Source organism: Bacillus sp. 2CMS4F (assembly GCF_023161785.1).
Lineage (GTDB): Bacteria > Bacillota > Bacilli > Bacillales > Bacillaceae > Bacillus > Bacillus halotolerans.
The window spans coordinates 403,379-518,721 of the sequence record NZ_JALNTO010000001.1 but is presented as its reverse complement, the minus strand read 5'-3'; the positions used below and the strand labels follow the sequence as shown (position 1 = coordinate 518,721).

117 protein-coding genes, 2 riboswitches and 1 other annotated feature (2 of these 120 running past the window's edge) are annotated in these 115,343 nt (G+C 44.2%); of the genes, 114 read left to right on the top strand and 3 right to left on the bottom strand.

Features of this window, described 5'->3' with window-relative positions:
- From MTN95_RS02300 to sirC, 39 genes are all read left to right on the top strand, one after another.
- Positions 1–89 carry the final stretch of a DUF881 domain-containing protein gene (locus tag MTN95_RS02300; RefSeq protein ID WP_059292825.1) on the top strand. The gene continues 607 nt to the left of window position 1, outside the view, so only the last 89 of its 696 coding nucleotides appear in the window; its start codon lies off the left edge, out of view; the stop codon is at positions 87–89.
- A 21-nt stretch (positions 90–110) separates the two neighbouring features.
- On the top strand, positions 111–818 hold the full coding sequence (locus MTN95_RS02295) for a DUF881 domain-containing protein (protein WP_248336811.1): 708 nt from the start codon (positions 111–113) through the stop codon (positions 816–818).
- Between the two features lie 17 nt (positions 819–835).
- Complete coding sequence (locus MTN95_RS02290) at positions 836–1,201, top strand: small basic family protein (RefSeq protein WP_010334164.1); 366 nt, start codon at positions 836–838, stop codon at positions 1,199–1,201.
- Between the two features lie 174 nt (positions 1,202–1,375).
- A complete protein-coding gene (gene ftsA, locus MTN95_RS02285) occupies positions 1,376–2,698 on the top strand; it encodes a cell division protein FtsA (RefSeq protein WP_024121323.1) in 1,323 nt (440 codons plus the stop codon).
- A gap of 35 nt (positions 2,699–2,733) precedes the next feature.
- On the top strand, positions 2,734–3,882 hold the full coding sequence (gene ftsZ / locus MTN95_RS02280; RefSeq protein ID WP_202852506.1) for a cell division protein FtsZ: 1,149 nt from the start codon (positions 2,734–2,736) through the stop codon (positions 3,880–3,882).
- Between the two features lie 303 nt (positions 3,883–4,185).
- Positions 4,186–8,493, top strand: a complete 4,308-nt coding sequence (locus tag MTN95_RS02275; RefSeq protein ID WP_248336809.1) for a S8 family peptidase — start codon at positions 4,186–4,188, stop codon at positions 8,491–8,493.
- 194 nt (positions 8,494–8,687) lie between these two features.
- A complete protein-coding gene (gene spoIIGA / locus MTN95_RS02270) occupies positions 8,688–9,617 on the top strand; it encodes a sigma-E processing peptidase SpoIIGA (protein WP_202852535.1) in 930 nt (309 codons plus the stop codon).
- Positions 9,618–9,679: 62 nt separating this feature from the next.
- Positions 9,680–10,399 (top strand): RNA polymerase sporulation sigma factor SigE, encoded by a 720-nt coding sequence (gene sigE, locus MTN95_RS02265; protein WP_024121327.1) that lies wholly within the window; start codon positions 9,680–9,682, stop codon positions 10,397–10,399.
- Between the two features lie 139 nt (positions 10,400–10,538).
- On the top strand, positions 10,539–11,321 hold the full coding sequence (gene sigG / locus MTN95_RS02260) for an RNA polymerase sporulation sigma factor SigG (protein ID WP_010334169.1): 783 nt from the start codon (positions 10,539–10,541) through the stop codon (positions 11,319–11,321).
- A 156-nt stretch (positions 11,322–11,477) separates the two neighbouring features.
- Positions 11,478–12,272 (top strand): ABC transporter ATP-binding protein, encoded by a 795-nt coding sequence (locus MTN95_RS02255; protein WP_202852508.1) that lies wholly within the window; start codon positions 11,478–11,480, stop codon positions 12,270–12,272.
- Positions 12,273–12,280: 8 nt separating this feature from the next.
- A riboswitch (TPP riboswitch) is annotated at positions 12,281–12,383 on the top strand.
- Between the two features lie 90 nt (positions 12,384–12,473).
- The gene (locus MTN95_RS02250) at positions 12,474–13,754 is read left to right on the top strand and encodes an acetylornithine deacetylase (protein ID WP_248336807.1); all 1,281 of its coding nucleotides are present in this window, start codon (positions 12,474–12,476) and stop codon (positions 13,752–13,754) included.
- Positions 13,755–13,837: 83 nt separating this feature from the next.
- A complete protein-coding gene (locus MTN95_RS02245) occupies positions 13,838–14,083 on the top strand; it encodes a YlmC/YmxH family sporulation protein (RefSeq protein WP_010334173.1) in 246 nt (81 codons plus the stop codon).
- Positions 14,084–14,244: 161 nt separating this feature from the next.
- Positions 14,245–15,081 carry a peptidoglycan editing factor PgeF gene (gene pgeF / locus MTN95_RS02240; RefSeq protein ID WP_095713799.1) on the top strand — a complete coding sequence of 279 codons (837 nt, stop codon included), beginning with the start codon at positions 14,245–14,247 and terminating at the stop codon, positions 15,079–15,081.
- A 6-nt stretch (positions 15,082–15,087) separates the two neighbouring features.
- A complete protein-coding gene (locus MTN95_RS02235) occupies positions 15,088–15,780 on the top strand; it encodes a YggS family pyridoxal phosphate-dependent enzyme (protein ID WP_024121332.1) in 693 nt (230 codons plus the stop codon).
- On the top strand, positions 15,777–16,229 hold the full coding sequence (sepF, locus tag MTN95_RS02230) for a cell division protein SepF (RefSeq protein WP_248336805.1): 453 nt from the start codon (positions 15,777–15,779) through the stop codon (positions 16,227–16,229). The genes MTN95_RS02235 and sepF overlap by 4 nt, the downstream gene beginning before the upstream one ends.
- Positions 16,230–16,235: 6 nt before the next feature.
- A complete protein-coding gene (locus MTN95_RS02225; RefSeq protein WP_003221463.1) occupies positions 16,236–16,508 on the top strand; it encodes a YggT family protein in 273 nt (90 codons plus the stop codon).
- Between the two features lie 61 nt (positions 16,509–16,569).
- The gene (locus MTN95_RS02220) at positions 16,570–17,343 is read left to right on the top strand and encodes a YlmH family RNA-binding protein (RefSeq protein WP_248336803.1); all 774 of its coding nucleotides are present in this window, start codon (positions 16,570–16,572) and stop codon (positions 17,341–17,343) included.
- Positions 17,344–17,437: 94 nt separating this feature from the next.
- Positions 17,438–17,932 carry a septum site-determining protein DivIVA gene (gene divIVA / locus MTN95_RS02215; protein ID WP_010334179.1) on the top strand — a complete coding sequence of 165 codons (495 nt, stop codon included), beginning with the start codon at positions 17,438–17,440 and terminating at the stop codon, positions 17,930–17,932.
- 62 nt (positions 17,933–17,994) lie between these two features.
- Positions 17,995–18,222: a binding site (T-box leader), on the top strand.
- A 51-nt stretch (positions 18,223–18,273) separates the two neighbouring features.
- Positions 18,274–21,039: an isoleucine--tRNA ligase gene (ileS, locus tag MTN95_RS02210; RefSeq protein ID WP_202852511.1), complete on the top strand. Its 2,766-nt coding sequence runs from the start codon at positions 18,274–18,276 to the stop codon at positions 21,037–21,039.
- A gap of 144 nt (positions 21,040–21,183) precedes the next feature.
- Positions 21,184–21,558 (top strand): sporulation-related RNA polymerase-binding protein YlyA, encoded by a 375-nt coding sequence (gene ylyA, locus MTN95_RS02205; RefSeq protein WP_024121336.1) that lies wholly within the window; start codon positions 21,184–21,186, stop codon positions 21,556–21,558.
- 110 nt (positions 21,559–21,668) lie between these two features.
- Positions 21,669–22,133, top strand: a complete 465-nt coding sequence (gene lspA / locus MTN95_RS02200; protein WP_010334181.1) for a signal peptidase II — start codon at positions 21,669–21,671, stop codon at positions 22,131–22,133.
- 1 nt (position 22,134) lies between these two features.
- Positions 22,135–23,046, top strand: a complete 912-nt coding sequence (locus MTN95_RS02195; RefSeq protein WP_024121337.1) for an RluA family pseudouridine synthase — start codon at positions 22,135–22,137, stop codon at positions 23,044–23,046.
- Between the two features lie 184 nt (positions 23,047–23,230).
- Entirely contained in the window at positions 23,231–23,776 is a 546-nt protein-coding gene (gene pyrR / locus MTN95_RS02190; protein ID WP_024121338.1) for a bifunctional pyrimidine operon transcriptional regulator/uracil phosphoribosyltransferase, read from the top strand.
- Between the two features lie 175 nt (positions 23,777–23,951).
- On the top strand, positions 23,952–25,259 hold the full coding sequence (gene pyrP / locus MTN95_RS02185) for a uracil permease PyrP (RefSeq protein ID WP_024121339.1): 1,308 nt from the start codon (positions 23,952–23,954) through the stop codon (positions 25,257–25,259).
- Between the two features lie 147 nt (positions 25,260–25,406).
- Entirely contained in the window at positions 25,407–26,321 is a 915-nt protein-coding gene (locus tag MTN95_RS02180) for an aspartate carbamoyltransferase catalytic subunit (protein ID WP_248336801.1), read from the top strand.
- Positions 26,305–27,591: a dihydroorotase gene (locus MTN95_RS02175; RefSeq protein WP_101861193.1), complete on the top strand. Its 1,287-nt coding sequence runs from the start codon at positions 26,305–26,307 to the stop codon at positions 27,589–27,591. Before MTN95_RS02180 ends, MTN95_RS02175 begins: the two co-directional genes overlap by 17 nt.
- Positions 27,588–28,682 (top strand): carbamoyl phosphate synthase small subunit, encoded by a 1,095-nt coding sequence (locus MTN95_RS02170; RefSeq protein WP_059352883.1) that lies wholly within the window; start codon positions 27,588–27,590, stop codon positions 28,680–28,682. The genes MTN95_RS02175 and MTN95_RS02170 overlap by 4 nt, the downstream gene beginning before the upstream one ends.
- Positions 28,667–31,882 (top strand): carbamoyl-phosphate synthase (glutamine-hydrolyzing) large subunit, encoded by a 3,216-nt coding sequence (carB, locus tag MTN95_RS02165; protein ID WP_248336799.1) that lies wholly within the window; start codon positions 28,667–28,669, stop codon positions 31,880–31,882. The genes MTN95_RS02170 and carB overlap by 16 nt, the downstream gene beginning before the upstream one ends.
- Positions 31,879–32,649, top strand: coding sequence for a dihydroorotate dehydrogenase electron transfer subunit (locus MTN95_RS02160; RefSeq protein ID WP_105991224.1), 771 nt, complete (start codon positions 31,879–31,881; stop codon positions 32,647–32,649). The genes carB and MTN95_RS02160 overlap by 4 nt, the downstream gene beginning before the upstream one ends.
- Positions 32,649–33,584, top strand: a complete 936-nt coding sequence (locus tag MTN95_RS02155) for a dihydroorotate dehydrogenase (protein WP_248336797.1) — start codon at positions 32,649–32,651, stop codon at positions 33,582–33,584. The genes MTN95_RS02160 and MTN95_RS02155 overlap by 1 nt, the downstream gene beginning before the upstream one ends.
- Positions 33,553–34,272 (top strand): orotidine-5'-phosphate decarboxylase, encoded by a 720-nt coding sequence (pyrF, locus tag MTN95_RS02150; RefSeq protein ID WP_103671392.1) that lies wholly within the window; start codon positions 33,553–33,555, stop codon positions 34,270–34,272. Before MTN95_RS02155 ends, pyrF begins: the two co-directional genes overlap by 32 nt.
- On the top strand, positions 34,269–34,901 hold the full coding sequence (gene pyrE, locus MTN95_RS02145; protein WP_282459368.1) for an orotate phosphoribosyltransferase: 633 nt from the start codon (positions 34,269–34,271) through the stop codon (positions 34,899–34,901). Before pyrF ends, pyrE begins: the two co-directional genes overlap by 4 nt.
- A gap of 144 nt (positions 34,902–35,045) precedes the next feature.
- A riboswitch (SAM riboswitch) is annotated at positions 35,046–35,151 on the top strand.
- Positions 35,152–35,309: 158 nt separating this feature from the next.
- Entirely contained in the window at positions 35,310–36,011 is a 702-nt protein-coding gene (locus tag MTN95_RS02140; RefSeq protein WP_024121347.1) for a phosphoadenylyl-sulfate reductase, read from the top strand.
- Positions 36,012–36,022: 11 nt separating this feature from the next.
- Positions 36,023–37,087, top strand: a complete 1,065-nt coding sequence (cysP, locus tag MTN95_RS02135; protein WP_248336792.1) for a sulfate permease — start codon at positions 36,023–36,025, stop codon at positions 37,085–37,087.
- 48 nt (positions 37,088–37,135) lie between these two features.
- Positions 37,136–38,284, top strand: coding sequence for a sulfate adenylyltransferase (gene sat / locus MTN95_RS02130; RefSeq protein ID WP_106020670.1), 1,149 nt, complete (start codon positions 37,136–37,138; stop codon positions 38,282–38,284).
- 12 nt (positions 38,285–38,296) lie between these two features.
- Positions 38,297–38,890, top strand: a complete 594-nt coding sequence (gene cysC / locus MTN95_RS02125; protein WP_105991222.1) for an adenylyl-sulfate kinase — start codon at positions 38,297–38,299, stop codon at positions 38,888–38,890.
- 100 nt (positions 38,891–38,990) lie between these two features.
- Positions 38,991–39,764 carry a uroporphyrinogen-III C-methyltransferase gene (cobA, locus tag MTN95_RS02120; protein WP_044155945.1) on the top strand — a complete coding sequence of 258 codons (774 nt, stop codon included), beginning with the start codon at positions 38,991–38,993 and terminating at the stop codon, positions 39,762–39,764.
- Positions 39,765–40,550, top strand: coding sequence for a sirohydrochlorin chelatase (gene sirB, locus MTN95_RS02115; RefSeq protein ID WP_248336790.1), 786 nt, complete (start codon positions 39,765–39,767; stop codon positions 40,548–40,550). It begins immediately after the preceding gene.
- Complete coding sequence (gene sirC, locus MTN95_RS02110; protein ID WP_248336922.1) at positions 40,531–41,019, top strand: precorrin-2 dehydrogenase/sirohydrochlorin ferrochelatase family protein; 489 nt, start codon at positions 40,531–40,533, stop codon at positions 41,017–41,019. Before sirB ends, sirC begins: the two co-directional genes overlap by 20 nt.
- A 38-nt stretch (positions 41,020–41,057) precedes the next feature.
- Here sirC and rqcH read toward each other — a convergent pair whose 3' ends face one another.
- Positions 41,058–42,770, bottom strand: a complete 1,713-nt coding sequence (gene rqcH, locus MTN95_RS02105; RefSeq protein WP_248336788.1) for an Rqc2 family fibronectin-binding protein — start codon at positions 42,768–42,770, stop codon at positions 41,058–41,060.
- A 121-nt stretch (positions 42,771–42,891) separates the two neighbouring features.
- On the opposite strand from rqcH, the gene MTN95_RS02100 reads away from it, so the two are divergent.
- The 17 genes from MTN95_RS02100 (at position 42,892) to spoVM (ending at position 60,475) form a co-directional block, all read left to right on the top strand.
- On the top strand, positions 42,892–45,564 hold the full coding sequence (locus tag MTN95_RS02100) for a calcium-translocating P-type ATPase, SERCA-type (RefSeq protein WP_248336786.1): 2,673 nt from the start codon (positions 42,892–42,894) through the stop codon (positions 45,562–45,564).
- Between the two features lie 84 nt (positions 45,565–45,648).
- Entirely contained in the window at positions 45,649–46,524 is an 876-nt protein-coding gene (locus MTN95_RS02095; RefSeq protein WP_024121354.1) for a YicC/YloC family endoribonuclease, read from the top strand.
- 76 nt (positions 46,525–46,600) lie between these two features.
- Positions 46,601–46,870, top strand: a complete 270-nt coding sequence (gene remA / locus MTN95_RS02090; RefSeq protein WP_003154355.1) for an extracellular matrix/biofilm regulator RemA — start codon at positions 46,601–46,603, stop codon at positions 46,868–46,870.
- 7 nt (positions 46,871–46,877) lie between these two features.
- Positions 46,878–47,492, top strand: coding sequence for a guanylate kinase (gene gmk / locus MTN95_RS02085; RefSeq protein WP_248336784.1), 615 nt, complete (start codon positions 46,878–46,880; stop codon positions 47,490–47,492).
- Between the two features lie 3 nt (positions 47,493–47,495).
- Complete coding sequence (gene rpoZ, locus MTN95_RS02080) at positions 47,496–47,699, top strand: DNA-directed RNA polymerase subunit omega (RefSeq protein WP_003221520.1); 204 nt, start codon at positions 47,496–47,498, stop codon at positions 47,697–47,699.
- A 78-nt stretch (positions 47,700–47,777) separates the two neighbouring features.
- On the top strand, positions 47,778–48,998 hold the full coding sequence (coaBC, locus tag MTN95_RS02075) for a bifunctional phosphopantothenoylcysteine decarboxylase/phosphopantothenate--cysteine ligase CoaBC (RefSeq protein ID WP_248336782.1): 1,221 nt from the start codon (positions 47,778–47,780) through the stop codon (positions 48,996–48,998).
- A complete protein-coding gene (gene priA / locus MTN95_RS02070; RefSeq protein ID WP_248336780.1) occupies positions 48,995–51,412 on the top strand; it encodes a primosomal protein N' in 2,418 nt (805 codons plus the stop codon). Before coaBC ends, priA begins: the two co-directional genes overlap by 4 nt.
- A 26-nt stretch (positions 51,413–51,438) precedes the next feature.
- A complete protein-coding gene (gene def, locus MTN95_RS02065; RefSeq protein WP_024121358.1) occupies positions 51,439–51,921 on the top strand; it encodes a peptide deformylase in 483 nt (160 codons plus the stop codon).
- A gap of 4 nt (positions 51,922–51,925) precedes the next feature.
- Positions 51,926–52,879 (top strand): methionyl-tRNA formyltransferase, encoded by a 954-nt coding sequence (gene fmt / locus MTN95_RS02060; protein ID WP_248336778.1) that lies wholly within the window; start codon positions 51,926–51,928, stop codon positions 52,877–52,879.
- Complete coding sequence (gene rsmB, locus MTN95_RS02055) at positions 52,866–54,209, top strand: 16S rRNA (cytosine(967)-C(5))-methyltransferase RsmB (protein ID WP_227599180.1); 1,344 nt, start codon at positions 52,866–52,868, stop codon at positions 54,207–54,209. The genes fmt and rsmB overlap by 14 nt, the downstream gene beginning before the upstream one ends.
- Before the next feature lie 3 nt (positions 54,210–54,212).
- Positions 54,213–55,304 (top strand): dual-specificity RNA methyltransferase RlmN, encoded by a 1,092-nt coding sequence (rlmN, locus tag MTN95_RS02050; RefSeq protein ID WP_024121361.1) that lies wholly within the window; start codon positions 54,213–54,215, stop codon positions 55,302–55,304.
- A 6-nt stretch (positions 55,305–55,310) separates the two neighbouring features.
- On the top strand, positions 55,311–56,075 hold the full coding sequence (gene prpC, locus MTN95_RS02045) for a protein-serine/threonine phosphatase PrpC (RefSeq protein WP_044155932.1): 765 nt from the start codon (positions 55,311–55,313) through the stop codon (positions 56,073–56,075).
- On the top strand, positions 56,069–58,018 hold the full coding sequence (gene pknB / locus MTN95_RS02040; RefSeq protein ID WP_248336776.1) for a Stk1 family PASTA domain-containing Ser/Thr kinase: 1,950 nt from the start codon (positions 56,069–56,071) through the stop codon (positions 58,016–58,018). The genes prpC and pknB overlap by 7 nt, the downstream gene beginning before the upstream one ends.
- Before the next feature lie 14 nt (positions 58,019–58,032).
- Positions 58,033–58,935, top strand: a complete 903-nt coding sequence (gene rsgA, locus MTN95_RS02035; RefSeq protein ID WP_248336774.1) for a ribosome small subunit-dependent GTPase A — start codon at positions 58,033–58,035, stop codon at positions 58,933–58,935.
- A gap of 3 nt (positions 58,936–58,938) precedes the next feature.
- On the top strand, positions 58,939–59,592 hold the full coding sequence (rpe, locus tag MTN95_RS02030; RefSeq protein ID WP_101861202.1) for a ribulose-phosphate 3-epimerase: 654 nt from the start codon (positions 58,939–58,941) through the stop codon (positions 59,590–59,592).
- 74 nt (positions 59,593–59,666) lie between these two features.
- The gene (locus MTN95_RS02025) at positions 59,667–60,311 is read left to right on the top strand and encodes a thiamine diphosphokinase (RefSeq protein WP_101861203.1); all 645 of its coding nucleotides are present in this window, start codon (positions 59,667–59,669) and stop codon (positions 60,309–60,311) included.
- 83 nt (positions 60,312–60,394) lie between these two features.
- Positions 60,395–60,475 (top strand): stage V sporulation protein SpoVM, encoded by an 81-nt coding sequence (gene spoVM, locus MTN95_RS02020; RefSeq protein WP_003221545.1) that lies wholly within the window; start codon positions 60,395–60,397, stop codon positions 60,473–60,475.
- A 71-nt stretch (positions 60,476–60,546) separates the two neighbouring features.
- Here spoVM and rpmB read toward each other — a convergent pair whose 3' ends face one another.
- A complete protein-coding gene (gene rpmB / locus MTN95_RS02015) occupies positions 60,547–60,735 on the bottom strand; it encodes a 50S ribosomal protein L28 (RefSeq protein ID WP_003221548.1) in 189 nt (62 codons plus the stop codon).
- 278 nt (positions 60,736–61,013) lie between these two features.
- Between rpmB and MTN95_RS02010 the strand changes: the two genes are divergently transcribed.
- From MTN95_RS02010 to ftsY, 13 genes are all read left to right on the top strand, one after another.
- On the top strand, positions 61,014–61,376 hold the full coding sequence (locus MTN95_RS02010; protein WP_105954218.1) for an Asp23/Gls24 family envelope stress response protein: 363 nt from the start codon (positions 61,014–61,016) through the stop codon (positions 61,374–61,376).
- Positions 61,377–61,391: 15 nt separating this feature from the next.
- Positions 61,392–63,050 carry a DAK2 domain-containing protein gene (locus MTN95_RS02005; protein WP_202852525.1) on the top strand — a complete coding sequence of 553 codons (1,659 nt, stop codon included), beginning with the start codon at positions 61,392–61,394 and terminating at the stop codon, positions 63,048–63,050.
- Between the two features lie 139 nt (positions 63,051–63,189).
- Positions 63,190–63,852, top strand: a complete 663-nt coding sequence (gene sdaAB / locus MTN95_RS02000) for an L-serine ammonia-lyase, iron-sulfur-dependent subunit beta (protein ID WP_105991212.1) — start codon at positions 63,190–63,192, stop codon at positions 63,850–63,852.
- 23 nt (positions 63,853–63,875) lie between these two features.
- The gene (sdaAA, locus tag MTN95_RS01995) at positions 63,876–64,778 is read left to right on the top strand and encodes an L-serine ammonia-lyase, iron-sulfur-dependent, subunit alpha (protein WP_024121370.1); all 903 of its coding nucleotides are present in this window, start codon (positions 63,876–63,878) and stop codon (positions 64,776–64,778) included.
- A complete protein-coding gene (recG, locus tag MTN95_RS01990; protein ID WP_248336772.1) occupies positions 64,756–66,804 on the top strand; it encodes an ATP-dependent DNA helicase RecG in 2,049 nt (682 codons plus the stop codon). The genes sdaAA and recG overlap by 23 nt, the downstream gene beginning before the upstream one ends.
- A 107-nt stretch (positions 66,805–66,911) precedes the next feature.
- The gene (gene fapR, locus MTN95_RS01985; RefSeq protein WP_095713823.1) at positions 66,912–67,478 is read left to right on the top strand and encodes a transcription factor FapR; all 567 of its coding nucleotides are present in this window, start codon (positions 66,912–66,914) and stop codon (positions 67,476–67,478) included.
- A gap of 13 nt (positions 67,479–67,491) precedes the next feature.
- On the top strand, positions 67,492–68,490 hold the full coding sequence (gene plsX / locus MTN95_RS01980; RefSeq protein ID WP_024121373.1) for a phosphate acyltransferase PlsX: 999 nt from the start codon (positions 67,492–67,494) through the stop codon (positions 68,488–68,490).
- A gap of 18 nt (positions 68,491–68,508) precedes the next feature.
- Positions 68,509–69,462, top strand: a complete 954-nt coding sequence (fabD, locus tag MTN95_RS01975) for an ACP S-malonyltransferase (protein WP_248336770.1) — start codon at positions 68,509–68,511, stop codon at positions 69,460–69,462.
- Complete coding sequence (fabG, locus tag MTN95_RS01970) at positions 69,455–70,195, top strand: 3-oxoacyl-[acyl-carrier-protein] reductase (protein ID WP_024121375.1); 741 nt, start codon at positions 69,455–69,457, stop codon at positions 70,193–70,195. Before fabD ends, fabG begins: the two co-directional genes overlap by 8 nt.
- A gap of 83 nt (positions 70,196–70,278) precedes the next feature.
- Positions 70,279–70,512 (top strand): acyl carrier protein, encoded by a 234-nt coding sequence (gene acpP, locus MTN95_RS01965; protein ID WP_003154310.1) that lies wholly within the window; start codon positions 70,279–70,281, stop codon positions 70,510–70,512.
- Between the two features lie 139 nt (positions 70,513–70,651).
- On the top strand, positions 70,652–71,401 hold the full coding sequence (gene rncS, locus MTN95_RS01960; protein ID WP_010334220.1) for a ribonuclease III: 750 nt from the start codon (positions 70,652–70,654) through the stop codon (positions 71,399–71,401).
- 100 nt (positions 71,402–71,501) lie between these two features.
- On the top strand, positions 71,502–75,062 hold the full coding sequence (gene smc, locus MTN95_RS01955; protein ID WP_248336768.1) for a chromosome segregation protein SMC: 3,561 nt from the start codon (positions 71,502–71,504) through the stop codon (positions 75,060–75,062).
- Positions 75,063–75,081: 19 nt separating this feature from the next.
- A complete protein-coding gene (ftsY, locus tag MTN95_RS01950; protein WP_248336765.1) occupies positions 75,082–76,071 on the top strand; it encodes a signal recognition particle-docking protein FtsY in 990 nt (329 codons plus the stop codon).
- 39 nt (positions 76,072–76,110) lie between these two features.
- Here ftsY and MTN95_RS01945 read toward each other — a convergent pair whose 3' ends face one another.
- Entirely contained in the window at positions 76,111–76,596 is a 486-nt protein-coding gene (locus MTN95_RS01945; RefSeq protein ID WP_248336763.1) for an Ig-like domain-containing protein, read from the bottom strand.
- Between the two features lie 177 nt (positions 76,597–76,773).
- Between MTN95_RS01945 and MTN95_RS01940 the strand changes: the two genes are divergently transcribed.
- From MTN95_RS01940 to flhF, 45 genes are all read left to right on the top strand, one after another.
- Entirely contained in the window at positions 76,774–77,106 is a 333-nt protein-coding gene (locus MTN95_RS01940) for a putative DNA-binding protein (RefSeq protein WP_024121379.1), read from the top strand.
- Between the two features lie 13 nt (positions 77,107–77,119).
- Positions 77,120–78,460: a signal recognition particle protein gene (gene ffh, locus MTN95_RS01935; protein WP_024121380.1), complete on the top strand. Its 1,341-nt coding sequence runs from the start codon at positions 77,120–77,122 to the stop codon at positions 78,458–78,460.
- A gap of 105 nt (positions 78,461–78,565) precedes the next feature.
- A complete protein-coding gene (gene rpsP / locus MTN95_RS01930) occupies positions 78,566–78,838 on the top strand; it encodes a 30S ribosomal protein S16 (RefSeq protein ID WP_003220815.1) in 273 nt (90 codons plus the stop codon).
- The gene (locus MTN95_RS01925) at positions 78,838–79,083 is read left to right on the top strand and encodes a KH domain-containing protein (RefSeq protein ID WP_024121381.1); all 246 of its coding nucleotides are present in this window, start codon (positions 78,838–78,840) and stop codon (positions 79,081–79,083) included. The genes rpsP and MTN95_RS01925 overlap by 1 nt, the downstream gene beginning before the upstream one ends.
- Before the next feature lie 121 nt (positions 79,084–79,204).
- Positions 79,205–79,591, top strand: coding sequence for a YlqD family protein (locus MTN95_RS01920; protein ID WP_024121382.1), 387 nt, complete (start codon positions 79,205–79,207; stop codon positions 79,589–79,591).
- A 4-nt stretch (positions 79,592–79,595) separates the two neighbouring features.
- Positions 79,596–80,120 carry a ribosome maturation factor RimM gene (gene rimM / locus MTN95_RS01915; RefSeq protein ID WP_248336761.1) on the top strand — a complete coding sequence of 175 codons (525 nt, stop codon included), beginning with the start codon at positions 79,596–79,598 and terminating at the stop codon, positions 80,118–80,120.
- Positions 80,117–80,848 carry a tRNA (guanosine(37)-N1)-methyltransferase TrmD gene (gene trmD, locus MTN95_RS01910; RefSeq protein ID WP_105954225.1) on the top strand — a complete coding sequence of 244 codons (732 nt, stop codon included), beginning with the start codon at positions 80,117–80,119 and terminating at the stop codon, positions 80,846–80,848. Before rimM ends, trmD begins: the two co-directional genes overlap by 4 nt.
- Positions 80,849–80,987: 139 nt before the next feature.
- Positions 80,988–81,335: a 50S ribosomal protein L19 gene (gene rplS, locus MTN95_RS01905; protein ID WP_010334229.1), complete on the top strand. Its 348-nt coding sequence runs from the start codon at positions 80,988–80,990 to the stop codon at positions 81,333–81,335.
- Between the two features lie 144 nt (positions 81,336–81,479).
- Positions 81,480–82,328, top strand: a complete 849-nt coding sequence (ylqF, locus tag MTN95_RS01900; RefSeq protein WP_010334231.1) for a ribosome biogenesis GTPase YlqF — start codon at positions 81,480–81,482, stop codon at positions 82,326–82,328.
- 70 nt (positions 82,329–82,398) lie between these two features.
- Positions 82,399–83,166, top strand: coding sequence for a ribonuclease HII (locus MTN95_RS01895; RefSeq protein ID WP_248336759.1), 768 nt, complete (start codon positions 82,399–82,401; stop codon positions 83,164–83,166).
- A 28-nt stretch (positions 83,167–83,194) separates the two neighbouring features.
- Positions 83,195–84,925, top strand: coding sequence for a hypothetical protein (locus MTN95_RS01890; RefSeq protein WP_248336757.1), 1,731 nt, complete (start codon positions 83,195–83,197; stop codon positions 84,923–84,925).
- Positions 84,922–85,203: a FlhB-like flagellar biosynthesis protein gene (locus tag MTN95_RS01885; protein WP_059292791.1), complete on the top strand. Its 282-nt coding sequence runs from the start codon at positions 84,922–84,924 to the stop codon at positions 85,201–85,203. The genes MTN95_RS01890 and MTN95_RS01885 overlap by 4 nt, the downstream gene beginning before the upstream one ends.
- Before the next feature lie 173 nt (positions 85,204–85,376).
- A complete protein-coding gene (gene sucC, locus MTN95_RS01880; protein WP_003238568.1) occupies positions 85,377–86,534 on the top strand; it encodes an ADP-forming succinate--CoA ligase subunit beta in 1,158 nt (385 codons plus the stop codon).
- Between the two features lie 28 nt (positions 86,535–86,562).
- A complete protein-coding gene (gene sucD, locus MTN95_RS01875; protein ID WP_024121388.1) occupies positions 86,563–87,465 on the top strand; it encodes a succinate--CoA ligase subunit alpha in 903 nt (300 codons plus the stop codon).
- 60 nt (positions 87,466–87,525) lie between these two features.
- Positions 87,526–88,425 carry a DNA-processing protein DprA gene (dprA, locus tag MTN95_RS01870; protein ID WP_105954228.1) on the top strand — a complete coding sequence of 300 codons (900 nt, stop codon included), beginning with the start codon at positions 87,526–87,528 and terminating at the stop codon, positions 88,423–88,425.
- Between the two features lie 190 nt (positions 88,426–88,615).
- On the top strand, positions 88,616–90,691 hold the full coding sequence (topA, locus tag MTN95_RS01865; protein ID WP_044155905.1) for a type I DNA topoisomerase: 2,076 nt from the start codon (positions 88,616–88,618) through the stop codon (positions 90,689–90,691).
- Between the two features lie 75 nt (positions 90,692–90,766).
- Positions 90,767–92,074 (top strand): FADH(2)-oxidizing methylenetetrahydrofolate--tRNA-(uracil(54)-C(5))-methyltransferase TrmFO, encoded by a 1,308-nt coding sequence (gene trmFO / locus MTN95_RS01860; protein WP_024121391.1) that lies wholly within the window; start codon positions 90,767–90,769, stop codon positions 92,072–92,074.
- Between the two features lie 67 nt (positions 92,075–92,141).
- Complete coding sequence (xerC, locus tag MTN95_RS01855) at positions 92,142–93,056, top strand: tyrosine recombinase XerC (RefSeq protein ID WP_044155903.1); 915 nt, start codon at positions 92,142–92,144, stop codon at positions 93,054–93,056.
- A 12-nt stretch (positions 93,057–93,068) separates the two neighbouring features.
- Entirely contained in the window at positions 93,069–93,614 is a 546-nt protein-coding gene (clpQ, locus tag MTN95_RS01850) for an ATP-dependent protease subunit ClpQ (protein ID WP_014663962.1), read from the top strand.
- A 16-nt stretch (positions 93,615–93,630) separates the two neighbouring features.
- Positions 93,631–95,034 (top strand): ATP-dependent protease ATPase subunit HslU, encoded by a 1,404-nt coding sequence (gene hslU / locus MTN95_RS01845; RefSeq protein WP_024121393.1) that lies wholly within the window; start codon positions 93,631–93,633, stop codon positions 95,032–95,034.
- 38 nt (positions 95,035–95,072) lie between these two features.
- Positions 95,073–95,852 (top strand): GTP-sensing pleiotropic transcriptional regulator CodY, encoded by a 780-nt coding sequence (codY, locus tag MTN95_RS01840; RefSeq protein WP_003220850.1) that lies wholly within the window; start codon positions 95,073–95,075, stop codon positions 95,850–95,852.
- Positions 95,853–96,231: 379 nt separating this feature from the next.
- Positions 96,232–96,621 carry a flagellar basal body rod protein FlgB gene (gene flgB / locus MTN95_RS01835; RefSeq protein WP_248336755.1) on the top strand — a complete coding sequence of 130 codons (390 nt, stop codon included), beginning with the start codon at positions 96,232–96,234 and terminating at the stop codon, positions 96,619–96,621.
- On the top strand, positions 96,621–97,073 hold the full coding sequence (flgC, locus tag MTN95_RS01830; RefSeq protein WP_044155899.1) for a flagellar basal body rod protein FlgC: 453 nt from the start codon (positions 96,621–96,623) through the stop codon (positions 97,071–97,073). Before flgB ends, flgC begins: the two co-directional genes overlap by 1 nt.
- A gap of 10 nt (positions 97,074–97,083) precedes the next feature.
- Positions 97,084–97,404, top strand: coding sequence for a flagellar hook-basal body complex protein FliE (gene fliE, locus MTN95_RS01825; RefSeq protein WP_024121395.1), 321 nt, complete (start codon positions 97,084–97,086; stop codon positions 97,402–97,404).
- Positions 97,405–97,449: 45 nt separating this feature from the next.
- Positions 97,450–99,060: a flagellar basal-body MS-ring/collar protein FliF gene (gene fliF / locus MTN95_RS01820; protein WP_248336753.1), complete on the top strand. Its 1,611-nt coding sequence runs from the start codon at positions 97,450–97,452 to the stop codon at positions 99,058–99,060.
- A 12-nt stretch (positions 99,061–99,072) separates the two neighbouring features.
- Positions 99,073–100,089: a flagellar motor switch protein FliG gene (gene fliG / locus MTN95_RS01815; protein ID WP_003231981.1), complete on the top strand. Its 1,017-nt coding sequence runs from the start codon at positions 99,073–99,075 to the stop codon at positions 100,087–100,089.
- Positions 100,082–100,834, top strand: coding sequence for a flagellar assembly protein FliH (fliH, locus tag MTN95_RS01810; RefSeq protein WP_202853058.1), 753 nt, complete (start codon positions 100,082–100,084; stop codon positions 100,832–100,834). The genes fliG and fliH overlap by 8 nt, the downstream gene beginning before the upstream one ends.
- Positions 100,831–102,147: a flagellar protein export ATPase FliI gene (gene fliI, locus MTN95_RS01805; protein ID WP_248336750.1), complete on the top strand. Its 1,317-nt coding sequence runs from the start codon at positions 100,831–100,833 to the stop codon at positions 102,145–102,147. The genes fliH and fliI overlap by 4 nt, the downstream gene beginning before the upstream one ends.
- 3 nt (positions 102,148–102,150) lie before the next feature.
- Positions 102,151–102,594 carry a flagellar export protein FliJ gene (fliJ, locus tag MTN95_RS01800; RefSeq protein WP_010334249.1) on the top strand — a complete coding sequence of 148 codons (444 nt, stop codon included), beginning with the start codon at positions 102,151–102,153 and terminating at the stop codon, positions 102,592–102,594.
- A gap of 11 nt (positions 102,595–102,605) precedes the next feature.
- Positions 102,606–103,220, top strand: a complete 615-nt coding sequence (locus MTN95_RS01795; RefSeq protein ID WP_105954231.1) for a MotE family protein — start codon at positions 102,606–102,608, stop codon at positions 103,218–103,220.
- 11 nt (positions 103,221–103,231) lie between these two features.
- Entirely contained in the window at positions 103,232–104,698 is a 1,467-nt protein-coding gene (locus MTN95_RS01790; RefSeq protein ID WP_105954232.1) for a flagellar hook-length control protein FliK, read from the top strand.
- Positions 104,695–105,120, top strand: coding sequence for a flagellar hook assembly protein FlgD (gene flgD / locus MTN95_RS01785; RefSeq protein WP_105954233.1), 426 nt, complete (start codon positions 104,695–104,697; stop codon positions 105,118–105,120). The genes MTN95_RS01790 and flgD overlap by 4 nt, the downstream gene beginning before the upstream one ends.
- 21 nt (positions 105,121–105,141) lie before the next feature.
- Positions 105,142–105,936, top strand: a complete 795-nt coding sequence (gene flgG, locus MTN95_RS01780) for a flagellar basal body rod protein FlgG (RefSeq protein WP_024121402.1) — start codon at positions 105,142–105,144, stop codon at positions 105,934–105,936.
- A gap of 39 nt (positions 105,937–105,975) precedes the next feature.
- Positions 105,976–106,191 carry a swarming motility protein SwrD gene (gene swrD, locus MTN95_RS01775; protein ID WP_202853057.1) on the top strand — a complete coding sequence of 72 codons (216 nt, stop codon included), beginning with the start codon at positions 105,976–105,978 and terminating at the stop codon, positions 106,189–106,191.
- Positions 106,188–106,610, top strand: a complete 423-nt coding sequence (gene fliL, locus MTN95_RS01770; RefSeq protein ID WP_202853056.1) for a flagellar basal body-associated protein FliL — start codon at positions 106,188–106,190, stop codon at positions 106,608–106,610. Before swrD ends, fliL begins: the two co-directional genes overlap by 4 nt.
- A 33-nt stretch (positions 106,611–106,643) precedes the next feature.
- Positions 106,644–107,642, top strand: a complete 999-nt coding sequence (gene fliM / locus MTN95_RS01765) for a flagellar motor switch protein FliM (RefSeq protein ID WP_010334255.1) — start codon at positions 106,644–106,646, stop codon at positions 107,640–107,642.
- Complete coding sequence (gene fliY, locus MTN95_RS01760) at positions 107,632–108,768, top strand: flagellar motor switch phosphatase FliY (protein ID WP_202853055.1); 1,137 nt, start codon at positions 107,632–107,634, stop codon at positions 108,766–108,768. The genes fliM and fliY overlap by 11 nt, the downstream gene beginning before the upstream one ends.
- 27 nt (positions 108,769–108,795) lie before the next feature.
- On the top strand, positions 108,796–109,158 hold the full coding sequence (gene cheY, locus MTN95_RS01755; protein WP_010334256.1) for a chemotaxis protein CheY: 363 nt from the start codon (positions 108,796–108,798) through the stop codon (positions 109,156–109,158).
- A gap of 14 nt (positions 109,159–109,172) precedes the next feature.
- Positions 109,173–109,832 (top strand): flagella biosynthesis regulatory protein FliZ, encoded by a 660-nt coding sequence (fliZ, locus tag MTN95_RS01750; RefSeq protein WP_202853054.1) that lies wholly within the window; start codon positions 109,173–109,175, stop codon positions 109,830–109,832.
- Positions 109,825–110,490, top strand: coding sequence for a flagellar type III secretion system pore protein FliP (fliP, locus tag MTN95_RS01745; RefSeq protein WP_202853053.1), 666 nt, complete (start codon positions 109,825–109,827; stop codon positions 110,488–110,490). The genes fliZ and fliP overlap by 8 nt, the downstream gene beginning before the upstream one ends.
- Positions 110,491–110,504: 14 nt before the next feature.
- Positions 110,505–110,774 (top strand): flagellar biosynthesis protein FliQ, encoded by a 270-nt coding sequence (gene fliQ / locus MTN95_RS01740; RefSeq protein ID WP_010334259.1) that lies wholly within the window; start codon positions 110,505–110,507, stop codon positions 110,772–110,774.
- A 7-nt stretch (positions 110,775–110,781) separates the two neighbouring features.
- Positions 110,782–111,561, top strand: coding sequence for a flagellar biosynthetic protein FliR (fliR, locus tag MTN95_RS01735; protein WP_202853052.1), 780 nt, complete (start codon positions 110,782–110,784; stop codon positions 111,559–111,561).
- Entirely contained in the window at positions 111,561–112,643 is a 1,083-nt protein-coding gene (flhB, locus tag MTN95_RS01730; protein ID WP_024121408.1) for a flagellar biosynthesis protein FlhB, read from the top strand. Before fliR ends, flhB begins: the two co-directional genes overlap by 1 nt.
- Before the next feature lie 32 nt (positions 112,644–112,675).
- Positions 112,676–114,709 carry a flagellar biosynthesis protein FlhA gene (gene flhA / locus MTN95_RS01725; protein WP_202853051.1) on the top strand — a complete coding sequence of 678 codons (2,034 nt, stop codon included), beginning with the start codon at positions 112,676–112,678 and terminating at the stop codon, positions 114,707–114,709.
- On the top strand, positions 114,709–115,343 hold the 5' portion of the coding sequence (gene flhF / locus MTN95_RS01720) for a flagellar biosynthesis GTPase FlhF (protein ID WP_105954237.1). 463 nt of this gene lie beyond the right edge of the window; only the first 635 of its 1,098 coding nucleotides appear in the window; its start codon is at positions 114,709–114,711; the stop codon falls past the right edge of the window. Before flhA ends, flhF begins: the two co-directional genes overlap by 1 nt.

Sequence of the window (115,343 nt, the reverse complement as noted above, 5' to 3'; positions counted from 1 at the left end):
TCGATCAGCTTTCTATGGATCATATTTCTGTTACCGCAGAAAAAAAGAAAAATGTACAAATGGAACCCATTCTGAAAACGAAGGAATGACTGGAAAAGCGGGTGAAGTGATTGAAAATAAAGCGTTCCTTCATTAGCATCAGCGTGCTTATGGTTATATTCGGCCTTATGATATCTGTTCAATTTAATTCTTTAAAGCATCCACAAGTCCGAGATACAAGAGATATGTGGGATATAAGAGAAGAGCTTACATCAGAGCAGAAGAAGCAGGAAGAGCTGCTGGCTGAAATTAAAAAGTATAATAAATTGCTGAATACCTATACGCAAAACAAAGAATTGACAAAAGAAACAGCGCTCAATAATACATTACAAACCTTAAAAAAAACAGCCGGCATGACCGATATAACAGGTAGCGGAATTGTCATCACCCTTTCTCCGCTTTTTTCTGAAAGCGTAACTGGAGAGGCGATCAAAAATCCACCGCCGGATTTACTAAAGAAGCTGATCAATGAACTCAACTCCTATGGTGCTGAGCATATCTCAATAAATGAGCGAAGAGTTGTGAATTCTTCAGTGATACGGGACATAAACGGCACAACAAAAATAGACGGATACAGCCTTGATGATTATCCTTTAACAGTAAAAGTGCTTGCTGAAGATCCGGACAAGCTGTACAGCAGGGTAAAGGGGTCCGATTTAGAGGATATCTTTGCTTCTGAAAATGTAGCGTTAAAAGCAGGTAAATCTGACAGCAGCCTGACTTTAAAAGCTTATGACAGAGCAGTGGACGTACAACAGCTAAAACCGCTGAAAGACTAAAAGGGAGGAGAATTGTCATGTGGCTGCCCGTGCTTGGACTCGTGCTCGGAATAACGATCGGATTGATGACAAACTTAACGATACCGAGTGAATACTCAAATTATTTATCACTTGCGGTGCTTGCTGCACTTGATACTTTAATCGGCGGAATCAGGGCGCATTTACAAGGTACATATGATGAAATGGTATTTGTTTCCGGTTTCTTTTTTAATATTATATTGGCAATAAGTTTAGCTTTTCTGGGAGTCCATCTTGGTGTAGACTTGTATTTAGCAGGTATATTCGCATTTGGAGTCAGGTTATTTCAGAATATAGCCGTTATAAGAAGAAATCTACTAACAAAGTGGACTCTTTCTAAAAAAAATAAAAAAAATGTGATATAAAAGAGGATATACATAGGATATAACGAATATTTTCAATAAACATAAAATGTGAAAAGCACATAAGGAATATTCCGTTGTTATTTTTTGTTACACACTTGTAAAGCCACATTCATTGTATTGTTGTTCCGCAAATAATAGAATAGAAATGATCGAAATGTGAGGAGGTGCCATAGAATGAACAACAATGAACTTTACGTCAGTCTTGACATCGGTACGTCCAATACAAAAGTGATCGTCGGAGAAATGACAGATGATTCCCTAAATATTATCGGTGTGGGAAATGTACCGTCTGAAGGGTTGAAAAAAGGCTCAATCGTTGATATAGATGAGACCGTTCATTCTATAAGAAAAGCGTTTGACCAAGCTGAAAGAATGGTAGGTTTTCCGCTTAGAAAAGCTATTGTCGGCGTTAATGGAAATTATATCAATATTCAAGATACAAACGGTGTTGTAGCAGTTTCCAGTGAAAATAAAGAAATTCAAGTAGAAGATGTCCGCCGCGTCATGGAAGCGGCCCAGGTTGTTTCAATACCGCATGAACAGCTGATAGTCGACGTCATTCCTAAACAATTTATCGTAGATGGAAGAGATGAAATTACCGACCCGAAAAAAATGCTTGGTGTGCGTTTAGAAGTAGAGGGTACACTGATCACCGGTTCAAAAACAATATTACATAACTTGCTTCGCTGCGTTGAAAGAGCCGGTGTTGAAATAACTGATATTTGTCTACAGCCGCTGGCAGCCGGTTCTGCTGCTTTGTCAAAGGATGAGAAAAATCTCGGTGTGGCTCTCATTGATATAGGCGGAGGGTCAACCACCATTGCCGTGTTCCAGAACGGACACCTGACTTCTACCCGTGTCATTCCTCTCGGAGGCGAAAATATCACCAAAGATATCTCCATCGGATTGAGAACGTCCACAGAAGAAGCGGAACGTGTGAAAAAACAATTTGGACATGCCTACTATAACGAGGCTTCAGAAGATGAAGTATTTGAGGTAACCGTTATAGGCACCAATCAGAAACAAACATTTACACAGCAGGAAGCAGCGAATATCATTGAAGCAAGAGTCGAAGAAATTCTTGAGATTGCTTCAGAAGAACTTCGCAATATGGGAATTAGCGATCTGCCGGGAGGCTTCGTGCTGACAGGGGGGCAAGCAGCAATGCCTGGTATCATGTCACTAGCGCAGGATGTGCTGCAAAACAATGTCAGAGTGGCGAGCCCGAATTATATTGGTGTAAGAGATCCTCAGTATATGACGGCAGTTGGCATGATTCAATTCGCCTGCCGGAATGCAAGAATTCAAGGCAGAAAAATTGGCTTCAAGATGCCTGAAGAAGCGATACAGGAAATCGCCGTCTCATCAGCAGAGGAACAAGAGCAGCATCATCACCAAAATGAGATGCAGCAACGGCCAAAAGGAAAACAAAAAACACAAGCCGAACATAACAAACAGAGCAAAATGAAAAAACTATTAAGCATGTTTTGGGAATAGATAGATAGTCATTCGGCAGATTAGGAGGATTTAGCATGTTGGAGTTCGAAACAAACATAGACGGCTTAGCATCAATTAAAGTAATCGGAGTAGGAGGCGGCGGTAACAACGCGGTCAACCGAATGATTGAGAATGAAGTGCAAGGAGTAGAGTACATCGCGGTAAATACGGACGCTCAAGCTCTTAACCTGTCAAAAGCGGAAGTGAAAATGCAAATCGGCGCAAAGCTGACTAGAGGATTGGGAGCAGGTGCAAATCCGGAAGTCGGAAAAAAAGCCGCAGAGGAAAGCAAGGAGCAGATTGAAGAAGCGCTAAAAGGCGCTGACATGGTATTCGTAACAGCTGGTATGGGAGGCGGAACAGGAACAGGCGCCGCACCGGTTATTGCGCAAATCGCAAAAGATTTAGGAGCATTAACAGTCGGAGTCGTTACAAGACCGTTTACGTTCGAAGGTCGCAAAAGACAGCTGCAGGCGGCAGGCGGAATTTCTGCAATGAAAGAAGCGGTGGACACGCTGATTGTGATCCCGAACGACCGTATTCTTGAAATTGTTGATAAAAACACGCCGATGCTTGAAGCATTCCGTGAAGCTGATAACGTACTCCGTCAGGGGGTTCAAGGTATTTCTGACCTGATCGCTACTCCTGGTCTCATTAACCTAGACTTTGCTGATGTGAAAACGATCATGTCAAACAAAGGATCTGCTTTAATGGGTATTGGTATTGCGACTGGAGAAAACCGTGCTGCAGAAGCTGCGAAAAAAGCCATTTCCAGTCCGCTTCTTGAAGCAGCAATTGACGGCGCGCAAGGCGTCTTAATGAACATTACTGGCGGAACAAATCTGAGCCTTTATGAAGTTCAGGAAGCAGCAGACATTGTCGCTTCTGCATCTGATCAGGATGTAAACATGATTTTCGGTTCTGTTATTAACGAAAATCTTAAAGACGAGATTGTGGTTACTGTGATTGCCACTGGTTTTATCGAACAGGAGAAAGATGTTACGAAACCCCAGCGTCCATCATTAAACCAGAACATCAAATCACATAATCAGAGTGCACCAAAACGTGAGCCGAAACGAGAGGAACCGCAGCATCAAAACACAGCCAGCCGTCAAACCTCACAGCCGGCTGACGATACGCTTGATATTCCGACATTCTTAAGAAACCGCAATAAACGCGGCTAATTGAAAGGACAAAATCGTTTTCGATTTTGTCCTTTTTTTTTCCTCAATCATTTCCATTCATTTCTCCGTGTCTTTTGCACTATGTCTTCCTGCACATAACAACAAATCAACCTATTATACCTACTGATATTTCATGACCATATCATCATTTTCATTTATATAGAAATACGATGACAGAAAACGACAATATCTGTAATTGAGATTGTCTACAGTTAACGTACAGCGAAGTTTTGACAAACAAATTGAATGTTAAAGGAGGGACGACATTTTTTTACAAAGTGGTTTAAAAAAGGGGGATAAAAAATGAGGAAACAAACGAAAAACAGACTGATCAGTTCTGTTTTGAGTACAGTTGTCGTCAGTTCACTGCTGTTTCCGGGTGCAGCCGGGGCAAGCAGCAAAGGTGCTGCTTCTTCTGTAAAACAGGAGCTTCAATCTTCTGAATCGATTCAAAACAAGATTTCCAGCTCATTAAAGAAAAGCTTTAAAAAAGAAGAAAAAACTACCTTTCTGATCAAATTTAAAGATCAAGCTGACACCCAAAAAGCAGCAAAATCAGCTGTCAAAAAAGCGAAATCTAAGAAGCTGACCGCTGCTAAAACGGAATATCAAAAGCGTTCGGCCGTCGTGTCTTCGTTAAAAGTGACAGCTGATGAAGCTCAGAAAGACGTCTTGAAATATTTAAACAGCCAGAAAAATAAAGGGAATGCCGATGATATTCACTCCTATTATGTGGTAAATGGAATTGCTGTACATGCTTCAAAAGAAGTCATGGAGAAAGTGGCGCAGTTCCCTGAAGTAGAAAAGGTGCTTCCGAATGAAAAACGGCAGCTTTTTAAGTCATCCGCTTCCCCATTCAATATGAAAAAAGCACAAAAAGCGATAAAAGCAACTGACGGTGTAGAATGGAATGTAGACCAAATAGACGCACCGAAGGCTTGGGAGCTTGGCTATGACGGAATGGGTACGGTTGTCGCCTCCATTGATACCGGGGTTGAATGGGAACACCCTGCATTAAAAGAAAAATATCGCGGGTTTCATCCGGAAAGCCCCAATGAGCCTGATCATGACATGAACTGGTTTGATGCTGTAGCGAACGAGTCAAGTCCATACGATGATCTTGATCACGGCACTCATGTAACAGGTACAATGGTTGGTTCTGAGCCTGATGGCACGAATCAAATTGGTGTCGCACCTGGCGCAAAATGGATTGCTGTTAAGGCGTTTTCTGAAGATGGCGGGACAGACGCTGACATTTTGGAAGCGGGTGAATGGATTTTAGCTCCAAAGGACGCAGAGGGCAACCCTCATCCGGAAATGGCTCCGGATGTCGTCAATAATTCTTGGGGCGGGGGCCCCGGCCTTGATGAATGGTACAGAGATATGGTCAATGCCTGGCGGGCGGCCGACATTTTCCCGGAATTCTCTGCGGGAAATGCTGACCTCTTTAATCCGGGAGGACCTGGTTCTATTGCGAATCCTGCCAATTATCCGGAAGCGTTTGCGACCGGAGCGACTGATATTAACAAAAAGCTTGGCGATTTTTCACTTCAGGGACCGTCGCCATACGATGAAACAAAGCCGGAAATTTCTGCTCCAGGCGTAAACATCCGGTCTTCAGTTCCCGGCCAGACATATGAAGACGGATGGGATGGCACGTCGATGGCAGGACCGCATGTCTCTGCTGTTGCTGCGCTATTGAAGCAGGCAGATGCCTCACTTTCTGTCGATGAGATGGAGGATATATTGACAAGCACGGCTGAGCCATTAACGGATTCTACATTCCCTGACTCTCCGAATAACGGATACGGTCATGGTTTGGTGAATGCTTTTGATGCCGTATCAGCGGTTACAGACGGTTTAGGAAAAGCAGAAGGGCAAGTTTCTGTCGATGGGGAAGATGAGGAGCTGCCTGGCTATCAGCATGAGAAAGTAAATGAAGCTTATGAAGGTGCCAGCCTTCCGCTTACCTTGACAGCTGAAGACAATGTGAGTGTGACATCCGTGAAATTGTCTTATAAGCTGGATCAAGGCGAATGGAACGAGGTCAAAGCTAAACGAATCAGCGGAGATCATCTGAAAGGAACGTACCAGGCGGAAATCCCAAGTATAAAGGGGACCGCATTAAGCTATAAGTGGATCATTCAGGATTTTGGCGGCCATGTTGTCGAATCTGACATATATGATGTAACCGTGAAACCTAGCATCACTGTTGGATACAAGCAGGATTTTGAAACAGAACCAGGCGGCTGGCTTACGAGCGGAACAAATAATAACTGGGAGTGGGGAGTTCCGGAATCAGGCCCTAATGCAGCTGCATCAGGAGAAAAAGTATATGGGACAAACCTGACTGGAAATTATGCCAATGGAGCGAATATGAATCTCACTATGCCTCCAATTGACGTGCCTGATTCAGGCGGCCTGTTTCTTCAATTTAAAAGCTGGCACAACCTGGAAAATGATTTTGATTATGGCTACGTTTTTGTTTTACCGGAAGGCGAAACGAATTGGGAGCAGGCAGGGGTCTATAACGGAAAGACTTCAAACTGGACCAGCGAAGAAATTAATTTATCCGCATACAGAGGCCAAAACATTCGAGTGATGTTTAACCTTCAGTCTGATGAAAGCATTGCAAAAGAGGGCTGGTACGTTGATGATGTTCAGCTTTCAGACAAATCTTCCGGGAAAACATCCAAAAAGAATAAGCTGGGCGTACAAAAACCGGCAGAAAAGCAAAAGAAAAAAGCGGTTAACCCAAAAAAGGCTAAGCCATCAACAAATACAGCTGCCAAAACAAAACATAGTGCTGATATGCAGCCGCAAGCATTGCCGCTCAGAGCACAGGTCAGTGTGGTTGAAACAGGAAAATCAACCTATTCAGACCAATCAACCGGACAGTACAAGCTGACGCATAAAGCAGGAGACTACACGCTTATGGCAGAAGCTTACGGCTATCAATCAAAAACGCAAAAAGTGTCTTTGCAGGCAGATCAGACAACCCAAGCTAATTTTACGTTAGAAGAAATAAAGAAAGGCACATTAAAAGGCACTGTCATCAATAAAACAACAGGAGAGCCGGTAAAAGGCGCTTCCGTCTATGTTATCGAGGATGCCGCGGTTGAACCGGCAACTACAAACGACAAAGGAGAATATACACTTGAGGCCTACGAGGGCTCTTACACCATTAAAGTGGCTGCACCGGGCTATTACAGTGATGAATTTTCCGTTGATTTAAAAGGTGATATCACAAAAGAAACTGTGCTGAAGCCTTTCGTCGGTTATCCGGGCGAGATCGGATACGATGACGGAACAGCGGAGAATGCAAATTCCTATTTCGCGGCCGGAAACGGATGGGCGGTTAAAATGTCACTGGCTGACGGCAAGGAAAAAGGCATGCTGACAGGAGGGCTATTCAGATTCTGGGATACGGAGTTCCCTGATCCTGGCGGCACAGAGTTTAAGGTCGAGGTTTACGATGCTACAGGGAAAGATGGAGCACCCGGCAAAAAAATTGCGGGACCATATAACGCGGAAGCTCTTCGTAATGGCGAATGGACGAAAGTCGATCTCAGCTCGAAGGGGATTATGGTCGATAAAGACTTTTATCTTGTATATATCCAGTCAAAACCCGATCCATATTCACCAGGCTTGGCAATGGATGAAACCGGGCAGTACTCAGATCGCAACTGGCAGTATGTTAACGGAACATGGCAAAAAGGAGATAAAGAAGACGGCAACTATATGATTCGCGCGTTAGTCGATTATGAAGCTGCCGTACCTGTCATTACTTCTCCTGAAGATAAAGCATACACCAATAAGGAGAACGTCACGGTAAAAGGAAAGGCATCTCCGGGGACGACTGTAACCCTTTATAATGGTGATAAAGAAGCAGGGGAAACGAAAACTGCCGAAGATGGCACGTTCGAGGCAGGAGTTTCACTCAGCAAAGGGGAAAACAAGCTGACAGCGGCTGCATCAACAGACTCCGGAACGACAGATGCTTCAAGTCCTGTCACGGTCACACTTGATCAAGACAAGCCTGAACTGACGCTCGACAATCCAAAGGATGGCGAGAAAATCAATAAAGAAGCGCTGACTGTTAAAGGCACTGTTTCAGATGACAACTTGAAAGAAGTAAAGGTTAATGGCAAAAAAGCAACGGTCACAGACGGTTCCTACTCTGCCCGTATCCTTTTGGAAAACGGAAGCAACGAAGTAAAGGTGACAGCCACTGACTTAGCAGGCAACAAAACGACGAAAAAAGCTGTCGTCGATGTGAATTTTGACCAGCCAGTCATTACCGGACTGATTCCTGGTGAGGACAAAACCTTAAAAGCCGGTGAATCGGTCAAAATCGCTTTTTCAAGCGCGAAAGGTGCAGATGCAACGTTTGTCATTCGCCTGCCGCTCACAAATGCAAGAGCGAATGTACAAAACGCTACCGAGCTGCCGTTAAGAGAAATTTCTCCGGGACGATATGAAGGCTACTGGACAGCAACATCTTCTATTAAAGCAAACGGAGCTAAGGTAGAGGTTATCGTTCGAGACGATTACGGCAATGAAACCAGAAAAACGGCGAATGGAAAACTTTATATCAATACTGAAAAGTAAGTGTAAGAAAGCTGCCGCTCTTGGCAGCTTTTTTTCTGTATACTCTTATTTATTTCCTCGACAAATTAAGCAGTTATCCCTGAAAAATTGTATGGGCTTCTCAACATTAATTGACAGACTTTCCCACAGAGCTTGCTTTATACTTATGAAACAAGAAGGGGAACAGCGTGATGCAAGAAAGAAAGGGGTCAGGTGTGAAAATCTATTTAGATGTCATTTGGCTGTTAAACTTTTGTTTTGACGCACTGTTGCTTTTACTGACTGCTTTTATTTTAAAACGCCATGTGAAAAAAAGAAGATTGATAGGCGGCGCGTTTATCGGTTCAAGTATTGTCCTTTTGATGTTTACTCCTTTTTCGCCGATCGTTGAGAACTCGGCCGGAAAGCTCGCTTTTTCGGTTGTCATTGTGCTCGTGACATTCGGTTTTAAGCGGTTTCGCTATTTCTTTCAAAATTTGTTTTCCTTTTATTTTGCTACTTTTCTAATGGGAGGGGGAATAATCGGAGCACATTCATTGCTGCAGTCAAACTCTATTGTCAGAAACGGTGTCATGATCACCAATCAAACCGGATTTGGCGACCCGATCAGCTGGATGTTTATCGTGGCTGGCTTTCCCGCATTATGGTTTTTTTCCAAGAGAAGAATCGAAGATATTGAAACAAAAAACATTCAATATGAGGAACGAGTCAGGGTACAGGCGGACCTGGGCGGCCAAACACTGCACGCGAGAGGCCTGGTGGATTCCGGCAACCAGCTGTATGATCCGCTTACAAAAACGCCGGTCATGATTCTTCACATTGATAAGCTTGAACCGATTTTCGGAGAGGCTGAAACGATGATTATCCGAAATGCAGACCCGATGGAAGCGATTGAACAGCTTGATGATTCGTTTCGTTTTTTAGATAAAATGAGGCTGATCCCATATCGGGGAGTAGGCCAGCAGCATCAATTTTTATTATGTATCAAACCGGATCATGTAACGATTATGACAAAAGATGAAATGATTTCCGCGGATAAATGCTTAATCGGCATCAGCACGTCAAAGCTGTCGGCAGATGGAGATTTTGACGCGATTATTCATCCGAAAATGCTGTCCGGAAAAGCCATTAAGCACGTATCCTAATGTTCGCAAATGTCCGTTACTTATCATACTCATAAGACGTGACATTTAGAAGGGAGAGGAAGATGAAAAAACTTAAATTGCGGTTGACGCACCTCTGGTATAAGCTGCTGATGAAACTGGGCTTAAAAAGCGATGAAGTGTATTACATAGGCGGGAGTGAAGCTTTGCCGCCGCCATTATCAAAAGACGAGGAGCAGGTTCTATTAATGAAGCTCCCAAGCGGCGACCAGGCGGCCCGCGCTATTTTGATCGAACGCAACCTGCGGCTTGTCGTCTATATCGCACGGAAATTTGAAAACACGGGAATTAATATTGAAGATTTAATCAGCATCGGCACCATTGGATTAATCAAAGCTGTGAATACCTTCAATCCGGAAAAGAAAATCAAGCTGGCTACATATGCCTCTCGCTGTATCGAGAATGAAATCCTGATGTATTTAAGGAGAAACAACAAAATCCGTTCAGAAGTTTCTTTTGATGAACCGCTTAATATTGATTGGGACGGCAATGAGCTTCTGCTTTCTGATGTGCTGGGCACGGATGACGACATCATCACAAAGGACATTGAAGCAAACGTGGATAAAAAGCTTCTAAAAAAAGCGCTCGAACAGTTAAATGAGAGGGAGAAACAAATCATGGAACTGCGTTTTGGGCTTGTCGGCGAAGAGGAAAAGACCCAAAAGGATGTTGCGGATATGATGGGGATTTCCCAATCCTATATTTCCCGTCTGGAAAAAAGAATCATTAAAAGATTGCGAAAAGAATTCAACAAAATGGTGTAAAAAATTTTTGCGGCTTAATCCCTTGATTCTACAAGGATTTCCCAATTATGACTATTTTTCGGTTTGAGTGCAGTGCATATTTTTCCCACCCGAGGAGATACTTAACGTTGTACAGCAGCTCCTGTAGGGAGGGAAAAAAGTGTCGAGAAATAAAGTCGAAATCTGCGGGGTGGATACCTCCAAATTACCCGTACTCAAGAATGAAGAGATGAGAAAGCTGTTTAGGCAATTGCAGGACGAAGGTGATGATTCAGCCAGAGAAAAGCTTGTTAACGGGAACTTGCGTCTTGTCTTAAGTGTCATTCAAAGATTTAATAACAGAGGGGAGTATGTTGATGACTTATTTCAAGTCGGCTGTATCGGACTAATGAAATCCATTGATAATTTTGATCTAAGCCACAATGTTAAGTTTTCAACATACGCTGTACCTATGATTATCGGAGAAATCCGCAGGTATTTGCGCGATAATAACCCGATACGTGTCTCGAGATCACTCAGGGATATCGCATATAAGGCACTTCAGGTAAGAGAGCGGTTAATCAGTGAGACAAGCAAGGAGCCGACGGCAGAGGATATCGCCAAAGTTCTTGAAGTACCGCACGAAGAAATCGTGTTCGCACTCGACGCCATTCAAGATCCGGTATCTCTTTTTGAACCGATCTACAATGACGGCGGAGATCCGATTTATGTCATGGATCAAATCAGTGATGAACGCAACAAAGATACACAATGGATTGAAGAGCTGGCTTTGAAAGAGGGTATGAGAAGACTGAACGAGAGGGAAAAAATGATTTTAAGAAAACGGTTCTTCCAAGGAAAAACGCAAATGGAAGTAGCTGAAGAAATCGGCATTTCCCAGGCACAGGTGTCCAGACTGGAAAAGGCAGCAATCAAACAAATGAATAAGAATATTCATCAATAGCATGCACGCCGAAAGCCTTTAAAACAATTTCTGTTTTAAAGGCTTTTCTATTTGGAAACGAGCGGTTTACGTTTTTGAAAAAGTAAGGTATCCTAGTCCGTACACAGTTTTGTGAAAATTAAAATAATTTTTTAGCTTGGAAAGAGGAGGACCACAATGATTTTGCAGCTTGACAATGTCTCACTAAAACGGAATGGAAAATGGATACTAAAGGATATTCATTGGAACGTAGAAGAAAAGGAGAATTGGGTGCTTTACGGATTAAACGGAGCTGGGAAGACCGCGCTGTTAAATATGTTATGCTCTTACTATTTTCCGACAGCAGGCGAGATGCAGGTGCTTGGTCATGTATTCGGAAAAACGGAGCTGGGAGATAAACTCAGACGAAAAATCGGCCTTGTCTCAGCGGGTCTTCAGCAAAAATTGTATCCGGCAGATTCAGCTTTTGAAATTGCTCTGAGCGGGGCATATGCTTCGATTGGCTTGTATGAAACACCAAGTGCGGAAATCAGAGAAAAAGCGATTGCCCTGCTCGAGGACTTAGGAGCCATTGATTATGCCGACCGCCGCTATGAAACTCTTTCTCAAGGAGAGAAACAAAGAGCTTTAATCGCAAGAGCGCTAATGGCTGATCCGGAGCTGCTTATACTGGACGAACCAGTTACAGGACTTGATTTTATTGCCCGGGAAAAACTGTTAGATACGATTACGCACATTGCAAGCAGGGAAAATGCGCCGTCTATTCTTTATGTTACGCATCATGCGGAAGAAATTTTGCCGATTTTTGATAAAGCCCTCTTGTTAAAAAAGGGAGAAGTTTTTAGGTCAGGACACATGAAAGACATGCTGACAGACGAATCACTTTCTTCTTTTTTTGATACGCAGATCCGTGTATTATGGAATCAGGATCGCCCGTTTTTAACAAGAGCTGAGCCGGTAACAAATGCATAACAACATACGATTCATCCTGGGGGTGCTTTCGAAGCTGAGAGAGACGCTTGTCTCAACCCTTATTGACCTGATCTGGATCATACCAGCGGAGGGAAGCGGTGAAAAAAGCGGAGAATGCAGCAGCTTGCACTCTGCTTTCTTTATTAAGCCGTTTCATGAATATGAAACGGCTTTTTTCTATTAAAAATAGGAGCGGATAACATGATTGATCAAGTAGAATCTTTACTGAAAAAAGCGGAAGAACAAAAGGACGAGCTCATTGAGCTTGCAAAAACGCTGATTTCTTTTAAAACACCGGCGCCGCCTGCGAGAAATACAGACAGCATCCAAACATGGATTGCACAGTTTTTGCTTGAACGGGGATTTTCTATCGACAAATGGGACGTTTATCCAGGAGATCCCAATGTTGTGGGTGTTTTAAAGGGAACAAATTCAGCAGCCTATCAAAGTTTAATCATCAATGGGCATGTCGATGTGGCAGAGGTAAAAGAGGGCGAGGACTGGGTGCATGACCCGTTTTGTCCCAGTGAGAAAAACGGTTTCTTAATCGGCCGGGGCGCTTCAGATATGAAAGGCGGAATGGCCTGTGTGCTGTTTGCTTTAAAGCTGATTCGTGAAGCGGGCGTTGAGCTCCCGGGCGATTTGATTCTGCAATCGGTCATCGGGGAGGAAGTCGGAGAGGCCGGCACGCTTGAATGCTGCAAAAAGGGCTATCACGCAGACTTTGCAGTTGTGGCGGATACGAGCGATATGCATATTCAAGGTCAAGGCGGAGTGATTACAGGCTGGATCGAAATGAAAAGCAGTCAAACGTTTCACGATGGAACAAGACGGAATATGATCCACGCTGGCGGAGGAACATTCGGGGCGAGCGCAATCGAAAAAATGGCAAAAATCATTTCTGGACTCGGTGAGCTGGAGCGCCATTGGGCCATTATGAAAAGCTATCCCGGTTTTACCCCCGGTACAAACACAATTAATCCCGCTGTTATAGAAGGAGGCAGACATGCGGCCTTTATAGCGGATGAGTGCCGATTATGGATTACCGTCCATTTTTATCCCAATGAAACGCATGAAGAAGTGGCTGCTGAAATAGAAGATTACATCAACAGGCTGAGTGACAGTGATATTTGGCTGAGGGAAAACCGTCCTGTCTTCAAATGGGGAGGCTCTTCAATGATTGAAGAAAGAGGAGAAATTTTTCCGGCCTTGGAAGTTGATCCGGCTCATCCCGGCGTCTTAGCCCTTACGGCGTCACACGAGGAGATCAAACGGGAACCCCCCGTCATTGACGTGTCTCAAACCGTAACCGATGGGGGATGGCTTTATAATGAGGGTATTCCAAGCGTAATATACGGACCGGGCGATTTATATAATGCTCATGCCGTTAATGAAGAGGTATCGATTGAGCAGCTCGTAGATTATACGAAAATCATGCTCACGTTCATCATAAGATGGTGCAGCCGCAAAAAAGAACAATGATCATGAAAATTTCTCCTTGCTGACAAGGTTCAGCCCGCCCGTTCATATACTAGAAAAAAAGGACCGAAAAAGGACGTGATGGGATGATCAGCATTTCAGAATTTCAAGTAAAGGATGTCGTCAATGTCTCTAACGGAAAAAAATTAGGGAGCATCGGTGATATTGATATCAATGTCACCACAGGAAAAATTCAGGCGATTATACTAGGGGGAAATGGAAAAGTTCTCGGTTTTTTTGGAAAGGAAGAGGAAATGGTCATTCCTTGGCGAAATATAGTTAAAATCGGAGAAGATGTCATTTTAGTCCGATTAAGTGAATCCCACGCTTAACCTGCTTTTTTGCTGCTGATTGTCAAATGCCGGAAGTCTGAACTCTTCCGGCACATTTCATTTATGAAATATGTAAATCGACGCTAAACGAATGCAGAAAGATGTGGTAAAATAAGTGGGAAATTACGCCTTATAAATGTTTGTCGAAAGGTTGGATCATCATGAATACATATCACCCATTCAGTCTCACCACCCCCTCGACACTCATGATACAAGACTGGAAACAAACGAATCAAAACGATGCAGAAGTCATTGCCGGATTTACTACGAAAAACGGCGGTGTCAGTCAAAAACCTTTTGAGTCGTTAAATACAGGATTGCACGTTCATGACAAAGATGCAGATGTGGTTAAAAATCGTGAATATATAGCCGATATGTTTAATATTGATTTGCAGTCTTGGGTATTTGCTGACCAGACACACGACAATCGCGTCCAAAAAGTGACGCAGAGGGATAGGGGAAAAGGCGCCCGTGAGTATCACTCAGCTTTTAAAGCAACAGACGGGCTCTATACAAATGATAAAAATGTATTTTTGGCATTATGCTTTGCTGATTGTGTGCCTTTATTCTTTTTCGATCCGGTGAAATCGCTTGTCGGGATCGCTCATGCCGGATGGAAAGGCACGGTCAAACAGATTGGCAGAGAAATGGTGAAGCAATGGACCGAACAGGAGGGCTCGAAGCTTTCTGATATATACGCTGTTGTCGGACCGTCTATCTGCGGTGCGTGCTATACGGTAGATGACCGTGTGATGAATGCTGTCCGCGCATTGCCGTTTTCAGCAGATCGCGCCGTGAATCAGACGGGGCAGGGGCAGTATCAGCTTGACCTGAAAGAGCTGAACCGACTCATACTGATTGACAGCGGTTTGGCAAATGAGCAGATTTCTGTCAGCGGTTTATGTACGGAAAGTGAGCCGTCACTTTTCTTTTCCCATCGGCGAGATCAGGGGAAAACAGGACGGATGATGTCCTTTATCGGAATGAAGGAGGCATAAAAGATCTTGCGTGTTGTTGATCATTTACGACATATAAACGAACGAATAAACGAAGCATGTAACAGATCGGGCCGCAGATCCGATGAAGTTACGGTTATTGCAGTCACAAAATATGTGTCGCCTGAAAGAGCACAGGAGGCGGTCGATGCGGGCATCACGTGCCTCGGAGAGAACCGGGACGCCGAACTGCTTCGCAAACAGGAAATCATTAAAGGAAATCCGGAATGGCATTTTATCGGCAGCCTTCAATCAAGAAAAGTAAAAGCTGTCGTCAATTCAGTTTCCTATATTCATTCCCTGGACCGGCTTTCATTAGCGAAAGAAATTGAAAAACGGGCTGAAGGTGCTGTCCAATGCTTTGTGCAGGTCAATACCTCGCTTGAGCCCTCTAAACACGGCATGAATAAAGAAGAAGTGATACCATTCATACAGGAGCTTTCCGGCTTTGACAACATTGTTGTGGCCGGACTGATGACAATGGCTCCACTGACTGATGACCAAGATGAGATTAGAAGCTGTTTCCGAACGCTTAGAGAACTTCGTGATCAGGTTCAAGAGCTGAAACAGCCGAACGCTCCATGTACAGAACTGTCGATGGGCATGTCAAATGATTTTGAAATCGCGATTGAAGAAGGGGCTACTTATATTAGAATCGGCTCATCGTTAGTCGGAAATGAAACAGGGGGTGTACAGCAATGAGTATGAAAAATAAACTGAAAAACTTCTTCTCAATGGATGAAGAAGAATACGAATACGAATATATTGAAACTGAGCGGGATTCTAATGAAGAACAGGAACAAAAAGAAAAACCTGCTTATAATGCTGGTAAACCAGCAGCCAAACAGAATGTAGTAAGCTTGCAAAGTGTTCAGAAATCCTCTAAAGTGGTGTTGAGTGAGCCGCGCGTTTATGCGGAGGCGCAGGAAATAGCCGACCATCTGAAGAACAGGCGGGCAGTTGTCGTCAATCTTCAGCGGATACAGCATGACCAGGCGAAACGGATTGTTGACTTTTTAAGCGGCACCGTTTATGCCATTGGCGGCGATATCCAAAGAATCGGTTCAGATATTTTCCTATGCACGCCTGACAACGTAGATGTATCAGGCACAATTTCTGAGCTCATATCTGAAGACGATCAGAGGTGGTAAAGCGAGATGATCCTTTATCAAGTTTTTTCGGTTTTAAGCTTATTAATTACAATATACTCATTTGCCCTGATCATATATATTTTTATGTCATGGGTGCCGAGTACGAGGGAAACAGCAGTCGGACGGTTTTTAGCGTCGATCTGTGAACCATATCTCGAGCCATTCAGAAAAATCATCCCTCCAATTGCAATGCTGGATATCTCGCCAATCGTGGCCATTCTTGTGCTGCGGTTTGCAACAACCGGCTTGTGGGGGCTTTATCGCATGATTGCGTTTTAAGGTGACAGTTTGATAGGGGGCTTGGCAGCAGCCAAGCCTCTTTACATAGAAGGGAAAGACGATGAGCGATATTTATCAGCACTTCAGAAAAGAAGAGCGTGCCTTTATCGATCAGGCGCTCGAATGGAAAAGAATTGTCCAGGAGCAGTACCGGATGAAACTGACCGACTTTTTAGATCCCCGGGAACAGGTCATTCTCGCTGCGGTCACGGGACAGGCAGATGTAGGACTGGCTTTTTCCGGCGGCTATGACAGAGCGGAGCGAAAACGGGCCATTTTATATCCTGAATACATCACGCCGGAAGAATCGGATTTTGAGCTTCAGGCGTTTGACGTTCGCTATGCTGAAAAATTTGTGACGGTTGATCACCGTTCTCTCCTTGGTTCATTAATGGGAATCGGTCTGAAGCGGCAAAAGTTTGGCGATTTAGTGTTTTCAGAGACGGCGGTGCAAATCATTGTCTCAGCTGATACAGCCGATTTTGTTGCGGCTCAGCTTACCCAAGCCGGAAAAGCCGCAGTCAAGCTTGAGAAAATTGACTTGTCAGACCTTGAAATTCCTGCACTAGATGTCGAAATAAGAGATGACACCGTTTCTTCTTTAAGGCTTGACGCGGTCTGCGCCTCTATGAGCAGGCAATCACGCCAGAAATCACAAACGCTGGTGAAAAACGGTCTCGTAAAAGTGAACTGGAAGGTTGTTGAAGACCCTTCTTACCAGGTTGCTGAAGGGGATATGCTCTCTATCAGGGGCTTTGGCCGCTGCAGCCTGACAAAAATCGAAGGGAAAACCAAAAAAGACAAGTGGAGAGTCACGTTTGAACGACAAAAATAGTCGGTTTTTCAGTTTTTTTCTCCATCTGTGCGAAATTTGTTTTATAATGTGAACTAGATAACCGTACTGAAATGTAAAAAATGGAGGTGGCATCATGCCATTAACGCCGAATGATATTCACAACAAGACGTTTACAAAAAGTTTTCGCGGATATGATGAAGACGAGGTAAATGAATTTCTGAGTCAAGTCAGAAAAGATTACGAAATTGTTCTCCGTAAAAAAACAGAGCTTGAAGCGAAAGTCAATGAGCTCGATGAAAGAATCGGACACTTTGCCAACATTGAAGAAACGCTGAATAAATCGATTCTGGTTGCCCAAGAAGCAGCTGAGGACGTAAAGCGCAATTCTCAAAAGGAAGCAAAGCTGATTGTTCGGGAAGCGGAGAAAAACGCTGATCGCATCATCAACGAATCTTTATCGAAATCAAGAAAAATCGCAATGGAAATCGAAGAGCTGAAAAAACAGTCTAAAGTGTTCAGAACACGTTTCCAAATGCTGATTGAAGCGCAGCTTGATCTTCTGAAAAATGATGATTGGGATCATTTGCTTGAGTATGAAGTCGACGCTGTGTTTGAGGAAAAGGAATAAATTCTCTGATTACCTTGACATTTTCTTAGCTTGTCGAATATAATACGTTCATAAATTCAGATGAAAAGACGGTTGAAAGGGACAGTCATGTTTCCATCATGCCTTCATAGCGACCCGGAGATGGTGAAAGTCCGGGATGGCCGGAATCATGTAGATCAGCCCTTAAGTTTCCTTTCTGAACTCACAGTAGGTTAGGACGTTCATCACGTTACGATGCTCGAGAGGAAAAAGCGTAAGCCTGGCTTTTTCTAAAAGGGTGGTACCGCGAGATAAGCTTTCTCGTCCCTTATGGGATGAGAGGGCTTTTTTTATTTTCTGAAAAAATTGGTGGAGGAATGAAAATGGATTACAAAGACACGCTCTTAATGCCGAAAACAGATTTTCCGATGCGAGGCAACTTGCCAAACCGTGAGCCTGACATGCAAAAGAAATGGGAGGAGCAGGATATCTACAGTCTGGTACAGGAACGGACGAAAGACCGCCCTAAATTTGTTTTACATGACGGACCTCCGTACGCAAACGGCGATATCCACATGGGCCACGCGCTTAACAAAATTTTAAAGGACTTCATCGTCCGCTACAAATCAATGAGCGGGTACAACGCACCGTATGTACCGGGCTGGGATACACACGGGTTGCCGATTGAAACAGCTCTTACAAAAAACAAAAAAGTGAACCGCAAAGAAATGTCAGTAGCTGAATTCCGCAAGCTATGCGAAGAATATGCATGGAAGCAAATTGAGGGGCAGCGTGAGCAATTCAAGCGTCTTGGAGTCCGCGGCGACTGGGAAAATCCATATGTGACACTGAAACCGGAATATGAAGCGCAGCAAATCCGCGTTTTCGGTGAAATGGCAAAGCGAGGCTATATTTATAAAGGCCTTAAACCGGTTAACTGGTCACCTTCAAGTGAGTCTGCTTTAGCCGAAGCGGAAATCGAATATCAAGACAAACGCTCAGCATCTATTTACGTTGCTTTTGGCGTTAAAGACGGAAAAGGCGTGCTTGAAAATGGCGAGCGCATCATCATTTGGACAACAACGCCTTGGACGATTCCTGCAAACCTCGGCATTTCAGTTCATCCTGATCTGGAATACAGCGTGATTGCAGTCGGTGATGATCGCTTTGTTGTAGCAAGTGCACTGGTTGAAGCTGTAGCTTCTGCATGCGGCTTTGAAAAGTATGAAGTGACAAGAACGATCAAAGGGAAAGATCTCGAAAATATTATCGCTGAACATCCGCTATACGGCAGAGATTCACTCGTTATGCTTGGCGATCACGTGACAACTGACGCCGGAACAGGCTGTGTTCATACAGCACCGGGACATGGGGAAGATGACTTTATCATTGGCCAAAAATACGGCTTAGACGTCCTTTGTCCGGTTGATGAAAAAGGTGTGATGACAAGCGAAGCTCCTGGCTTTGAAGGTATGTTCTATGATGATGCAAACAAAGTGATCACACAGCAGCTCGAAGAAAAAGGCGCGCTCGTGAAGCTTGAATTCATCACACACTCCTATCCGCACGATTGGAGAACAAAGAAACCAACCATTTTCAGAGCAACCGCGCAATGGTTTGCGTCTATTAAAGATTTCAGATCAGACCTGCTGGATGCCATTAAAGAAACCAAATGGGTTCCTGAATGGGGCGAGCAGCGTTTGCACAACATGGTTCGTGACCGCGGAGACTGGTGTATTTCCAGACAGCGTGCATGGGGTGTGCCGATTCCGGTATTTTATGCTGAGAACGGTGAGCCAATCATCACAGATGAAACGATTGAGCACGTTTCAGAATTGTTTAGACAACATGGCTCAAACATTTGGTTTGAAAAAGAAGCGAAGGATCTTCTTCCGGAAGGCTTTACGCATCCTGGAAGCCCGAACGGCACTTTTACAAAAGAACAGGACATCATGGATGTTTGGTTTGATTCTGGTTCTTCCCACCAAGCGGTGCTTGAAGAACGCGAGGATCTCGTTCGGCCGGCTGATTTATACCTTGAAGGCTCTGACCAATACCGGGGCTGGTTTAACTCATCTCTATCAACAGCAGTAGCCGTAACAGGAAAAGCGCCATATAAAGGTGTGCTCAGCCATGGATTTGCACTGGATGGAGAAGGACGCAAAATGAGTAAATCCATCGGTAACGTCGTCGTTCCGGCAAAAGTCATGAAACAGCTTGGCGCCGACATTTTGAGATTATGGGTGTCTTCTGTTGACTACCAGGCGGATGTTCGCGTGTCTGATGCGATTCTGAAGCAGGTTGCTGAAGTATACCGTAAAATCCGCAACACGTTCCGTTTCCTTCACGGCAACCTGTTCGATTTTGATCCAAAAACAAATGCGGTGGCTGTTGAAGATCTTCGTGAAGTCGATCAGTATATGCTGGTTAAGCTAAACAAACTGATTGATAAAGTGAAAAAAGCGTACGACGAGTACGAGTTTGCGGTTGTGTATCACAGCATCCATAATTTCTGTACAATTGAATTAAGCTCATTCTATCTGGATTTCGCTAAGGATATTGTATACATTGAGCACGCGGATCATCCGGATAGACGCAGCATGCAGACTGTATTCTATGAAACGCTGCTTGCGTTAGTGAAGCTTACAGCACCGATTCTGCCTCATACCGCTGACGAATTATGGTCTCACTTAACATTTGTTGACGAGCAGAGCGTTCAGCTGACAGACATGCCGGAAACGATTGCGGTTCCAAACAGCGAAGCGACAGAAGATAAGTTTGACCGTTTTATGTCTCTTCGTGATGATGTGCTAAAAGCGTTAGAAACAGCGCGAAATGAAAAAATCATCGGTAAATCATTGGAAGCAAGCCTGAAATTGTATCCGAATAAAGAAAACAAAGAGCTATTAGCTTCTATTAAAGAAAATCTTTCTCAGCTGTTTATTGTTTCTGAATTAACCATCAGCGAAGAAAATGAAGCGCCAAACGATGCGCAAAGCTTTGAGACAGGGAAAATCGCTGTCGAGAAAGCTGAAGGCGAAATGTGTGAGAGATCCCGTGTGATTTCTAAAGATGTAGGTGCAAACCCGAAATATCCTACATTGTCACTGCGCAACGCTGAAATCGTTGAAAAGTATTATCAGAACTAATGAAAAGAGCCCGGCGCAAAAGCCGGGCCTTTTTTTGTGCCAAGAGTGACATCGTTTAGAATGGCAGGAAAAATCTTATGGGCTTTAGATCATCATTCACAGGTAACAATATAGGTATTACGTTAAGAGCAGGAGTTGTGATGAATGAATGATCAACTGACCGCAATTTATACGGAACTTCTTCTGATGAAAGAAGAATTACAGTCGAGATTATTTGAGTATTCTTGCTTTCAGGTTTCAACAAGCCCGCAAGCAGCAATCAATCATAAACAAAAAGCAACTCTGATCTATCATATTAAAGAAGAGCTTCAAGACGTTCTTCTCGCATTGTCGAAAATTGAGGACGGCACATTCGGATACTGTGAAGAAACTGGAGCTCCCATTCCTCTTTCAAAGCTGGCTGTGCTGCCGACAGCGCGAACAGCAAATGATTTTCTGTATTCAGTCCAATTTGAAAAAAAAACACTTCCTCTGTGGAAGTCAACTGATATTGAATATGATCAGGCGCTGTATGAATAACAGCGCCTCTCCGATTAAGTCTGTATAGAGGCTGATATTTCTTTACTCCAGTGCTTTTTATTGATAAAATGCATAATGGACTAAAGTAACCGTATAATGGAGGAACATTTGTGCTGTATTACGTTATCGCACTACTTATTATCGCAGCTGATCAACTGACAAAATGGCTTGTCGTCAAGAACATGGAACTTGGACAAAGCATACCGATCATTGATCAGGTATTCTATATCACCTCCCATCGCAATACGGGTGCGGCGTGGGGGATATTAGCCGGTCAGATGTGGTTTTTCTACCTCATCACAACTGCAGTCATTATTGGTATTGTTTATTACATACAGCGTTATACGAAAGGGCAAAAGCTTCTTGGTGTTTCCCTTGGACTCATGCTTGGCGGCGCCATCGGCAATTTTATCGATCGGGCTGTCAGACAGGAAGTGGTGGATTTTATCCATGTCATTATCGTCAATTACAATTACCCGATTTTTAATATCGCGGACTCTTCATTATGTGTCGGCGTAATGCTTTTATTTATACAAATGCTGTTGGACAGCGGGAAAAAGAAGAAGGAGCAATAGCATGAATCAATTTGACATAACCGCTTCAGAAGAACAAAAAAGTGAGCGGATTGATAAATTTCTGGCATCAACTGAAAATGGTTGGTCGAGAACCCAGGTGCAGCTATGGGTGAAGGACGGACAAGTTGTCGTGAACGGAAGCCCTGTAAAATCGAATTATAAAATTCAGCCGGGGGATCAGGTGACCGTCACTGTGCCTGAGCCTGAAGCGCTCGACGTGCTGGCAGAACCTATGGATCTGGATATTTACTATGAAGATCAGGATGTGCTGGTCGTCAATAAACCTCGCGGAATGGTTGTGCACCCAGCTCCCGGGCATCTTACGGGTACACTTGTAAACGGCCTTATGGCTCATTGTACGGACCTATCCGGAATAAATGGCGTGATGCGTCCGGGGATCGTCCACAGAATCGATAAGGACACGTCTGGCTTATTAATGGTGGCGAAGAATGATATGGCGCATGAGTCACTTGTAAACCAATTGGTCAACAAAACGGTTACGCGGAAATATACGGCAGTTGTCCATGGGCTTATTTCTCACGATGACGGTACAATTGATGCGCCGATCGGGCGGGATAAGAAAGATCGGCAAAGCATGACTGTAACACGTGATGGAAAAAACGCCGTCACTCATTTTCATGTTCTTGACCGCTTTCAGGAGTTTACGCTTGTGGAATGCCAGCTTGAAACAGGAAGAACGCACCAAATCCGTGTGCATATGAAGTATATCGGATTCCCGTTAGCAGGAGATCCGAAATACGGGCCGAGAAAAACGATCGATTTTAACGGACAGGCGCTTCATGCCGGAATTTTAGGTTTTCAGCATCCGCGCACTGACGAATATATCGAATTTGAGGCACCGCTTCCTGATGATATGTCTGCTTTAATCGAAAATCTGAGAAAAACCCGTTGACAGGGCATCTCTTTTCTGAAATAATAAACGAAGCTGAATAGATTCTTTAAAACAGTCCAGAGAGGCTGAGAAGGATAACGGATTGACGGGATACGTGTATATGCACGCACCTTGTCCTAAAACCCCTCTCTGCCAATGGCAAGAGGGGTTTTTTTCTTCTAAATGAACTGTGAGGTGTCACATAATGAATCAAAAAGCTGTCATTCTCGACGAACAGGCAATCAGACGTGCGCTTACCAGAATTGCTCACGAAATGATTGAACGCAATAAAGGGATGAACAACTGCATCCTTGTCGGTATCAAGACAAGAGGCATTTACTTGGCAAAACGCCTCGCCGAACGGATAGAACAGATTGAAGGGAATCCTGTAACGGTTGGAGAAATTGATATCACCCTTTACAGAGACGATCTATCCAAAAAAACGAGCAATGAAGAACCGCTTGTGAAAGGTGCAGATATACCGGTAGACATCACAGATCAAAAAGTAATTGTCGTAGATGATGTTCTTTACACAGGAAGAACGGTCAGAGCCGCAATGGACGCCCTTGTCGATGTAGGCAGACCTTCCTCAATTCAACTGGCTGTGCTTGTTGACAGAGGACACAGAGAACTGCCGATCCGAGCAGATTACATCGGGAAAAACATCCCGACTTCAAAAGCTGAAAAGGTTATGGTTCAGCTTGATGAGGTTGACAAAAACGATCTCGTCGCCATTTATGAAAATGAATAATGTATCACCTTTTTAAACGCAATCCAGAGAGGTTGCAAAGAGGTGCACAGCGAAGCCCTGAAAGTATGCGGCCGGTCTTTGTATGCCTCTTTGCGTAAAAACAGCAAAGAGGTTTTTTTATACAGTTATTAAGTCATCCTAATATGAAAAGTCATCAATCAGGGGGAAAATCATCATGAGTAAGAAAAAAGTTAATTTAGGAGTCAGGGAAATTCCGAAACCTTTCTCTTGGGTTTCGTTCAGCCTGCAGCATTTATTTGCGATGTTTGGCTCAACGATTTTGGTTCCGAAGCTGGTCGGAATGAGTCCTGCTGTTGCATTGGTGACGAGCGGTATCGGAACACTTGCTTACCTTCTGATCACGAAAGGACAAATACCAGCGTATCTCGGTTCATCCTTTGCCTTTATTTCTCCGATCATCTTGGTAAAAGCGACCGGCGGACCCGGAGCGGCAATGGTTGGTGCGTTTCTGGCAGGGCTTGTGTACGGGCTGATTGCCTTGCTGATCAGACAGCTCGGAACAGGCTGGCTGATGAAGCTTCTCCCGCCTGTCGTCGTAGGTCCGGTTATTATCGTCATTGGCCTGGGTCTGGCCGGCACAGCGGTAAATATGGCCATGTATGCTGATCCGAATGCCAGTGAGCTGGTTTACAGCTTAAAACATTTCAGTGTTGCAGGTGTCACTTTAGCGATCACGATCATTTGCGCGATTTTCTTGCGGGGCTTCTTAAGCTTAATCCCGGTCTTGATCGGAATCATCGGCGGATACTTGTTTGCCTTGACTCAAGGAATTGTCAACTTCCAGCCGGTGCTTGACGCGAAATGGTTTGCAGTCCCTGAATTTATCATCCCGTTTAAAGATTATACGCCGTCAGTGACACTTGGCATCGCCGCAGCAATGGTCCCTGTGGCATTTGTTACCATGTCAGAGCATATCGGCCACCAGATGGTGCTGAGCAAAGTTGTAGGACAAGACTTCATTAAAAAACCGGGTCTCCATCGCTCAATAATGGGCGACAGCGCGGCCACAATCCTTGCTTCCTTGATTGGCGGCCCGCCTACAACAACTTATGGAGAAAACATTGGCGTACTGGCCATTACGAGAGTGTTCAGCGTCTTTGTTATCGGAGGCGCGGCAGTGATTGCCCTTTGTTTCGGCTTCATCGGCAAAATATCTGCGCTTATCAGTTCAGTCCCGTCAGCGGTTATGGGAGGCGTTTCCTTCCTGCTGTTCGGCATCATCGCTTCCAGCGGCTTGAGAATGCTGATTGACAACAAAATTGATTATGAAAATAATAGAAACCTCATCATCACATCAGTCATCCTTGTAATCGGCGTAGGCGGCGCATTTATTCAGGTGTCTGAAGGAGGATTCCAAGTGTCAGGCATGGCGCTTGCGGCAATTGTAGGTGTCATCTTAAACCTGATTCTTCCGCAAGCGAAGGAAGAGCAGGCAGACACATCCGAACAACATCATATTTAAACCTTTTAATGAAAGTCCAGAGAGGCTTGGAAGGGTTATAAAGAGAAGAAAGCTTCACGCTGCTCCTCTATTTAACCGTACCCCGAGTCTATCCAAGACCGGGGTTTTTTTCAGCCTTAAACAAGTTGAAATGAGAGGGGAAAGAAAATGAAGCATTTAACGACGATGAGTGAACTCAGCACTGGGGAAATCAAAGATTTGCTTCAAACTGCGCAAGACCTCAAAAACGGAAAAACAGACCATCAGCTGACAGGTAAATTTGCAGCGAATCTGTTTTTTGAACCAAGCACCAGAACACGATTCAGCTTTGAGGTAGCTGAAAAGAAACTGGGCATCAATGTCCTGAATCTCGACGGAACAAGCACCAGCGTACAAAAAGGCGAAACCTTATATGACACAATTCGAACGCTCGAATCAATCGGTGTTGATGCGTGTGTCATCAGACACAGTGAGGATGAGTACTACAAAGAGCTTGTCGGACATGTAAATATCCCGATTCTGAATGCGGGAGACGGGTGCGGCCAGCATCCGACACAATCATTGCTTGATTTAATGACAATCAATGAAGAATTCAATACGTTCAAAGGCCTTACCGTCTCCATTCACGGCGACATTAAGCACAGCAGAGTCGCGAGGTCTAATGCTGAAGTGTTGACAAGACTCGGTGCCCGCGTTTTGTTTTCCGGTCCGCCGGAATGGCAGGATGAAGAAAATACGTTTGGCGCGTATGTCTCAATGGATGAAGCAGTAGAGACTTCGGATGTTGTCATGCTGCTGCGTATTCAAAATGAAAGACATCAGTCAGCTGTCAGACAGGAAGGCTATTTAAATGAATTCGGCTTGACTGTAGAACGGGCTGAACGTATGAAGCAGCATGCGATTATTATGCACCCCGCGCCTGTGAACAGAGGAGTGGAGATTGATCACAGCTTAGTAGAAAGCAAAAAATCAAGAATCTTCAAACAAATGCAAAATGGCGTATTTATCAGAATGGCAGTGTTACAGCGAGCCTTACAAACCAATGCGAAAAGAGGAGAAGCAGCGTATGTCATATCTCATTAAAAACGGCTGGATACTTAACGAAAATGGTGAAAAAACAGAACAGGATATTCGGGTGACAGGAGAGGTCATCTCAGAAATCGGCAAGCTTGATGCAGCAGATGGAGAAACGGTTATTGACGCGAAAGGATTGCTCGTTTCACCGGGCTTTGTTGACCTCCATGTACACTTTAGAGAGCCTGGCGGAGAGAAAAAAGAAACCATTGAAACCGGCGCAAAAGCAGCGGCGCGCGGCGGTTATACAACAGTAGCAGCCATGCCGAATACACGGCCGGTTCCTGATACGAAGGAGCAGATGGAATGGGTGCAAAACCGCATTAAAGAAACATCATGCGTCAGAGTCCTTCCTTATGCATCTATTACGATCAGACAAATTGGCGATGAGATGACAAACTTTGAAGCATTAAAAGAAGCTGGGGCATTTGCATTTACAGATGACGGCGTCGGTATACAGACAGCAGGAATGATGTATGAAGCAATGAAACGCGCAGCCGCGATTGACAAAGCGATTGTCGCACATTGCGAGGACAACTCCTTAATTTACGGAGGCAGCGTCCATGAGGGGACGTTTTCAAAAGCGAACGGGCTTAACGGCATTCCTTCTGTGTGTGAATCGGTTCATATTGCCCGTGACGTGTTACTGGCTGAGGCGGCAAACTGCCATTACCATGTATGCCATATCAGCACGAAAGAATCTGTGAGAGTCGTGCGTGATGCGAAAAAAGCGGGAATTCGGGTCACAGCAGAAGTTTCACCTCACCATTTACTGCTTTGTGATGAAGACATTCCCGGGCTGGATACAAACTATAAAATGAACCCGCCGCTGCGCGGTGCGGAAGATAGAGAAGCGCTGATTGAAGGACTTTTAGACGGAACGATCGACTTTATAGCAACCGACCATGCGCCGCATACAGAAGAAGAGAAAAACACAGAAATGAAGCTGGCGCCGTTCGGAATTGTCGGTTTGGAAACAGCGTTCCCGCTTCTTTACACACATTTTGTTAAAAACGGCAGCTGGACGCTGAAACAGCTGATTGATTATATGACAATCAAGCCTTGCGAAGCGTTTGGTCTCCCATATGGAACACTGAAAACGGGACAAGCAGCTGACATCACATTAATCGATTTGGAAAGAGAAGCAGTTATAGATAAAGAAACATTCTTATCTAAAGGTAAAAACACACCATTTAACGGCCTTAACTGCAGCGGCTGGCCAGTCGCTACAATTGCAGCAGGAACGCTTGCTTATGAAGAAGGGAGACTTGTGAAATGAAAAGACGATTAGTACTGGAAAACGGAGCGGTATTTGAGGGGAAAGCCTTCGGGAGCTTGGAGCACAGCATGGGAGAAGTCGTTTTCAATACCGGTATGACTGGTTATCAGGAAATTTTGTCAGACCCTTCTTATTGCGGGCAGATCGTTACGTTAACATATCCGCTTATCGGAAATTACGGCATTAACCGTGATGACTTTGAATCCATTACGCCTTTTGTTAAAGGATTGATTGTAAAAGAATTATGTGAACTGCCTTCCAACTGGCGTTCAGCTTACACATTGGATGAGTATTTAAAAATGAAAAACATTCCGGGACTGCAAGGAATTGATACAAGAAAGCTCACGAGAATGATCCGCACGGCAGGCGCGCTAAAAGGAACGTTTGCCTCACCTGATGAAGATATCGAAGCAGTACTGAAAAGACTGAACGAAACTGAACTGCCGAGAAATCAAGTATCCCAAGTGTCAGCCAAAACAGCATATCCTAGTCCGGGAAGAGGCAAACGCATTGTCTTGGTGGACTTTGGCATGAAGCACGGCATTTTAAGAGAGCTGAACAAACGGAAATGTGACGTCATCGTTGTGCCTTACAATGTAACAGCAGAAGAAGTCCTTCAGCTGAAGCCGGACGGCATCATGCTTTCTAACGGACCTGGTGACCCGAAAGATGTACCTGAAGCAATTGAAATGATAAAAGGTGTTCTTGGAAAAGTGCCATTATTCGGAATTTGTCTCGGCCACCAGTTATTTGCGCTGGCGTGCGGAGCCGATACTGAAAAAATGAAATTCGGTCACAGGGGCTCTAACCATCCGGTAAAAGAGCTTGCAACCGGAAAAGTTGCCTTAACATCCCAAAACCATGGCTATACAGTTTCATCTATCAATGAAACAGAGCTTGAAGTCACACACATCGCGATAAACGACGATACGATTGAAGGGCTGAAACACAAAACACTGCCGGCATTTACGGTTCAATATCATCCGGAAGCATCACCCGGTCCTGAGGACGCTAATCATCTATTTGACAGATTTATCGAAATGATCGAAACAACAGAGAAAGAAGGGGAAGCGGTATGCCAAAACGCGTAGACATTAACAAAATTTTAGTAATTGGGTCAGGACCAATAATCATCGGTCAGGCAGCTGAATTTGATTATGCGGGAACTCAAGCCTGCCTTGCATTAAAAGAAGAAGGCTATGAGGTTATTCTTGTCAACTCAAACCCGGCGACGATCATGACCGATACAGAAATGGCTGACCGGGTTTACATCGAACCGCTGACATCTGAATTTCTGACGCGGATCATCAGAAAAGAGCGTCCTGACGCCATTCTTCCTACACTCGGCGGGCAAACAGGCTTGAATCTTGCGGTTGAGCTTTCTGAGCAAGGCGTGCTGGAGGAGTGCGGCGTTGAGGTGCTCGGCACAAAGCTGACTGCAATCCAGCAAGCTGAGGACCGTGACTTGTTCAGAACATTAATGAATGAGCTGAATGAACCCGTCCCTGAAAGTGAGATTATTCACTCGCTAGAAGAAGCGGAGAATTTCGTCAGCCAAATCGGATTTCCTGTCATTGTCCGCCCTGCATATACATTAGGCGGCACAGGCGGAGGGATTTGCTCCACCGAAGCCGAGCTGAAAGAAATTGTTGAAAACGGCTTAAAATTAAGCCCGGTTCACCAATGTTTGCTTGAAAAAAGCATTGCCGGCTACAAAGAAATCGAATACGAAGTCATGAGAGACAGCCAAGACCATGCGATTGTCGTTTGTAACATGGAGAACATTGATCCGGTCGGAATCCATACAGGAGACAGTATTGTCGTCGCACCGAGCCAAACGCTCAGCGACCGGGAATATCAGCTCCTGCGGAATGTATCTTTAAAACTGATCCGTGCGCTTGGAATTGAAGGCGGATGTAACGTACAGCTCGCTTTAGATCCAGACAGCTTCCAATACTACATCATTGAAGTGAACCCGCGTGTCAGCCGTTCATCTGCCCTTGCATCAAAAGCGACAGGCTATCCGATCGCAAAGCTCGCAGCTAAAATCGCCGTCGGCCTTTCATTAGACGAGATGATGAATCCGGTGACAGGTAAGACATACGCAGCGTTTGAACCAGCGCTGGACTATGTCGTATCTAAAATACCGCGCTGGCCATTTGATAAGTTTGAATCAGCAAACAGAAGGCTCGGCACTCAGATGAAAGCGACGGGAGAGGTAATGGCGATTGGCCGCACGCTTGAAGAATCGCTGCTGAAAGCTGTGCGTTCACTGGAAGCTGATGTGTATCATCTTGAATTAAAAGATGCCGCTGATATTTCAGATGAGCTTCTCGAGAAGCGGATTAAAAAAGCCGGAGACGAGCGTTTATTCTACCTGGCTGAAGCGTACAGAAGGGGCTACACAGTTGAGCAGCTTCATGAATTCTCTGCCATCGACCTCTTTTTCCTGCATAAGCTGTTCGGAATCGTTCAGTTTGAAAAAGAGCTGAAAGCAAATGCGGGCGATACAGACGTGCTGAGACAGGCAAAAGAACTCGGATTTTCTGATAAGTACATCAGCCGCGAGTGGAAAATGAAAGAATCTGAGCTTTACAGCATGAGAAAACAAGCGGGAATCGCACCGGTATTTAAAATGGTGGATACGTGCGCGGCGGAATTCGAATCAGAAACGCCATACTTCTACAGCACATATGAAGAAGAAAATGAATCTGTTGTTACAGATAAGAAAAGCGTGATCGTACTTGGCTCCGGCCCGATTCGAATCGGCCAAGGGGTTGAATTTGACTACGCTACGGTTCACTCCGTATGGGCAATTAAACAAGCAGGCTATGAGGCAATTATCGTCAATAATAACCCGGAAACCGTGTCGACCGATTTCAGTATCTCAGACAAGCTGTACTTTGAACCGCTTACGATCGAAGATGTCATGCATATCATTGACCTCGAACAGCCGATGGGCGTTGTCGTGCAATTTGGCGGACAAACTGCAATCAACCTTGCTGACGAACTTTCTGCACGCGGAGTTAAAATCCTTGGAACGTCATTAGAAGATTTAGACCGTGCGGAAGACCGCGATAAGTTTGAACAGGCGCTGGAAGAACTTCAAGTGCCGCAGCCGCTTGGCAAAACTGCGACATCGGTTGATCAGGCGGTAAACATCGCAAGCAACATCGGCTATCCGGTACTGGTGCGCCCTTCATATGTGCTTGGCGGACGGGCGATGGAAATTGTCTATCATGAGGAAGAGCTGCTCCATTACATGAAAAACGCAGTCAAAATCAATCCGCAGCATCCAGTCTTAATTGACAGATATCTGACTGGGAAAGAAATCGAAGTGGATGCGGTGTCTGACGGCCAAACCGTAGTCATTCCGGGAATCATGGAGCACATTGAGCGTGCGGGCGTGCACTCCGGAGACTCCATCGCGGTCTATCCGCCGCAGTCTCTGACGGAAGACATTAAGAAAAAAATTGAACAATATACGATCGCACTTGCAAAAGGGCTGAACATTGTCGGCTTGCTCAACATTCAATTCGTCCTGTCAAAAGGTGAAGTATACGTGCTTGAAGTCAATCCGAGATCAAGCAGAACGGTGCCGTTCTTAAGCAAGATCACGGGCATCCCGATGGCGAACCTCGCGACAAAAGTCATTCTCGGGCAAAAGCTGGCTGAGTTTGGCTACAATGAAGGCCTGCAGCCTGAACAGCAGGGCGTATTTGTAAAAGCGCCGGTCTTCTCCTTCGCGAAGCTGAGAAGAGTGGACATTACGTTAGGGCCTGAAATGAAATCAACAGGAGAGGTCATGGGCAAAGATTCCACTCTTGAAAAGGCGCTCTATAAAGCGCTGATAGCTTCAGGCATTCAAATTCCTAACTACGGTTCCGTGCTTTTAACAGTGGCTGATAAGGACAAAGAAGAAGGGCTTGCCATCGCTAAACGATTCCATGCGATCGGGTATAACATTTTAGCGACCGAAGGAACGGCGGGGTATCTCAAGGAGGCGTCAATTCCAGCGAAGGTCGTCGGAAAAATCGGCCAGGACGGCCCGAACTTGCTTGATGTGATCAGAAATGGAGAAGCCCAGTTTGTCATCAATACGCTGACTAAAGGAAAGCAGCCGGCAAGAGACGGATTTAGAATCAGACGTGAATCAGTAGAAAACGGTGTTGCCTGCTTAACATCTTTAGATACGGCAGAAGCCATTTTGCGGGTGCTGGAAAGCATGACGTTCCGTGCCGATCAAATGCCGGCAATCAACACAAATCAGGAGGCGGCAATCACTATATGAAAAAAGCGTATTTGACGGTGTGTGCTAACCAGCAAATTGCAGACCGGGTGTATCAAATGGTTCTAAAAGGGGAGCTTGTCCAAAGGTTTACTGCCCCGGGACAGTTCCTTCATCTGAAAGTGAGCGAAGCGGTTACGCCTCTTTTGCGAAGACCAATCAGCATTGCTGATGTTAACTTTGAAAAAAATGAAGTCACCATGATTTATCGAGTAGATGGGGAAGGAACAAGACTCTTGTCGCTGAAGCAGAAGGGAGATCTCGTAGATGTCCTCGGGCCTTTGGGCAATGGCTTTCCAGTAGATGAAGTCCAACCCGGAAAGACGGCTTTGCTGGTAGGAGGCGGTGTAGGAGTGCCGCCTCTCCAAGAACTGTCGAAACGTTTAAAGGAAAAAGGCGTAAAGGTCATACACGTTTTAGGATTCCAATCGGCAAAGGATGTTTTCTACGAAAAAGAATGCGGACAGTACGGCGACACATATGTAGCAACAGTTGACGGAAGCTACGGGGAAACCGGGTTTGTCACAGATGTCATCAAACAAAAAAATCTTGAATTTGACATTCTTCTCAGCTGCGGGCCGACACCGATGCTAAAGGCGCTCAAACAAGAATACGCCCACAAAGAGGTTTACATTTCCATGGAAGAACGAATGGGCTGCGGTATTGGTGCATGCTTCGCCTGTGTGTGCCATACAAACGAAAGTGAGACATCCTATGTAAAGGTATGTCTTGACGGACCTGTATTTAAAGCTCAGGAGGTGGCGCTGTAATGCTAGAGGTGAAATTGCCGGGTCTGGATTTGAAAAATCCGATCATTCCCGCATCAGGCTGCTTCGGTTTTGGAACAGAGTTTGCGCGTTTTTATGATTTGTCTTGTCTCGGAGCAATCATGATCAAAGCTACGACAAAGGAGCCCCGCTTCGGGAATCCGACGCCTAGGGTAGCTGAGACTGGCGCTGGAATGCTCAATGCGATCGGTCTGCAAAATCCAGGGCTGGAAAGCGTCTTAGAAAATGAGCTGCCATGGCTTGAGCAATTTGATACGCCTATTATTGCCAATGTCGCCGGCTCACAAGTCGAGGATTATGTTGAAGTCGCAGAACTTATCAGCAAAGCGCCTAATGTCCATGCGCTTGAATTGAACATTTCCTGTCCGAACGTCAAAACAGGCGGAATTGCTTTTGGCACAAATCCTGCCATGGCTGCTGATTTGACGAAGGCTGTTAAAAAAGTGTCAGATGTGCCTGTATATGTGAAGCTTTCTCCGAATGTGGCAAACATCACAGAAATTGCGGTAGCGATTGAAGAAGCGGGTGCGGATGGTCTAACGATGATCAACACATTAATCGGCATGAGGCTCGATTTAAAATCAGGCAAGCCAATATTAGCCAATAAAACTGGAGGGCTTTCGGGTCCTGCTGTAAAGCCTGTTGCGATCCGCATGGTGTATGAGGTCAGCCAGGCTGTCAGCATTCCGGTTATCGGGATGGGAGGCGTTCAGACGGCCGAAGACGCATTGGAATTTCTTCTGGCTGGAGCAAGTGCGGTCGCTGTCGGAACAGCAAATTTCGTGAATCCTTTCGCATGCCCTGACATCATTGAGCAGCTCCCAGCTGTTTTACGCCAATACGGCTATGAATCTGTTGAAGAATGCATCGGAAGGAGCTGGAATCATGAAAAACAACCTGCCCATCATCGCGCTTGATTTTGCATCAGCTGAAGAAACACTGTCATTTTTAGCTCCTTTTCACAAAGAACCGTTATTTGTGAAGGTTGGAATGGAGCTTTTTTATCAAGAAGGCCCGGCTATCATTGCACAATTAAAAGAAAGAAACTGTGAGATCTTTTTAGATTTAAAGCTCCATGACATTCCGACCACGGTGAATAAAGCAATGAAGCGTCTCGCCTGCCTTGGAGTCGATCTCGTCAATGTCCACGCAGCCGGAGGCAAAAAAATGATGGAAGCAGCCTTGGAAGGCTTAGAGGAAGGCACGCCGGCAGGAAAACAACGTCCGTCACTTATTGCGGTAACCCAGCTGACAAGCACTTCTGAACAAATGGTGAAGGATGAGCTGCTGATCAGAAAGCCTCTCATCGACACGGTTGTGCACTACAGCAAACTGGCGGAGAATAGCGGACTTGATGGAGTGGTGTGCTCTGTTCATGAAGCAAAAGCCATTTACGAAGCAGTGTCGCCGTCGTTTTTGACGGTGACCCCGGGTATCCGTATGTCAGCAGACACTGCGAATGATCAAGTTCGCGTTGCAACGCCTTCTATAGCAAGAGAAAAAGGGTCATCAGCAATTGTTGTGGGACGCTCTATTACAAAAGCTGCAAATCCGCTAAAAGCCTATGAAGCTGTCAAACTCGAATGGGAGGGAATCAAACAATGAAACAAATCATCGCAAAACATCTATTAGACATTCAAGCTGTATTTTTACGCCCGAATGAGCCGTTTACATGGGCGAGCGGCATCTTATCGCCAATTTACTGTGACAATCGCCTTACCCTTTCTTTCCCAGAGGTAAGAAAGGATGTTGCTGCAGGCATCAGCAAGCTTATCCAAGAGCATTTCCCGAAAGCTGAAATGATCGCAGGAACAGCGACAGCAGGTATCCCTCATGCGGCATTGGCGGCTGACCGTTTGAACCTGCCGATGTGTTATGTGAGAAGCAAACCGAAAGCACATGGAAAAGGCAATCAAATTGAGGGTGCAGTTCAAAAAGGCCAGAAAACAGTTGTCATAGAAGATTTAATTTCCACAGGGGGCAGCGTACTCGAAGCTGCAGCAGCTCTGAAAGCTGCTGGCTGTGAAGTGCTTGGTGTGGTATCAATCTTTACGTATGGACTTCCTAAAGCGCAGGAAGCGTTTGCTGAGGCTGGTCTTCCATACTACTCGTTAACTGATTATGACACACTGACAGAGGTTGCACTTGAGAATGGAAATATTCATTCAGATGACCTGAAAAAGCTGCAAACATGGAAAACTAATCCCGAGTCAAAAGATTGGTTTAAAAATTAAAAAATAAATTTCAGTATTGTGAAGGGCTTTAATGCCTTGCCACGATTGAAAACAGGCCCTTGGGTCTGTTTTTTTATTAATCCTATAAAAAAACTCGGGTTGACTTATGTTAGAATTGTGCTAAAATTTACTACAAATCTGAAAAACTTATCAAGAGCGGCTGAGGGACTGGTCCTATGAAGCCCGGCAACCTGCACAATGTGTAAGGTGCTACTTCCAGCAAAATGTATTCCATTTTGAAAGATAAGGGCTACATGCAGTTCCTGTCTTTCTTTCCGCCGGATTGAAAGTTTTTTATTTTAAGAGGGGCTGTTTACGGAGATAACAGCAGCCGCATCACATTACAATTGGGAAAGACAACCGGCAGAAAGCTACTGTTTGTTTGTCTCCGAAAGGAGGAAAGAAGAAATGTTAACGTACGATAATTGGGAAGAACCAACGATTACATTTCCGGAGGACGATCCTTATAAAGGGGCGCTGTCAGTTTTAAAATGGGCTTACGGCCATTACGGCAATCAGCTTGTTTATGCCTGCAGTTTCGGAATTGAAGGAATCGTTCTGATTGACTTAATCTATAAAGTGAAAAAAGACGCAGAGATTGTATTTCTCGATACAGGGCTTCATTTTAAAGAAACCTATGAAACGATAGAACGCGTAAAAGAGCGTTATCCCGGCCTCAATATCATCCTGAAGAAACCGAACCTTACTCTTGAGGAACAGGCGGAAGAACATGGTGATAAACTGTGGGAAAGAGAGCCGAATCAATGCTGCTATCTCAGAAAGATCGTTCCTTTAAGAGAGGCGCTTTCCGGCCACCCGGCATGGCTTTCCGGCCTGCGCCGCGATCAAGGGCCAAGCCGTGCCAATACGAATTTCTTAAACAAAGATGAGAAATTCAAATCAGTAAAAGTTTGCCCGCTTATCCATTGGACTTGGAAAGACATCTGGAGATACACCTCTCGGAATGAGCTGGACTACAATCCGCTCCACGATCAAGGGTATCCAAGTATCGGCTGCGCGCCTTGTACGTCACCTGCATTTACCGCAGAGGACCTGCGCTCAGGCAGATGGAACGGTATGGCGAAAACAGAATGCGGACTGCATGAATAAGGAGCTGCAAAATGGAATTAGCCGCTATTTTATTTAGCTTGTTTTTCGCAGTGAATATTGGCGCAAGCGGCGCTGCAGCTTCAATGGGAGTTGCTTACGGCTCTGGGGCCATCAAAAAGAAAACCTACGCTTTGATCATATGTGCTGTTGGTGTTCTGGCCGGGGCTGTCATTGGCGGGGGCGAAGTTGTGAAAACCATCAGCTCTGGGATTATCCCGGAACAGACGATCACGCTGACGATTGTTTGCATCATTATCGGGGCTGCTGCACTGTCGCTTTTTACAGCTAATCTGCTCGGCATTCCTTTATCGACAAGTGAAGTCACGGTCGGGGCGGTTGTCGGTGTGGGCGTTGCGTACCAAGTATTGTTTGTAAACAATCTTCTGATTATTGTTTCATTTTGGATTTTCGTTCCGCTGTTCGCTTTTGGTTTTACATTTTTTGTAGCAAAGCTGTTTCGTTATTTTAAGATCGAAATTACGTCTTCCCGTAAACAAAACATCCTTGGCATCCTTTTGCTATGCGCTGGTTTTTTTGAAGCATTCTCTGCGGGCATGAACAATGTAGCGAATGCTGTTGGACCGTTAGTGGCTGCCGGCGTACTGGATGTAGCGAAAGGAACCCTGTATGGGGGAGTTTTTGTAGCCCTGGGCGCACTGATATTAGGCCGCAGGGTGTTAGAAACAAACGGGAAGAAAATCACGCGGTTTTCAAAAGGGGAAGGCATTCTCCTATCCGGAACAGGAGCAGGGCTGGTGATCATCAGTTCTATATTTGGAATGCCGGTGCCCTTGGCCCAAGTAACGTCATCGTCTATTATCGGAATAGGCATGGCGAAAAACGGCCCAAACGTATTTCATAAACAGGTCGTTCAAACGATGCTGAAAGTATGGATCGTGTCGCCGTTTTTATCTTTATCCATCTCCTATCTGCTTGTATCTATGTTTTTAAAGGCGGATTATTATTCAATCTTTATCATGGTAAGTGTGCTTTTAGCGGCAGGCGGTGCCGTCAGCCTGACAAAAGCCATTCGTAAAGAGAGACGCTCTGTCCACGATCAAGGCGGGGGAATCTAACTATTAATCTGAGTTATTTTATCTGTTAACTAGGAGGAAATGAATATTATGAGCTTAGCACCACATGGAGGAAAACTGGTAAACCGAGTAAATGAGTCATATGAGGTAAGCGGCATTCAGAAAGAAATTGAACTTGATTTGATCTCTTTTGCCGACCTGGAATTGATCGGAATCGGCGGATACAGCCCGATCGAAGGCTTCTTTAATGAGAAAGATTACGTATCTGTTGTTGAAAACATGCGTCTTGCTTCCGGTGTTGTATGGTCTATTCCGATCACGCTGCCGGTAGATGCACAAAAAGCAGCCGAACTGTCAGTCGGCGAAACAGTAAAATTAACGTATGACGGAGAAACATACGGCGTTATCCAAATCGAAGACTTATACGTGCCTGACAAACAAAAAGAAGCTGTTAACGTGTATAAAACGGATGATCAGGCTCATCCGGGTGTAAAAAAGCTGTTCAGCCGCGGTGATACATATGTCGGCGGTCCGATCACACTGATTAAAAAAGCTTCCAAACAATTCCCTGAGTTTACATTTGAACCGACGGAAACAAGACGCCAGTTTGCAGAAAAAGGCTGGGAAACAATTGTCGGTTTCCAAACGAGAAATCCTGTTCACAGAGCGCATGAATATATTCAAAAAACGGCTCTTGAGACAGTGGACGGTTTGTTTTTAAACCCGCTTGTCGGCGAAACAAAATCTGATGACATCCCCGCTGATGTCCGGATGGAAAGCTATCAAGTGCTTCTTGACAACTATTACCCGAAAGACCGTGTCTTCCTTGGCGTTTTCTTGGCTGCAATGCGTTATGCCGGTCCGAGAGAAGCGATTTTCCATGCGCTTGTCAGAAAAAACTACGGCTGCACGCATTTCATTGTCGGCCGCGATCACGCTGGTGTCGGTGATTATTACGGCACGTACGAAGCCCAGGAGCTGTTTGACACATTTAAACCTGAAGAACTCGGCATTACACCGCTGAAATTCGAGCACAGCTTCTTCTGCGAAAAATGCGGAAATATGGGGACCGCGAAAACGTGCCCGCACGGCCGAGAGCATCACGTGATTTTATCAGGCACCAAGGTGAGAGGGATGCTGAGAGACGGTGTACTGCCGCCTGCAGAATTCAGCCGCGCAGAAGTTGTAGAGGTGTTAATCAAAGGCATGAAGAAAAAAGAAGAAGCAGGCGTTTCTTAAGGGGGACTGGGAGTGACAAATCGCGATATCGTATGGCATGAAGCCTCTATTACAAAAGAAGAGTATCAGCAAAAAAACAAGCATAAAAGCTCCATTCTCTGGCTGACGGGCCTAAGCGGCTCAGGCAAATCAACCATTGCCAATGCGGCTGCGAGAGAACTTTTTGAGCAAGGCTTCCAAGTTATTGTGCTGGATGGTGACAACATTCGCCACGGTTTAAATAAAGATCTCGGCTTTTCTGATGAAGACCGAAAAGAAAACATCCGCCGAATCGGAGAGGTAGCGAAACTTTTTGTGCAGCAGGGCACCATTGTCATGACTGCTTTTATCTCTCCTTTCCGTGAGGACAGAGACCAGGTCCGCCAGCTTGTGGAAGCAGGCGAATTTAACGAAGTTTATATTAAATGCGACCTCGATATTTGTGAACAAAGAGATCCAAAAGGGCTCTACAAAAAAGCAAGAAACGGGGAAATTCCGTTCTTCACAGGCATTGATTCTCCTTATGAAGAGCCGGAAGCTCCTGAGCTCGTCCTTGACTCAGGACAATATGATCGTGAAGAGTGCAAAAATCAGCTGATCGAGTTTGTAAAGCAGCAAATGAGCTAAACGCCGCTCAGCTGTATTCTTCTCAGATGCCGAAAATGCAAACAAGAACAACATCACAGCGAACGTTCTGGAAGAACTCGAATAGATCGGGGGAAAGACGATGGGGAAAGTATATATTGTAGGAGCGGGTCCCGGAGATCCTGATCTGCTGACAATTAAAGCGCTGAAAGCCATTGAAAAAGCTGATGTAATCCTATATGACAGATTAGTAAATAAAGAGATTTTGCAATATGCCAAGGAGCAGGCGGACCTGATCTACTGCGGGAAGCTTCCAGATTTTCATACAATGAAGCAGGAAACCATCAATCGGTTTCTTGTGAAGTATGCGCAAAAAGGGAAAACCGTTGTCAGATTGAAAGGCGGAGACCCATTTGTGTTCGGCAGAGGAGGGGAAGAAGCGGAATGCCTTTCTGAAAATGGCATTCCGTTTGAAATTGTCCCCGGTATCACATCGGGAATCGCGGCGGCTGCTTATGCCGGGATTCCTGTCACTCATCGGGACGCGGGCTCTAACGTGGCTTTTGTAACGGGGCATTATAAAAAAGAAGAGGATTTTGAGGAAAAGTGGAAAGCGCTGGCCACAGGGATTGATACACTTGTCATCTATATGGGCATTAAAAATGTGCAGCAGATCGAAAAAAAACTCCTGGAAAACGGCCGGGACGGTTCTACTCCGGCAGCGTTTATTCATTGGGGAACAACGGACAAGCAAAAATCTGTTTTTTGTACAGTTGACACCCTTTCAGAAACGGTGAAAAAAGAAGACATTAAAAATCCGAGTTTAATTGTTGTTGGAAATGTTGTAAATTATCACTATAAGCTGGAATGGTTTGAATCTGAGCTGAAAAAACAAGATTTAAGCGAGGCGTTGTAAATGAAACAAGCGATTTTATATGTCGGCCACGGCAGCCGGGTAAAAAAGGCTCAGCAAGAGGCCGCTGCATTTTTGGAAGGATGCAAAGCGCACATCTCTGCGCCTGTTCAGGAAATCAGTTTTTTAGAGCTGCAGGAGCCGGCAATTGAGACAGGGTTTGAAGCATGTGTGAAGCAAGGCGCCACTCATATCGCAGTGGTGCCTCTGCTTCTTTTAACGGCTGCTCATGCAAAACATGATATTCCGGAAGAAATTGCCCGTGCCGCATCCCGGTATCCTTCAGTCCATATCTCATACGGAAGTCCGATTGGGATTGACGAAGAAGTGGTCAAAGCTGTCTATCATCGTGTTAAAGACATAGGTGTTCCGTACGAAAACGCGAGGGTTGTGCTCATCGGCAGGGGAAGCTCAGACCCAGATGTAAAAAGAGACGTAACCGGCATTGCCGGATTGCTCCAAAACATCATGCCCGTCAAGGAAGTGATTCCATGTTTTATGACAGCATGCGGTCCCAATTACAAAGAGGTTTTTTCTGAGCTGAAAAAAGATGACGGCGTGACGACCTTTATTGTTCCGTATTTGCTGTTTACCGGGATGCTGATGAATGAGATTGAACGTGAGGTCCAGGAATTAAAGGCCAAAAATGCAAATGTCTACCTCTCTTCCTATATCGGTTTCCACCCGCATGTGAAAAAGGCATTTTTACATCGTGTGAAAGAAACTGCTGACAACCATGAGGGGCAATTTAATTTTGACGGAGGCTCATATGCTCCCGCTTCACATTAGTTTGCAGAAGAAAAAGGTTGTGATCGCAGGAGGCGGCAGTATTGCGCTCAGAAGGTTAAAAACGGTGCTTTCTGAGGGAGCGGATATTACGCTTGTCAGTCCGGTTGCGGAACCGGAAATCAGGCAGATGGCAGACAATCGCCAAATCAAGTGGCTGAGCCGGAAGATTGAGAAAGAGGATTATCTCGACGCTTTTTTGATTATTGCCGCGACGGATGACGCCGCTGTGAATAAAGAGATCGCTCAAAATGCAACGCCTTCCCAGCTTGTCAACTGTGCCAGTGACGCTGAGCTGGGCAATGTGTATATGCCGAAAATCGTAAAAAGAGGGCATGTTACGGTTTCTGTTTCGACAAACGGAGCCAGTCCAAAGCATACGAAGAAACTTGCTGAAAAAGTGGACATGCTCATTGACGGCGGCTTTGTCAGCGAAGTAGACAGGCTTTATCAGATCAGAAGAAATAAATAAGCCAGAGCAGTTGCTGCTCTGGCTTTTCTTTATATAAATCAGCTTTTTTTCAGCCTGATAACAGTATCCGCATCAGGCGTGACAAAGACGGTATGCTGGCTGTCATAAGTCACGAATCCGGGCTTTGCGCCGTTCGGCTTTTTGACGTGCCTGATTTTTGTATAATCAACAGGCACAGAACTTGAATCTTTTGCTTTTGAAAAATAAGCTGCAATTGTGGCGGCTTCAATAATTGTTTGTTCATCCGGCTCGCTGTTTCTGATGACAACATGGGAGCCCGGGATATCCTTCGTGTGAAGCCATATGTCGTCTCTGGCAGCTGCTTTGGTCGTTAAATACTCGTTTTGACGGTTGTTTTTGCCGACTAAAATAGTGTGACCGGAAGAGGATTCGTATGTTTCTAAAACAGGGTTGTTCTGTTTTTGTTTTTTCTGCCCTTTTTGCTGCTTAGGACGTAAATATTTCCCCTCCACAAGCTCTTCTCTGATTTCACTGATATCGCGCGGAGAAGCGGAAGACAGCTGCTGAATCAACTGGTCGAAGTATACAATTTCTTGCTGAGCCAGCCTGATTTGTTCTTCGACAACGGCAACTGAGTTTTTCGCCTTCTGATACTTAGTGAAATAGGCCTGTGCATTCTCTGAAGGTGTCTTGTTCGGATTCAGCGGGATGGCGATTGTCGGATTTTCCTCATCATAGTAGTTGATGACTTCAGCCTGCTTGTCGCCTTTTTTCATCATATATAAATTTGCGGTCAGCAGCTCCCCGTAAAGCTGAAATTCCTTAGCGTTTTCCGAATACTTCAGTGTTTTTTCCAGTTTTTTGATTTTGTTGGCGTTCTTTTTCCGTTCATTCACAACGAACCGCTCAAGATCCTGAGCCTGCTGTTTAACCCGGTCCCGCTCAGCTTTTCCGAAATAAAAACGGTCCAGCAGCTCACTTAATGAATCGAAGCGGCGTGCTTCTCCTTTAAGGTGAGTCAGCTCCAGCAGATAAAAATATTCCTTCCCGTTAACAGTCGTAATGTTAGGGTTGAAACGGTGCTCCCTTATCTCTGCAAAGAGCTCCAGAAGCGCTTTTGGCAGTGTTCCTTTGTTGGCAAGGCCCGCTCTGTGGACAGCTTCTTTTGCGAAGAGCGGAGAAACACCGGAAAAATGGTCAACAATTTGTTTATCTAGCCGTCCTTCTTGAAAACTGAGATGACGCAACATGTCATCTTCAGTCGCTTCTAGCGGTGAGATCTTGTCCTGGGCCGGCGGAAGCTTATAATCGTAGCCCGGCAGTACGGTGCGATAGCTGTTCATTGACGGCGATAAATGCTTCAGCCCGTCGATGATCGCATTTTCCTCTCCGTCCGTCAGAATGATATTGCTGTGGCGGCCCATAATTTCGACATAAAGTTTTCGATGCGTTTCATCACCGATTTCATTCCGGCTTTTAATATGAAAAATCATAATGCGGTCAAGGCCCGCCTGTTCAATTTTTTCAATAAATCCGCCTTCAATATGCTTTCTTAGCAGCATGCAAAACATCGGCGGTTCACTCGGGTTTTCATACGTTTGGGCCGTGATATGCACCCGTGAATAGCTTGGGTGTGCCGATAATAAAAGCTTTTGGTTTTTTCCATTGGCGCGGATGTGAAAAATCACATCGTGCTTATAAGGCTGATGGACTTTCGTGATCCGTCCGCCCATTATTCGCTCGTTCAGTTCGTGTGTCATTCCGTATGTAAACATGCCATCAAACGACATATATAATACACCCTCTCATTCTTCCTGCATTCGATAATTATAGCATGAAATGGGACGAGTCAGAATAAGCATGCTTATAGAGTGATATCTCTATAAGAGAGCAGGGGAGTGGACGAGCGGAATGAAGTTTCATGAAATGGGACAAACAGATTTATTAGAGGCAACAAATACGTCCATGAAACAAGGATTAACTGAAAAAGAGGTGAAAAAACGCCTCGACAAGCATGGGCCAAACGAGCTTCAAGAAGGGAAAAAAACATCAGCGCTTATCTTGTTTTTGGCGCAGTTTAAAGATTTCATGGTGCTTGTGCTGCTTGCGGCAACATTAATTTCAGGGTTTCTTGGTGAATATGTGGACGCGGTTGCGATTATTGCGATTGTGTTTGTGAATGGCATACTTGGGTTCTTTCAAGAACGGCGTGCAGAGCAATCTCTTCAGGCATTAAAAGAGCTGTCAACTCCTCATGTGATGGCGCTCAGGGAAGGAAGCTGGACAAAGATCCCTTCGAAAGAACTGGTACCGGGCGACATTGTGAAGTTTACAAGCGGCGACCGGATTGGAGCAGATGTCCGAATTGTCGAAGCTAAAAGCCTTGAAATTGAAGAATCAGCGTTAACCGGAGAGTCAATCCCGGTTGTGAAACATGCGGATAAATTGAAAAAACCCGATGTGTCGCTGGGGGATATTACGAATATGGCCTTTATGGGAACCATCGTCACCCGCGGCAGCGGTGTCGGTGTTGTCGTCGGTACAGGAATGAACACGGCTATGGGGAAAATCGCTGACATGCTTGAATCGGCGGGAACTCTGTCAACCCCGCTGCAAAGAAGGCTCGAGCAGCTCGGGAAAATTTTAATTGTTGTCGCTTTGCTGCTCACTGTGCTTGTTGTCGCTGTCGGCGTGATCCAGGGACACGATCTGTACAGCATGTTTTTAGCCGGTGTTTCGCTAGCGGTAGCCGCCATTCCAGAAGGGCTGCCAGCCATTGTGACAGTAGCGCTGTCATTGGGTGTACAGCGTATGATCAAGCAAAAATCAATCGTGAGAAAGCTTCCGGCTGTTGAGACGCTTGGGTGTGCCTCTATTATTTGTTCAGACAAAACAGGAACAATGACGCAAAACAAAATGACGGTCACACATGTATGGTCCGGAGGAAAAACGTGGAGAGTGTCGGGCACGGGCTACGATCCGAAAGGAGGCTTCACACTGAACGATAAAGAGGTCAGTGTGAATGAGCATAAGCCGCTGGAGCAAATGCTGTTATTCGGAGCGCTTTGTAACAACTCGAATATTGAGAATAGAAACGGTGACTATGTGCTTGACGGAGATCCGACAGAGGGAGCGCTGCTCACTGCGGCAAGAAAAGGCGGCTTTTCAAAGGAGTTTGTGGAATCCCATTACCGGGTGGTTGAGGAGTTTCCGTTTGATTCAGCACGAAAAATGATGACTGTCATTGTAGAGGATCAGGACAGAAAGCGCTATATCATTACGAAAGGCGCGCCGGATGTACTGATGAAGCGGTCCGCCCGTATTTATTATGACGGCTCTGCCGCTCTTTTCTCAAATGAGAGAAAAGCAGAAACAGAGGCAGTATTACGGCAATTGGCTTCCCAGGCGCTCCGAACGATTGCCGTTGCCTATAGACCGGTAAAAGCAGGGGAAACACCGTCAATGGAGCAGGCGGAAAAAGATCTGACAATGCTTGGCCTTTCAGGCATCATAGATCCGCCGCGCCCTGAAGTCAGACAGGCGATTAAAGAATGCCGTGAAGCGGGAATTAAGACTGTCATGATTACAGGGGATCATGTTGAGACAGCAAAAGCTATAGCGAAAGATTTGCGCCTCCTCCCGAAAAGCGGAAAAATCATGGACGGCCAGATGCTGAATGAGCTTTCGCAAGAAGAGCTTTCTGACGTAGTGGAGGATGTGTATGTGTTTGCCCGCGTTTCCCCTGAGCATAAATTGAAGATTGTTAAAGCGTATCAGGAAAACGGACATATCGTTGCAATGACAGGAGACGGCGTCAATGACGCGCCGGCTATCAAACAGGCTGACATCGGCGTTGCCATGGGTATTACAGGAACGGATGTGGCGAAGGAAGCATCATCCCTCATTCTCGTAGATGATAATTTTGCAACCATTAAATCAGCGATTAAAGAAGGCAGAAACATCTATGAAAATATTAGAAAATTTATCCGATACCTGCTGGCTTCTAACGTAGGAGAAATTTTGGTCATGCTTTTCGCCATGCTGCTTGCCCTTCCTTTGCCGCTCGTGCCGATTCAGATTTTGTGGGTCAACTTGGTGACAGATGGATTGCCGGCGATGGCGCTCGGCATGGATCAGCCGGAAGGAGACGTTATGAAGCGGAAACCGCGTCACCCGAAAGAAGGGGTGTTTGCCCGCAAGCTTGGATGGAAGGTGGTCTCCAGAGGGTTTTTAATCGGTGCTGCCACGATTTTGGCTTTTATCATCGTGTATCACCGCAATCCTGAGAATTTGTCTTATGCGCAGACAATTGCGTTTGCGACGTTGGTGCTGGCTCAGCTCATTCACGTATTTGACTGCCGGAGCGAAACATCCGTTTTTTCCAGAAATCCGTTTGAAAACTTGTATCTGATCGGCGCTGTATTGTCATCGATTTTACTGATGCTGGTGGTCATTTACTATCCGCCGCTTCAGCCGATTTTCCATACGGTTGCCATCACGCCGGGAGACTGGATGCTGGTCATCGGCATGTCGGCCATCCCTACTTTTTTGCTGGCGGGGTCACTTTTGACAAGAAAAAAATAAATTCATATGATATAATCTTAGGGGTAATAGCATGTCTATTGCCCTTTTATTTTGAGAACAGGGAAGAAATTGGGTGTTTTATTTATGATACGAAGTATGACAGGCTTCGGCAGTGCAAGCAAAACACAAGATGATCTCTCTGTAAGCGTTGAACTTAAATCTGTGAATTACAGGTTTAAAGAAGTGAACGCTCGTTTGCCAAGGCCTTTGCTATATTTAGAAGATAAGCTGAAACAGACGATTCTGCAGTACATACAGCGCGGAAGAATTGAGCTTTTCGTCTCCGTTGACAGTGATATGCTTGTAGAGAGAAGGCTTGATATTGATTGGCCGCTTCTCGATGAGTTTGTCGCAGCTGCAGAGGATATGAAAAAGCGATATCAATTGTCCGCAGAGCCTGATGTCATGGACTTCTTCAAGCTTGATCATGTCGTCCAGATTCATGAGGAACAGACTCAAAATGAAAAGCTTGAGGAGTTAATAACAGCTGCTGCAGAGGAAGCCGTAAAAGGACTCTGTGAGATGCGCGAAAAAGAGGGGCTGCTTTTAGCCAAAGACTGTCTGATGCATATTGATCAGCTTGAAGAGCTGGCCGAAAAGACCGAATCTTTGGCAGCCGATGCTGTATCTCGTTACAGGGAACGGCTGTACGCCAGAATAAAGGAATGGACCGAAGACGTGTTGGATGAGAGCCGGCTTGTTACAGAATGCGCTATTTTTGCAGATCGCTCTGATATTACAGAAGAGATTACAAGACTGAAGAGCCACTTCGCTCAGTTTCGTGATATATTAGCTGAAGGCGGAGCTGTCGGGCGCAAACTCGACTTTCTTGTCCAGGAGCTGAATCGGGAAGCAAATACAATCGGCTCAAAAGCAAATGATCACCAGATCACAAAGCTTGTCGTCGAAATGAAAAGTTCTATTGAAAAAATAAAAGAACAAGTGCAAAATATAGAATAGTGACTGTGCGTATTGTTTACAGACGGACTTGCTAGGCTAAACTAGAGACGTCTATTTTACAGGGGGAACGTAGAAGATGACGATTAAACTGATTAATATCGGATTTGGCAATATTATCTCCGCCAATCGGATGATTTCGATTGTCAGCCCGGAGTCTGCGCCAATCAAACGGATGATCCAGGATGCAAGAGACCGCGGAATGCTAATTGACGCTACATACGGACGAAGAACCCGTGCAGTTGTCGTCATGGATAGTGATCACATTATCTTATCTGCCGTCCAGCCTGAGACAGTTGCACACAGACTTTCTGTTAAAGAAGAAATTATGGATGAAGGGCAGGGATAATTGCCGCATGAAAGAAAGAGGGTTATTAATCGTTCTCTCAGGTCCCTCAGGAGTTGGTAAAGGAACGGTTCGGCAAGCGATTTTTTCGCAAGAAGATACAAAATTCGAGTATTCGATTTCAGTAACAACGAGAACCCCGCGAGAGGGCGAAGTGAACGGAGTCGATTATTTTTTCAAAACGAGAGAAGAATTTGAGCAAATGATTGCAAACAATAAACTGCTTGAATGGGCAGAATATGTCGGCAATTATTACGGCACTCCTGTCGATTATGTTGAACAGACGCTCCAAGAAGGAAAAGACGTCTTTTTAGAAATCGAAGTTCAAGGCGCTCTTCAAGTGAGAAATGCTTTCCCGGAAGGTCTGTTTATTTTCCTTGCGCCTCCGAGTCTTTCTGAACTGAAGAACAGAATTGTGACAAGAGGAACGGAAACAGATGCTCTGATTGAAAATCGCATGAAAGCCGCAAAAGCTGAGATCGAAATGATGGACGCATATGATTACGTCGTAGAAAATGATAATGTCGAAACGGCTTGCGACAAAATCAAAGCAATCGTTCTCGCTGAACATTTGAAGCGTGAGCGCGTTGCACCAAGATATAAGAAAATGCTGGAGGTTGAATAACTGATGTTAGATCCGTCAATTGACTCATTAATGAATAAATTGGATTCAAAATACACGCTCGTAACCGTTTCTGCTAGACGCGCGCGTGAAATGCAAATCAAAAAAGACCAGATGATTGAACATACGATTTCACACAAATATGTAGGCAAAGCTTTAGAAGAAATTGATGCAGGCCTGCTTTCGTTTGAAAAGGAAGACCGCGAATAGTAGCACAAGTAGCAACCTATATCATGTAGGTTGTTATTTTTTTCCGTGCTGTTTTAAATTGCAGAGGGGGAGAAGTCATTGCTGAACAATCGAAATGTGTTGCTTTGCGTGAGCGGAGGCATCGCTGTTTATAAAGCCTGTGCGCTGACAAGCAAGCTGGTGCAGGCAGGGGCAAATGTTAAAGTCATTATGACTGAATCTGCGTGCCAGTTCGTTTCACCGCTGACATTTCAGGCATTGAGCCGCCATGAAGTATATACAGATACATTTAAAGAACAAAATCCAAGCGTCATCTCTCATATAGACGCAGCTGACTGGGCCGACCTGATTATTGTTGCGCCGGCTACGGCCAATGTGATTGGAAAACTGGCCAACGGCATTGCTGATGATATGCTGACAACAACCTTATTAGCGGCAACAGCGCCGGTATGGATTGCGCCCGCCATGAATGTGCATATGTATGACCATCCGGCTGTCAAACGCAATATTTCTGTCCTTTATCAGGATGGTTTTCGTTTTATTGAACCGAGCGAGGGCTATTTAGCATGCGGTTACGTTGGAAAAGGAAGATTGGAAGAACCTGAAAACATCGTGAAACTTGCGGAAAAGCATTTTGCAGAAGAAAAAGACGCGCTTTTAGAAGGCAAACAAGTGGTGATCACAGCAGGCCCGACACGGGAGGCAGTTGATCCTGTGCGTTTTTTCACGAATAAATCGACGGGTAAAATGGGATACGCATTAGCTGAGGCTGCGGTGCGGCTTGGTGCAAACGTGACCTTGATCTCAGGGCCGGTTTCGCTTGATGTCCCTAAAGGGCTTTCTCAGTTTATCCCTGTCCAATCGGCTGCGGACATGCGCGATGTGGTGCTCTCTGTGTATGAGAGAAGCGACGTCGTCATAAAAACAGCTGCTGTTGCCGATTTTACGCCAAAAACAGTATTTGACCAAAAAATGAAAAAACAAGACGGCGGAATGACCCTTGAATTAAAAAGAACAGTCGACATTTTAAAAGAATTGGGCGAGAAAAAACAGCATCAGCTGTTAGTCGGTTTTGCTGCTGAGACACAAGATGTGGAACATTACGCCCGCAAAAAGCTTTCTGCCAAAAATCTTGACATGATTGTGGCGAATGATGTGAAAGCGGCAGGGGCCGGTTTTGGTGCTGATACGAATATTGTGACGCTCTTTTTCAAAGACGGGCGCAAACGCGAGCTGCCGAAGATGTCTAAGCTCGATGTTTCGTTTGACATTCTTGGAGAAGTCGCAGCCCTCTTAAAACAAACCGGAGAGCACTCATGAATTTTGCCGAAGTCATCGTTGATGTCAGCACCAAAAATATAGACAGGCCGTTTGATTACAAAATCCCAGACCATCTTAAAGGCATGATCAAAATGGGAATGAGGGTCATTGTTCCGTTTGGCCCCCGTAAAATTCAAGGGTTTGTGACAGCTGTCAAAGATACGTCTGATCTCTCAGGTAAATCTGTCAAAGAAGTGGAGGATTTATTAGATCTTACGCCTGTTTTGACAGAAGAGCTGATGCATTTGTCTTCATGGCTGTCAGAAAAAACGCTGTCTTTTAAGATTACGGCGCTTCAAGCGATGCTGCCTGCCGCGTTAAAGGCAAAATATGAAAAAGAGCTGAAGATTGCGGAAGGTGCGGATATCCCGCCGCAGGTAGAACGGCTGTTTTCTGAAACAAAGAGCTTGCTGTATTCCGATATACCTGATCACGATACGCTGAAAATCATCCAGAAGCAGGTTCAAAAAGGCCATATCGATGTAACTTATAAAGTGGCGCAAAAAGCGAACAAAAAAATGGTCAGGTATATTCAGGCCAATGCCGGTAAAGAAGAGCTCTCCAAGCAGGCTGAGGGTTTATCCCGACAAGCGGCCAAACAGCAGGCGATCCTGCACTTTTTCATGACGGAACCGGAAGGCACGAAAATACCTGCTGCGGACCTGTGCAAAAAAACAGACGCAAGCTCAGCCACCATCAAGACCCTGATCCAAAAGGGGCTTCTGAAAGAAACCTATGAAGAGGTTTACAGAGATCCCTATCAGGACAAAATGTTCAAAAAAACAGAGCCGCTGCCGCTGACAGACGAGCAGAGCGCGGCCTTTCAGCCGATACGCCGGACGTTAGACAACAATGAACATCAAGTGTTTCTCCTGCACGGGGTTACAGGAAGCGGCAAAACGGAAATTTATCTCCAGTCGATTGAAAAAGTGCTTGCGAAAGGAAAAGAAGCCATCGTACTTGTACCGGAAATATCGTTAACGCCGCAAATGGTTCATCGCTTTAAAGGGCGCTTCGGCTCTCAGGTAGCCGTGATGCACAGCGGGTTATCCACTGGTGAAAAGTATGACGAGTGGCGCAAAATCCATCGCAAGGAAGTACGGCTTGTCGTTGGCGCGAGGTCCGCTATTTTTGCCCCGTTTGAAAATCTCGGGATGATTATCATCGATGAGGAGCATGAATCGTCCTATAAACAAGAGGAAATGCCTCGCTACCATGCGAAAGAGGTAGCGATCAAGCGAGCGGAGCACCACCGCTGTCCGGTTGTGTTAGGTAGTGCTACACCGACGTTAGAGTCATATGCACGGGCGCAAAAAGGAGTGTACGAGCTGCTTTCGCTGAAACACCGCGTCAATCACCAAGTGATGCCTGAGGTTTCGCTTGTGGATATGAGAGAGGAGCTCAGAAACGGCAATCGCTCTATGTTTTCAATAGAATTGATGGAAAAGCTTGAAGAAACCATTGCCAAGGGTGAACAGGCTGTGCTGTTTTTAAATAAAAGGGGCTATTCCTCCTTTGTGATGTGCAGGGACTGCGGATATGTCCCACAATGCCCTCATTGCGACATTTCCATGACGTATCACCGTTCCGGCCAGAGGATGAAATGCCATTATTGCGGACATGAAGAGCCTGTTCCGCATACTTGTCCTGAATGCGGGAGCGATCATATCCGTTTTTTCGGAACGGGAACACAAAGAGTGGAAGAAGAATTAACAAAGGTGCTGCCACATGCAAGAGTCATACGGATGGATGTTGATACGACCTCTCGGAAAGGTGCCCATGAAAAATTATTGTCTGCTTTCGGAGAAGGCAAAGCAGATATTCTTCTTGGAACGCAAATGATTGCGAAAGGGCTTGATTTTCCGAATGTGACACTTGTCGGAGTCTTAAGCGCTGACACAACACTGCACATTCCTGATTTCAGATCTGCTGAAAAAACGTTTCAGCTGCTAACGCAAGTCAGCGGCCGCGCGGGAAGACATGAAAAACCCGGCAATGTCATCATTCAAACGTACACACCGTCCCATTACAGCATCCAGCTGACGAAAACGCATGATTATGAAACGTTTTATCAGCATGAAATGGCGCACAGGAGGGAGCAATCCTACCCGCCGTATTACTATTTGGCTCTTGTGACGGTTTCTCACGAGGAAGTGGCAAAAGCGGCTGTAACGGCTGAGAAAATCGCACACTTTCTGAAAGCAAACTGCGGGGCAGATACGAAAATACTCGGTCCAAGCGCATCGCCGATCGCCAGGATCAAAGATAGATATCGCTATCAATGCGTGATAAAATACAAACAGGAAACCCAGATATCAGCTTTATTGAAGAAGATACTGGAACATTATAAACGGGAAATTGAACAAAAACATGTAATGATTTCAATTGATATGAATCCTTATATGATGATGTAAGATCTCACGTCTTGGAGGGTAATGAATTGGCAGTAAAAAAGGTCGTCACACATCCCGCGGAGGTTTTGGAAACGCCTGCGGAAACCGTGACTGTTTTTGATAAAAAGCTAAAAAAACTGCTTGATGATATGTACGATACCATGCTCGAAATGGATGGAGTCGGACTGGCAGCGCCGCAGATCGGTATTTTAAAAAGAGCGGCTGTCGTTGATATCGGAGAAGAAAGCGGCAGAATTGACCTTGTGAATCCGGAAATTCTTGAACAAAGCGGCGAGCAAACCGGAGTTGAAGGATGCTTGAGTTTTCCCGGCGTCTACGGAGATGTCACACGTGCCGATTATGTGAAAGTGCGGGCGTATAACCGTCAAGGAAAACCGTTTATTCTTGAAGCAAGAGGCTTTTTCGCGAGAGCCGTGCAGCATGAAATGGACCACTTGGACGGCGTGCTGTTTACATCAAAAATAAGCAAATATTATACAGAAGATGAACTAGCGGATATGGAAGGATGATTTGATGACGAGAATCGTGTTTATGGGAACACCAGATTTTTCAGTTCCTGTGTTAAAAACCGTGATAGATGACGGATATGAAGTAGTGGGGGTCGTCACGCAGCCGGACCGTCCGAAGGGCAGAAAAAAAGTGCTTACGCCTCCGCCTGTGAAGGAAGAAGCTTTGCGTCACGGTATCCCGGTTCTTCAGCCTGAAAAAGTCAGACTGAAAGAAGAAATTGAAAAGGTGCTGGCATTAAAACCGGATCTTATTGTGACGGCAGCGTTTGGGCAAATTCTGCCTAAAGAGCTTCTCGACAGCCCTAAGTACGGATGCATTAATGTCCATGCGTCTCTTTTGCCTGAACTGAGAGGCGGGGCTCCTATCCATTATTCTATTCTCCAAGGAAAGAAAAAAACCGGAGTTACCATTATGTACATGGTGGAAAAATTAGATGCAGGCGATATGATTTCAAAAGTGGAAGTAGACATTGAAGAAACCGACAATGTCGGAACCCTGCACGATAAATTAAGCGTTGCTGGCGCGAAGCTTCTGTCTGAAACAGTTCCTCAAGTTATAGCCGGCGACATATCACCTGAAAAGCAGGATGACGAGAAAGCGACGTATGCGCCAAACATTAAAAGAGAACAAGAGCTGATTGACTGGTCCAGAGCGGGGGAAGAGCTTTATAATCAAGTTCGAGGTTTAAACCCATGGCCTGTTGCCTATACGACTTTAAATGGACAAAACCTGAAAGTGTGGGCGGCCAAGAAAATAGCGGCGCCGGCAAAAGCCGAGCCCGGCACAGTCATTGCTATTGAAAAAGAAGGAATTATCGTCGCCACAGGAAACGATACGGCACTGTTATTAACAGAGCTGCAGCCTGCCGGCAAAAAACGCATGCGAGGCGAAGACTTTGTCCGTGGCGCCCATGTTGAGACAGGTGATATGTTAGGAGTACACAATGAAAACAAATAGCGTTCGCGATATTGCGCTGGAGGCGCTGGTCAAATTAGAACAAAATCAGGCATACAGTAACCTGCTCCTGAAATCGGTTATTAAATCCAATAAACTGAGCGATCAGGACCGGGGGCTTTTGACTGAACTCGTGTACGGTACATTGCAAAACAAAATCGCGCTGGATTATATGCTCAAGCCGTTTATCAACAAGCCGCAAAAGGTGAAGCCGTGGGTTATCCAGCTTCTCCGCCTGTCCCTATATCAAATGGAATATTTAGAGAAAATTCCCGACCGGGCAGTCATCCATGAAGCGGTAGAGATTGCTAAAAACCGCGGGCATAAAGGCATTGCCTCATTTGTCAACGGCGTGCTTCGCTCTATTCAGCGGGAAGGAGTCCCTTCCTTTGACGCTATCGAAGATCCTGTTCTCAGGCTTGCGACAGAAACCAGCCATCCTGAATGGCTCGTGAAAGAGTGGGCAGACGCATACGGATTTGATGCGGCTGAAAAGATTTGCCGCATTCATCTCATTCCGCCTAAGCAAACGCTGCGTATCAATCAAATGAAAACAGACAGAGCGGAGATACTTGATCAAATGGCAGCTGAAGGAATCGAAGCAGAAAAAGGCGATCTCGCCGAGGATGCTGTGAAGCTTGTAAAGGGAACAATCGCCGGAACTCACTTCTTCCAGACAGGTGAAGTGTCCATCCAGGATGAAAGTTCCATGCTGGTTGCCCGGGCCCTTGACCCTAAGCCAGGTGAAACGGTGCTTGATGCGTGCGCGGCGCCGGGCGGAAAGTCAGCCCATATCGCTGAATTAATGGAGAACAAGGGAAGTGTGACATCGCTTGACCTTCACAAACATAAGGTGAAGCTGATCAAAGAAGCGTCAGAACGGCTTGGCCTTTCCATTATTGATGCGAAAACAATGGACGCGAGAAAAGCGGGAGAAACGTTTAAAAGTGAACAGTTTGACCGTATTTTGGTTGACGCTCCATGCTCAGGCTTTGGCGTGATCAGAAGAAAGCCGGATATGAAATACACCAAAACCCCGAATGACAGCTCCCGGCTTGCTGAAATCCAGCTGTCTATCTTAAGGGAAATTGCGCCATTAGTAAAAAAAGGTGGCACTCTTGTCTACAGTACGTGTACAATGGATCGGACAGAAAATGAAGAAGTTATCCATGCGTTTATACAAGAACATCCTGATTTTGAACCCGATTTGTCTCTTGAAAAGCGGCTGCCTGAAAAGGCGAGACCCTTTGTTCGGGATGGGAGGCTTCAAATCCTTCCGCATTATTTCGGAACAGATGGTTTCTTTATTTGCAGCATGAGAAAGAAGGGATAAGCAATGACAGAACTTAAAAAAACAAAGATCAGAAAAGAATTGCGGACAGAGCGTCCTTCAATTTATTCTTTTGAATTAGACGAAATCAAACAATGGCTGACAGACAACGGAGAGAAACCGTTCCGCGCGGCGCAGATTTTTGAATGGCTTTACGAAAAACGAGTATCTTCTTTTGACGAAATGACAAACCTGTCAAAGGATCTGCGTGAGAAATTAAACACTCATTTCGTATTAACGACGCTGAAAACAGCAGTTAAACAAACTTCTCAAGATGGCACGATGAAGTTTTTATTCGAGCTTCACGACGGTTATACAATCGAAACCGTATTAATGAGACACGAGTATGGTAATTCTGTATGTGTAACGACACAAGTCGGCTGCCGCATTGGCTGCACATTCTGCGCATCAACGCTCGGCGGCTTAAAACGAAATCTTGAAGCAGGCGAAATTGTCGCTCAAGTGGTGAAAGTTCAAAAAGCGCTGGATGAAACGGATGAACGCGTCAGCTCTGTCGTCATCATGGGAATTGGCGAACCATTTGATAACTTTAACGAAATGCTTGCCTTCCTGAAAATCATTAACCATGATAAGGGACTGAATATCGGTGCCCGCCATATTACTGTTTCTACAAGCGGAATCATCCCGAAAATTTACGAATTCGCTGATCAGCAAATGCAGATTAACTTTGCGATTTCTCTGCACGCGCCAAATACAGAAATCAGAAGCCGTTTGATGCCGATTAACAGAGCGTACAAGCTGCCTGATTTAATGGAGGCCGTTAAATATTACATTAATAAAACAGGACGCCGGATCAGCTTTGAATACGGTCTGTTCGGCGGCGTAAATGACCAGGTCGAGCACGCTGAAGAGCTTGCAGACTTGCTGGAAGGCGTAAAATGCCACGTGAACTTGATTCCGGTAAACTATGTGCCTGAACGGGATTACGTCCGCACACCGCGCGAGCAGATTTTTGCTTTTGAGAAAACGCTGAAATCCCGCGGAGTAAATGTCACGATCCGAAGAGAGCAAGGCCATGACATTGACGCAGCCTGCGGTCAGCTTCGCGCGAAGGAGCGTCAAGACGAGACGAGGTGATGAGGGTTGTTAACAGCCTTAAAAACAGATACAGGGAAAATCCGCCAGCATAATGAAGATGATGCGGGTATTTTTAAGGGGAAAGACGATTTTGTATTAGCGGTTGTCGCTGATGGCATGGGCGGCCATCTTGCTGGAGATGTTGCAAGCAAGATGGCTGTGAAAGCCATGGGAGAGAAATGGAATGAGGCAGATACGATTCCTGCGGCGCCGTCAGAATGTGAAGAGTGGCTCATTGAACAGATTCTCGCGGTAAACAGCAAGATTTACGATCATGCCCAAGCGCACGAAGAATGCCAAGGCATGGGAACAACCATTGTATGCGCTCTTTTCACAGGCAAAACGGTTTCCGTTGCTCATATAGGCGACAGCAGATGCTATTTGCTTCAGGACGATCTTTTCGTTCAGGTGACAGAGGATCATTCTCTTGTGAATGAACTGGTTCGCACCGGTGAAATCTCCAGAGAAGATGCTGAGCATCACCCGCGCAAAAATGTGCTGACGAAGGCGCTCGGAACAGATCAATCTGTCAGTATTGACGCACGTTCTTTCGAAATTGAACCCGGAGATAAACTCCTTTTATGTTCTGATGGACTGACGAATAAAGTGGAAGTCACTGAATTAAAAGACATCCTGCAAAGCGATTCAGCTCCTCAGGAAAAAGTAAACCTGCTTGTGGACAAAGCCAATGAGAATGGCGGGGAAGACAATATTACAGCAGTGTTGCTTGAGCTTGCTTTACATGTTGAAGAGGGTGAAGATCAGTGCTAATCGGCAAGCGAATCAGCGGACGTTACCAGATTCTCCGTGCCATAGGCGGCGGGGGAATGGCCAACGTTTATTTAGCTGAGGACATTATTCTTGATCGTGAAGTCGCAATCAAAATCCTGCGGTTTGACTATGTGAATGACAATGAGTTTATCAGGCGTTTCCGAAGAGAAGCCCAATCGGCATCAAGCCTTGATCACCCGAATATTGTCAGCATTTATGATTTGGGCGAGGAAGATGATATTTACTATATTGTCATGGAATACGTAGAGGGCATGACGCTAAAAGAATACATAACAGCAAATGGGCCGCTTCACCCCAAAGAAGCGCTCAGCATCATGGAGCAAATTGTCTCAGCCATTGCCCATGCCCACCAAAATCATATTGTCCACAGGGATATTAAACCGCATAACATTTTGATCGACCATATGGGCAATATCAAAGTAACGGATTTTGGAATTGCGACTGCACTGACTTCGACAACAATCACCCACACCAATTCTGTGCTGGGCTCAGTCCATTATTTATCCCCAGAACAGGCGCGGGGCGGTCTGGCCACAAAAAAATCAGATATTTATGCGCTTGGGATTGTCTTATTTGAGCTGTTAACCGGCCGAATCCCGTTTGATGGAGAATCGGCTGTCAGCATCGCCTTAAAGCATCTTCAGGCTGAAACCCCTTCAGCGAAAAGGTGGAATCCCTCAGTACCCCAAAGCGTTGAAAACATCATATTAAAGGCAACCGCCAAAGATCCTTTTCATCGCTATGAAACTGCTGAAGATATGGAAGAAGATATTCGAACAGCTTTTGACGCGGACAGGCTCAACGAAAAGAAATTTACGATTCAAGATGATGAAGAAATGACGAAAGCGATTCCGATTATTAAGGATGAAGAGCTTGCGAAGGCTTCTAATGAAACCGAAGCTGACATGACATTTCCTCAAGAAAACCAAACGAAGAAAAAAGCAAAGAGAAAAAAATGGCCGTGGATTTTGCTCACCATATGCCTGATTTTTATCACGGCAGGAGTTCTCGCCGTCACTGTTTTTCCTTCTCTTTTTATGCCTAAGGATGTCAAAATACCCGATGTAGCAGGGATGGAATATGAGAAAGCGACAGATCTTCTAGAAAAAGAAGGCTTGCAGGTAGATTCAGACGTATTGGAAATCTCAGATGAGAAGATCGAAGAAGGCCTGATGGTCAAAACCGATCCTAAAGCCGAGTCTACTGTTAAAGAAGGGGCAACGGTTACGCTTTATAAGAGCACAGGTAAAGCAAAAAAGCAGATCGGTGATGTGACGGACCAATCAGTCGACAAGGCAAAAAAAGTGTTAAAGGAACAGGGCTTTAAAAATGTAACGGTGGATGAAGTAAATAATGATGAGAAAGACGCCGGCACTGTCATAGACCAGAATCCGTCAGCAGGGACCGAACTTGTGCCGGACGAAGATCAAGTTAAGCTCACAGTCAGCATCGGGCCGGAAGATATTACGCTCAGAGATTTAAAAACATACAGTAAAGAAGCAGCCTCAGGATATCTGGAAGATAACGGGCTCAAGCTGGTGGAAAAAGAAGCGTACTCAGATGACGTTCCGGAAGGACAGGTTGTCAAACAAAAACCGGCAGCGGGAACGGCGCTAAAGCCGGGAAATGAGGTCGAAGTGACATTTTCTCTCGGACCTGAGAAGAAACCGGAGAAAACAGTGAAAGAAAAAGTCAAGATCCCATATGAGCCTGAAAACGAAGGGGACGAGCTTGAGGTGCAAATCGCAATTGACGACGCGGACCACAGCATTTCTGACACTTACGAACATTTTAAGATTAAAGAGCCCGTAGAACGGACGATCGAACTGAAGATTGAACCTGGCCAAAAAGGGTACTATCAAGTGATGGTAAATAATAAAGTCGTCAGCTACAAAACAATTGAGTATCCGAAAGATGAATAACAAGGAGGGAAAATATGCCTGAGGGCAAAATTATTAAAGCGCTTAGCGGCTTTTATTACGTACTGGATGAATCAGAGGATTCAAATAGCGGAAAAGTTATACAATGCAGAGGAAGAGGCATTTTCAGAAAAAATAAAATCACCCCTTTGGTCGGTGATTATGTTGTTTATCAAGCTGAAAATAATAAAGAAGGATATCTTCTGGAGATTAAAGAAAGAACCAATGAACTTATCAGGCCGCCGATCTGCAACGTTGATCAAGCGGTGCTTGTTTTCTCGGCGATGCAGCCATCTTTCAGCACAGCATTGCTCGACCGTTTCTTGGTTCTCGTAGAAGCGAATGACATCCAGCCGATTATTTGTATTACAAAAATGGATTTAATTGAAGATCAACATACACAAAAGCTCATTCAAGCGTATGCTGAAGACTACCGTAACATTGGCTATGACGTATATCTTACCTCTTCTAAGGACCAAGACAGTTTAACGGAGATCATCCCGCATTTCCGCGGCAAAACAACGGTCTTTGCCGGCCAGTCGGGGGTTGGAAAATCCTCGCTTCTCAACGCGATCAGTCCCGAGCTGGGTTTGAGAACAAACGAGATTTCTGAGCATTTAGGCCGCGGGAAGCACACAACCCGCCATGTGGAGCTCATTCACACGTCCGGAGGTCTGGTTGCGGATACGCCGGGTTTCAGCTCTCTTGAGTTTACAGACATTGAAGAAGGAGAGCTGGGCTACACCTTCCCTGACATCAGAGAAAAAAGCGCATCATGCAAATTCAGAGGATGTCTGCATTTGAAAGAGCCGAAATGTGCAGTCAAACAAGCTGTTGAAGAAGGGGAATTAAAGCAGTACCGCTACGACCATTATGTTGAATTTATCACAGAGATAAAAGACAGAAAGCCGAGGTATTAGATCATGGTAAAGATTGCACCTTCTATTCTTTCCGCTGATTTTGCCGCTTTAGGCAAAGAGATTCAAGATGTAGAAAAAGGCGGAGCCGATTACATTCATGTTGATGTCATGGACGGCCATTTTGTCCCGAATATTACGATTGGGCCGCTGATTGTAGAAGCCATTCGTCCGGTGACGAAACTGCCCCTGGATGTACATTTAATGATTGAAGAGCCGGATCGTTATATCCCGGCTTTCGCAAAAGCTGGAGCAGATATCCTGTCTGTACATGCCGAAGCCTGTCCGCACCTTCACCGGACAATCCAGCTTATGAAAGAGCAGGGTGTAAAAGCTGGGGTTGTCCTGAATCCGCATACACCTGTTCAAGTAATTGAGCATATTTTTGAAGAACTTGATCTCGTTCTCTTAATGACGGTGAACCCTGGATTTGGCGGACAGAAATTTATTCATTCTGTTCTTCCGAAAATAAAAGAAGTGAAACGAATGGCAGAGGAAAAAGGGAAACATGATCTGCTAATTGAAGTAGACGGCGGCGTCAACAAAGAAACAGCCCCGCTAGTCATCGAAGCGGGCGCAAATTTACTTGTTGCCGGTTCTGCTGTTTATGGCCAAACTGACCGCGAAAAAGCTATTTCTGAGATAAGAGGAAGCAAATAAGCAGCAGGAGAAAGAGCCGGGCGCATTTAGCCCGAGCTCTTTTTCCTGTACCCAGAAGCAGAAAGGAAAAAGAGATGAGAAAAATCAATATCGTTGCGGGAGGTCCAAAAGATTTGATCCCTGACCTGACTGGTTATACGGCTGATCACACGATCTGGGTCGGGGTTGACAAGGGCACAGTCACGCTTTTAGATGCCGGCATCATTCCTGATGAAGCTTTCGGAGATTTTGACAGCATTACGGAGCAGGAACGCCGGCAAATCGAAAAAGCCGCGCCCGCTCTCCATGTGTACCAGGCAGAAAAAGATCAAACTGATTTAGACCTCGCTCTTGATTGGGCCCTCGAAAAGCAGCCGGATGTCATTCAGATCTTCGGTATTACGGGAGGCAGAGCAGATCACTTTTTAGGAAATATTCAGCTGCTGTACAGGGGAGTAAAAACAAATTCGAAAATGAAGCTTATAGACAAACAGAATGATATTCAGATGTTCTCTCCAGGCGAATATTCTCTTCTTATCGATCAAAACAAACGGTATATCTCCTTCATCCCATTTACAGAAGAAGTGGATGAGCTGACCCTCATCGGTTTTAAATATCCGCTAAATAAGTGTCATATTACGCTTGGTTCAACACTATGTATTAGTAACGAACTCATTCATTCACGAGGTACTTTTTCGTTTGCGAAAGGCATATTAATAATGATAAGAAGCACGGATTAGCTTCTGCTTTCACTCATTTGTTGAAATTAATGAACCTTAAAGCGATGAACAGGCGGTTACGGGACTTATAGGAGGGGACAAAAATGAAATTTTACACCATTAAATTGCCGAAGTTTTTAGGAGGAATTGTCCGGGCGATGCTGGGCTCATTTAGAAAAGATTAAAGCCCAGGGGTTCAAGCCCCCTTTCACCACATAAAAACGCCTGCCACATATCAGGGCAGGCGTTCATTTTGTTATACACGCTCAACTTTACCGGATTTCAAAGCTCGAGCAGATACATATACTTTTTTAGGTTTTCCGTTCACAAGGATACGAACCTTTTGAAGATTCGCGCCCCAAGTGCGCTTAGAAGCATTCATTGCGTGAGAACGGTTATTCCCAGCTGTTGTTTTTTTACCTGTGATAACGCATTTACGTGCCATTTGTTTCCCTCCTCACTTGCACAAAACATCTACTTTTTCACTTTCATATGTTCTTAGATGCTTTCGATATGGATACTTTAAATAATTTACCACAGCTAAAAAACGTTTGCAACTATTGTTTCATCATCTTTCAAGAAAATTCACTTGACATCTTGCACAAACAGCGGCGCTATAGTATATGTAAAGAGACGTGCAGCGTTTGTCGCGTCTTTTCTTTTCATAATGGAATTCATATAGTAGAATAGCTGTAACTCTATGCATTCGAAGGAGGAACTAGTGTGTCCATTGAATTAAGAACGAAATACGGGCAGATTGATATATCGAATGAAGTCATTGCAATGGTTGCCGGCGGCGCTGCGATTGACTGTTACGGCATTGTTGGAATGGCCTCTAAAAACCAAATTAAAGACGGACTGACTGATATCCTTCGGAAAGAGAATTTCAGCAGAGGTGTTCAAGTTCGCCAAGAAGCAGAACAGATACATATTGACATGTATATCATTGTCAGCTACGGCACAAAAATTTCTGAAGTGGCACATAACGTCCAAACAAAAGTAAAGTACACAGTAAATCAAACAGTCGGACTTGCAGTGGATTCTGTTAATATTTATGTCCAAGGCGTACGAGTGACGAACCCGTAGTTAGGAGGAGTAGGATTGTCTATCAGAACATTAGACGGCAGAACCTTTGCCGAGATGATTCTTGCAGGTGCACAGAATCTGTCGCAAAACGCGAGTGCGGTTGACGCGCTCAACGTGTTTCCGGTGCCGGACGGTGATACGGGAACAAACATGAACCTGTCAATGACTTCCGGGGCAAGAGAAGTGGAGCATTTGGAGACAAGTGATATCGGTAAAGTGGGCTCCGCGTTATCTAAAGGATTGCTCATGGGGGCAAGAGGGAATTCAGGAGTCATCCTGTCCCAATTGTTCCGAGGATTCAGTAAAAGCATTGAAACAAAAAAAGAAATTAATGCAAAAGAGTTTGCCGCCGCGCTGCAAGCCGGTGTCGATATGGCTTACAAAGCAGTCATGAAGCCTGTGGAGGGCACCATCTTAACAGTTGCAAAAGATGCTGCGAAACAAGCGGTGGTCCTGGCGGAAAAAGAAACCGATATCATTGCGCTGATGACATCGGTGACAAAGGAAGCTGAGGCATCCTTAAACCGGACACCAGAATTGCTGCCTGTCCTGAAGGAAGTAGGAGTCGTTGACAGCGGAGGCAAAGGCCTGCTTTGTGTGTATGAAGGTTTCCTCGCTTCATTAAAAGGTGAGACCGTTCCTGAGAAAACCGTTCTTCCGTCACTTGATGACATGGTCAGCGCAGAGCATCATAAGAGCGCGCAAAGTATGATGAATACAGATGATATTGAATTCGGTTTCTGTACAGAAGTGATGGTAAGGCTCGATCAGAATAAAAGAGAATTTGATGAAGGCACATTCAGAAATGACCTCAGCCAATTTGGTGATTCTCTTTTGGTTATTGCAGACGAGTCTCTGGCGAAGGTTCATATTCATGCTGAAGAGCCGGGAAATGTGTTAAACTACGCTCAAAATTACGGTGAATTAATAAAAATCAAAATTGAAAACATGAGAGAGCAGCACACTTCCATCATCAGCCAGGACAGCGAGCCTGCTCACAGCGAGAAAGCGGCAAAGCAGCCGTACGGCATTGTGACTGTTGCGATGGGAGAAGGTATTTCTGATTTATTCAAAAGCATTGGCGCTTCCGTTGTGATTGAAGGCGGCCAGACGATGAATCCGAGCACTGAGGATATCGTCGATGCTGTAAGATCTGTAAATGCAGACACTGTGTTTATCTTACCGAATAACTCCAACATTATCATGGCTGCCAATCAAGCCGCAAGTGTGATAGGCGATAAGGTTTTTGTCATTCCTGCCAAAACGGTTCCGCAAGGGATGTCAGCGCTGCTGGCATTTAATCCGGATCAAGAGCCTGAAGCAAATGAAGCCAATATGCTAAGTGCCATTCAGCAAGTAAAAAGCGGACAGGTGACATACTCAGTCAGGGATACTCATATTGACGGACAAGACATAAAAAAAGGCGACTTTATGGGAATTCTGAATGGAACGATTATCGGCAGTGCTGAAGATCAGCTGGGTGCTGCAAAAATGCTCTTGTCAGAAATGATCGGAGAAGAGGACGAAATTGTCACCATTCTTTATGGAGAAGATGCGTCTCAAGAAGAAGCTGAAGAGCTTGAAGCGTTTCTCAACGACAAGTACGAAGAGATTGAGGTTGAAATCCACAACGGAAAACAGCCGCTGTATTCGTATATAGTTTCTGCAGAATAGAAGGGCAAATTGCCCTTCTATTCTTATGTCTGCTTTTAAGTGCGGCAGCGCTGTAACGCGCCCGCTTGCCATTTTATATCCGATCAATTAGTCTAGAAGCAAAGCCGCTTATAAGCTCTGTTTCATAAGGAGGAATAGCATGAAATACAGAAGCGTTTTTGATATTATCGGCCCGGTTATGATCGGTCCGTCCAGTTCGCATACAGCAGGCGCGGCGAGAATCGGGAGAGTGGCCAGAAGTTTATTTGGCAGAGAGCCTGAGCGCATCGTTGTGTCCTTTTACGGCTCTTTTGGTGAAACATATAAGGGTCACGGCACAGATGTGGCAATTATCGGCGGTCTGCTTGATTTTGATACATTTGACGAACGGATTAAAACCGCTATACAAATTGCAGAAGATAAAGGAATTGATATAGAGTTTCGAGTCGAAGACGCTGTTCCGGTTCACCCGAATACAGCTCGAATCAGTATTTCTGATGAAAAGGGAGAACTTGAACTGACGGGAATTTCGATAGGCGGAGGAAAAATTGAAATCACAGAATTAAACGGCTTTGAGCTCCGTCTGTCTGGAAACCACCCTGCCATTCTAGTTGTTCATAATGACAAGTTTGGCACCATTGCAGGAGTTGCCAATGTCCTTGCGAAATTCTCAATCAACGTCGGCCATATGGAAGTCGCCCGCAAGGATATTGGTCAGCTTGCGCTGATGACAATAGAAGTGGATCAAAATATTGACGATGATGTTCTCGATGAGCTGTCGAAGCTGCCGAACATTATTCAAGTGACAAAGATTGCTGACTAGCGAAGGGTCAGGAGGAGCCAGTTATGTTTCGTAATGTAAAAGAATTAATTGAGATAACGAAAGAAAAGCAAATGTCCATCTCTGACATCATGATCGCTCAAGAGATGGAAGTAACAGAAAAAACAAAAGAAGAAATTTTTCAGCAGATGGATCACAATCTGACTGTTATGGAAGCGGCGGTTCAGAAAGGGCTTGAAGGGGTTACGAGTCAAACGGGCTTAACAGGCGGGGATGCCGTTAAATTACAGGCCTACATTCGATCTGGAAAAAGCCTGTCGGGAGCGCTGATTTTAGACGCGGTATCGAAAGCTGTGGCAACAAATGAAGTGAATGCCGCCATGGGAACAATCTGTGCGACACCGACAGCCGGATCTGCAGGTGTAGTGCCGGGTACGTTATTTGCCGTGAAAGAAAAACTGAACCCGACAAGAGAACAAATGATCCGCTTTTTATTTACGGCCGGAGCTTTCGGATTTGTCGTAGCAAATAATGCAAGTATTTCCGGTGCTGCCGGCGGGTGTCAGGCAGAGGTAGGATCTGCCTCGGGCATGGCAGCTGCGGCAATTGTTGAAATGGCAGGCGGAACACCTGAGCAAAGTGCGGAGGCCATGGCCATTACATTAAAAAATATGCTCGGCCTTGTGTGTGATCCTGTTGCGGGCCTTGTTGAAGTGCCTTGTGTGAAGCGGAATGCAATGGGCGCATCAAACGCGATGATTGCTGCTGATATGGCATTAGCAGGCATTACAAGCCGGATTCCATGTGACGAGGTCATCGATGCGATGTATAAAATCGGCCAAACGATGCCCACTGCCCTTAGAGAAACAGGCCAGGGCGGTTTAGCGGCCACACCGACGGGAAGAGAATTAGAGAAAAAAATATTCGGAGGAGCGCTGGGTTCAAGTGAAACAACATCAGCAAACTAGTATAGCCAACATTAAGGGCATTGGGCCGGAAACAGAAAAAACATTAAATGAACTCGGTATTTATGACATTTCTGATCTTCTGAATTATTTCCCTTATCGCTATGATGACTACGAGCTGAGGGATTTAGAAGAAGTACAGCATGATGAAAGAGTCACAGTTGAAGGGAAGGTTCATTCAGAGCCTTCTCTTACCTATTACGGAAAAAAACGAAACAGGCTGACATTTCGCCTTCTTGTCGGCCATTATTTAATCACTGCCATTTGTTTTAACCGTCCTTATTTAAAGAAAAAGCTTTCGCTGGGCTCTGTTGTGACGATTTCCGGTAAATGGGACAAGCACCGTCAGACCATTTCTGTTCAGGAATTAAAAAATGGGCCGCATCAAGAGGATAAAAGCATTGAACCAGTTTATTCCGTGAAAGAAAATGTCACCGTCAAAATGATGAGACGTTTTATTCAGCACGGGCTGACCCAATATGCAGACTCAATACCTGATCCTCTCCCGGAAAACCTTAAAATTCGCTATAAGCTGCCGGACTATCATCAAGCGTTAAAAGCGATGCACCAGCCAGAAACAAGAGAAGCATTAAAGCTGGCCAGACGCCGATTCGTTTACGAAGAATTTTTATTATTTCAGTTGAAAATGCAGGCGTTCCGAAAGGCGGAAAGAGAGCAGTCACAAGGGATACGGCAGCGTTTTTCAAACGAAGAACTCATGACATTTGTCAAAAGCCTCCCGTTTCCTCTCACCAACGCCCAGTCCCGCGTGCTCCGCGAAATAACAGCAGACATGTCTTCCCCATACAGAATGAACCGTCTTCTTCAAGGAGACGTCGGATCAGGAAAAACGGCAGTCGCTGCCATCGCGCTTTATGCGGCCATTTTATCCGGATATCAGGGAGCGCTTATGGTTCCGACAGAAATTCTTGCTGAACAGCATGCTGATTCCCTTGTTTCACTGTTTGAAAAGTGGGATGTCAATGTCGCCCTTCTGACAAGCTCTGTAAAAGGGAAGCGCCGAAGGGAATTGCTTGAGCGGCTTGCTGCGGGAGAGATTGATATTCTTGTAGGAACCCATGCTTTAATCCAGGATGAGGTCGAGTTTAAAGCGCTAAGTCTTGTCATCACGGATGAGCAGCACCGATTTGGAGTTGAACAGCGGAAGAAGCTTCGGAACAAAGGGCAGGATCCCGATGTGCTCTTTATGACAGCCACTCCGATTCCGAGAACCCTGGCGATTACTGTTTTCGGTGAAATGGATGTCTCCGTCATTGATGAGATGCCGGCGGGGCGGAAACAAATCGAGACCTATTGGGTGAAACATGACATGCTGGACCGCATTCTGGCATTCGTCGAAAAAGAATTAAAGCAGGGCAGACAGGCGTATATTATCTGTCCGCTGATCGAAGAATCAGACAAGCTTGATGTGCAAAACGCTATAGATGTATACAATATGCTTTCTGAGGTTTTCCGTGGAAAATGGAACGTCGGGCTTATGCACGGAAAACTGCATTCCGATGAAAAAGATCAGGTGATGAGGGAATTCAGCGCGAATACGTGTCAAATTCTCGTATCAACCACTGTTGTTGAAGTCGGAGTGAATGTCCCGAATGCAACGATTATGGTCATTTACGACGCCGATCGCTTTGGTTTGTCCCAGCTTCACCAGCTGCGCGGCCGTGTCGGCCGCGGCGAGCACCAATCCTACTGCATTCTTATGGCTGATCCGAAATCAGAAACAGGAAAAGAACGGATGAGAATCATGTCGGAAACCAATGACGGCTTTGAACTGTCTGAAAAGGATTTGGAACTGAGAGGCCCGGGAGATTTCTTTGGAAAAAAACAAAGCGGAATGCCTGATTTTAAGGTGGCGGACATGGTTCATGATTACAGAGCGCTTGAAACGGCAAGGCAGGACGCTGCAAATCTGGTGGCTTCGGATGCGTTCTGGAACGATCCTGAATATGGGGCGCTAAGAGAGCATTTGCTGAAAAGCGGAGTCATGGACGGGGAAAAATTGAGCTGAGGTAAGAAGTTTTTGGTGTTCAGCCAGAAACAATCATTGCATTCCAATCTATGAAATTATATACTACTATTAGTACCTAGTCTTAATTTGCCGGATGGTGTTTAGATATGAGAAGAAATAAGAAAGAACGCCAGGAATTACTTCAGCAGACGATCAAAGCAACCCCATTTATTACAGATGAAGAATTAGCGGGAAAATTCGGAGTTAGCATTCAGACGATTCGTTTGGACCGCTTGGAGCTTTCCATACCGGAGCTGAGAGAAAGAATTAAGAACGTGGCAGAGAAAACGCTTGAAGATGAAGTGAAGTCCCTGTCACTAGACGAAGTCATCGGAGAAATTATTGACCTTGAGCTGGATGATCAGGCGATTTCTATTTTAGAAATAAAACAGGAGCATGTATTCAGCCGGAATCAAATTGCGAGAGGACACCATTTATTTGCTCAGGCGAATTCTTTGGCCGTTGCAATTATAGATGACGAATTGGCGCTGACTGCAAGTGCAGACATCCGCTTTACCAGGCAGGTAAAGCAGGGTGAGCGCGTCGTTGCGAAAGCGAAAGTGACGGCTGTTGAGAAAGATAAAGGAAGAACGGTTGTCGAAGTGAACAGCTATGTTGCAGAGGAAATTGTTTTTTCTGGACATTTTGACATGTACCGTTCAAAACATTCATAAAGGTGGAGCATGCATGAGAATAGCTGTAGATGCAATGGGAGGAGACCACGCTCCCAAAGCTGTTATTGACGGAGTTATGAAGGGTATAGAGTCATTTGATGATCTTCATATTACACTTGTCGGTGACAAGACAACAATAGAATCGTATTTAACAACATCATCAGACCGCATCACGGTGCTGCACGCAGATGAAGTGATTGAGCCTACGGACGAACCGGTCCGCGCCGTGCGGAGAAAAAAGAACTCTTCTATGGTTCTGATGGCGCAGGAAGTTGCGGAAGGCAGAGCTGACGCCTGCATTTCAGCAGGAAATACCGGCGCGTTAATGACAGCCGGCCTGTTTATTGTGGGAAGAATTAAAGGAATTGACCGCCCTGCGCTTGCACCGACACTGCCGACTGTATCAGGCGGCGGATTTCTGCTCCTTGATGTCGGCGCCAATGTAGATGCCAAGCCTGAGCATCTCGTTCAATACGCCATTATGGGTTCTGTTTATTCCCAGCAAGTCCGAGGCGTGACTTCACCGAGAGTCGGACTTTTGAATGTCGGAACAGAAGATAAAAAAGGAAACGAATTGACGAAGCAGACGTTCCAATTATTAAAAGAGGCAAACATCAACTTTATCGGAAACGTGGAAGCACGGGACCTTTTAGACGATGTAGCAGATGTCGTAGTAACGGACGGATTTACCGGGAATGTTACACTCAAAACGCTTGAAGGCTCTGCGATGTCCATTTTTAAAATGATGAAAGAAGCGCTCACGTCAAACTTTACGTCTAAGCTTGCGGCCGCTGTGCTGAAGCCGAAGATGAAAGAAATGAAAATGAAAATGGATTATTCCGAATACGGCGGAGCAAGTCTTTTCGGTTTGAAAGCGCCCGTAATCAAGGCACACGGCTCTTCTGATGCCCGTGCGGTTTACCATGCGATCCGCCAAGCCAGAGAGATGGTCAGCCAAAACATGGCTGCGCTCATTCAGGAAGAAGTAAAAGAAGAAAAAACAGATGAATAGTCTGGAGGTTTTTACATCATGAGTAAGATTGCATTTTTATTCCCTGGTCAGGGATCTCAATTTATCGGCATGGGGAAAGAGCTTTATGATCAGGTTCCAGCTGCAAAACTTTTGTTCGATGAAGCGGACGAAACATTGGAAACGAAGCTCAGCTCACTGATTTTTGAAGGTGATGCCAAAGAATTAACCCTTACATATAATGCGCAGCCTGCTTTGCTGACGACTAGCATTGCTGTGCTTGAAAAATTTAAAGAATCAGGCATTACACCTGATTTCACAGCCGGACACAGCCTTGGAGAATATTCTGCACTGGTGGCGGCTGGCGCAATGAGCTTTAAAGACGCTGTTTATACTGTCAGAAAACGCGGTGAGTTCATGAACGAAGCGGTGCCGGCCGGAGAAGGAGCGATGGCTGCCATTCTCGGAATGGATGCCGACGCATTGAAACAAGTAACCGATAAAGTCACTGAGGACGGCCACCTTGTGCAGCTTGCCAATCTCAACTGTCCCGGACAAATCGTAATTTCCGGAACGGCAAAAGGAGTAGAGCTTGCATCTGAACAGGCAAAAGAGAACGGCGCTAAACGTGCGATTCCGCTTGACGTAAGCGGTCCGTTCCATTCTGAACTGATGAAGCCTGCCGCTGATAAGCTGAAGGAAGTCTTGGACTCGTGTGAACTGAAAGACGCAGACGTGCCGGTGATCTCAAATGTTTCTGCAGATGTGATGACAGATAAGGCAGACATTAAAGAGAAACTCATTGAGCAGCTGTACTCCCCGGTTCGTTTTGAGGAAACTGTTAACAAGCTGATCGCAGAGGGTGTTACGACGTTTATTGAAATCGGTCCCGGCAAAGTGCTTTCAGGCCTTGTGAAAAAAGTAAACAGACGCTTAAAAACCATTGCCGTATCAGACCCGGAAACGATTGAACTGGCAATTCAAACGCTTAAGGAGGAGAATGAGAATGCTTAATGAAAAAACAGCTGTTGTCACTGGCGCATCCCGCGGAATCGGCCGTTCAATCGCCCTTGACTTGGCCAAAAACGGTGCAAACGTTGTCGTTAACTACTCAGGCAGCGAAGCGAAAGCAAATGAAGTCGTAGATGAAATCAAATCAATGGGCAGAAAAGCAATTGCTGTCAAAGCCGATGTATCAAATCCTGAAGATGTACAAAACATGATAAAAGAAGCGATTTCTGTTTTCTCTACGATTGACATTCTAGTGAACAACGCCGGAATTACAAAAGACAATCTCATCATGAGAATGAAAGAAGATGAGTGGGATGATGTCATTAACATTAACCTGAAGGGTGTTTTCAACTGCACGAAAGCTGTGACAAGACAAATGATGAAGCAGCGTTCAGGCCGGATTATTAATGTATCGTCTATCGTCGGCGTCAGCGGAAATCCTGGACAAGCCAACTACGTGGCTGCAAAAGCAGGTGTGATCGGTTTAACAAAGTCTTCAGCTAAAGAACTCGCAAGCCGCAACATCACAGTCAATGCGATTGCGCCTGGATTTATCTCAACTGATATGACAGATAAGCTTGCTAAAGACGTTCAAGATGAAATGCTGAAACAAATTCCGCTCGCTCGCTTTGGCGATCCCGGCGATGTCAGCAGCGTCGTCACGTTTCTTGCTTCAGAGGGAGCGCGTTACATGACAGGCCAGACGCTTCATATTGACGGCGGAATGGTAATGTAAGTTTTTTCTCGAAAATTTCATCATAGTTACTCTAGTTTTTTAAAAACGAATCCACTATAATACTTGAGGGGAGGTGAATTGCTATGGCAGATACATTAGAGCGTGTAACGAAAATCATCGTAGATCGCCTTGGCGTTGATGAAGCAGACGTCAAACTTGAAGCTTCTTTCAAGGAAGACTTAGGTGCTGATTCCCTGGATGTAGTTGAGCTTGTTATGGAACTTGAAGACGAGTTTGATATGGAAATTTCTGACGAAGATGCTGAAAAGATTGCAACAGTCGGCGACGCTGTGAACTACATACAAAACCAGCAATAAGCTGATGCTAAAAGTCCCGCCGAAACGCGGGGCTTTAGCCCTTTATTCGTGCAGTTATTACAGCATGCCGCTTTTACGCGCGCTGTATCCGGTTTAGTCAGAGAAGCGCGGTGAACCTGATGTGCCTATGGAGGTTACTATGTCAAAACACTCACATTATAAAGATAAGAAAAAGTTCTATAAAAAAATAGAACAATTTAAAGAGTTTCAAGAACGGATCTCGGTTCACTTTCAAAATGAAAAGCTTTTGTATCAAGCATTTACACATTCATCTTATGTGAATGAGCATCGGAAAAAGCCGTATGAAGATAATGAAAGGCTTGAATTTTTAGGTGACGCTGTTTTGGAACTGACGATCTCCAGATTCTTATTTGCCAAGTATCCGGCTATGAGTGAAGGAGATTTGACGAAATTGAGAGCCGCGATTGTATGCGAACCGTCTCTCGTTTCATTGGCTCACGAACTGTCATTCGGCGATCTTGTCCTATTAGGGAAAGGCGAGGAAATGACGGGCGGCAGAAAACGTCCTGCACTTTTGGCGGATGTCTTCGAAGCATTTATCGGAGCCTTGTATCTTGACCAGGGATTAGAGCCGGTCGAAAGTTTCTTAAAAGTCTATGTGTTCCCTAAAATAAACGATGGTGCTTTTTCTCATGTGATGGATTTTAAAAGCCAGCTGCAGGAATACGTGCAGCGGGACGGCAAGGGCTCGCTGGAGTATAAAATATCCAACGAAAAAGGACCTGCCCATAACCGCGAATTCGAAGCCATCGTATCTCTAAAAGGTGAACCACTCGGAGTCGGAAACGGCCGTTCAAAGAAAGAAGCCGAACAGCACGCTGCTCAGGAAGCTCTAGCTAAATTGCAAAAACACCATACGAAACAATAAAATCCCCCTAAGTTATAAGGGGGATTTCAGTATGTTTGCCGTCTTATTTCATCCATGTTTATGATAAAATTGAAATACTTATTACATAAGGAGGATCGCTATGTTCCTCAAACGTTTAGACGTTATAGGATTTAAATCATTTGCAGAACGGATTTCCGTTGATTTTGTAAAAGGCGTCACTGCGGTTGTCGGCCCGAACGGAAGCGGAAAAAGCAATATCACAGACGCTATTCGCTGGGTTCTTGGAGAACAATCAGCACGTTCCCTTCGCGGCGGGAAAATGGAAGATATTATTTTTGCCGGCAGTGATTCGAGAAAACGGTTAAATCTTGCCGAAGTTACACTTACGCTTGATAATGACGATCATTTTTTGCCGATTGACTTCCATGAGGTCAGTGTCACAAGACGTGTGTACAGATCTGGCGAGAGTGAATTTTTAATTAACAATCAGCCGTGCCGCTTAAAAGATATTATTGATTTATTTATGGACTCAGGACTTGGAAAAGAAGCATTTTCGATTATCAGCCAAGGGAAAGTGGAAGAAATCCTGAGCAGCAAAGCGGAGGATCGCCGCAGTATCTTTGAAGAAGCAGCAGGGGTGCTCAAATACAAAACGAGAAAGAAAAAAGCAGAAAACAAGCTGTTTGAAACCCAGGATAATTTAAACCGGGTAGAAGATATATTACATGAGCTGGAAGGCCAGGTTGAACCTCTTAAAATACAGGCCTCAATCGCGAAAGACTACCTGGAGAAAAAGAAAGAGCTTGAGCACGTTGAAATTGCGCTGACTGCTTACGATATTGAAGAGCTGCACGCCAAATGGTCAAGCCTTCAGGAGAAAGTGCAAGCCGCTAAGGAAGAAGAGCTCGCTGAATCGTCTGCTATTTCAGCAAAAGAAGCGAAAATTGAAGATGCGCGAGACAAAATTCAAGCGCTCGATGAATCAGTGGACGAGCTCCAGCAAGTCTTGCTTGTGACAAGTGAGGAGCTTGAAAAGCTGGAAGGGCGCAAAGAAGTACTGAAAGAACGCAAAAAAAACGCTGTGCAAAACCGAGAGCAGCTTGAAGAAGCCATCGTACAGTTTCAGCAAAAAGGAGCTGTGCTGAAAGAAGATCTTGCGAAGCAGGAAGCTGTTTTCGAAACGCTTCAGACAGAAGTGAAAGATTTAAAAGCACAGGTGAAGGAAAAGCAGCAGGCTCTCAGTCTTCATAATGAAAATGTCGAAGAGAAAATTGAACAGCTGAAAAGCGATTACTTTGAGCTGTTAAACAGCCAGGCGTCGATTCGCAATGAGCTCCAGCTGCTTGATGACCAGATGTCCCAATCAGCCGTTACCCAGCAGAGGCTGGCTGATAATAATGAAAAGCATCTGCAGGAACGGCGCGATATTTCCGCCCAAAAAGCTGCATGTGAAACCGAGTTTGCCCGCATAGAGCAGGAGATTCACAGCCAAGTCGGCGCGTATCGTGAAATGCAGGTCAAATACGAGCAGAAAAAGCGTCAATATGAGAAAAATGAATCTGCTCTTTACCAAGCATACCAATACGTCCAGCAGGCGAGATCAAAAAAAGACATGCTTGAGACGATGCAGGGAGATTTCTCCGGCTTTTATCAAGGTGTTAAAGAGGTACTGAAAGCGAAAGAGCGGCTTGGCGGAATTCGCGGGGCAGTCCTTGAGCTGATTTCAACAGAACAAAAGTATGAAACGGCCATTGAAATAGCACTCGGAGCTTCAGCACAGCATGTCGTGACCGATGATGAACAGTCCGCCCGTAAAGCGATTCAATATCTGAAACAGAATTCGTTCGGCCGGGCGACATTTCTGCCGCTTTCTGTTATCAAAGACCGTCAGCTTCAAAGCAGGGACGCGGCAACTGCGGAGCAGCACCCGTCATTTCTCGGGGTTGCCAGTGATCTTGTCACATTTGATCCGGCGTATCGCCGTATCATTCAAAACCTGCTTGGCACCGTTCTGATTACAGAGCATTTAAAAGGCGCAAATGAGCTTGCGAAGCTGCTTGGACACCGTTACCGCATTGTTACTCTCGAGGGCGATGTCGTGAATCCTGGAGGTTCAATGACGGGGGGCGCCGTTAAAAAGAAAAACAACTCCCTGCTAGGAAGAAGCCGGGAATTAGAGGATGTCACCCAGCGGCTCGCTGAGATGGAAGAAAAAACAGCGCAGCTTGAACAAGAGGTCAAAATCCTTAAGCAATCCATTCAGGAGATGGAGAAAAAACTGGCTGATTTAAGAGAGGCCGGGGAAGGCTTAAGAGTGAAGCAGCAGGATGTGAAAGGCCAGCTGTATGAGCTTCAAGTCGCTGAGAAGAATATCAATACTCACTTAGAGCTCTATGATCAAGAGAAATCAGCTCTTTCAGAAAGCGATCAAGAGAAGAAAGCGCGCAAACGCGAGCTGGAAGAAAAGCTTTCTTCCGTATCCGAAAAGATGAAACAGCTTGAAGAGGATATTGATAGACTGACAAAACAAAAACAGACACAGTCCTCTACAAAAGAGTCTCTCTCCAATGAGCTGACTGAGCTGAAGATCGCAGCAGCGAAAAAAGAGCAAGCATGTAAGAGCGAAGAGGATAACCTCGCTAGATTAAAGAAAGAGCTCCAAGAAACTGAGCTTGCTTTAAAAGAGACGAAAGAGGACCTAAGCTTCTTAACGTCAGAAATGTCATCAAGCACAAGCGGCGAAGAAAAACTGGAAGAGGCCGCGAAACATAAATTGAATGACAAAACAAAAACAATTGAATTGATTGCGTTAAGGCGTGACCAGAGAATCAAACTTCAGCAGGGGCTTGATACGTATGAGCGCGAGCTGAAAGAAATGAAGCGCCTGTATAAACAAAAAACAACGCTCTTAAAAGACGAAGAAGTAAAACTAGGCCGAATGGAAGTCGAGCTTGATAATTTGCTGCAATACTTGCGGGAAGAATACAGCTTGTCTTTTGAGGGAGCTAAAGAGAAATACCAGCTTGAAACAGATCCTGAGGAAGCACGAAAGCGCGTGAAGCTGATTAAACTCGCAATAGAAGAGCTTGGAACGGTAAACCTAGGAAGCATAGATGAGTTTGAGAGGGTTAACGAACGCTATCAATTCTTGTCAGAGCAAAAAGAAGATTTAACAGAAGCAAAAAATACCCTGTTCCAAGTGATTGAGGAAATGGACGAAGAGATGACGAAACGCTTTAATGACACATTCGTCCAAATCCGCTCTCACTTTGATCAAGTCTTCCGCTCCTTATTCGGAGGAGGACGAGCGGAATTAAGGCTTACCGATCCGAATGATCTGCTGCATTCCGGAGTGGAAATTATCGCGCAGCCGCCGGGGAAAAAACTGCAAAACTTAAACCTTTTGTCTGGCGGAGAGCGTGCGCTTACTGCTATTGCGCTCTTATTCTCAATTTTAAAGGTGCGCCCTGTGCCGTTTTGTGTTCTAGACGAGGTAGAAGCCGCGCTTGACGAAGCAAATGTGTTCCGGTTTGCGCAGTATTTGAAAAAATACAGTGCCGATACCCAGTTTATTGTGATTACCCACAGAAAAGGCACAATGGAGGAAGCTGATGTGCTTTACGGAGTGACAATGCAGGAATCCGGTGTTTCTAAGGTCATCTCAGTGAAGCTGGAAGAGACAAAAGAATTCGTTCAGTAACGAGGAAAGAGGTTATAAGATGAGCTTTTTTAAAAAATTAAAAGAGAAAATCACCAAACAGACAGATTCCGTATCTGAAAAGTTTAAGGACGGCCTTGAAAAAACGAGAAACTCCTTTCAAAACAAAGTGAATGATCTCGTGTCCCGTTACCGTAAAATTGATGAGGACTTCTTCGAAGAGCTTGAAGAGGTTCTGATCAGTGCTGATGTCGGTTTTACAACGGTTATGGAGCTGATAGACGAGCTCAAAAAAGAAGTGAAACGCAGAAATATTCAAGAGCCGCAGGAAGTGCAGTCTGTTATTTCTGAGAAGCTGGTGGAGATTTATAACAGCGGAGACGAACAAATTTCTGAGCTGAACATTCAGGAAGGGCGTTTAAATGTCATTCTCCTAGTCGGCGTAAATGGAGTCGGCAAAACGACAACGATCGGAAAGCTTGCTCATAAACTAAAGCAAGAAGGGAAATCTGTTGTACTCGCTGCCGGAGACACTTTCAGAGCAGGAGCGATTGAACAGCTTGAAGTATGGGGAGAACGTACGGGTGTGCCTGTCATTAAGCAGGCGGCCGGCAGCGATCCTGCGGCTGTCATCTATGATGCTGTTCACGCTGCCAAAGCGAGAGAAGCCGATGTATTAATTTGTGATACGGCAGGGCGTCTTCAAAATAAGGTAAACCTGATGAAGGAGCTCGAAAAGGTGAAACGCGTTATCGAAAGAGAAGTGCCTGAAGCGCCTCATGAGGTGCTGCTTGCCCTTGATGCCACGACTGGACAAAACGCAATGGCACAGGCGAAGGAGTTCTCTAAAGCAACAAACGTTACAGGAATTGCTTTAACAAAGCTTGACGGCACTGCAAAAGGCGGCATTGTCCTTGCGATTCGCAACGAGCTTCATATTCCGGTTAAATTAGTCGGTTTAGGAGAAAAAGTTGATGATCTTCAGGAGTTTGACGCTGAATCTTACGTATACGGGCTCTTTTCAGATTTAGTGGAAAAAGCGGAGGATTAAAAAGACAGACAGCCCCCAAAAGCATTGGGGGCTGTTTTGTTATCGTCTCACTTGATAGGCGAAATGATAAAGGCTGTTATCAGTGGATAGCAATTTCGCATCACCTGAATAAACTCTGAATGGAATAATGTCATAGTAATGAACGGAAACAGATGTGTAATACGTGTAGTATCCAGCAGCAGGTCCTAAATACATTGGAACGTTAAACTTTCCGTTTTCATCAGTTGTTCCCGCAGCTGTCTGTGTTGTATTCCCGACTTTTGTATCTGCTTCGAAGCTGACTGGTGTGTTTGGCACTGGCGCTCCATTTTCGTCGAGCAATGTACCGCTTATCGTAATATTGTACTTGACTCGCCAAAATTGGCCCTGTCCGTAATTGATTTTGCCGTACACGCCTCCGTCCGTGCTAATATTTGAGATGGAGGCCTTATAAGGGGCTTCGGCCGCAGCTGCTTGCTGGGCGGGAAAAATAAATGGTAACACGGCAGCCAAGCATAACATAACCAATAAACCGATTTTTTTCATGAGAATCCTCCTTTAAAATAGGGTACATATACAATATCGGAATAAATTAGATGGTGTTTAGTTAATATTGGAAAAAGTGATCGTTGCTTTGACAAGATAAAAACTTGACACTCATATTAAAACCATGTAAACTAAGTTATCGTAAAGGGATTTGACTTAACAAAGGGGAGAGCTCATATGTCGCTCGAAAAGACAACGAGAATGAATTATCTGTTTGATTTTTATCAGTCGTTGTTGACGTCTAAACAGAAGAGCTATATGTCTCTTTATTATTTGGACGATTTCTCCCTTGGCGAAATAGCCGAAGAGTATGAGGTTTCAAGACAAGCTGTTTATGATAACATCAAACGAACAGAAGCGATGCTTGAACAATATGAAGAAAAGCTGCTCCTTTTGAAAAAGTTTCAGGAGCGTAAAGAGATGTTTAATAAGCTGAAGGAGCTTGCTTCCGGTACTAAAGAAGAGGAAGAAATTACAGCTCTGATTGAAGCGCTTGAGAAATTAGATTAGGAGGCGGCAAACTATGGCATTTGAAGGATTAGCCGACCGACTGCAGCAGACGATTTCTAAAATCCGCGGAAAAGGGAAAGTCAGCGAACAAGATGTAAAAGAAATGATGCGTGAGGTTCGTCTTGCGCTGCTTGAGGCTGACGTTAACTTTAAAGTAGTAAAGGATTTTGTGAAAAAAGTAAGTGAACGGGCTGTAGGCCAAGACGTCATGAAAAGCCTGACGCCCGGCCAGCAGGTCATTAAAGTCGTTAAAGAGGAACTGACAGAGCTGATGGGCGGCGAAGAAAGCAAAATTGCCGTCGCGAAGCGGCCGCCGACTGTTATTATGATGGTTGGTCTCCAGGGTGCCGGTAAAACGACAACGAGCGGTAAGCTTGCAAATCTGCTGCGCAAAAAGCATAATCGCAAACCGATGCTGGTTGCTGCCGATATTTACCGTCCTGCTGCAATCAAGCAGCTGGAAACGCTAGGCAAGCAGCTCGACATGCCTGTTTTTTCCCTTGGTGATCAGGTCAGCCCTGTAGAAATAGCCAAGCAGGCTATCGAAAAAGCCAAGGAAGAACACTATGATTATGTCATTTTGGATACGGCAGGCCGTTTGCATATCGACCATGAGCTTATGGATGAACTGACCCAAGTGAAAGAAATCGCGAATCCGGAAGAAATCTTTCTGGTTGTCGATTCAATGACCGGGCAGGATGCCGTGAATGTAGCCAAAAGCTTTAACGAACAGCTCGGTTTAACCGGTGTTGTGTTAACGAAGCTTGATGGAGACACGCGCGGGGGTGCTGCACTTTCCATTCGTGCGGTGACAAACACGCCGATTAAATTCGCCGGTTTAGGCGAAAAGCTTGATGCATTAGAAGCATTCCATCCTGAACGCATGGCATCAAGGATTCTCGGCATGGGTGACGTGTTAACATTGATTGAAAAAGCTCAGGCAACCGTCGATGAAGACAAGGCCAAAGAGCTGGAACAAAAAATGAGAACAATGAGCTTCACATTGGATGATTTTCTGGAGCAGCTCGGACAGGTCAGAAACATGGGACCTCTGGATGAGCTTCTGCAAATGATGCCGGGTGCAGGTAAGATGAAAGGCTTGAAAAATATTCAAGTTGATGAAAAGCAGCTGAATCATGTGGAAGCGATCATTAAATCGATGACTGTTCTTGAAAAAGAACAGCCAGATATCATTAATGCCAGCCGGCGCAAGCGGATTGCGAAAGGAAGCGGGACGTCCGTACAGGAAGTCAACCGTCTGCTTAAGCAGTTTGACGAAATGAAAAAAATGATGAAGCAGATGACAAACATGTCAAAAGGAAAGAAAAAAGGATTTAAGTTACCTTTTATGTAATCGGTTATACATGATAAAACCGTTGTTAAGAAAAAACACTTTACAAACACTTTTATCATTGTTAATATACTATCTTGTTGAAATATTTTCGGAGGTGCTAGTAAAATGGCAGTAAAAATTCGTTTAAAACGTATGGGAGCAAAAAAATCTCCTTTCTATCGTATTGTTGTAGCAGATTCTCGTTCACCGCGTGACGGCCGTTTCATCGAAACAGTCGGCACTTACAACCCGGTTGCAAAACCAGCGGAAGTAAAAATCGATGAAGAGCTTGCTCTTAAATGGCTTCAAACTGGAGCGAAACCATCTGATACAGTTCGCAACTTGTTCTCTAGCCAAGGAATCATGGAAAAATTCCACAACGCTAAACAAGGCAAGTAATGACTGATCAACACTTGGAAGATTTGATTGTCACGATTGTGACGCCGCTTGTTGATCATCCAGATGACATTCGGGTCATAAGAGAAGAAACCGATCAAAAGATTGCGCTGCGCTTATCTGTTCATAAGTCAGATACCGGTAAAGTTATCGGGAAGCAAGGCCGGACTGCAAAAGCGATTCGAACAGCTGTATTTGCAGCTGGCGCACAGTCTTCTAAGAAAGTTCAATTTGAAATATTTGACTAAAAGGGAGAGGGCCGGCACCTCCCCTTTTTTTACACGCAAAAAACGGGTAAACTGATAGAAGATAAGACAAGATAGAAAAGTCTGGTCTTGAAAAAGTTTTAAAAGCAGGGAGCTTGGTGCGATGCAAATTATTCACCGTGTAGCCGTTATGCAAGTCTTAACCGAGCGCAGCAAAGAAAAGCTTTTATCTACTTTCACAGAAAAGAAGCAAATGCTTGAACGAGAATGCAGCCAGCTCTATTTTCAGCTTAGAAAACATGAAAAAGAACAGCAGAACCCAGATGTAATTGAACAATTTAAAAAGGCAATAGAAAAACGAAAAGATAATATGAAAATGATCGATTTTCAAATTACCCAAGTACATACATTACCGCTTGGCAGTGAAATGAAAGAAAAGGAAATCGATGCGCTGCTGACCATTGAAGTCGGAGATGACTGGCATGAGAAAACAGCAGCAAACACCATCGTCATAAAAGACGGAACAGTAATTGAAATTCGCCAGAGGTGATTATATGACAAAGCGATGGTTTAATGTCGGTAAAATTGTAAATACCCACGGAATTAAAGGCGAGGTGCGGGTCATTTCAAAAACGGATTTTGCCGAAGAACGGTACAAGCCGGGCAACACGCTGTATTTGTTTATGGACGGACGCCAAGAACCGATAGAGGTAACGGTAAACACGTACAGGCTGCATAAGCAATTTCATCTGCTGCAGTTTAAAGAAAGACAAAGCCTGAATGAAGTAGAGGAACTGAAAAACGCCATCATCAAAGTTCCTGAAGAGGATTTGGGTGAGCTGAATGAAGGAGAATTTTATTTCCACGAAATTATCGGCTGTGAAGTTTTTACCGAAGAAGGCGAACTGATCGGAAAGGTGAAAGAAATTTTAACACCGGGAGCCAATGATGTATGGGTAATCGGGCGTAAAGGTAAAAAAGACGCGCTGATCCCTTACATTGAATCAGTCGTCAAACAGATTGATATCAACGAAAAGAAAATTGAGATTCAACTCATGGAAGGATTAATAGACGAATGAAAATCGATTTTTTGACGCTGTTTCCTGAAATGTTTGAAGGGGTGCTCGGTTCATCCATTCTTCAAAAAGCCCAAGAAAAAGAAGCAGTGCAGTTCCAGATCGTCAATTTCCGGGAGTATTCTGATAACAAGCATAATACAGTGGATGATTATCCTTACGGTGGCGGAGCAGGTATGGTTCTTAAGCCTCAGCCTGTTTTTGACGCGGTTGAGGATTTGACCTCAAAAGCCGACAGTCCGCCGCGCGTTATCCTCGTCTGCCCGCAAGGTGAGCGTTTCACACAAAAAAAAGCCGAGGAATTGGCAAAGGAAGAGCATTTGCTGTTTATCTGCGGCCATTATGAAGGCTATGATGAGCGAATCCGCGAGCATTTGGTGACAGATGAAATATCAATTGGCGACTTCGTTCTGACAGGCGGTGAGCTGCCTGCGATGATGATTGCTGACAGTGTCGTCAGGCTGCTTCCGGGTGTGCTTGGCAAAGAGGCTTCCCACATAGAGGATTCGTTCAGTACGGGGCTCTTGGAGCATCCGCATTATACAAGACCGGCAGATTATAAAGGTTTAAAAGTGCCTGAAACACTTCTATCAGGAAACCATGCTAAAATCAAAGAATGGCGGAATAAAGAATCGATCAGAAGAACCTATGTAAGACGCCCGGATCTTCTGAAAGACTATCCGCTTACAGAGCAAGAAAGAAAATGGATTTCTGAATGGGAAAAAGAATAGATTTTATTGCATAGGCTATGAAATTGTGATAAGATACTACTTGTGGCTTGAACGGGCTTATCCGTTGAAAGCTTGAAAACGATGTTCCGCTGTGCCGGGTTTTGAGGCCAAGAGCATCTGTTGGAAGGAGTTGAAAACGATGCAAAAACTAATTGAAGATATCACAAAAGAACAGCTTCGTACTGATCTTCCTACGTTCCGTCCTGGTGACACTTTACGTGTACACGTAAAAGTTGTTGAGGGTAACCGTGAGCGTATCCAGATTTTTGAAGGTGTTGTGATCAAGCGTCGTGGTGGTGGAATCAGCGAAACGTTCACAGTTCGTAAGATTTCTTACGGTGTTGGCGTTGAACGTACTTTCCCTGTACACACACCAAAAATCGCGAAAATCGAAGTTGTACGTTACGGTAAAGTACGCCGTGCTAAGCTTTACTACCTGCGTGAACTTCGCGGAAAAGCGGCTCGTATTAAAGAAATCAGACGATAATGATAACGAACGAAAAGAGCTTGTTACCAGTAACAGGCTCTTTTTTTATACAGAATTTGAAAATGCCGGTCAGGCATCGTAAAATACATAAAGAACAACTAAGAATCTTGCACACTCAGAAGATAAAGGCGGTGTTCGTGTCACATGACAATCCAATGGTTCCCTGGCCATATGGCAAAGGCAAGACGGGAAGTAACCGAAAAATTAAAATTAATCGATATTGTATATGAATTGGTAGATGCCAGAATCCCGATGTCATCAAGAAACCCAATGATTGAAGACATCTTGAAAAATAAGCCGAGAATTATGCTGTTAAATAAAGCTGACAAAGCAGATGCGGCAGTTACACAGCAGTGGAAAGAGCACTTTGAGAACCAAGGAATCCGCTCTCTGTCCATTAATTCTGTAAATGGCCAAGGATTAAATCAAATCGTTCCGGCTTCAAAAGATATCCTGCAGGAGAAATTTGACCGGATGAGAGCAAAAGGTGTAAAGCCAAGAGCGATCCGGGCGCTGATCATCGGCATTCCGAACGTCGGAAAATCAACGCTTATCAACCGGCTGGCAAAGAAAAACATTGCGAAAACCGGAGACAGACCGGGTATCACAACATCTCAGCAATGGGTCAAAGTCGGAAAAGAATTAGAGCTTTTAGACACTCCGGGGATTTTATGGCCTAAATTTGAGGATGAGCTTGTCGGGTTGAGGCTGGCAGTTACGGGGGCTATTAAAGACTCGATTATCAATCTTCAGGATGTTGCCGTGTTTGGCCTCCGTTTTCTCGAAGAACATTATCCTGAACGGCTTAAAGAACGCTACGGGCTCGATGAGATACCCGAAGACATCGCGGAGCTGTTTGATGCAATAGGTGAAAAACGCGGCTGCCTCATGAGCGGTGGGCTTATTAACTACGATAAAACGACTGAAGTGATCATTCGTGATATCCGCACAGAAAAGTTCGGGAGGCTGTCATTCGAACAGCCGACGATGTAAAGACGCGCAGAAATGCGGGTCTTTATTTTTTCCTGACAGGACCGATACATACAGTAAGGGAGAAGAGAAAGTGAATACATTAACCGTAAAAGACATTAGAGACCGTCTGCAAGAGATAAGAGATGACCAGGACCCATTTCTTGCCCAGTGTGAAAATGATCCGAGAAAAAGCGTACAAGCGCTTGTAGAGCAATGGTTGAAAAAGCACGCAAAGGAAAAAGCGCTAAAAGATCAGTGGGTGAATATGACCTCCTATGAAAGGCTTGCGAGAAACAAGGGGTTTCGTTTTATTGCAGGAGTAGACGAAGTAGGGCGGGGCCCATTGGCAGGGCCGGTGGTCGCCAGCGCAGTCATCCTTCCTGAGGAATGCGAAATACTTGGACTCACAGACTCAAAAAAGCTTACAGAAAAAAAGCGTGAGGAATATTACGATCTCATTATGAAAGAAGCTGTGGCAGTCGGTATAGGAATTGTAGAAGCAGCTGTTATTGATGAGATCAATATTTATGAAGCCTCAAAATTGGCAATGGTCGAAGCAATCCGCGATTTGTCCGATACACCCGATTATTTGCTCGTTGACGCGATGACACTGCCGCTCGATACGTCTCAGTCTTCAATTATAAAAGGTGATGCCAGAAGCGTGTCTATCGCAGCAGGTGCGTGTATTGCGAAAGTAACGAGAGACCGGATGATGAGCGCATATGCCGAAAAGTATCCGCAGTACGGCTTTGAAAAAAATAAAGGCTATGGGACAAAAGAGCATCTTGAAGCGCTCGCAGCTTATGGACCGACCGACTTGCACCGGAAAACTTTCGCTCCTGTTCAATCTTACAGATAATCTAATGGACAAGGAGGCACCTTTTGAAATGAACATACGAAATGATGTACAGCAGGCGCTCAAAAACCTTTTTGGAAACACTGCAGCTCCGCAGGAAACATCAAATACAACCGACGAATCAAATACCGTAAAGCGTCTCCTTTTAGGAAAAGTGCTTCGTTTATTAGGGGACCAGCATGCACTGATCCAAGTAGGGAATCAAACGATTCAAGGCAAACTTGAAACCCAGCTTCGCCCTCAGGCGTATTACTGGTTTTCCTACGAAAAAAAACCAGCGGAACAGACAGGCCGTCTCCAGGTTGTTCAAAGCTTTGACCAAAATCCCAAAACCATTGAGGATGCAGCGGGCAAGCTTCTGAACGCTATTTCAGTGAAGCTGTCAAACGCATCCCTTATGATGGCTGGCGCAATGCTGAAAAGCAAAACACCCATCACAGAAAATGATATCAAAACAGCCGTCCGCTGGATGGACACGCTGCCTGCGACAGACACAAAAAAAGCCATCGAAACAGTTTTATTTGCCTTAAAGCGGGATCTCCCCGTTCACCCCGATGTTTTGAGCGGAGTTCATGCTGTCAAATCACCTGTACCGCTCCATCAGCACTTATCTCAGCTGATTCAGGCTATTCATCAAAATCCTCAGCCGAGCCAGACGCTGACAAAGCTAAAAGAAGCCGTTACGGCACTTTTTAATAGTGAAACAGATGTCCATGCAGAACGTCTTATCGAGAAGCTTATCTCGTTAACGGATCATAACAGATCTGCTTCTTCAGTCAGTACAGCTGGAAACCGGGAGCTTAGCGCAGCAGACGGCTCCGCAGGAAAGGCAAACTGGGCGCCTGCAAACCCGCAGGAGCAGCAGCGAAACATACGAGATGGTGCCGCTAAAACTGTCTCAGACATTCCAATGAAAGAAGCAGGAAGGCTGTTGGCCACACTGACGGAAGCTGCGGATAAAAACGGCAATACAATCGTAAAAGAAGCAGCGAATTGGATAAAGGCTGTTGTTTCCTCTAGTCAAAATAAGCCTGAGGCAGCAGCATCTGCTTTGCAGACCGCGCAAGTCACGGATCAAGAAGCAGAAGTGTTTTTAAAGGCTGTTCAGCAGACAGCTCCTAATTTGGCGGATAAGGCAGATGTTCTTTCCTTCTTATCCAAAGTGAAAATGGCAATAGGCGCTCGAGATGAGCTTGCTTTTATTAAAGCGTTTGAACAAGGCACCGCAGTGCTGCCCGATGATATTCAATCAGTTAAGATGGCTCTTCATGCTGCCAGAGCGTCACATGAGTTAGCGGAACCTGTCAAACAGGAAGCGGATCAGCTCTTCCATAAATTAAACGGTCAGCTTCTCATGCAGCAGGATCATCCTTCCTACAGCCAAATTGTGATGTCATTTCCGATGTTTTCAAAATCGGGGGTTCAGGACATGACTGTTCTGTTTAAAGGACAAAAAGAAGCGGATGGAAAGCTCGATCCTTCCCATTGCCGGCTCTTGTTTTTACTGCAATTGGATACGTTAAAAGAAACAGTTGTTGACTGCCTGATACAGCAGCAAGTCATGACGATTACAATTGAGACGGACTTTGAACTTCAGCCGGCAATCGATCCCATGGTGCCCGCCCTCAAGCAATCGCTCAAAGAAATGGGCTACAGTCTTTCAGGAGTTAACGCTAAAAAACGCCTTCAATCTGATGAAAAGGCTACAATTGATCAATACATAACAAGCATCAGTGATCAGGGAGTGGATGTGAAAATATGAACGAGCAAACGCCTTTAAGAAAAGCCATAGCTCTCCATTATGACGAAAAAAAAGACAAGGCGCCAAGAGTAATTGCAACCGGGAAGGGCCATGTTGCTGACAACATTATAAAAGAAGCTAAAAAGGCGGGGGTCCCGATCCAAGAAGATCGGACCCTTGTCGAATTAATGCGCCATTTGACTGTGGATGACCAGATCCCGGAAGCACTTTATGAAACGGTAGCCGAGATTTTTTCTTTCATTTACAGATTGGACGAAAGTGTAAAAAATAAAAAATAGCTAAAATATTCCCCATTCTCCGCTTGAAATTTATGTTTTTAATAAAATAAAAGTTTGAATGTTTAGAAGGATTTTAAGATTTTGCATCGAACTCTAGACAATTCTTCCAGTATTATATAGAATGAAAGCGCAGTCTATTTTTAGTTTTGTTACATAAGTTAGGAGGATGGGAAATGAATATCCATGAGTACCAGGGAAAAGAAGTCCTCAGAAAATATGGGGTATCTGTTCCTGAAGGTAAAGTGGCTTTTACAGCAGAAGAAGCAGTTGAAAAAGCAAAGAGCTTATCCAGCTCGGTTTATGTCGTAAAGGCTCAAATTCATGCTGGCGGTCGAGGCAAAGCTGGTGGGGTAAAAATAGCAAAATCATTAGACGAAGTAAAAGCGTATGCCGAAGAACTTTTAGGTAAGACCCTCGTTACGCATCAGACGGGTCCGGACGGGCAAGTAATAAAACGCTTACTTATTGAAGAAGGCTGCGATATTAAAAAGGAATACTATGTGGGATTAGTGCTTGACCGTGCCACTTCAAGAATTGTTCTGATGGCCTCTGAAGAAGGCGGAACAGAAATTGAAGAAGTAGCAGAGAAAACACCGGAAAAAATCAAAAAGGCTGTCATTGATCCGGCTGTTGGCCTCCAAGGCTATCAAGCTAGAGAAATTGCATTCGCTATCAATATTCCAAAAGAGCTTGTGGGGAAAGCTGCTAAATTTATGCTTGGACTATACAAAGCGTTTGTTGAGAAAGACTGCTCAATCGCCGAAATCAATCCTCTCGTTGTAACTGGAGACGGGAATGTGATGGCGCTTGATGCGAAATTAAATTTTGACAGCAACGCATTATACAGACAAAAAGATATTATGGAATACAGAGATTTGGACGAAGAAGATCCAAAAGAAATTGAAGCGTCTAAATACGATCTGAGCTACATTTCCCTTGATGGAAATATCGGATGCATGGTAAACGGCGCTGGACTAGCAATGTCCACGATGGATATCATTAAACATTATGGAGGAGAACCGGCCAACTTCCTTGATGTCGGGGGCGGCGCAACCGCAGAAAAAGTCACGGAAGCATTTAAAATCATTCTTTCTGATCAAAATGTTAAAGGGATTTTCGTCAACATTTTCGGAGGCATTATGAAATGTGATGTCATCGCAGAAGGGGTTGTTGAAGCGACAAGGCAAGTCGGTTTAACATTGCCGCTTGTCGTCCGTCTTGAAGGAACAAACGTGGATCTAGGGAAGAAAATCCTTAGTGAATCAGGATTAAATATTACATCTGCGGAATCCATGGCTGACGGCGCGCAGAAAATCGTATCTTTAGTATAGGAAAGAATGAAAGGCAGGGGACCAAATAATGAGTGTTTTTATCAATAAAGATACAAGAGTTATTGTACAAGGGATTACAGGTTCTACCGCTTTATTCCATACGAAGCAGATGCTTGAATACGGCACAAATATCGTGGGCGGTGTGACACCTGGAAAAGGCGGAACAGAAGTAGAAGGGGTACCTGTATTTAATACAGTGGCTGATGCAGTTCATACGACTGGCGCAAATGCGTCTGTTATCTATGTTCCGGCACCGTTTGCAGCTGATGCAATTATGGAAGCGGTAGATGCGGAGCTTGATCTGGTCATTTGCATCACAGAGCATATCCCGGTATTAGATATGGTAAAAGTGAAACGCTTTATGGAAGGCAAGAAAACGAGATTAATAGGACCGAACTGTCCTGGCGTCATCACGCCTGATGAATGTAAAATCGGCATTATGCCCGGATATATCCATAAAAAGGGTCATGTAGGCGTTGTATCGCGTTCAGGAACATTAACATACGAAGCGGTGCATCAGCTGTCAGAAGCGGGTGTAGGACAGTCTACAGCTGTTGGAATCGGCGGCGATCCTGTAAATGGAACCAACTTCATTGACGTTTTAAAAGCGTTTAACGAAGATCCTGAAACACACGCTGTCATCATGATCGGCGAAATCGGCGGTACAGCTGAAGAGGAAGCTGCTGAGTGGGTAAAAGCCAACATGACAAAACCGGTAGTCGGATTCATTGGCGGTAAAACAGCACCTCCAGGGAAGCGCATGGGGCATGCAGGCGCCATCATTTCCGGCGGAAAAGGCACGGCTGATGAAAAAATTAAAACACTTAATGAATGCGGAATCGAAGTTGCAGAGACACCTTCTGTCATGGGAGAAACATTAATTAAAGTGTTGAAAGAAAAGAATTTATTTGAAACGTGCAAAACTCATTAATAGAGAAGGGACAGCCATCTTGGCTGTTCCTGCTTTTGCTGTTAAAAGGAGGTTCTCATATTGGATCAGGCCGCTGCCTGTTTAATCACTTGCAGAATCAACCAATTACTATCCCCGTCTCTTCTATTAAAATGGTGGAAAGCTGATCCGTCAATGTCACTGTCAAATCCTTCATGTGCATTAGAAACAGCTTCACGCGGCAAAGTAAGGGCTGCGGCACTAAAAAATAAAATAGAAGAACAATATCCAAAACTCCAGCATTTACTCTCTGTATATCAACAGCAAGGCATTAAAGTCATCCCAATATCCTCAGATCAATATCCATTCTGGCTGAAAACCATTTATGATCCGCCTCCCGTGCTGTTTGCAAAAGGTGATATATCCCTTCTTTCTCAAGGGAGAAAAATAGGAATTGTAGGTACGAGACATCCGACAGCCTATGGAATCCGGGTTGTCAATCATCTTACAATAGAGCTTTGCCATAAAAAGTGGGTGATTGTCAGCGGGCTGGCGTCTGGGATTGACGGATTGTCCCATGCTGCAAGTATTAAGGCGAAGGGGCGGACAATCGGAGTCATCGCAGGCGGATTTCAGAACATTTATCCTCGAGAAAATCTTCAATTAGCAGAACACATGGCTAAACACCATCTTCTTCTGTCAGAGCATCCACCTGAAACCAAACCCCAAAAATGGCATTTCCCTATGAGAAACCGTATCATCAGCGGGTTAAGTGAGGGCATTATTGTTGTGCAGGGCAAAGAAAAAAGCGGTTCTTTGATTACCGCATACCAAGCACTGGAACAAGGGAGAGAAGTATTTGCCGTACCCGGTTCTGTATTTGATCCTTACGCCGGAGGTCCTATAAAATTGATTCAAGAGGGGGCTAAAGCCATATGGTCAGCAGAGGATATTTATGCAGAGCTTCCTGAGAAAAACGTTCAATATACGGAACCCTTTTGAATTATCGTTTGACAAACAGCATTGTAATATTTAATAATAGTGAGGATTTAAAGTTGCATATTGTTTTCTATTTAAATAATGACGTTCATCATAAAGAATGAAATGTTGAAAGCCAAATAAAGACAGCTGCAAATATAAAATAAAATTTGAAATACTTGAAGAGAGAGAACACCTCTTGAGGGGGATGAAAATGTCTGATTATCTAGTCATCGTGGAATCGCCCGCTAAGGCGAAAACGATTGAACGTTACTTAGGTAAAAAATATAAAGTGAAAGCATCAATGGGACATGTCCGGGATCTTCCAAAAAGTCAAATGGGAGTTGACATAGAACAAAATTTCGAACCGAAATATATAACCATTCGAGGTAAAGGTCCGGTACTAAAAGAGCTGAAAACGGCTGCCAAAAAAGCTAAAAAAGTTTATCTCGCAGCCGACCCCGACAGAGAAGGGGAAGCGATTGCATGGCACTTGGCCCACAGCCTTGATTTGGATCTTCATTCAGACTGCCGTGTTGTGTTTAACGAAATTACGAAAGATGCAATTAAAGAATCATTTAAGCATCCCCGCATGATCAATATGGATTTGGTGGATGCACAGCAGGCGAGACGTATATTAGACAGGCTCGTCGGATATAAAATCAGCCCAATCCTTTGGAAAAAAGTCAAAAAAGGACTCAGTGCTGGCCGTGTTCAATCTGTTGCCCTTCGTTTAATTATTGATCGTGAAAAGGAAATTAACGACTTTAAGCCAGAGGAATATTGGACAATAGACGGCACGTTCTTAAAAGGACAGGAGACGTTTGAAGCGGGCTTTTTCGGTAAAAACGGCAAAAAACTTCCTTTAAAGAGTGAAGCGGATGTAAAAGACATACTTTCTCAGCTCAAAGGCAATAAGTATACAGTTGAAAAAGTAACTAAAAAGGAACGTAAACGTAATCCGGCCTTGCCATTTACAACTTCCACCCTTCAGCAGGAAGCAGCGCGTAAGCTCAATTTCAGAGCGAAGAAAACGATGATGATTGCGCAGCAATTATATGAAGGAATTGATCTTGGAAAAGAAGGAACTGTCGGTCTGATCACATATATGAGAACGGATTCAACCCGCATTTCCAATACAGCAGTTGATGAAGCGGCAGCGTTTATTGATCAAACGTACGGAAAAGAGTACTTAGGCGGCAAAAGAAAGCCCGCTAAAAAGAATGAAAATGCTCAGGATGCCCACGAAGCGATCCGTCCGACGTCGGTTCTTAGAAAACCAAGCGAATTAAAAGCAGTCCTTGGCAGAGATCAGCTGAGACTGTATAAATTAATTTGGGAGCGCTTTGTTGCCAGTCAAATGGCATCTGCTGTTTTAGATACAATGAGTGTTGATTTGACAAACAACGGTTTGACTTTTCGCGCAAACGGAAGTAAAGTCAAGTTTTCCGGGTTTATGAAAGTGTATGTTGAAGGCAAAGACGATCAATTGGAAGAAAAAGACCGGATGCTGCCTGACTTGCAAGAGGGAGACACTGTTTTATCTAAGGACATAGAACCGGAACAGCATTTTACCCAGCCGCCTCCGCGCTATACTGAGGCCCGTTTGGTTAAAACGCTTGAAGAACTCGGGATCGGCCGTCCTTCCACTTATGCTCCGACGCTTGATACGATTCAGCGGCGCGGGTACGTTGGTTTGGATAATAAACGGTTTGTTCCCACAGAATTAGGGCAGATCGTGCTTGAGCTGATCATGGAATTTTTCCCTGAAATCATTAACGTTGAGTTTACGGCAAAAATGGAAAAAGACCTTGATAATGTTGAGGAAGGCAATATAGAATGGGTACAGATTATTGATAACTTCTATACCGATTTTGAAAAGCGCGTGAAAAAAGCCGAATCAGAAATGAAGGAAGTTGAAATAGAACCAGAATATGCTGGAGAAGATTGTGAATTATGCAGTTCTCCTATGGTATATAAAATGGGCCGATACGGTAAATTCTTAGCTTGCTCCAATTTCCCCGATTGCCGGAATACAAAGCCGATTGTCAAACAAATCGGTGTGAAGTGTCCGAGCTGCGGAGAAGGAAATATTGTTGAGCGAAAATCGAAAAAGAAGCGGGTTTTTTACGGCTGTGACCGTTATCCGGACTGTGAATTCGTTTCCTGGGACAAACCAATTGAACGAAAATGTCCGAAATGCGGAAAAATGCTTGTTGAGAAAAAGCTCAAAAAAGGCATACAAGTCCAATGCGTGGAATGCGATTATAAGGAAGAACCACAGAAGTAGCGGTGAGCAGGGTCTTGCTCACCTTCTTTGTGTGTTAAAAGAAGACAATGAATAATAAACTAGGAGATGTGAAAGATGAATCAACAAACAGTGAATGTAATCGGAGCCGGACTCGCAGGCAGTGAAGCGGCGTGGCAGCTTGCCAAACGGGGGATTCAAGTCAGATTATATGAAATGCGCCCAGTCAAACAGACGCCTGCCCATCATACTGATAAATTTGCAGAACTGGTATGCAGCAACTCTTTACGCTCCAATACACTTGCTAACGCTGTAGGTGTATTAAAAGAAGAAATGCGTGCGCTTGATTCAGCAATTATTGCTGCGGCTGACGAATGCTCAGTGCCTGCCGGGGGCGCACTCGCGGTAGACCGGCATGAATTTGCGGCAAGTGTGACAAACCGGGTGAAAAACCATCCCAACGTTACCGTCGTTAATGAAGAAGTAACAGAAATACCTGAAGGACCAACGATTATCGCAACTGGTCCGTTAACTTCAGAATCATTGTCTGCACAGTTAAAAGAGCTTACTGGAGAGGACTATTTATACTTCTATGATGCAGCAGCGCCTATCGTAGAGAAAGACAGCCTGGACATGGATAAAGTGTATTTGAAATCCCGTTATGACAAAGGAGAAGCGGCTTATCTAAACTGCCCGATGACAGAAGAAGAGTTTGACCGTTTTCATGAAGCTTTGACATCAGCAGAAACTGTGCCGTTAAAAGAGTTTGAAAAAGAGATTTTCTTTGAGGGCTGCATGCCGATTGAAGTAATGGCAAAACGAGGAAAGAAAACAATGCTTTTCGGACCGATGAAGCCAGTGGGATTAGAGCATCCTGTTACCGGAAAACGTCCATATGCAGTCGTTCAGCTCAGACAGGATGATGCGGCGGGAACTCTCTATAATATTGTAGGATTCCAAACTCATTTAAAATGGGGAGACCAAAAGGAAGTCCTCAAATTGATTCCCGGACTTGAAAATGTGGAAATCGTCAGATACGGTGTTATGCACAGAAATACATTCATTAATTCTCCAAGCTTGTTAAAACCGACTTACCAATTTAAAAAACGGAACGATTTGTTCTTCGCAGGACAAATGACGGGAGTAGAAGGATATGTGGAATCGGCTGCTTCTGGGCTTGTAGCAGGTATTAATGCGGCTAAACTTGTTTTAGGAGAAGAGCTTGTCACTTTTCCTCAGGAAACAGCAATAGGCAGTATGGCTCACTATATTACAACAACAAACCAGAAGAACTTCCAGCCGATGAATGCAAACTTTGGGCTTTTGAAAGATTTGCCTGTTAAAATTAAAAATAAAAAAGAGCGTAATGAACAGTACGCAAATCGGGCGATCGAGACAATTCAAACAATTTCGAAAACAATATAGGTATTGATTGCAACTTGATCGCGATTTGTGATACCATTTAAAAGCCCTTCCTGGGGAGGTATTTGGCATGGAGAATGTTAAGAATTTCGTAAAGTTATTCGTTGAATATTTACAAATTGAAAAAAATTATTCACAATATACTATTGTGAATTATGTGGATTCAATTGAAGAATTCGAGACTTTCCTGCGCGTTCAAGGTATAAATGGATTTGAAGAAGTTGCATATCAAGATACTAGAATTTTTTTGACGGAAGCCTATGAAAAGGGTTTATCGAGAAGAACAATCAGCAAAAAAATTTCTGCATTGAGAAGCTTTTACAAATTTCTGATGCGAGAAAAGCTTGTTGATGATAATCCGTTCCAGCTTGTTCATCTGCCGAAACAAGAGAAACGGATACCGAAGTTTCTATATCAAAAAGAGCTTGAGGAACTGTTTGAAGTTTCAGATATAAGCCAGCCGACCGGCATGAGGGATCAAGCGCTATTAGAGCTTCTCTATGCCACCGGAATGAGGGTCAGTGAATGCTCTTCCATAAGTGTTCATGATCTTGATTTATTTATGGATACTGTGCTTGTTCACGGGAAAGGCAAGAAACAGCGTTATATCCCTTTTGGGTCTTACGCCCGCGAAGCGTTGAAGTTATATATGAATAGCGGAAGACAGTGCTTGCTGAAAAAAGCAAAAGAACCTCATGATCTATTATTCGTGAATCAAAGAGGCGGACCGCTTACAGCCCGAGGCATTAGGCACATTTTAAGCGGGCTTGTCAAAAAAGCGTCCGGCACTTTACATATCCATCCGCATATGCTTCGACATACGTTCGCCACTCATCTATTAAACGAAGGAGCAGATTTGAGGAGCGTTCAAGAACTGCTCGGGCATTCCAATCTGTCTTCGACACAGATATACACGCACGTTTCGAAGGAAATGTTGAGAAACACATATATGTCTCACCATCCAAGAGCTTTTAAGAAAAATTAAAGGAGGCCCTTTATGTCATCTTTTCATGCGACCACAATCTTTGCAGTACAGCATAAGGGACGAAGCGCAATGTCCGGAGACGGTCAAGTTACATTTGGTCAGGCTGTTGTAATGAAACATACTGCGAGAAAAGTAAGAAAACTGTTTAACGGCAAGGTTCTCGCAGGATTTGCGGGATCTGTTGCAGACGCTTTCACTCTATTCGAAAAGTTCGAAGCGAAACTTGAAGAATATAATGGCAACTTAAAACGGGCTGCTGTTGAGCTTGCAAAGGAATGGCGAAGTGACAAAGTGCTTAGAAAGCTTGAAGCCATGCTGATCGTTATGAATCAAGATACCTTGCTTCTCGTATCGGGAACTGGTGAGGTTATCGAGCCGGATGACGGCATTCTGGCAATTGGATCAGGCGGCAATTACGCTTTGGCAGCCGGAAGGGCGCTGAAAAAGCATGCCGGGGAGAGCATGACTGCAAGTGAGATTGCTAGAGCTGCGCTGGAAACAGCGGGCGAAATTTGTGTATACACGAACGATCAAATCATACTGGAAGAGCTTGAATAGAAAGGACTTGAGGCGCATGGAAAAAAAACCGTTAACACCAAGACAGATTGTAGATCGGTTAGACCAATACATCGTCGGTCAGCAAAACGCGAAAAAAGCTGTCGCCGTGGCATTAAGAAACCGCTATAGAAGAAGTCTCCTGGATGAAAAGCTGAAAGACGAGGTCGTTCCGAAAAACATTTTAATGATGGGGCCTACCGGGGTAGGGAAAACTGAAATTGCCAGACGAATCGCTAAGCTTTCAGGTGCGCCATTTATCAAAATTGAAGCAACAAAATTTACAGAAGTCGGCTATGTAGGCAGAGACGTTGAATCAATGGTCAGAGACCTTGTGGAAACTTCTGTTCGTCTTATAAAGGAAGAAAAAATCAACGAAGTGAAGGAACAGGCAGAAGAAAATGCAAACAAACGCATTGTTCGCCTGTTAGTTCCAGGGAAGAAAAAACAATCAGGCGTTAAAAACCCGTTTGAAATGTTTTTCGGCGGCAGCCAGCCAAACGGCGAAGACGAAACGGAAAGCCAGGAAGAAGCAAACATTGAAGAAAAAAGAAAACGCATGGCTCATCAGCTGGCATTAGGAGAGCTCGAAGACCACTATGTTACTGTAGAAGTTGAAGAGCAGCAGCCTTCTATGTTTGACATGCTGCAGGGCTCGGGTATGGAGCAGATGGGCATGAATATGCAGGATGCACTGAGCGGATTGATGCCAAAGAAAAAGAAACGCCGTAAAATGACAGTCAGAGAAGCCAGAAAAGTCCTGACGAATGAAGAGGCAAGCAAACTCATCGATATGGATGAAGTCAGCCAGGAAGCTGTCCATCGGGCAGAAGAGAGCGGAATTATCTTTATCGACGAGATTGATAAAATTGCAAAAAACGGTGGCGCGTCATCTTCAGCTGATGTATCAAGAGAAGGTGTTCAGCGTGATATTCTCCCAATCGTTGAGGGTTCTACCGTTGTCACTAAATACGGTTCAGTTAAAACAGACCATGTATTGTTTATTGCAGCGGGAGCATTTCATATGGCCAAACCGTCTGATCTGATTCCTGAACTGCAAGGGCGTTTTCCAATTCGTGTAGAACTGAGCAAACTGACGGTTGACGATTTCGTGAGAATTTTAGTTGAACCCGATAACGCGCTCTTGAAACAATATCAGGCATTATTGCAGACAGAGGGTATATCTCTTGAATTTTCTGACGAAGCTATTCATAAGATTGCTGAAGTCGCCTATCATGTGAACCAGGAAACAGATAATATCGGTGCGAGACGCCTTCATACAATACTCGAACGTCTGTTAGAAGATCTCTCTTTTGAAGCTCCGGATGTAACAATGGAGAATATAACGATTACACCGCAGTATGTGGAAGAAAAGCTCGGAACGATAGCTAAAAACAAAGATTTAAGTCAATTTATATTGTGAAAATTTAATAAGAGGAATGTTTAGGAGGATCATTTATCATGGCTTTATTACAAAAAACAAGAATTATTAACTCCATGCTGCAAGCTGCGGCAGGGAAACCGGTTAACTTTAAAGAAATGGCGGAAACGCTTCGGGATGTAATTGATTCCAATATTTTCGTTGTGAGCCGCAGAGGAAAACTTCTCGGCTACTCTATCAACCAGCAAATTGAAAATGACCGTATGAAAAAAATGCTTGAGGATCGCCAATTCCCAGAGGAATATACGAAGAATCTGTTCAACGTCCCTGAAACATCTTCTAACCTGGATATCAACAGTGAGTATACTGCTTTCCCTGTTGAAAACAGAGACTTGTTCCAAGCTGGTTTAACAACAATTGTGCCGATCATCGGAGGCGGAGAAAGATTAGGTACACTCATTCTTTCACGTTTACAGGATCAATTTAATGATGATGATTTAATTCTTGCTGAATACGGCGCTACAGTTGTCGGAATGGAAATTCTGAGAGAAAAAGCAGAAGAAATTGAAGAAGAAGCAAGAAGCAAAGCAGTCGTACAAATGGCAATCAGCTCTCTTTCTTATAGTGAGCTTGAAGCAATTGAACACATCTTTGAAGAGCTTGACGGAAACGAAGGTCTCCTTGTTGCAAGTAAGATTGCAGACCGTGTCGGCATTACCCGCTCAGTTATTGTTAACGCACTCAGAAAGCTTGAAAGCGCCGGTGTAATTGAATCAAGATCATTAGGAATGAAGGGTACTTATATCAAAGTGCTCAACAACAAATTCCTGATTGAATTAGAAAATCTGAAATCCCATTAATAAAAAAAGAACCCCTTTTTAAGGGGTTCTTTTTTTATTCAAATAAAGGAAATCAATAAGCTTTATTTCCTGGGCGAAAAGTCTTTCTTTGTAATAATTTTAATAAAGTTTATTATTTTCTTCATAAAAACAGAAAAATGACGAAATAAATGGGGAAAATACAGAAATCCAGCTATTTTCAGCCTTATATCAAAGTAAAAAACATAGTTCAAATAATCTAGGACTATGTACCTAGTTGTAAAATAGATATATATGAGGACATTTTTTTACACGAACTTCATAGACTTTATGCCTGTTATTTCTTACAATAAGCATATGGTTTTACAAATCTCGACAAGGATATTGAGGGTGAAAAAAACTGAAATGGAGGTAAGTGGATTTGAGCTTATTTTCTGGAACGATACAAAATCTTGAAAATGCCTTGGGCAGAGCGAATATTAAGCAAAAAGCCATAACTAATAATATTGCTAATATAGATACACCGAACTATAAGGCGAAAAAAGTCTCTTTCCAAAATTTATTAGATCAAGAATCCTCTCGTCTCGAATCTATAAAAACAGACTATCGGCATGTTGATTTTTCTGATGCTGATTCAAATTATTCAATTGTAACGAGCGGAGATACATCTTATCAGCAAAACAGAAATAACGTTGACGTTGACAAAGAGATGACAGAACTAGCTGAAAATCAGATTAACTATCAAGCTTTAGTTGAAAGAATGAACGGCAAATTCAATTCTCTGAAGACCGTACTAACAGGAGGGAAATAATGACAGCTTTTCAAAGCTTAAATGTTTCAGCATCAGCTTTAACAGCTCAGCGCCTCAGAATGGATGTTGTATCGTCTAACTTGGCGAATATGGATACGACAAGAGCCAAGCAGGTAAACGGTGAGTGGGTGCCTTACAGAAGGAAAATGGTTTCGCTTCAGTCAAAAGGTGAATCGTTCTCGTCGATTTTGAATTCTAAAATGAGCGGAAGCGGCAATGTCGGAAATGGGGTAAAGGTTACAAAAATCACTGAAGATAACTCTGATTTTAATCTGGTCTATGATCCGACTGACCCTGATGCAAACGCTGAAGGATATGTTCAAAAGCCAAATGTTGATCCATTAAAAGAAATGGTTGATCTTGTCAGCAGTACGAGATCATATGAGGCCAATGTCACAGCAATGAATGCCTCAAAGGGAATGCTGATGAAGGCTCTAGAAATCGGAAAGTAAGGTGATGAATGTGATCAATGCAATTTCTCCTTTTCAGGTTCAAAATACTCAAAACACTCAAAATGCAACAAATCAATTAAACAATAGCCAAAAAACAGACTCTTCAAATCAAACAAGCTTTTCGGAGCTTTTAAAAAACTCTATAAGTTCGTTAAATGAGTCCCAAGTAGCTTCTGACAATATGACTAATGCCTTGGCTGCAGGAAAAGATGTGAATCTTGATGAGGTCATGATCGCCGCTCAAAAAGCAAGCATCTCTCTGACTGCTGCAACTGAGTTCCGCAACAAAGCTGTGGAAGCATACCAGGAGATTATGAGAATGCAAATGTAGGGGGTCTGACGAGAAAGAGAAAGAGTGGAATGACCGGGGGTTAACATGAATCGTACTCTAATGCAAATGAAAAACAAAACGAGTGAGTTTTGGAAAAATAGATCTAAATTACAAAAGGTTTTAATGATTAGTGCTTTAGCGGCAATTATCATTCTTGCCATAATTATCAGTATTTTTTCTTCTAATCAGAAGATGGCGCCGCTGTACAAAGATTTGTCAGCTGAAGAAGCCGGACAGATCAAAGAGGAATTGGATGCAAAAAAAGTGCCTAGCGAACTTTCAAATGGCGGTACGGTCATTAAGGTTCCGGAAGATCAGGTTGATTCACTGAAAGTTCAGCTGGCGGCAGAAGGGCTTCCTAAAACAGGATCAATTGATTACTCATTTTTTGGACAGAACGCCGGCTTTGGTTTAACAGATAATGAATTTGATATGGTGAAAGTCAAAGCCACACAAACGGAACTATCCAATCTGATTAATGAAATGGACGGTATCAAAAATTCAAAAGTAATGATTAACCTTCCGAAAGACGCTGTCTTTGTCGGTGAAGAGCAATCAGCAGCATCTGCTTCAATCGTCCTGCAGACTCAGCCTGGCTACAATTTGGACCAAAGCCAGATCAACGGATTATATCATCTGGTATCAAAAAGTGTGCCGAACTTAAAAGAAGATAACATCGTCATCATGGACCAGAACTCTACTTACTATGACAAAACAGACAGCGGTTCAGGGTCCTACGCTGATAGTTATTCTTCGCAGCAGGGAGTTAAATCCCAAGTTGAAAAAGACATTCAAAAACATGTTCAGTCATTGCTTGGAACGATGATGGGGCAGGACAAAGTTGTTGTTTCTGTCACGGCTGATATTGACTTTACAAAAGAAAATCGCACAGAAGACATCGTCGAGCCTGTTGACAAAGAAAACATGGAAGGCATCGCGGTCAGTGCTGAAAAAGTATCGGAAACATATCAGGGAGACGGCGCAGCTAATGGCGGAACTGCCGGAACCGGTGATGAAGATGTAACAAACTATCAAGCTGACGGTGAAAATACCGAAAGTGGGAACTACGAAAAAAGCAGTAATAAAATCAATTACGAGGTTAACCGAATCCATAAAGAAATAGCTGAAAGCCCTTATAAGGTAAGGGATTTAGGGATTCAAGTAATGGTAGAGCCGCCTGATGCCAAAAACACAGCGTCGCTATCAACTGAAAGACAGGATGATATACAAAAAATCCTTTCAACTGTTGTCAGAACATCATTGGATAAGGATGAAACACAGAACCAGAACCTTTCTGATGAAGATATCAATAATAAAATTGTTGTCTCCGTTCAGCCTTTTGACGGAAAAGTAAGTCTTGATACTGATACGGAAAAATCCTCCGGTATCCCAATGTGGGTATATATCGTAGGGGGCGTATTGATCGCAGTTATCATTATTCTGATCATTATGTTTATCAGAAAGAAACGCGCTCAAGAGGATGAATTTGAGGAATACACGTACGAAGTGCCTCAGGAGCCTATCAATTTGCCTGATATTAATGAAGAGGAAAATGAAACAGAGGAAACAGTCAGACGAAAACAGCTTGAAAAGATGGCGAAAGATAAGCCTGAAGACTTTGCAAAACTGCTGAGAAGCTGGCTGGCCGAGGATTAGGAGGGATTAGAAATGGCGAGACGTGATCAAGATAAGCTTACAGGAAAACAAAAAGCAGCCATTCTCATGATTTCCTTAGGTTTAGATGTGTCAGCTTCTGTATATAAGCATTTAACCGATGAAGAAATTGAAAGGCTTACCCTTGAAATATCAGGAGTTAGAAGTGTCGATCATCAAAAAAAGGATGAAATTATAGAGGAATTTCATAATATAGCGATTGCCCAGGATTATATTTCTCAGGGCGGATTAAGCTATGCCAGACAAGTTCTTGAGAAGGCGCTGGGAGAAGATAAGGCTGAAAACATACTAAACAGGCTGACTTCTTCTCTGCAAGTTAAACCATTTGACTTTGCCAGAAAAGCAGAGCCTGAACAAATTTTAAATTTCATCCAACAAGAGCATCCGCAAACGATGGCTTTAATCTTGTCTTACCTTGACCCTGTGCAGGCCGGACAAATTTTATCCGAGCTGAATCCTGAGGTACAGGCAGAAGTCGCAAGAAGGATTGCGGTAATGGACAGAACATCACCTGAAATTATTAATGAAGTAGAACGGATTCTGGAACAGAAATTATCCTCCGCATTTACTCAGGATTATACACAAACCGGCGGAATCGAAGCTGTTGTTGAAGTGTTAAACGGTGTAGACAGAGGAACAGAAAAGACGATATTGGATTCCTTGGAAATTCAGGATCCTGATCTTGCTGAAGAAATCAAGAAGCGGATGTTTGTCTTTGAGGATATTGTTACCCTTGATAACCGAGCAATTCAGCGGGTTATACGCGATGTTGAAAACGACGATCTGCTCCTTTCATTAAAGGTGGCGAGCGAGGAAGTCAAAGAAATTGTATTCAACAATATGTCACAGCGTATGGTTGAAACGTTCAAAGAAGAAATGGAATTTATGGGCCCTGTACGTTTGAAGGATGTAGAAGAGGCTCAATCAAGAATTGTAAGCATCGTCAGAAAGCTTGAAGAAGCCGGTGAAATTGTTATAGCAAGAGGCGGAGGAGACGATATTATTGTCTAATATCATTAAACAAGAATCATCTTTTTCCCCACAGCAGGAAAGAAGAAAGCTTTCTTTACAAGAGGTTCGGATCGATCATTCACATCTTTTACAGACTGAAGAAAATCCGGAAGCGTTAATGGCCCGGATCAAAGAAGAAGCTGATCGGATTTCCGAGCAAGCGAACAGCCAGAGGGAAGATATCCGCCGTCAAATTGAGCAGGAAAAAAATGATTGGGCGGCTGAAAAACAGCAGCTTATTGAAGAAGCGAAAACAGAAGGTTTCGAGCAAGGTGTTGCATTAGGGAGAGCTGAAGCCTTGCAACAGTATGCTGAGCTGATCAATCAGGCAAACAGCATAACAGAGATGTCCAGAAAAGCTGTAGAGGATAAGCTTGAAGATGCCTCCGGAGAAATCGTTGAGCTTGCCGTTGCGTTAGCTAAAAAAGTATGGCAGCAAAAATCTGATGATAAAGAGGCCTTTATCCTGCTTGTGAAACAGGTGGTAAACGAAGTAAAGGAATATGACGATATATCAATATATGTGGATCCTTATTACTATGAAACAGTTTTTCAGCATAAAGACGAAATCCAGCAGCTTCTTTACAAAGAATGCCGGCTGGGTTTATACGCCGACGAAAAAGCTGAAAAAGGATCATGTTATATAGAAACTCCTTTTGGAAGAGTGGATGCAAGCATTGATACCCAGCTGGTGCAGCTGAAGCATAAGCTCCTTACAGCACTGGAAGCAGGTGCGGATCAATGAAGACACAGAGTCTGATAGATTGCATAGAAATGACAGACTCGTATAAGCGTTATGGAAAAGTGAAACGGGTGATCGGCCTGATGATCGAATCAAAGGGGCCGGCAAGCTCAATTGGCGACCTGTGCCTGATTTATGCAAAAGGTCAATCAGGTAAAGTCATCAAAGCTGAAGTTGTTGGCTTTCAGGAAGAAAATATTTTGTTAATGCCCTATTTAGAGGCCGCTAGCATTGCCCCCGGGAGCATTGTTGAAGCCACCGGTGAATCTCTTCGTGTAAAGGTAGGAGCCGGTCTGAACGGACAAGTCATTGATGCGTTTGGCGAACCGCTCGACGGAAAACTTTTGCCGAAAGGACTTTCGCCTGTATCGACGGAGCAATCACCTCCTAACCCGATGAAACGCCCGCCTATCCGTGAAAAAATGGGTGTTGGAGTCAGGTCTATTGACAGTCTGCTGACTGTCGGAAAAGGCCAGCGGATTGGTATTTTCGCAGGAAGCGGCGTCGGGAAAAGCACATTAATGGGAATGATCGCTAAACAGACCGAAGCTGATTTGAACGTAATTGCACTCGTCGGAGAACGCGGTCGAGAGGTTCGGGAGTTTATTGAAAAAGACTTGGGAGCAGAGGGTCTGAAGCGGTCAATTGTAGTTGTTGCTACCTCAGACCAGCCTGCATTAACGAGGTTGAAAGCCGCTTATACAGCGACAGCCATTGCTGAGTACTTTCGTGATAAAGGGCAAAATGTCATGTTTATGATGGATTCTGTCACAAGGGTGGCGATGGCTCAGAGGGAGATCGGACTTGCCGCTGGAGAGCCTCCGACGACAAAAGGATATACGCCCTCTGTGTTCGCTATTTTACCTCGTTTACTAGAGAGAACAGGTGCAAATGAACACGGAACAATCACAGCGTTTTATACAGTGTTAGTCGACGGAGATGACATGAATGAGCCTATTGCTGATACTGTTCGCGGAATCTTAGACGGACACATTGTGTTAGACAGGGCACTTGCTAATAAAGGCCAGTTTCCTGCCGTCAATGTGTTAAAAAGCATCAGCAGGGTGATGTCAAACATCTCGACAAAACAGCACTTAGACGCAGCGAATAAATTCCGTGAACTTTTATCAACGTATCAAAATTCTGAAGATCTCATTAATATTGGAGCTTACAAAAGAGGGTCCTCAAGAGAAATTGATGAGGCGATACAATTTTATCCGCAGCTTATTCAATTTTTGAAGCAGGGAACAGAAGAATCAGCATCATTGGAAGAAAGCATTGCTGCATTAACTAGTTTGACAGGAAATGAGGAATAGAACGTGGCCTATCAATTTAGATTCCAAAAGCTGCTGGAACTAAAAGAGAACGAAAAAGACCAGTCTTTGTCTGAGTATCAGCAATCAGTTTCTGAATTTGAAACTGTAGCGGAGAAACTATATGAGAATATGAGCAAAAAGGAATTGCTTGAGCAAAATAAAGAAAACAAACTGAAAAGCGGGATGAGCGTTCAAGAGATGAGGCATTATCAGCAATTTGTCTCAAATCTTGAAAACACAATTTATCACTACCAAAAGCTCGTCATTATGAAAAGGAATCAAATGAACCAAAAGCAAGAAGTGTTAACAGAAAAAAATATTGAAGTGAAGAAGTTTGAAAAGATGCGTGAAAAACAGTTTAAAATGTTTGCTCTTGAAGACAAAGCTGCAGAGATGAAAGAAATGGACGATATTTCGATCAAGCAGTTTATGATTCAAGGCCATTAGGAGCGAATGTAATGTCCGGCAAAAAGAAAGAATCAGGTAAGTTCCGATCGGTTTTGCTGATCATTATCCTTCCGCTGATATTTCTGCTTATAGCAGGGGGGATTGTTCTCTGGGCGGCTGGTGTCAATGTCTTAAAGCCGATACAGGAAGCTGCAGCCAAAACGCCAGTTCTTAAAGAATTGGTTCCTGAGACCGAAGATAAAAAAGATACATCATCAGCAGCTAAGAATAACAGTAATACGGCGGCTCTGGAAAAAACCATTAAGGATCAAAAAAGTGAGATCAGTATATTGAATAAAGATTTGGATACAAGCAAATCTGAAATAGACAGGCTGAATCAAAAGATTCGTTCTCTTGAAAAAACAGCGGAAGACCAAAAAAAGACATCGAAGGATAACACAGAAGGTTCATTAAGTTCTGATAAAGCTTCTGATGATAAAGTCATCAGTGTTTATAAAAGCATGGACAGCGGAAAGGCTGCTAAAATCATTGCCCAATTAAAGGAAAAAGAAGCGCTGAAAATATTGAATGGACTGAGCAAAAAGCAGCTTGCTGAAATTTTGGCAAAAATGACTCCTGAGCAAGCGGCAACATATACAGAAAAAATTGCTGCCAGCCAAGAATAGGGGGAATAAAGGTGAAGCTGCTTGAATTAGCCGGACCTCGGCTGCAAACTACTGCAGGGACAGCTGCTAAAACAATCAAAAATAGCCAGGGAGTTTTTCAAAATTGGCTTATGTCTGAAGCCGGCTCGAAAGAACCTTCATCACAAGGAAATGGGGCTCAGACTGACGATCAGCTTTTAAAAGATGCATGTAAAAAGATCAGTGATTGGCTAAATGCAACTCCTGAAAACCAAGACAAGCAAAAAGCCGATCTTCTGCAAACGTTAAGTAAACTAACAGGAAAGCAGCTGGATGAATCCGCTCAGCAAATGTTACAGAATCTGCTGCAAGCAGTTGAATTAAAATTGGCTGACGGAACTGATCAACTGCACATGGGGCAAATACTTGCAGACAAAACCATTTCTGAAGAGAAAACTGCTCTGACTGCAAAGAATTCAGCTGGTGATGCCGCTACTGATGAACTCAAGTCTGATAGAGAACAAGAAGTTCAGGGAAATGAGGCATCAGCAGAAGATGATAAAACACTTATTCATATCCAAATGTTTATCAGTCAGCTTTTAGAAGGAAATAAAATGACTGACCGTGATCATCAAGCTCATACTGTCTACAAAAATGGAGATGAATTTCTTTCGGCATTAGATAAAAAGGGCATATCTGAACAGCTTATTCAGGATCTTAAACAGCAGATATTTACAAAAGATGAGTCAAGTTCAAAGCTTTATAAGATGTCAAAGTCAGAGCTGAAAAGTTTTCAAAGCTTAATGGAACAGATGTCGGTGCTTCCTCAAAAAGGGACGAAGGAATGGAATATAGCTGAAAGTCAGCTGAAAGCTTTCTTGTTATCGAAATCATCCGAATCGTCACAAGATGTCGCAAAACGTGCTCTTACACCGGACACTCTGACGTCAGGTAATAAAAGTACGGCAGATTCCTCTGTAAGTATTCAGCCTATAGATAGTAAGTCAGGAATTCAAATGATGTTTTCAGGCTACCGGAGCACCGGAGGAGTTCAGACACTCGATTTGCAGCTCTCATCTGATTTGCATGCAGCCGATACGAAAACGGTTGCTGATCAAGTGATCAGTGCATGGAAGCAGATGAAATATACACCCTTTGGGAGGTCAACCGGCAGTTTTACAATTCGGCTGAACCCTGAACATTTAGGATTTGTCACAATTAAGCTGACAAATGAAAATGGAATGTTCCAGAGTAAAATCATTGCATCCAGCCAATCTGCAAAAGAGCTGCTTGAACAACATCTGCCTCAGCTGAAGCAATCACTGCCGAATATGGCTGTCCAAGTAGACCGTTTTACATTGCCGATTCAAAGCGGAGACCAGCCGATATATGGCCAGCTTGCTGATGAACAGAAACAGCAGCAAGAGGGACAGAAGCAGCAAAGACAGAAAAAGCAATCAAACGAGTTTGGAGACTTGCTTGATGAAGTGTCAATGGTTGAATTGGAGGAAGAAGAATGACATCAATAAGCTCAGAATATAAATTGCCTGAAAAAACAAGCAGCACTGCCGCTGCAAGCAACAGCAGCCTGGGAAAAGACGAGTTTTTAAAAATATTAATGACTCAAGTCCAAAACCAAGATCCGCTTAATCCGGTTGATGACAAAGAATTTATCAGCCAGATGGCGACTTTTTCAAGTCTGGAACAGATGATGAATCTGAATACGACGATGACTAAATTCGTTGAAAACCAAGATCCGTTTACAACGTATGTTGATTGGATGGGAAAAGAAGTATCTTGGACTGATGGTAAAAGTGCAACAGATAAAACAGGCACGGTAAGCTCTATTAAACATTCTAAAGGAAATTATTATCTCGTTCTTGATGATGGGACCGAGATCAGTCCGGCGAATGTCATGTCTGTGGGACAATCATCTAAATAAAAACATCTGGGGGAATATATTATGTTACGTTCACTTTATTCTGGAATCAGCGGTATGAAAAACTTTCAAACAAAACTTGATGTTATCGGCAATAACATTGCCAACGTAAATACAGTGGGATTCAAAAAGAGCCGGGTTACCTTTAAAGATATGGTAAGTCAAACGATTGCCGGCGGTTCTGCTGCTGGTGCAACAATCGGCGGAACAAACTCTAAGCAGATCGGTTTAGGTTCATCATCTGGCACAATTGACACCATCCATTCAACAAGCGCGACACAAAGCACAGGAAGAACGCTTGATTTAGCGATTGACGGAGACGGTTATTTTCAAATCGATACAGGTGATGGAACGGCTTACACAAGAGCCGGAAACTTCTATTTAGATAATACCGGAACATTGGTGACTGGTGACGGCTACCATGTGTTAAATATGACGGGAGGAACAATAAAAATTCCTCTAGATGCTCAAAGCTTTAGTATCGGATCTGATGGAAAAGTGTCAATTGTTGATGCTGGCGGTAAACCACAAGATGGCGGTCAGATCGGGATTGTTACTTTTGCAAACAGTGACGGCTTAGATAAAATCGGAAGTAACTTGTATCGTGAATCTTTGAACTCTGGAACTGCTAGTGCAGCTAATCAGCCTGGTGATGGCGGTACAGGTGCCTTGAAGTCAGGATTTATAGAAATGTCTAACGTTGATTTAACAGACGAGTTTACTGAAATGATTGTTGCTCAGCGCGGGTTCCAATCAAACTCCAAGATTATTACAACATCGGATGAAATCCTTCAAGAGCTGGTAAACCTTAAACGTTAAGGAGGGAGGGGAGGCGAGTAATCGCTTCTCCGCTGTTTTATGATTAAAGTAACCCGTTTAAATGGGCAGCCCTTTACGCTGAATGCGTTATTTATTGAACAGATTGAATGCTTTCCGGATACTACAATCACACTGTCGAACGGTAAGAAGTTTGTAGTAAAAGAAAATGAAGAAGCTGTTCTGGAGAAGATTGCGTCTTTCTATCAAAAAATACAAATATTTTCAATGGACCATGGAATAGAGGAACCGGAATGAAGAAAAAATTATTGATCATTTTACTAATTATTCTTATCGTAATTGGTGCTCTCGGGACGGCGGCTTATTTTGTTTTAGGCGGAAAGTCCGAAAAAAGTGAGGCAAAACGAAGTATTGATGAAATCGTTGCATCTTCTGTTGATGTAGCAGAAATCACAACGAATTTAAAGTCCGATAACATTATTCGCTTAGCGATTAAACTTGAAACTGACTCTGATAAATCAAAAGAAGAGCTTGAAAAACGTGATTTTCAAGTGAAAGATGCTGTTATATCACTGCTGGCTGATACGAATGCTGATGAGATTGAGGGAGACAAGGGAAAAGAAACCTTTAAGAAGGAACTAAAAGATAAAGTGAATAGCTACCTCCAAGAAGGAAAAGTAGAAAAAGTGTATATTACCTCTTTTAATCTGCAATAAAGCATAATTTGACAGAATACGGAGGTGAGGAAAATGTCAGGAGAAGTTCTCTCCCAAAATGAAATAGATGCACTGCTTTCTGCAATATCAACGGGTGAAATGGATGCTGAAGAGCTGAAAAAAGAAGAAAAAGAGAAAAAAGTAAAGGTTTATGATTTCAAACGCGCGCTGCGGTTTTCTAAAGACCAAATCCGCAGTTTAACAAGAATTCATGACAATTTTGCAAGACTTCTTACAACTCACTTTTCTGCTCAGCTCAGAACGTATATCCATATATCGGTCAGCTCTGTTGATCAGGTTCCATACGAGGAATTTATCCGATCCATACCGAATATGACGATCCTGAATTTATTCGATGTCCATCCGATGGAAGGCAGAATTATGATGGAGGTTAACCCGACAATTGCCTATACGATGATGGATCGTGTGATGGGGGGCATCGGGATCAGTCATAATAAGGTTGATAGTTTAACAGAAATTGAAACAAAAATTATTTCTAATTTATTTGAAAATGCACTGGGAAATTATAAAGAAGCTTGGCAGTCCATTGCTGATATTGAACCCGAAATGACTGAGTTTGAAGTGAATCCGCAATTTGTTCAGATGGTATCTCCTAATGAAACGGTTGTTGTTATTTCACTCAACACACAAATCGGCGAAATCAGCGGTGTCATTAATCTTTGTATCCCGCATATCGTCCTCGAGCCGCTCATACCAAAGCTTTCGGTCCATTATTGGATGCAATCAGAAAGAAATGAACCGAAACCTGAGGAAACAAAGTCGCTTGAAAAACGTATCATGACAGCACAAATACCTGTCGTGGCCGAACTCGGCACATCTGAACTGACAATAGAAGAGTTTTTAAGTTTAGAAGTCGGAGACTGCATAACTTTGGACAAATCAGTAACAGATCCTCTTACTGTATTGGTCGGAGATAAGCCGAAATTTTTAGGACAAGCCGGCCGGGTGAATCGAAAACAGGCAGTGCAAATTTTAGACCACGACATAAGAGGTGAACAAGATGGAGAATAACAGATTATCTCAAGATGAGATTGACGCGCTTCTTAACGGCACGAGCAGCACACCTGACGAGCCTGAGGCTACGGAAGTGCATGACTTATCGGACATGGAGCGTGATGCGATCGGTGAAATCGGAAATATTTCATTCGGCAGTTCAGCGACAGCTTTATCCACGCTTTTAAATCAAAAAGTTGATATTACGACTCCAAACGTAACTGTCATCCCAAGAAGCAAAATCAGTGATGCGTTTCCTGAACCGTATGTTGCAATTGAAGTGAATTATACGGAAGGTTTCAGCGGCAGCAACCTGCTAGTCGTCGAACAAAGTGACGCAGCGATTATTGCGGACCTAATGATCGGGGGAGACGGGAAAGGTGCAGATCCTTCACTTGGAGAGATCCATTTGAGCGCGGTTCAAGAAGCGATGAACCAAATGATGGGGTCGGCAGCAACGTCAATGTCTACTGTATTCAGTAAAAAAATTGATATTTCACCCCCGCGTGTAGAACTGCTTGATGTAAATGAAGAAAAAGGAACAGACCGTATTCCTGCTGATGAAATGCTGGTTAAAGTTTCTTTCCGCTTGAAGGTGGGCGAGTTAATAGACTCTAACATCATGCAGCTATATCCGCTGACATTTGCTAAAGATTTGATCTCGAGCCTTATGAACACGGAGGAAAGTCCAGCTGAAGAAACAACGCCGGAGCCTGAGGTTACATATGAACAGCCGAAAGAGCCTGTGATGTCCGAGCCGCGGAACGAACCGCAGCAGCAAGCGCCGGCTAAAAGGCAGGGGAAACCGAAGAAAGCCGCGCCTGTTCAAGTTTCACCAGTGGAATTTTCATCATTTGATCCAAATGAGAGCACACAAGCTCCTATAAACAATCTGGATATGCTTTTGGATATCCCGCTTTCGATCACTGTTGAACTCGGCAGAACGAAAAGAAGCGTAAAAGAAATTTTAGAACTTTCAGCCGGAAGTATTATTGAGCTGGATAAATTAGCCGGTGAGCCGGTAGATATTTTAGTGAATCAGCGTATCGTTGCCAAAGGCGAAGTCGTGGTCATTGAGGAAAATTTCGGAGTAAGGGTCACTGACATATTAAGCCAGGCAGAACGCATTAATAATTTAAAATAAAGAAACACGAGGAGAGAGAAAAAAATTATGGCACATAGAATTTTAATTGTAGATGACGCAGCATTTATGAGAATGATGATCAAAGATATTTTGGTAAAAAACGGTTTTGACGTAGTGGCAGAAGCCGAAAATGGCGCTCAGGCTGTAGAAAAATTTAAAGAGCATTCTCCTGACTTAGTTACAATGGATATCACAATGCCAGAAATGGACGGTATTACTGCACTAAAAGAAATTAAACAAATTGATGCTCAAGCTAAAATCATTATGTGTTCTGCCATGGGACAGCAATCAATGGTTATCGATGCTATTCAAGCCGGCGCTAAGGATTTTATCGTAAAACCTTTCCAGGCGGACCGTGTGCTTGAAGCAATCAACAAAACATTAAGCTAAAGGGTGTACGACTGTTGAAAAAGAGTCAATGTTTCATTGCTTTTATATGTTTTTTCATTTTATTCAGTGTGCATCCGCTTGCTGCTGACGCGGCGGCATCTGATGATTCAACTGTAAACGAATGGTTTCAAAAGAAAGAGGAAAAGACCGCAGATAAGCCAGAGCAAAAGAAAGAAAAAACGACACAAACTGCTGATGAGACGGAGGGAGCTGCTGCTCCTTCTGTTTCAGCTTTTGATTTTGTGAAGATGATTTTCGCTTTATTGTTTGTCATCGCGCTGATTTACGGGCTTGTTAAGCTTATGAACAAAAGAAACCGGCTGCTAAAGCCTTTTCAATATGTTGAAAATATCGGCGGAACATCGGTTGGCCAAAACCGATCTATCCAATTGATTAAAGTCGGCAACAGTGTTCTCGTCGTTGGGGTAGGAGAGACGATCCAGCTCCTTAAAGAAATTGAGGATGAAAAGGAAATCGAAGACATACTCAGCCAGCATGAAGAGGCGATGTCAAGCAAAATAGAGTGGCAAAAGTTTGTCAAACCCCTAAAGGGTTCTGAGAATCAGCCGCAGCAAAAGCTGCCTTCATTTTCAAAAGCATTAAAAGAGCAGCTTGAAGAGCTAAAACAAAACCGTTCAGAAGGAAAAAAGAAAGGCCCACGTCATCATGAATGAGTTTATAAATATTTTCAGTTCAAGCGATCCGGATAACGTCAGTTCAACTGTTAAATTACTATTATTGTTAACTGTATTTTCAGTGGCGCCTGGAATATTGATTCTTATGACTTGTTTTACCCGCATCGTCATCGTTCTGTCGTTTGTCAGAACTTCACTGGCGACGCAATCAATGCCGCCCAACCAGGTCCTTATCGGCCTTGCGCTATTTTTAACATTTTTTATTATGGCTCCTACTTTTTCAGAGATTAATAAAGAAGCGCTGACACCATTGATGGACAATAAAATCAGTTTGGACGAAGCGTATACAAAAGCTGAGGAACCGATTAAAGAATTTATGAGTAAGCACACAAGACAGAAGGATTTGGCACTGTTTATGAATTACGCGAAAATGGATAAACCCGAATCATTAAAAGATATTCCTCTTACAACGATGGTTCCCGCTTTTGCCATTTCGGAGCTCAAAACAGCGTTTCAAATAGGCTTTATGATTTTTATCCCCTTTTTAATTATTGATATGGTAGTGGCGAGCGTTCTGATGTCAATGGGGATGATGATGCTCCCTCCAGTTATGATTTCTCTGCCCTTTAAAATTTTACTTTTTGTTTTAGTAGACGGCTGGTATTTAATTGTGAAATCTTTGCTTCAGAGCTTTTAGGGTAGGTGCTAAACGTGAATTCAGAATTTGTAATTTCTATGGCGGAAAAAGCCGTATATGTAACGCTGATGATCAGCGCGCCTCTGCTTGCGATCGCCTTATTGGTCGGATTAATCGTCAGCATCTTTCAGGCGACAACTCAAATCCAGGAACAGACTTTGGCGTTTATTCCCAAAATCGTGGCAGTCCTCTTGGCACTGATTTTTTTCGGGCCATGGATGCTGTCGACCATCCTTTCGTTCACAACAGAGCTGTTTTCTAATTTAAATCGTTTTGCAGGGTAATACAGTGATGAATTCGATTATTGATTTATTTCCTGCTTTTTTATTGGTTTTTATTAGAATCTCTGCTTTTTTTATAACGGTTCCGCTATACGGCCACAGAAACGTTCCGGCTGTTCATCGTATCGGATTTGCTTTTTTTCTTGCAGTCATTTGCTTCAGCACGATTGATAAACCTCCGTCTTTGGAGGTTGACGAGCAATATATGCTGCTGGCGTTTAAAGAAGCTTTGGTGGGTCTGTGTCTTGGTTTGATTGCTTATATGATGATTGCTGCTGTTCAGATAGCCGGTTCGTTTATTGATTTTCAGATGGGTTTTTCAATTGCGAACGTTATCGATCCGCAAACGGGCGCACAGAGTCCATTGATCGGCCAGTTTATCTATACGATGGCTCTTTTGTTTATGCTGAGTGTCAATGCGCATCATTTGCTGCTTGACGGTATTTACTACAGCTTTCAGTATATTTCGGTTGATCAGGCATTTCCGAATTTTGGCGATGAAAAGTTTGCCTATCTTATCGCCAAAAGCTTTAATGCAATGTTTATTATCGCATTTCAAATGTCGGCGCCGGTTGTGGCCAGTTTGTTTCTTGTGGATCTTGCATTAGGCATCGTGGCCCGGACAGTTCCGCAATTAAATGTATTTGTCGTCGGTCTGCCTTTAAAGATTGCTGTCAGTTTTATCATGCTCATCGTGTGTATGTCCGTTATCTTCGTCGTTGTTCGGAATGTTTTCGGCTTAACGATTGAAACGATGCGGAATCTTTTAGCATTGGTCGGTGTTTCTTAATGAAGCTAAGAATTGACCTCCAATTTTTTGCGGGAGAAAAAACAGAGAAAGCCACTCCGAAAAAACGGAAGGATACTAGAAAAAAAGGGCAGGTTGCAAAAAGCTCTGATGTGAATACTGCCGTTTCGTTATTAGTCATCTTCCTTTCGTTTATTGCGATCGGCCCGTATATGAGAGACAGGCTGCTGTCATTTATAGAGACATTTTACACGGAGTCACTCACAATGAAGCTCTCAGAATCAAATGTGCACATCCTGTTTATCAGCTTATTAAAGGATACTGGCATCGTACTTGCTCCGATTCTGCTTGTTGCCCTTGTTGCAGGAGTTGTAAGCAACTATATGCAGGTGGGATTTTTATTTTCTACGGAAGTGATCCAGCCTAAGCTTGAAAAATTGGATCCGATAAAAGGCTTTAAACGGATATACAGCATGAGGGCGATTGTAGAGCTGCTTAAATCGATTTTGAAAATTGCTGTTGTAGGATTTGCGGCGTTTGTTGTGCTTTGGATGCACTATGGAGAAATTCTCCGCCTCCCGCTTCTGACACCTGAAGAAGCACTTTCCTTTGTTTCAAAACTCACCCTGTGGATGGGGCTGAGCGGAGCAGGGGCTTTGTTGATTCTTGCCGGACTCGATTATTTGTATCAGAGATTTGACTATGAGAAAAATATCAAAATGTCAAAGCAGGATATAAAAGATGAGTACAAAAAATCTGAGGGAGATCCGATTATTAAGTCTAAAATTAAGCAACGACAGCGGGAAATGGCGATGAGGCGGATGATGCAGGAAGTGCCGAAAGCTGATGTCATCATCACAAACCCGACTCACTATGCGATCGCACTTAAATATGACGAAGAAAAAATGGATGCGCCATACATTGTTGCAAAAGGTGTTGACCACCTTGCATTAAAAATAAGGAAGATTGCTAAAGAGCATGATGTCATGATGGTAGAAAACAGGCCGCTTGCCCGTGCGTTATATGATCAGGTTGAAATTGACCAGGCAGTGCCGGAAGAGTTTTTTAAAGTCTTGGCAGAAATCTTGGCGTACGTATTTAAAACGAAACAAAAAGTAAATTGAATTTTACGATTCAAAAGGAGAGAAAAAACAGCATGTCAACAAGAGATTTATCCGTTTTAATAAGTGTTGTCCTCATTGTGGCAATGCTGGTGATACCATTTCCTCCATGGCTGTTAAGTATTTTGATCATTATTAATATTTCTCTTGCGTTGATCGTGCTTCTCACCACAATGAATATGCAAGAACCGCTGCAGTTTTCGATTTTTCCGTCACTGCTGCTGCTTTTGACTTTATTTCGTCTGGGCTTGAATGTGTCAACGACGCGTTCGATCCTTTCGCACGGCGAAGGAGGGAAGGTTGTTGAGACCTTCGGTAACTTCGTTGTCGGCGGAAATGTTTTAGTCGGACTTGTTGTATTTATTATCTTAATTATTATTCAGTTTATCGTCATCACAAAGGGCGCGGAACGTGTTTCCGAGGTTGCGGCAAGATTTACGCTTGATGCAATGCCGGGGAAGCAGATGAGTATTGATGCTGATTTAAACGCAGGCATGATTAACGAACAGGAAGCGAAACACCGCCGTGAAAAAGTAGCTCGAGAAGCAGACTTTTACGGTGCGATGGACGGTGCCAGCAAATTTGTGAAAGGTGATGCAATTGCCGGAATTATTATTGTAATGATCAATATCATTTTCGGAATCATTATCGGTATGCTGCAGCAAGGCATGGCGATACAAGAGGCAGCCTCTCATTTTACGATGCTGACTGTAGGAGATGGAATTGTATCGCAAATTCCGGCGCTGTTAATTTCTACAGCTACAGGTATTGTCGTGACAAGAGCAGCCTCCGAAGGAAACTTAGGTCATGACATCACAGGCCAGCTGTTCGCTTATCCAAAGCTCTTATATGTTACAGCAGCAACTATTCTGCTTCTTGGCTTGTTTACTCCAATTGGTATTTTCCTAACAGGGCCGCTTGCAGGGCTGCTTGCTTTTGGCGGTTATACGCTATCTAAAACAGGTAAGGAAAAAGAAGAAGTGGAAGAGATTCTTGAGGAAGAGGCTGAAGTTGACGAGCTCAAAAGCCCCGAAAGTGTTGTGCAGCTTCTGCATATAGATCCGATAGAATTCGAGTTTGGCTATGGTCTGATACCGCTGGCGGATGCTAATCAGGGCGGGGATTTATTGGACCGAATTGTGATGATTCGCCGTCAGCTGGCGCTTGAACTTGGGCTTGTCATTCCTGTCGTGCGTATCAGAGACAATATCGCTTTGCAGCCTAATGAATACCGATTGAAAATTAAAGGAAATGAAGTAGCAAAAGGCGAGCTATTACTAGATCATTATCTAGCAATGTCGCCTACGCCTGAAGACGACCTGATTGAAGGGATCGAAACAGTAGAACCGTCGTTTGGGCTTCCAGCCAAATGGATTGGCGAATCGGTGAAGGATGAAGCTGACATGCTGGGCTATACAGTTGTAGATCCGGCTTCAGTTGTCTCAACACATATTACAGAGAAAATTAAGCAACATGCTCATGAATTAATCGGCAGACAGGAGACGAAACAGCTTATTGATCATTTGAAAGAAACGTATCCGGTCCTGGTGGAAGAGGTTACGCCAAATCCATTATCTGTCGGAGATATTCAGAAAGTGCTGGCTAAACTGTTAAAAGAAAAAGTTTCAATCCGCAATTTGGTAACCATTTTTGAAACGCTTGCCGATTACGGAAAACTGACAACAGACTCTGATCTTTTGACAGAGTACACAAGACAGGCACTTGCTAAGCAAATTACTGCCCAGTTTGCCAAAGAAAATGAAGTGTTAAAAGTGATCACTTGTTCTGGCCGTGTAGAAAAGGCAATTGCTGACGGTGTACAGCAAACAGAACATGGGAACTATTTGTCGCTTGAACCAGATGTGTCAGAAAGCATTGTGCGCTCTGTTGCAAAAGAAGCCGAACAGCTCTCAATACGGCAAGAGACTGCGATTCTTCTTTGCTCGCCGCCTGTAAGGATGTATGTGAAACAGCTTCTGGAACGATATTTTCCGGATCTTCCTGTTCTTTCTTATAACGAGCTTGAGGCTAATGTCGAAGTTCAAAGCATTGGAGTGGTGGATATTTAATGAAAATCAAAAAATTTACTGCTGCTTCAATGCAAGAAGCGGCACAGCTTATCAGAAAAGAACTAGGCAATGAAGCGGTTATACTGAATTCCAAAAAAATCAATAAGCGTAAATGGTTCGGGCTTTTAAAAAAACCGGCTGTTGAAGTGATAGCCGTATTGGATCAAGATTTTCTTGAGAAAAAAACAGCTGAAAAGGCAGCAGAGCCGAAACAAACATCAAAACCTCCTGTCAGCAGTCCGAAAATAGAGGAGAGGATAATCCCTCAAATTCCGGCCCAATCTGAGCCAGGTGATCTTTCAGCATATCAATCCGTACTTCCTGAACCGCTCAGAAAAGCCGAACAGCTTTTGGGAGAAACCGGCGTTAATGAATCAATTAAGACCAGTACTATGAAAAAAATACTGCGATTCTCTGTTGAATCGGGCGGACTGACAGAAGAAAACGTGGCCGGTAAACTTCAGGATATACTGTGCGGGGCACTGCCTCCAGCAGACAAGTGGCAGGAGCCCATTCGTTCGAAGTATATCGTGCTGTTTGGTTCGACGGGCGCGGGTAAAACAACAACGCTTGCAAAACTAGCAGCGTCTTCTCTGCTTGAAAAACAGAAAAAAATTGCTTTTATTACAACAGA

Bases quoted from the DNA above. Each gene is read 5' to 3' on its own strand.
- MTN95_RS02290 (WP_010334164.1), top strand. From the start codon at position 836: ATGTGGCTGCCCGTGCTTGGACTCGTGCTCGGAATAACGATCGGATTG.
- ftsA (WP_024121323.1), top strand. From the start codon at position 1,376: ATGAACAACAATGAACTTTACGTCAGTCTTGACATCGGTACGTCCAAT.
- ftsZ (WP_202852506.1), top strand. From the start codon at position 2,734: ATGTTGGAGTTCGAAACAAACATAGACGGCTTAGCATCAATTAAAGTA.
- MTN95_RS02275 (WP_248336809.1), top strand. From the start codon at position 4,186: ATGAGGAAACAAACGAAAAACAGACTGATCAGTTCTGTTTTGAGTACA.
- sigE (WP_024121327.1), top strand. From the start codon at position 9,680: ATGAAAAAACTTAAATTGCGGTTGACGCACCTCTGGTATAAGCTGCTG.
- MTN95_RS02255 (WP_202852508.1), top strand. From the start codon at position 11,478: ATGATTTTGCAGCTTGACAATGTCTCACTAAAACGGAATGGAAAATGG.
- MTN95_RS02250 (WP_248336807.1), top strand. From the start codon at position 12,474: ATGATTGATCAAGTAGAATCTTTACTGAAAAAAGCGGAAGAACAAAAG.
- MTN95_RS02245 (WP_010334173.1), top strand. From the start codon at position 13,838: ATGATCAGCATTTCAGAATTTCAAGTAAAGGATGTCGTCAATGTCTCT.
- pgeF (WP_095713799.1), top strand. From the start codon at position 14,245: ATGAATACATATCACCCATTCAGTCTCACCACCCCCTCGACACTCATG.
- sepF (WP_248336805.1), top strand. From the start codon at position 15,777: ATGAGTATGAAAAATAAACTGAAAAACTTCTTCTCAATGGATGAAGAA.
- MTN95_RS02225 (WP_003221463.1), top strand. From the start codon at position 16,236: ATGATCCTTTATCAAGTTTTTTCGGTTTTAAGCTTATTAATTACAATA.
- MTN95_RS02220 (WP_248336803.1), top strand. From the start codon at position 16,570: ATGAGCGATATTTATCAGCACTTCAGAAAAGAAGAGCGTGCCTTTATC.
- divIVA (WP_010334179.1), top strand. From the start codon at position 17,438: ATGCCATTAACGCCGAATGATATTCACAACAAGACGTTTACAAAAAGT.
- ileS (WP_202852511.1), top strand. From the start codon at position 18,274: ATGGATTACAAAGACACGCTCTTAATGCCGAAAACAGATTTTCCGATG.
- ylyA (WP_024121336.1), top strand. From the start codon at position 21,184: ATGAATGATCAACTGACCGCAATTTATACGGAACTTCTTCTGATGAAA.
- MTN95_RS02195 (WP_024121337.1), top strand. From the start codon at position 22,135: ATGAATCAATTTGACATAACCGCTTCAGAAGAACAAAAAAGTGAGCGG.
- pyrR (WP_024121338.1), top strand. From the start codon at position 23,231: ATGAATCAAAAAGCTGTCATTCTCGACGAACAGGCAATCAGACGTGCG.
- pyrP (WP_024121339.1), top strand. From the start codon at position 23,952: ATGAGTAAGAAAAAAGTTAATTTAGGAGTCAGGGAAATTCCGAAACCT.
- MTN95_RS02180 (WP_248336801.1), top strand. From the start codon at position 25,407: ATGAAGCATTTAACGACGATGAGTGAACTCAGCACTGGGGAAATCAAA.
- MTN95_RS02175 (WP_101861193.1), top strand. From the start codon at position 26,305: ATGTCATATCTCATTAAAAACGGCTGGATACTTAACGAAAATGGTGAA.
- MTN95_RS02170 (WP_059352883.1), top strand. From the start codon at position 27,588: ATGAAAAGACGATTAGTACTGGAAAACGGAGCGGTATTTGAGGGGAAA.
- carB (WP_248336799.1), top strand. From the start codon at position 28,667: ATGCCAAAACGCGTAGACATTAACAAAATTTTAGTAATTGGGTCAGGA.
- MTN95_RS02160 (WP_105991224.1), top strand. From the start codon at position 31,879: ATGAAAAAAGCGTATTTGACGGTGTGTGCTAACCAGCAAATTGCAGAC.
- MTN95_RS02155 (WP_248336797.1), top strand. From the start codon at position 32,649: ATGCTAGAGGTGAAATTGCCGGGTCTGGATTTGAAAAATCCGATCATT.
- pyrF (WP_103671392.1), top strand. From the start codon at position 33,553: ATGAAAAACAACCTGCCCATCATCGCGCTTGATTTTGCATCAGCTGAA.
- pyrE (WP_282459368.1), top strand. From the start codon at position 34,269: ATGAAACAAATCATCGCAAAACATCTATTAGACATTCAAGCTGTATTT.
- MTN95_RS02140 (WP_024121347.1), top strand. From the start codon at position 35,310: ATGTTAACGTACGATAATTGGGAAGAACCAACGATTACATTTCCGGAG.
- cysP (WP_248336792.1), top strand. From the start codon at position 36,023: ATGGAATTAGCCGCTATTTTATTTAGCTTGTTTTTCGCAGTGAATATT.
- sat (WP_106020670.1), top strand. From the start codon at position 37,136: ATGAGCTTAGCACCACATGGAGGAAAACTGGTAAACCGAGTAAATGAG.
- cobA (WP_044155945.1), top strand. From the start codon at position 38,991: ATGGGGAAAGTATATATTGTAGGAGCGGGTCCCGGAGATCCTGATCTG.
- sirB (WP_248336790.1), top strand. From the start codon at position 39,765: ATGAAACAAGCGATTTTATATGTCGGCCACGGCAGCCGGGTAAAAAAG.
- sirC (WP_248336922.1), top strand. From the start codon at position 40,531: ATGCTCCCGCTTCACATTAGTTTGCAGAAGAAAAAGGTTGTGATCGCA.
- rqcH (WP_248336788.1), bottom strand. From the start codon at position 42,770: ATGTCGTTTGATGGCATGTTTACATACGGAATGACACACGAACTGAAC.
- MTN95_RS02100 (WP_248336786.1), top strand. From the start codon at position 42,892: ATGAAGTTTCATGAAATGGGACAAACAGATTTATTAGAGGCAACAAAT.
- MTN95_RS02095 (WP_024121354.1), top strand. From the start codon at position 45,649: ATGATACGAAGTATGACAGGCTTCGGCAGTGCAAGCAAAACACAAGAT.
- remA (WP_003154355.1), top strand. From the start codon at position 46,601: ATGACGATTAAACTGATTAATATCGGATTTGGCAATATTATCTCCGCC.
- gmk (WP_248336784.1), top strand. From the start codon at position 46,878: ATGAAAGAAAGAGGGTTATTAATCGTTCTCTCAGGTCCCTCAGGAGTT.
- rpoZ (WP_003221520.1), top strand. From the start codon at position 47,496: ATGTTAGATCCGTCAATTGACTCATTAATGAATAAATTGGATTCAAAA.
- priA (WP_248336780.1), top strand. From the start codon at position 48,995: ATGAATTTTGCCGAAGTCATCGTTGATGTCAGCACCAAAAATATAGAC.
- fmt (WP_248336778.1), top strand. From the start codon at position 51,926: ATGACGAGAATCGTGTTTATGGGAACACCAGATTTTTCAGTTCCTGTG.
- rsmB (WP_227599180.1), top strand. From the start codon at position 52,866: ATGAAAACAAATAGCGTTCGCGATATTGCGCTGGAGGCGCTGGTCAAA.
- rlmN (WP_024121361.1), top strand. From the start codon at position 54,213: ATGACAGAACTTAAAAAAACAAAGATCAGAAAAGAATTGCGGACAGAG.
- rsgA (WP_248336774.1), top strand. From the start codon at position 58,033: ATGCCTGAGGGCAAAATTATTAAAGCGCTTAGCGGCTTTTATTACGTA.
- rpe (WP_101861202.1), top strand. From the start codon at position 58,939: ATGGTAAAGATTGCACCTTCTATTCTTTCCGCTGATTTTGCCGCTTTA.
- MTN95_RS02025 (WP_101861203.1), top strand. From the start codon at position 59,667: ATGAGAAAAATCAATATCGTTGCGGGAGGTCCAAAAGATTTGATCCCT.
- spoVM (WP_003221545.1), top strand. From the start codon at position 60,395: ATGAAATTTTACACCATTAAATTGCCGAAGTTTTTAGGAGGAATTGTC.
- rpmB (WP_003221548.1), bottom strand. From the start codon at position 60,735: ATGGCACGTAAATGCGTTATCACAGGTAAAAAAACAACAGCTGGGAAT.
- sdaAB (WP_105991212.1), top strand. From the start codon at position 63,190: ATGAAATACAGAAGCGTTTTTGATATTATCGGCCCGGTTATGATCGGT.
- sdaAA (WP_024121370.1), top strand. From the start codon at position 63,876: ATGTTTCGTAATGTAAAAGAATTAATTGAGATAACGAAAGAAAAGCAA.
- fapR (WP_095713823.1), top strand. From the start codon at position 66,912: ATGAGAAGAAATAAGAAAGAACGCCAGGAATTACTTCAGCAGACGATC.
- plsX (WP_024121373.1), top strand. From the start codon at position 67,492: ATGAGAATAGCTGTAGATGCAATGGGAGGAGACCACGCTCCCAAAGCT.
- fabD (WP_248336770.1), top strand. From the start codon at position 68,509: ATGAGTAAGATTGCATTTTTATTCCCTGGTCAGGGATCTCAATTTATC.
- fabG (WP_024121375.1), top strand. From the start codon at position 69,455: ATGCTTAATGAAAAAACAGCTGTTGTCACTGGCGCATCCCGCGGAATC.
- acpP (WP_003154310.1), top strand. From the start codon at position 70,279: ATGGCAGATACATTAGAGCGTGTAACGAAAATCATCGTAGATCGCCTT.
- rncS (WP_010334220.1), top strand. From the start codon at position 70,652: ATGTCAAAACACTCACATTATAAAGATAAGAAAAAGTTCTATAAAAAA.
- smc (WP_248336768.1), top strand. From the start codon at position 71,502: ATGTTCCTCAAACGTTTAGACGTTATAGGATTTAAATCATTTGCAGAA.
- ftsY (WP_248336765.1), top strand. From the start codon at position 75,082: ATGAGCTTTTTTAAAAAATTAAAAGAGAAAATCACCAAACAGACAGAT.
- MTN95_RS01945 (WP_248336763.1), bottom strand. From the start codon at position 76,596: ATGAAAAAAATCGGTTTATTGGTTATGTTATGCTTGGCTGCCGTGTTA.
- MTN95_RS01940 (WP_024121379.1), top strand. From the start codon at position 76,774: ATGTCGCTCGAAAAGACAACGAGAATGAATTATCTGTTTGATTTTTAT.
- ffh (WP_024121380.1), top strand. From the start codon at position 77,120: ATGGCATTTGAAGGATTAGCCGACCGACTGCAGCAGACGATTTCTAAA.
- rpsP (WP_003220815.1), top strand. From the start codon at position 78,566: ATGGCAGTAAAAATTCGTTTAAAACGTATGGGAGCAAAAAAATCTCCT.
- MTN95_RS01925 (WP_024121381.1), top strand. From the start codon at position 78,838: ATGACTGATCAACACTTGGAAGATTTGATTGTCACGATTGTGACGCCG.
- MTN95_RS01920 (WP_024121382.1), top strand. From the start codon at position 79,205: ATGCAAATTATTCACCGTGTAGCCGTTATGCAAGTCTTAACCGAGCGC.
- rimM (WP_248336761.1), top strand. From the start codon at position 79,596: ATGACAAAGCGATGGTTTAATGTCGGTAAAATTGTAAATACCCACGGA.
- trmD (WP_105954225.1), top strand. From the start codon at position 80,117: ATGAAAATCGATTTTTTGACGCTGTTTCCTGAAATGTTTGAAGGGGTG.
- rplS (WP_010334229.1), top strand. From the start codon at position 80,988: ATGCAAAAACTAATTGAAGATATCACAAAAGAACAGCTTCGTACTGAT.
- ylqF (WP_010334231.1), top strand. From the start codon at position 81,480: ATGACAATCCAATGGTTCCCTGGCCATATGGCAAAGGCAAGACGGGAA.
- MTN95_RS01890 (WP_248336757.1), top strand. From the start codon at position 83,195: ATGAACATACGAAATGATGTACAGCAGGCGCTCAAAAACCTTTTTGGA.
- MTN95_RS01885 (WP_059292791.1), top strand. From the start codon at position 84,922: ATGAACGAGCAAACGCCTTTAAGAAAAGCCATAGCTCTCCATTATGAC.
- sucC (WP_003238568.1), top strand. From the start codon at position 85,377: ATGAATATCCATGAGTACCAGGGAAAAGAAGTCCTCAGAAAATATGGG.
- sucD (WP_024121388.1), top strand. From the start codon at position 86,563: ATGAGTGTTTTTATCAATAAAGATACAAGAGTTATTGTACAAGGGATT.
- topA (WP_044155905.1), top strand. From the start codon at position 88,616: ATGTCTGATTATCTAGTCATCGTGGAATCGCCCGCTAAGGCGAAAACG.
- trmFO (WP_024121391.1), top strand. From the start codon at position 90,767: ATGAATCAACAAACAGTGAATGTAATCGGAGCCGGACTCGCAGGCAGT.
- xerC (WP_044155903.1), top strand. From the start codon at position 92,142: ATGGAGAATGTTAAGAATTTCGTAAAGTTATTCGTTGAATATTTACAA.
- clpQ (WP_014663962.1), top strand. From the start codon at position 93,069: ATGTCATCTTTTCATGCGACCACAATCTTTGCAGTACAGCATAAGGGA.
- hslU (WP_024121393.1), top strand. From the start codon at position 93,631: ATGGAAAAAAAACCGTTAACACCAAGACAGATTGTAGATCGGTTAGAC.
- codY (WP_003220850.1), top strand. From the start codon at position 95,073: ATGGCTTTATTACAAAAAACAAGAATTATTAACTCCATGCTGCAAGCT.
- flgC (WP_044155899.1), top strand. From the start codon at position 96,621: ATGACAGCTTTTCAAAGCTTAAATGTTTCAGCATCAGCTTTAACAGCT.
- fliF (WP_248336753.1), top strand. From the start codon at position 97,450: ATGAATCGTACTCTAATGCAAATGAAAAACAAAACGAGTGAGTTTTGG.
- fliG (WP_003231981.1), top strand. From the start codon at position 99,073: ATGGCGAGACGTGATCAAGATAAGCTTACAGGAAAACAAAAAGCAGCC.
- fliI (WP_248336750.1), top strand. From the start codon at position 100,831: ATGAAGACACAGAGTCTGATAGATTGCATAGAAATGACAGACTCGTAT.
- MTN95_RS01795 (WP_105954231.1), top strand. From the start codon at position 102,606: ATGTCCGGCAAAAAGAAAGAATCAGGTAAGTTCCGATCGGTTTTGCTG.
- flgD (WP_105954233.1), top strand. From the start codon at position 104,695: ATGACATCAATAAGCTCAGAATATAAATTGCCTGAAAAAACAAGCAGC.
- flgG (WP_024121402.1), top strand. From the start codon at position 105,142: ATGTTACGTTCACTTTATTCTGGAATCAGCGGTATGAAAAACTTTCAA.
- swrD (WP_202853057.1), top strand. From the start codon at position 105,976: ATGATTAAAGTAACCCGTTTAAATGGGCAGCCCTTTACGCTGAATGCG.
- fliL (WP_202853056.1), top strand. From the start codon at position 106,188: ATGAAGAAAAAATTATTGATCATTTTACTAATTATTCTTATCGTAATT.
- fliM (WP_010334255.1), top strand. From the start codon at position 106,644: ATGTCAGGAGAAGTTCTCTCCCAAAATGAAATAGATGCACTGCTTTCT.
- fliY (WP_202853055.1), top strand. From the start codon at position 107,632: ATGGAGAATAACAGATTATCTCAAGATGAGATTGACGCGCTTCTTAAC.
- cheY (WP_010334256.1), top strand. From the start codon at position 108,796: ATGGCACATAGAATTTTAATTGTAGATGACGCAGCATTTATGAGAATG.
- fliP (WP_202853053.1), top strand. From the start codon at position 109,825: ATGAATGAGTTTATAAATATTTTCAGTTCAAGCGATCCGGATAACGTC.
- fliR (WP_202853052.1), top strand. From the start codon at position 110,782: ATGAATTCGATTATTGATTTATTTCCTGCTTTTTTATTGGTTTTTATT.
- flhB (WP_024121408.1), top strand. From the start codon at position 111,561: ATGAAGCTAAGAATTGACCTCCAATTTTTTGCGGGAGAAAAAACAGAG.
- flhA (WP_202853051.1), top strand. From the start codon at position 112,676: ATGTCAACAAGAGATTTATCCGTTTTAATAAGTGTTGTCCTCATTGTG.